Consider the following 115,343-nt stretch of genomic DNA (forward strand, 5'->3'; position numbering starts at 1 on the left):
ATTCGTGCTGCGCCGACGCTTCTTTTGTTCTGCTTCACCCGCCAAAATAGTCCCCGCTAAAAAATAGTGGGGACTATGTTGAGTGGCGCGCTATCGGGTGTCTACACGGTGCTGGGACGACGCTTACTAAAGTGCTGGACTCAGCAGGACAGAAGCGGACGCTACAAGACAAAAAACCCCCGAGCCTCAGTATGAGATTCGGGGGGTTTCAGGTGTTTGCTGAAGCTCATCAAACAGCATTCTGGCGGAGGCGGTGTCCGCCAACCTCTCCTATGAAGAATGCCGATTTTTTGGATTTACCCACGCTTTTACCCCCGCGCCTAAAGTAGGAAACCTAAGACACTGGCGCGCTTCAGATTCGGTAGACGCTCAGTTAAGGTAAATGTTCTTGGCAAATTAAGTGCGACTGCTCTGCAGGCCGTTTTACCTCTTATGAATCAATGAGTCAGCTCTAAAACGCACCTTTCACCACCTTGAATCGCCCCGGCTTTCGTGGAGGCCGGTTTATGTGAGTCAGGCTGGGATAGCCTGACCGCTCAACTGCTCCTAATAGTTTGCCTCAGCCTCAGCCGGCGGTATATAGCCGAGCGGTTCTAGCAGGCGATGGTGGTTGAACCAGGACACCCATTCCAGCGTGGCCAGTTCGACGGCCTCACGTGTTTTCCAGGGAGCGCGACGGTGGATCAGCTCTGCCTTGTAAAGCCCGTTAATCGTCTCGGCCAGGGCATTGTCGTAGCTGTCGCCCTTGCTGCCCACAGACGGCTCAATGCCTGCCTCTGCCAAGCGTTCACTGTATTTTATCGATACATATTGCGAGCCCCTATCGCTGTGATGGACCAACGCGTTTCGTTCCGGTTGGCGCGCGTACAGCGCCTGCTCCAGAGCATCGAGGACGAAGTCGGTTCGCATCGAGCTGCTGACACGCCAGCCAACGATTCGCCGGGCGAAAACGTCGATAACGAAGGCCACGTAGACGAAGCCCTGCCATGTCGAAACGTACGTGAAATCGCTGACCCACAACTGGTTCGGCCGCTGCGCCTTGAACTGGCGATTGACCCGGTCGAGCGGGCATGGCGCCTTCGTATCGGCGGCTGTCGTGCGTACGACCTTGCCGCGCATGACACCACGCAGGCCGGCCTTCCGCATCAAACGCTCCACGGTACAGCGGGCCACATCGGTTCCCTCACGGCGCAGCTGTCGCCAGACTTTGTCGGCTCCGTAGACCTGCAGATTCGCCTGCCAGACCCGCTCAATATCGACGCTCAGCACATCGTCACGCTGGACACGTGCGCAGCCCAATGCCGGATTACGCTGCTGCGCCGCGTAACGCCAGTAGCCCGACGGCGCGACCTGCATCACCCTGCAGATCGGCTCGACACCGTAGGCATGGCGGTACTGGTCGATGAACGCCCTCACGACTTGAAGCGGCGGTCGAGCTCCGCCTGGGCGAAAAACGCACTCGCCAGGCGCAAAATCTCGTTTGCCTTACGCAGCTCGCGCACTTCCCGCTCTAGCGCCTTGATGCGTTCGTCTTCGGCGGTGGTCGGACCTGGTCGCTGGCCGGTATCGCGCTCCTGCTGGCGTATCCAGCGACGTAGCGTCTCAGGCGTACAGCCGATCTTGGCTGCGATCGATTCAATGGCCGCCCACTGCGAACTGTACTCGCTGGCAGCCTCGCTGACCATGCGCACGGCGCGCTCGATGACTTCGGGGGAATACTTGGGTTGTTTCTTCATGACTCCATTTTCTCAAACAATGGAGCCTCTACAAAACCCAGGGCGGTTCAGTTCGAGATCGCCTGCACCTTGCCTGCGTCGTCGCGGAAGAACAGCACAGATTCGTTCAACAGGGTGCGCTGGAACAGCGTGTCATGTGCGACCTCGTGGTCCCATGCCGCCACATACCAGGTATTGCGTAGAAAAGTCATTGTCGTCTCCGTGATCGCGCCATGCGCTCGATAATTCTGATGTATGCTCCGCATACATTGACTGAATGATGGCACAATCGCGTTTATTTGCAAAGGATCCGAACGTCTTTTTATGGCCACTGACCGCGCTTATCATCATGGCGACCTGCGGGCGGCGCTGATCGCCCGCGCCCTGGAAGTCGTCGAAACGCAAGGACACGAAGCGGTGTCGCTGCGCGCCATCGCCGAGGAACTTGGCGTGAGCCGGGGGGCACCCTACCGGCATTTCCCCGAGCGCGACCACCTGCTGGCCGAGGTGGCCTCGGTGGGATTCGAGTGGTTGGATGCCTTCGCGCAGGACGAGTCGATGCGCAATGCCGATCGGGCAGCGCGTGTGGTCGGCGCGGCGCAACAGTTCCTGGGCTTCGTCCGCGCACATCCACAACTGTTTCGGCTGATGTATGAATCCGGCCTGTTCCAGCGCGCGGATGCCTTCCCCCACCTGGCGGCCGCGCAGCGTGGCGTGTACGAACGCATTCACGCGCTGTTCGCCGAGGCGCTGGCCGGCGTGCCCGGCCTCGACGGCGACGGGGTGAAGGCCCGGGTGATCGCGTTCTGGTCGACGCTCTTCGGCTACGCCACGATCAGCCAGGCGGCCTTGCTGCAGCCGTACATGGTCGGCGGCCTATCTGCCGACGAGATCGAGGTGCAGATCATCTGCACTGCGCTCGGACCGGAACTTGCCGCCGCTATGCACGGTGGCCGGGACCACGCCTGAAAGCGCGTGCACATCGGGCGTCAACCTGATCCTGGCCACGACGGCCGACAGCCGTTGCGCCTGTTCGCGCATGGCGACGGCCGATGCCGCGCCTTGCTGTACGAGTGCCGCGTTCTGCTGCGTCACCCCGTCCATGTCGACGATGGCCCGGCTAACCTGGTCGATCCCGCCGGATTGTTCCGCGCTCGCGCGTGCGATGTCGCCGACCATGGCTGTGACGCGGCGCACGCTCGCGACGACGTCTTCGATCGTCGCCCCCGCCTCGCCGGCAAGCCTGTTCCCATCCCGGACCTGCGCCGTCGACGCACCGATCAATGCCTTGATTTCCTTCGCGGCCAGCGCGGAACGGTGCGCGAGGTTGCGCACCTCGCTGGCGACGACGGCGAATCCGCGGCCCTGCTCCCCCGCCCTTGCCGCTTCCACGGCAGCGTTCAGCGCCAGCAGCTTGGTCTGGAAAGCGATGCTGTCGATGACGCCGATGATGTCGACGATCCTGGCCGACGCCCCGCCGATCGACGCCATCGTCGCCACGACATCGCCGACCACTACGCCGCCCCGTGCAGCCACCTCGGCGGTGTTCTTGACCAGGCCATCGACCTGCCGTGCGCTGTCCGCATTCTGCTGCACCGTCGTCGTCAATTGCTCCATGGACGCCGCCGTCGCGGACAGCGCCGACACCTGCGCGTCGTTGCGCTCCGCCAGCTCGCGGCTGCCGCTCGCCATATCCTCCGCCATCGGCAGCAGCATGCCCGTGGTCTCGCGCAGATCGGCCACCATGCTCCTGATCCCCTCCTGCATGCGTGCCAGTGCGGCGGTGATCTGGCCGATCTCGTCGCCGGACACCGGTTCGATGCGGCGGGTCAGGTCGCCCGCGGCGATTGCCTGCGTCAGGTCGATCACGTGCCGCAGCGGGGCCGATATCGACCGCAGCAGCGACACCGCCACGACCACGGCGGTGGCCAGGCTGAACGCAAGCACGGTGAGCGCGCACCGTACCGAGAACGCGTGGTCTTCGAGCGCCTGCCGGTAGGACTGGCCGCCATCGCTCTCCTGCGCCATGCTGATGCGCTGCGCCTGCGCGATCGCGTTCGCCATGTCCTGCTGTAGGGCCGGGATCGACACGGCGGCATCCGGCTTCGACAGCATGCGCAGGTCGGCCGCCAGCGCCGTCCAGCTGCGGTCGAACGCGTCCGCCAGCTTGCGCGTACCGGGCGATTGGGGCTTGCCGCGATAGCTCGCCCAGTTGCGCCCCAGGTCGGCCGCCAGGCCGTCCAGGATCGCGGCGTCGGCCGGCGCCGTACCGCCCGCATTCAGGATCGCGCCTTGCATCGAGAACAGGTCGACCTTGACGCGGTCGAGCAGCGCCACCGCCATCAGGCGCTGGTCGTACAAGGTCTCGACCGACGACTTCGAGGCATTGAAGCTGACGATGGCGCCGACGCTGGACACCAGCGACAGGACGGACAGGATCGCGAGGCCGCACAGCAGCCGCGTCCTGATCGAAAGGTTGCGCATCATGGCGTGCAGTCCGTGTCGCGTGCGCACGCGTTCACGACGAGCCGGTCGACGTCCCCGTCATGGCGGAAACCGATCCGTTCGGCGGCCGACGCGTCGAGCGGTGGAAAGCGCCCGAACGCCTGCTCCAGCGCGTCGTTGGGCGCGTACGAGACCAGGTCGCGCCGGTCGTCGCCATAGCGCCGGGCCAGGGCGTCCACCAGTTCGGCAACGCGCAGCCGCAGCACCGGCAGCGTCCAGTCGCGCCGCGTCTCGACCTCTTTCTCGTCCAGGGCGGCCGCATGCAGCAGGTTGTCCACGCAGCACCCCACCGACATCCACCATGCCACCGCGTCGGCCGACACCGGGCAGGTGAACCGTTCGCCGTCGCGCAGCTTCCAGAAGATGTCGCTCATGAAGGCCGACAGCAGGCCCGTCGGCTCGGCGAGCCGGGCAACGATGCCGGGCAGGCGCACGATACGCCCGTCGATCCACCCGCGCCGGCTGTAGTCCTTGACCAGGATTTCGTCGACCAGCTTGTGCGCGCCATAGCTCAGGCTAGGGCGCATCGGCGTAGCGTCGTCGACCAATGCGGGCATCGGTGAACCGTACACGGCGATCGTGCTCGCGAACGTGAAGCGGGTCGGCGGCGCCGGCTGGGCGCGCAGCAGCTCCAGCATGGCCAGCGTCGCGCGCAGGTTGACGTCCAGCCCCAGCGCGTAGCTCTTCTCCGCCGCGCCGCCCGGAATGCTGGCCAGGTGGATGACGTGATCGACCCGTTCCGCGAACGCCTCGCGCAACACGGCGTCGTCGGCGATACTGCCGCGCACAACACGCACGTGCGCATCGTCGATGCTGTCGTCCGCTTCGAGATCGACCAGGGTCAGCCTGGAAAACGGTGCCTGTCCAGCGCCGATGCGCCCCGCGCGCAGCAGGCGCCGCACCAGGTGGCGACCGACGAAACCGTTCGCCCCCGTGATCAGTACGTTCATGCGTCGGCTCCCTCGCGCGGCGCCACGAAGCGGTGCTCGATGGCGCCGAACACGGACTGGCCGTCGCTGCCTGTCACGTCGAAGCGCAGGCGGTCGCCGTAGCGCAGGAAGGCGGTGCGCGGCTCGCCGTGGTCTATCGTCTCGATCGCGCGCCGCTCGGCCAGGCACGCGGAACCGACCTCGCGGTAATTCTTGTTCGATACCGTGCCGGACCCGACGATCGTGCCGGCGCCCAGGTTGCGGTTGTACGCCAGGTGGCGAATCAGCTCGCCGAAACCGAAGTCCATCTCGCCGCCGTTCGGGTGGCCGAACCAGTCGCCGTTGCGCGCCACGTGCATGTCCAGGTGCACGCGGCCGTCGCGCCACGCGTCGCCCAGTTCGTCCGGCGTCACGGCGACCGGCGCGAACGCGGCGGCGGGCTTGGCCTGGATGAAGCCGAAGCCCATCGACAGTTCGCGGAACAGGTGTGCGCGCATACTGACGTCGTTGAAGATCGTGATCAGCCTGACGTGATCCAGAGCCTCCCGCGCGCCGACACCCATCCGGACGTCGTCGAGGACGACGGCGAATTCGCCCTCGAAATCGCCGTTGTCGTCCTCCGACGGGAACGCATAGTCGTCGCACGGACCGCGAAAGTCGTCGCCCTGGCGCTGGATCAGGATCGGTACGCCGGGCGTCTTCTTCACGGTCAGGTTATAGGCGCGTTCCATGATGTCGCCATGGTTCAGGAACGCCGACGCGTCGATGAACTGGTAGGCGCGCGGGAACGGCGGCGCCGCACGCGCAGGGTCGAAATCGAAGGCGTCGGCCAGCGCGCCCGCGTTCAGTGCATCGTAGCGGGCGCGCAGCGCCGGTTCGACGGTGCTCCAGTTCTCGATCGCGGCCTGCATCGTCGCCGCGACGGGTGCCGCGTCCACGGCGCGGGCCAGGTCGCGCGAGACGATGACGAGGCGGCCGTCGCGGAAACCGTTCTTGAGTGTAGCGAGCTTCATGTGTCTCCTTCGTTGTCGTTGAATTCGTGTTACCAGTGGATCAGCGGCAGGCCCGCCACCGGGGCGCGGAAATACGGGATCGTCGTGCCGATCAGGCTGCCCAGGTAGACCGTGCGCAGGTCCGGGCCGCCGAAGGTCAGGCTCGCCATCCAGGGCGCGAGCGGCCCGCGCGCCGCCTGCATGATTTCAGGCGTCAGGGTCTTGTCGGCGAAGTGGCGATTCAGGCGCGCCGTCGCTTCCGCATTGCCGTCGTCCAGCAAGGTCAGGACCTCGCCGTCGGGCGTCAGTGCGATCAGCTTGTCGCTCATGATCAGCGTGATCCACAGGTTGCCGTATGCGTCGAACGCGAAGCCGTCCGGGAACCCTTCGAGTTCGGCCGGGCCGTAGACCTCGCGGCCGTACAGCTCGCCATCGTCGGCCACGCGCAGGCGCGAGATTCGGCGCGCGTTGCTCTCCACGACGTACAGCCACTCCTCGTTCGCGTCGAAGCGGATTTCGTTGGTGCCGCCGAAGCCGTCGGCCACGATGCGGATGCCCTTCTCGTCCATCAGGGCGATATAGCCGTCGAGGACGCCCGAGTTGATCGAATCGGTCCATGGCACCGTGCGCGTGGTGACGGTCAGCCAGGTGCGGCCTTTCGAATCGCGCATGACGAAATTGGCCTTGCCGATCGGGCGGCCGTCGATCTCCGAGTACAGCGTGCGCAGGAGACCGTCCGTGGTCAGCAATTCGACGCTGTCGGTGCCCCAGTTGGCGATCAGGATGTCGCCGTTTTCCATCAGCGCGAGGCCGTTCGGCAGCGAGCCCCTGGCCATCACGTAGCGGTCGGCGAAGCTGTCCTGCGCGGCCGCACCTTCGGCCCGCACGGGCACGATCAGGCGCTGCCTGCCGTCCGGTTCGATGCGCATCACGCCGCCCCTGGCGTCGGCGACCAGCAGGCTGCCGTCACGTTGCGCCAGGATGCATTCGGGGCGCTGCAGGTCGGTGCCGATGGTGCGGATCTGGCCTCGGTCGACCTGCCAGCCCTTGAGAGGATTCGTGCTCATGCTCGTGTTGTCTTTCTTGGTGATGTTGCAGGTACGGTCATCTTAGGGATCAAAAAAGCCTATGAATAACCGTTTATATCGATTTAAACTAACGGGAAAAACGATAGAAAGCCGAAGGGCTGCGGAGACACCATGCGATTCAAGAAACTCGACCTCAACCTCGTCGTCGTGCTCGACGCACTGCTGGACGAGCGCAGCGTCACCCGGGCCGGCGTGCGGCTCAACGCGAGCCAGACCACGATCAGCGACGCACTAGGCAGGCTGCGCCAGTATTTCAACGACGACCTGCTGACCCAGGTCGGCCGCAAGATGGTGCCGACGCCGCTCGGCGAGAGCCTTATCGGACCGGCGCGCACGCTGCTGCTGCAGGCCGAAGCGATGGTCAACACCAAGCCGAGCTTCGATCCCGCCGCAGCGGTCCGTACGTTCACCCTGATGGTGAGCGACTACGTCTACACGGTGCTGGTCACCAGGGTCGCGGCGGAACTGAGCCGGATCGCGCCCAGCATCACGCTCGAGATCGTTCCCCACTCGACCGTGCCGTGGGAATCGCTCGACCGCGGCGAGGCGGACTTCCTGATCATGCCGCAGAATTACATGACCACCGGCCACCCGAGCTCCCTGCTGTTCGAGGACGGCTTCTGCTGCATCGCCTGGCGCGACAACGATCTCGTGGACGATGCGATCACGCTGGACCGCTTCATGGAGCTGGGGCACGTCGTGACGCGTTTCGGTCACAACCGCACGCCCGCGATCGACGAATGGTTCCTGCGGCGCTTCGGCGAGATGCGCCGCATCGAGATGATCACGACCGGCTTCTACGGCCTGCCCCAGGCCGTGATCGGCACCAGGCGCATCGCGACCATCCAGCGCACGCTGGCCGACTACTATGCGGACCTGTTGCCCATCAAGGTGATCGAGCCCGCTTTCGAACTGCCGACCGTCTCCGAAGCCATGCAGTGGAACCGGTACGCCGACAGCGATCCGGGCATGGCGTGGATGCGACAGGTACTCGCCGAACACGGCGCCGCCATCCACGCCGGACCGGTGCCGCAAGCTTAAGAACGCGGCAACGCCAGCAGGTCGTCGTCGACGATGGCCACGGCGCGGGTCCAACCGGCCGAGCCGCGCCGGACCTTGTGCGGGAAGCAGCTGATATAAAAACCGTGGGCCGGCAGAGCTTCCAGGTTGTGCAGCTTCTCGAGGTGGCAATAGCCGATGTCGCGGCCGGCCTTGTGGCCTTCCCAGATCAGCGACTTGTCGCCCGTCTCGGCGATTCTCTTCGCCGTGTACGAAAACGGCGCGTCCCAGCTCCAGGCATCGGTGCCGGTCAGGCGTACGCCGCGCTGCAGCAGGTACATCGTCGCCTCGTAGCCCATGCCGCAGCCGGCTTGCACGAAGTCGCCGTGGCCATAGCGGCTGCCGGCGCGCGTGTTCACGACGACGATGTCGAGCGGCTGCAGAACGTGGCCGACGCGCGCCAGCTCGGCCTCGACGTCGGCCGCCGTGGCCACGTAGCCGTCCGGGAAATGCCGGAAGTCGAGCTTCACGCCCGGCTGGAAACACCATTCGAGCGGCACCTCGTCGATGGTGATCGATGCCTTTTTCTCGCCGGTCTTCGCATCCATCGTCGAATGGAAGTGGTAAGGCGCGTCGAGGTGCGTGCCGCTGTGGGTCGTCATCGTGACCCATTCGGCGGCGGCCGCTTCGCCGTCGGGGTAGTCGGCCGCCGTGGTGCCCGGGATCATCAGCATGAATTCCGGCAGCGTGTCCTGGTGCTTTTGATAGGTGATCTTCGGCGCCAGCGGGGGCGGATCGGACAGGACTTCGTTTTCGAGGTAGATGGACAGGTCGATGAAATGACGGGACATGGTTTTTCCTTGTTGGGTATTAGTCGGTGATGAGGGTGCTGCCGTCGACGACGAGCGTCTGCCCCGTGATGAAGCCGCCGGCGCGGCCTGCCACCGAAGGTACGATCAGGTTGGCGAGCCGCGCCGCGCCTTGGAGGTTGACGCCGAATACGTGGTCCCGGTCGGCGTCGGTCGTCTCCGCGAGCGGTTCGGCCGGGCCCTGCACGCCCGCGTTGCAGACAAGCGTATCGATACGGCCGCGCCAGCCTGCCGCGACATCCACAAGGCGGACGACGGCCGCGGGATCGGCGACATCGCAGGGGATCGGCAGCGCGTCGACGCCATCCGCGCGCAACGCGTCCGCGGCCGCCGCGCAGCCGGCGGCGTCGCAGTCGGCCAGCACGACAGCCGCCCCGTGCGCGCCCAATGCCGCCGCGATCGCGCTGCCCAGGCCCTGCGCCGCACCGGTGACGAGAGCAACCTGCCCGCCCAGGTCGAACAGGCCTTTCCCGCTGGCTGGTACGCTTGACATGGCGCGCTCAGATCGGTTGTGCCAGCGCCATCAGCGACTCGCGCATGATGCGGCTGTGCTCCTCCTTGTCGCCGCCGGCGATCTCGATGTCGCCGAGGCGGCCCGAGTTCTCGACCACCATGCGGCAGCGTTCCCAGCGCCGTTCCTGGAAGGCGTGCAGCGCATGCGCCACGTCCGTCGCCTTCTCCAGCTCGTCGGCGAGCACCAGTGCGTCCTCGATACCTATGCAGGCGCCGGACGCCAGGTGCGGCGTGGTCGCGTGGACGGTGTCGCCGATCAGCACGACGCGGCCCCGGTTCCACGGGCGCGGCAGCAGCATGCCCTCCAGCGGCCGGTAGATGATCTGCGACGAAGCGTCCAGTTTCGCGCGCACGTCCTGCAGCACGGACACGTCGAACGGGGCCAGCAGGTCTCTGAGCATAGGCAGGAACTGCGCCGGATCGATGTGGACGTTCTCGATCCGGTCCTCGGTGACGTACAGGTAGATCTCGCTGTCGGACACCGGACTCACGCCGGCCTTGATCTTCGGTCCCAGCCACATGGCGGCGCGGTTGACTTCCGGCGCGCGCGGCAGCACGGCGCGCCAGACGCCCTGGCCGCTGTAGCGCGGCGCCGGCGCATCGGGGAACAGCGTCGCGCGCGTCTTCGAATACAGGCCGTCCGCGCCGATCACGAGATCGTAGCGGCCGGTGGAGCCGTCCGTGAAGCCGACGTCGACGCCGGCGTCGTCCTGCCCGATCGTGGTGAACGAGCAGCCCAGGCGCACGTCGGCACCGGACGCCCGGGTGGCTTCGGCCAGGATCGCGGCCAGCACAGGGCGCATGATCGAGCCGCCGCCCGGCACGTCGGCGCCGGCGACGCGCGGCGTCGGCAGCGTCGCCACGTGCATCCCGTTCTGCAGGCCGATCTCGACGCCGTCGAAGGCGGCGCCACGGCGCAGGAACTCGTCCAGGATGCCGAGCGTGCGGAAGGCGCGCAGCGTGGCGCCGCCGAGGCTGATGCCCGCGCCATAGGAGCGCCAGCCCGGATCGATTTCGACGAGATCGACCTCCACGCCGCGCTTGCGCAGTTCGATCGCGGCGGACATGCCGGAAAAACCGCCGCCGATGATGAGTACCTTGTGTGCTGCCGTCATGATGTCTCCCTTATGTCTCTTCCATTACTGCATAGATGTCGTCCGGCGCGGCGATCGCGAGCGGCACCGGGGTCAGGGCCTGCCCCAGGCACGGGCCCAGCGTGCAGATGCCCGTGTCGATCGCGAACTGCGCGCCGTGTGCGCTGCATACGATGCGCGTGGCGGCGCCGTCGAGGTAGGCATCCTTGCGCCAGGCCATCGGCGTGTCGCCGTAGTGCGGGCAGGCGTCGCGATACGCGTGCAGGCGGCCGTCCTTGCGTACGACGAAGATCGTGTCGGCGCCCTCGCCGCGCGGGTCGAACCCGCGCGCGCATCCTTCCGCCAGGTCGCTGCCCTTGCACAGGTAGTGATGCGCCATCGCTCAGTGGCGCTCGCCGGCACCTGCCGCGCCGGGTGGCGGTCCACCCGGCGCCCATTTGTCGCGCTGCTGGAACAGGAATAGCTGCGAGGCATCGGCGCTCATCGGCACGGCGCGCGCCGTCCACGTGTCGTCGTGCAGGTCCATGTCCGCGTCGTACTCGACGTGGCAGCCGAGCGGGCTGTTGAAGTACCAGAACCAGTTCGAGCCCATCTTGTGCCGGCCCGGGCCCCAGAACGACTGGTAGCCTTTGTTCACGAAACGCGTGCCGGCCTGCATGAGTTCCGTCGGACCGCCCATGTGGAACGTGAAGTGCTCGCAGCCCTGCATGAACGGCGGCGTCTGGATCAGGAACAGCGTGTGGTGGTCGATCGTGCCGCCGGGCTGCAGGAACGGACCGGCGCCCAGCAGGCGGTCGGTGCAGCGGAAGCCCAGGCGCTCCACGTAGAACGTTTCGGCCTTTACCGCGTCGGGTACGAAATACACGACGTGCGACAGCGTGCGCGGCAACGCCTTCGCGTTTTCGTCGACGGCGACGTGGTTGACCGGGCGATTGTGCGCCCCGGGCGCGTTCACCGCTTCGGCCGGCAGGTCGAGGGGACGGCGCACCGTCACCTGGAAGCCCAGCACGAAGCCCAGGTCGTCGCCGGCTTCGATGCTGCCGTCCGCGAGGCGCTTCACCTCGCGGTCGCGGCCGAGTTCCTCGGCGATGGCGCCCAGCGTCTGCTCGTCCGCCACGCCGTAGATCGTCTTGCGCAGCATGGTCGCGGTGCCGAGGGGCGCGGGCAGCCCGGCGTCGTCCTTGTGGGCCAGGACGATGGCGGTGCCGTCCAGCGCCTCGAAGCGGCCGTTGCCGACGGGCGTGAGGCCGTAGTCGGTGAGGTATTGGGTGCAGGCGGCGACGTCGTCGACGCCGAAGACCAGTGCGTCGGGTCCGATGATATTCATGGGGTTCTCTCTGTCGTGTCGTGGTTCAGACGGCGGTGCGGCCGCCAAGGGTTTCGGCCACCCAGTCGGCGATGTAGGCGCCGGCATTGGCCGAGTTGTCGAAGCTGGAGTGCTGCACGCCACCTTCGCGCTCGGTGAACACCTTCAACTCGCGCTTGGGGCTGTTCACGAGCTGGTCGTATGTGCGGACGGCCCAGTGCAGCGGGATCTGCGAATCCTTCTCTCCGTGCGTGACGAGGAACGGCACCTTGATGCGGTCGAGGATGCCGTCCAGGTGGACGTGTTCCGCGATCTGCATGAACTCGTCCTGGTCCTTCGCCCCCCATACCCAGCGCACGTGCTCCCAGTAGTGCGGCACAGGAAAGCTGCCCTCCTTCGCGAGGCGCTTCTTCTGTACGTCGCGCCAGTCGTGGTTGGCGCCCCAGACGACGCCCATGGCGAAGCGCGGCTCGAACGCCACCGCGCGCGGGCAGTAGTAGCCGCCCAACGATACCCCTTCAAGGCCGATGCGCTTCGCGTCGACGTCCGCGCGGGTCTCGAGCCAGTCCACGACCTTGCTGGCCCAGCGCTCGCTGTCATACACCGCGTGCATGCCGTGCAGGCGCAGCGCTTCGCCGGTGCCCGGCTGGTCGATCACGAGCGACGATACGCCCCGCTTTGCAAGCCATTGCGGCAGGCCGACGCGGTATTTCATCTCCTTCGTGGAGTCGAGGCCGTTGACCTGCACGAGGATGGGCGCGGGGCCGTCCACACCCTCGGCGCGAACGTACAGGCCCGAGATATGGGCGTCGCCGTACGGGATCTCGACGCGGATGCAGTTCTCTCCACTGAGCTTCAGGCCGCGCGCGAAGACGTCCAGAAATCGACCGTAAAGCGCCAGGCGTCCGGGCGCGCCGTGCGCCTGCAGGCGCTCCGCCGTCAGGTAATACGTGGCGGCGCGGTTGTACTTGTCGCCGGCCGAGATCAGGCGGCCGTGCGCCTCGTCTTCCTCGGCCAGGGCACACAGCTTGTCGGCCATGCGCGACCAGGTCTCGCGGAATGCCTTCGTGCCGGCGGCGTCGGGCTGCTTCGCTGCGTCCTCCAGCGGCGCGCACATCTCCTCGATCTCGCCGATCTTCGCGCCCATCTCGATCGCCAGGTCGACCGAGAGGTTCCAGACGTAGTTGGTGGGGAAATACTTGAACATGGTTAGCTTTCTATCGTTGTTGGGTGGTTGGCATGGTGTTGGGAACGTCCGCCGCCACGCGGGATACCGGCGTGGGACGCAGGAGGAAATGGCCCAGTGCGGGCAGCAGCACCAGGGCGCCGAGCATATTCAGCAGGAACATGAAGGCGAGCAGGATGCCCATATCGGCTTGAAACTTGATCGGCGAAAAGGCCCACGTGGCGACGCCGACGGCCAGGGTCACCCCCGTCAGCATCACGACCTTGCCCGTGAAGAGCAGCGCGCGGTAATAGGCTTCGGACAGGCTCATGCCCTCCTTCATGCGCGCCTGGGTGACGCTCAGGATGTACAGCGCGTAGTCGATGCCGATGCCCACGCCCAGGGCGATCACGGGCAGCGTCGCGACCTTCACGCCGATGCCGAGGACGACCATCAGCGCTTCCGCCAGCACGGACGTCAGCATCAGGGGCAGCACGGCCACGACGACGGCGCGCCAGGAGCGGAACGTGATGAAGCACAGGACGATCACGGCGCCGTACACGAGGAGCAGCATCTCGTACCAGGAGCGCTTGACGACGATGTTGGTCGCGGCCTCGATCCCGGCGCTGCCCGCCGCCTGCAGGAACCTGACATTGGCGGTATCGTTGGCGGCGGCGAACGCATCGACGTGCGCGACCACGCGCGACAGCGTGTCGGCCCGGTGATCCTTGAGGTAGACGTAAACCGTCAGCAGGTTGCAGGCATCGTTGTACAGGCCGCGCGGCGCGCCGGCGGTGATCGAATTCAGCATCGCCTGGTTCCTCGACATCTCGTACCATTTCGGGTTGGCTTCGTTCAGGCCGCTGAGCATGCGGCGGTTCAGCAGCGCCAGCGTGTTCACCGATTCCACGCCCTCGACCTGGCGCAGTTCCCAATCGAGTGCATCCACCCGTTTGAGGACGTCGTAGCTGGCGCAGCCGCCGTCCGGCGTCTTCACCAGCACGGCGTACACGTCGCTGCTGGCGCCGTAGTGCGCGCTGATGTAGGCCACGTCGCGGTTGTAGCGCGAGTCCGGACGCAGCTCCGGCGCGCCCGGATCGAGGTCGCCGATCTTCAGGTGGTGACTCGTGACGCCCGCGCCCACGGCCAGCACACAGGCTGCGGCGATGGCGACGCCCGCCCACGGCTTGCGGGTGAACAGGTCAAGGAAGCGCCACAGGCCTTCCTTGCGACCGCCGGCCCGCTCCATCTCTTCCGCGCGCAGGCTGCGCTGGGCCGCCCGGGCGCTCACGCCGGTGTAGGACAGCAGGATCGGCAGCAGGATCAGGTTCGTGAAGATCAGCGCGGCGACGCCGATGCTGGCCGCGATGGCCAGCTCGCGGATCGCCTGGATGTCGATCACGAGCAGCACGGCGAAGCCGACGGCGTCCGCTAGCAGCGCCGTCAGCCCGGCCAAGAACAGGCGGCGGAACGTGAAGCGTGCCGCGACGAGCTTGTGGGCGCCGCGCCCGATGTCCTGCATGATGCCGTTCATCTTCTGCGCGCCGTGGCTCATGCCGATCGCGAAGATCAGGAACGGCACCAGCATGGAGTAGGGATCGAGCGCATAGCCCAGGGTCGGCAACAGGCCGAGCTGCCACACAACGGCGACGAGCGAACTCGCGACGACGAGCACCGTCGAGCGCGCGCAGCGCGTGTACCAGAACACCATCGCGGCGGCGATCGCGATCGCCACGCCGAAGAACAGCAACACCTGGCGCAGGCCGTCGATCAGGTCGCCCGCGATCTTGGCGAACCCCGTGATGTGGATGCGCACGCCCTGCGCCTCGTATTTGTGACGGATCGTCTCCAGCGCGCCGGACAGCGCCTGGTAATCGAGCGGCTTGCCCTGCGCGTCCACCGCCAGCAGCGGCACGTAGATGACGCTGGAGCGGGCGTCGCGCGCGACGATCTGGCCGATTTCTCCCGAGCGCGCGACGTTGGCCGCCATCTTGCGCAGGCTGTCCGGCGAGCCGTCGTAGCCTTCGGGGATCACGGGACCGCCGTCCATGCCTTCCTCCGTGACGCCGACCCAGCGGGTGTTGGGCGTCCACAGCGATTTCATGAGCGGCCGGTCGACGCCGGGCAGCAGGAAGACCTCGTCGCTGACCTTCGCCAGCAGGTCCAGATAGCGCCGGTCATAGATCGAGCCGTCCGGGTTCTCGACGGCGATGCGCACGGCGTTGCCCAGGCCACTCAACTCCTTCTGGTACTTCAGGTAATTGGCGATGTACGGATGACCGGCGGGGATCGCCTTCTCGAAGCTGGCATTCAGGCGCAGCTTGCCGGCCTGCCAGCCGAGCAGCACGGTGACGACGGCACACAGCACCACGACGACGATGCGGTGGTTGAACAGCAGGCGTTCGAGGAACGAACCGGAGCGCGGATCGAACTGCGCCAGGTCGGCGGCGACTTGTTGGGGAGCGTGGGTCGGGTTCATCGTGCGGCCATGGACGTGGTGGTTGCGGCTTGCGCGGGCAGACGGACGACGCCGGCCACGCCGACTGTCACGATGGTGCCGTCGGGCAGTGCGATCAGGTCGTTGGGCTGTGGCAGCGCCTGCGTGTTCAGCGGTGCGATTGCGGTGGCGCCGGCGGCGCCGGCCAGCAGCATGCCGGCCTGGTTCGCTATCAGCAGGCGGCCGTTCCGAAGGCGGGCCGCGGTCACGGAGACGGACGCCGGCACCGCCAGCGCGGTCCAGGTTGCGCCGCGGTCGTGCGATGAGAACGCGTTGCCCCCAAGGCCCGCAACGACCGCATCCGCGCCGCCCAGCGTCAGCGCGAAGAAGCTGCCCTTGTACGGCAGCGCGATGCGCGCAAAGGTGGCGCCACTGTCCGTAGAGCGCAGCAGCACGCCCTGCTCTCCAGCGATCAGCACGTCGCTGCCGGATGCCTCGACGGCGTACAGGTGGCTGGCCTTGGGGTTGTCCAGGCGGTTGCCGAATGGCGCCCAGGTCTTGCCGCCGTCGCGCGTGCGGAACGCCAGGTTGTAGGCGCCGACGATGAAGCCGTTATTCTCGTCGGTGAAATGCAGGCCGAGGAAGGGCTTGTCGGGTCCGTCCGCGACGAGGCGCTGCGCGTCCGCCAGATAGGCCGAGCCGCCCTGCCCCGCCTGGGCGTCGCGCAGTACCAACTGGGCCGCCTGTACGCCGTCGAGCTGGCGTGTCCAGGTCGCGCCGCCGTCGCCGCTGTGCAGCACGAGGCCGTAGTGACCCACGGCCCAGCCTTGCGTCGGCGTGGGGAACTGGACCGCGGTCAGGGTCACGCTAACGGGTACGCTGGCCTGGCGCCAGGTGGCGCCGTCGTCGTCGGACAGCACGATGACGCCGCGTTCGCCCACGGCGACGAGGCGCTTGCCGGCGCGGGCGATGCCGGTGAGGTAGGCCCTGGCCGGCTGCGCCACCATCAGCGCGGGGAGCGCCATCGGGTCGGCGACGGGGGCCGCCGTCACTGGCACGGCCGCGGCGCCGATCCAGGCCGCCGCGAGGGTCAATGTCAATCTGTTCAGGTACATGAAACGCTCCACGATGCTGTGCAGGCGACCGCCGCCATGCGTAGGCATGCGGCGGCCCGTCCGGCGCGCCGCGAGGCCGCCGGAGGAAGGGTGCTGCTCTTGGGGACTGGCCCGTACGTGCGGGCCGGAAAGTCCGAGACCCGTGAAATCAGCGTACGCCGCTGTTCAGCGAATCCTGCGAGAACGTCGTTTCCGGGTAGCGCGGCACCGCCTTGTACTGATACGGCTTCTCGTTCATGACCAGGTTGGCGAACCAGGTATTCGACAGCAGGTCGTAGAACCCGAACGTGATCGGCGTCGTGGCCGGCAGGTCCGGCATCGTGACCGGCAACTGCCACATCGTCTTCCACAGCTGGCCCTTGGCGTCCCAGCGGTCGCCCAGCACGGCGGTCCAGGTATCCTCGTCGAGGTAGTAGCGGCCCTTCGGCGCGACGTGGCGCATGCCGGCCTTTAGGTTGGCTTCCACCACCCACACGCGGTGCAGTTCCCAGCGCACCATGTCCGGATTCAGGTGCTGCGGGCCGACCAGGTCGAGGTCCTTGCCCGCCAGCGAACGATTCGTGTTGTAAGGGATGAGCATTTCCTTCTTGCCGACCAGCTTCCAGTCGAAGCGGTCGAGGCGCCCGCTGAACACGTTCAGCTCGTCGAAGCTCATCACGCCGGCGGTGGCGGGTGTCGGGGTGTCGCAACAAGCGTTCGGCAGCTTGCGCGTGCGGCGCTGGCCGGCCAGGTAGACGTAGCTCGCATCGCGATCCGCATCGAGGTTCAGGCGGCCCAGGATCGCCTCGCCCGCCCGGATCGGCGGCCCGGCGTTCACGAGGCGGATATTCCAGTAATTGCCGCCGTTCGCTTCGAGCGAGCCGTCCCTGAAATAGTACGGCATGCTCTGCGCCGCGGCCGCGTCAACCGTCATTACGGGCTTGCCCTCGGACGTGATCAGGTAGGCGCGATCCACGAAATCGATGTTCTCGCCGCGCCAGTTCAGCAGGTGGTTCCACATCGCCTCGGCGCCGTTCTTCGGGACCGGGAACGGGATGCCGCCGAACGCGCCGGTCGGGATTTGCTTGTCGTTCAGCTTCGCCGCCGTCGCGTTCTTCGCCGTGTTCTCGTACACCAATTGCGGCGCCGCGGCCGTGCGGTGCGTCGGGTACACGTCGATGCGGTAGCTCGCATGCTTCTTCAGCATCGCCTTCGTGCCGTCGGTGAGCTTGTCCGCGTATTGGTCCATGTTCTTCGCCGTGATCGAATACAGCGGCTTTTCGCCGGCGTAGGGATCCTGGTCGCGCCGCCCGCCGGCCTTGTAGCCTGCCGCCGCCTTGGTCAGGCCGCCGTCCCACGCCGGGATCGTGCCGTCCTTATTGCCGGCTTTCTCGGCGCCGAACGGTGTCAGCGTCTTGCCCAGCTGCGCCGCCTCCTCGGGCGTGGCCGCGCCGACGGCACCCGTCATGGCCGCAGTCACCGCGGCGGTCACCATTGCTCGCGTGAAGTTCATTGTCGTCTCCTGACTGTTATGTGATTAGAAGGTCCGGCGCAGCGAGAACGACGCGAAATCGCGGTCCTTCAACGCCTGCTTGTATGTATAGACAGTACCCGCGGCGCCATTCGTCGCGATGGTCGCTGCCGCCCCGTAGTAATGCGTGACGTTGATGCTGGCGAACCAGACATCCTCGTAGCGGCCGTTGACGCCGATACTGAAATCGCCGCCCTTGTCCGCGCCGAACGACGGGCCGAGCGCCCCGGAGCGGCCCTTCGGCGTGTAACCGACGCCGACCGGCACATCGATGTCGAGGCCCGGCCGCACCTGGCGGTAGGATGGCGTGTACACCACGCGCAGGCCCCACGCGTCGCGCGCGGCGTTGGGGTCGAGGTGGTCGGCGTTCTTCGTCACGCTGGTGACGCGGTTCCAGGCGATCTCGCCCGCCAGGGACGACTCGGCGGAGATCGCGTTCGGTGCGAGCGTGGCCAGCGTCGACACGTTCAGGTGCGCTGTCCGGCCCACCGAATACACCGGATTGCCGCTGTTGTCGGAAGGCGCCGCCGGGCCGCCGAACGCGGCCGGCACGACGCCGTAGAGGTCCGGCGAGCCGGCATTGCTCAACGCGGCGTTACGGCGCACCGAGGCTTCGGCGGACACGTTGAATTCGCCAAAAGTCTTGCTGGCGCTGACGCCGTACGCGAGGGTGCCCTCATGGTAGAAGTGACGGAACGTGGCCGGGAACGCACCGACCGGCGTGGGCACGAGGCCCAGCACGACCTGGGGCGACTTGTCGTGGTAGCGCGCGGCGTAGAAGCCCAGGTCGACGTCGCTGCCCGCGGGCGTCCACTTGATCTGCATGCCGCCCTGCCCGGAATTCTTCGCGTTGACGACGCCCAGGTAGATGCTGCGCGGCGTCGGCGGCGCGCCGAGGATCAGGCTCTCGACGCCGGTGCCCACGTTGTCGACGAAGTTGAAGTAGCTGCCGATACCGGGCAGGCGATTCGCCTCCCAGCGATACTGGTAGTAGGCGCCGAAGCTCAGGTTCGACGCGAGCTGCACCTGGCCCGAGACCTGGCCGACCGGCCGGATCAGTTCCTTGAACTGGGTATTCGGCACCGACTGCGCCTTGACGACGTCGATCGGCTGCTGGGCGGCGGCGATGCCGTTGGCGCCATAGAAGAGCGTCTCACCATACACCAACGCATGGCGGCCGAGACGCACGGTGACCGGCTTGCCCGCCACGTCGCCGTTGGCGAAGACGAAGGCTTCCAGCAGCTCGGCCTTGCGTCCGTGCAGCGTACGCGTCGCTTCGGTGAACTCGCTGGCAGGTACCGACAGTGCGTTGTAGGTGAAGGGGGAATCGTTGTCCGTATGGCGGTTGTAGACCGAGTCGTACCAGGCGGCGCCGCTCACGCGCGCACCGACGTTCTTGTAGGTGAGGTCCATCTCCGACAGCAGGTCGACGCGATTCGAGATGAGACCCTTGCCGAAGTTGCGGTCGCCGTCATCGAAATTGGGTGCGTCCGGCGTGGCGATCAACTCGGCGCTGCGTTCTTTCAGGCGGAACGCGGCACTGTATTTGATCGTGTTATCCCAGCGCAGCTTCAGCTCCGGGTTACCGGTGTCGATTTCGCCGGCACTGGCGTTCTGGGGCGAAAACGATGTGCCGAGCGCAGCGACCAGCGTGCAGGCCGCGCCGATGTGCCGTTTGATTGTCAGATGGCCGAAGCCGGGGGTGTGGTAGTGCATTGTGTCTCCATGTAGTTATTCGCACGCAGTGCATCGCCGCCGCGCCTGTGCCGCTTGCCCCCTATCCACGAGGTATCCGGTCAGTAATGGGCGTAGCAGAGCCACCGGCAGCGCAGATCGCGTTACCGGGCATCGATCAAAAGATTGCGACTTGACGACAGCAGGCCGTGGCGCTGCCCCGAGGGGACAGTCCGAATCAGCGGGTAGAAGGGGTTATCGAAGTCATGGGGTCTCCGGACAGTGATTTGCTCTGGCAACTGCTTGGCTCAAAACCATCATATCGGCCAACGGGAAACAGTTAAAACCGTTTCTACCGATTGTTTGTACCGGAAAAACCAATGCATATTGGTTGAATCTGATCGGCAGAGACGCCGACACCCCGTCCCTCCTCCATGGTCACCCCATCGATAGGGTCGCCGGTCCTTGCGTGCTCAAAATCACCCCCCCCATTACACACGACGCAGTGCTCTGCCTTCGGACAATCCGCAAATTTATTTCATAAGTGAAGTATTCAGTGATAAAATAAATCGAGCCCAGAGATTGAATGGCTCAACTTCCTGGACAAAACGATCGGGTGAACAACATGAACACGAAGATTTACATTCCGGTAATTCTTGTATCGCTGCTGAGCGGTTGCGCTGCAACCGACGACCTGGCGCACAACGACCCAATCCGGGCGCGGGTGCTGGCCGAACTGGAACAGGCGAAAGCCGAAGGGCTGGTGCCCGTCACAGAGGCCCAATACATGTACCCGTGGCCAGGAGCATCGGCCCAGGCTAGCGCCGCGCGCGGCGAAGCGCGCCCGCATGCCGTAAGCACGGGCAGTGGAGGCGCGCCAGCCAAGCCGTCATCGGCCTCCCCCTTCAAATCCGACAGCTGAGGTGGTACGGGCATGGGCGTTGTAGCGCCTGGTCGCGCAGGCGCCTCGTGCAGGCTGGCGCCGGTCGTGCGCTACGGTTTAGAATCCGGTACTTTATCGTTGCACGGGATATCAATGAGCGATTTTGGGCCGACCGAACTGCGCCTGCAGCGCATAGAAGCGCGGATGCCGGGATTTCCCGTAGGGCCGATGCGCCTCGTGCGCATGACCCATCAACTGCAGAAGATGCTGCGCGACGCGACCAATGCGGTACTCCGGCCCTACAACCTGACGGACACCAGCTATGTCGTTCTGGCGATTTTGTACGGCAGCGACGGCGAGACGTCGACCGCGACGGCGCTGAGCGAAGCCACCCAGGAAAAGCCCGCCAACCTCACCCGTGTCTGCGACGATCTCGTACTACGTGGCCTGATCGACCGCACCCCGAAACCGGGCGACCGGCGGGCGGTCATGATCACGCTGAGCGACGCGGGCCGCGACCTGATCGAGCGGGCGCTTCCCGACGTGTCGGACATAGTGAGCGCGGCGTTCGCGGATGTCACGCCGGCCGAGCTGGAACGGATGGCCGAGCTGAACCTGCGCGTGCTGGGCAATCTCGACAAGCAGGAGTGAGCCGTCTGGCGTGACTGCCGTTCCCGGGCTGTTACCGTAGTACCGGCCGCGCCAGCTTCGGTACGTTGCGATGGTATCTGGCACGCCCGGACGGGGCCTCGACCTGCGCTTCGCCCTCCTCCGCGAGCGTGAAGATGCTGACGGCTTGTCCCAGCTCCATTGCTTGTTGACGCATCGAGTCGGATGCCGCCGCGACCTGTTCGACCAATGCCGCATCCTGCTGGCTCACCTCGTCCATCTGGCCGATCGCGCGATTGATTTGCTCGATGCCGACATTCTGCTCGCGCACGGCCAGCGTGATCTCGCGAATGATGGATGACACCCTGCCGACGCTGTCGACGATTTCATACATTGTCGTGCCGGCCTGGCTGACGAGCTTCGTGCCCACGTCCACCTTGTCGACCGCGTCGCCGATCAGGGCCTTGATTTCCCGGGCTGCCGCGGTCGAGCGTTGGGACAGGTTGCGGACCTCGCCGGCGACGACGGCGAACCCCTTGCCCTGCTCGCCGGCACGGGCCGCTTCGACGGACGCATTCAGTGCCAGGATATTGGTCTGGAATGCAATACCGTCGATGACACCGATGATATCGACGATCCGCCTCGACGACGCATCGATCGACGCCATCGTGTCGACCACCCGCGCGACGACGGCGCCGCCGCGATCCGCCACGTCGGCCGCGGAGCGTGCCAGCGCGGCGGCCTGGTCCGCGTTCTCGGCGGTCTGCCGCACGGCTGCCGTCACCTCTTCCATCGAAGACGCCGTCTCCTCGAGCGAGGCCGCACGGTCCTCGGTACGCGCCGACAGGTCCGCATTGCCTGCGGCGATCTCGCTCGATGCTCCCGTGATGGTCGCCGTACCGGCACGCACCTGGCTCACGATGTCCACGAGCGCGTCACGCATCGTACGCATCGATGCCATCAGGCTGTCGGTGTCGCCCGGACGCGTGTCGATCCGCGCGGCCAGATCGCCCTGCGCAATGCGATGGGCCAACGCGGCGGCCTGTTCCGGTGTGCCGCCGAGCGAACGCTCGATGTTGCGGACGATCGCGACGACGAAGGCCGACAGGACCAGGCCGGCCAGAACCAGCACCAACGCCGAATGGAGCAACGACCGCTGGAATGCCGCGTCCACGTCGCCGATGTACAGTCCCGTCATGATGGTCCAGTCCCACGGCCGGAAGTTGACGTCGTAGGTGATTTTCCGCTCCGGCACGGTGGCGCCCGGCTTGTTCCACATGAGGTAAGTGAATCCCTTGCCTGATGTCTTGACCGCCTGCAGCGCATCCAGGCACATCTGCCTGCCTTCGACATCGCGGATGTCGGCGACGCTGCGCCCGATCAGGTCCGGCTTGAGCGGATGCATGAGCATCTGCTTTGAATCGACCACCAGCAGATAACCCGTGTCGCCATAGCGCAGCGCCTTGATGCGGGCAAGCGCCTGTTCCCGCGCCTGCGCGTCGGTGAGCTTCCCTGCCGCTGCCATCGCCGCATATTCCTTCAAGATCGAGATGCCCATGTCGCCGGCATTGGTGATCTGCGTCTTGCGCTCGTCCATGCGCAGCGCGCGCTCGCGCACGCTGTTGGCCGCGACGATCGCCAGCAGGCAGAGCCAGCTGAGCACAAGGGGCAGGAAGAGCTTGGTGCGAAATGACAGTTTCATGCAGGTCTCCGGGAGTGCTGTGCAGAGGATCGTCGGCGCGTCGTGCGCCATGTCGTCGTCCGCGTGTTGTGTGAAAAGTCGGTGAGGGGATGAGGCGCCCGTAGCGGTCATCGCTGGCCGGCGCGCCGGTATCGGACGGCCGCCATCCTGTGCAAGGGTAGGCCGTTGACGCAGTGCCGTCCAACACCATTTCAGTATGGAAACTATATGCAAACGGTATGATCGCGATCCCGTCTCCGTGCGCACGCACGGGACGGGTGCAAGGTCTTGCTCCGGTCAGTTGAACGGCAGGATGGCTTTGACCCAGAAGGCGCCGCCATCGGCACGGTTCCTGACCCCGGACTGGTTCTCGTACTTCGCCATCAGGAACCACCCGGCTTTGGATTGGTACTTGAGCAGCGGGCCGATTGCGAAGGCCCGTCCACGGTTATTCGCCACCGTGCGCCCGCCTGCGCTGTCGTCGCTCACCTGGCGGTACACATAGCCGCCCACGCCGGCCGTCCAGCCGTTGCCGAACCCCCATCCGGCAGCGTAGTCGGCATGCAACTCCTGGCCCGATTTGTAGTCCGTGTCCTTGTTGCGGAAGTTATAGTCGTACATTAACTTCACATCCGCATTCAGGCCATTCGGCTGCATGTAAGTCACGGCGATCAGCGGCTCGACGTTCCAGTAATTGCGTCCGACATTGGCGACGTCATGCTGATCGTACCGCCCGGTTGGCGCGTTGACTTCGAAGGCGAGCACGTAATGAAGCTTGTCCGACACATGGTAGCCAAGCGCGGTCGCCAGATTCAGGTCGCCGACGCCGGACTTGCTCTTCTCGCTGGTACCGACGCGCACGTCGACATTCAGCATCGGAACGATCGCGTGGAAGGCGAGCTGGCCGCCAAGCACCTTGCGGTCCGTTACCCAGATAAAGCGCGGCACCACACCTGTGACGTCCGCGCGGAAGCCGCCGACCGCGGCGGCGATGTCGTTGCCGTCGTTATCGCGCAAGGTCGTCGCGTGATAGCGGGTGCCATAGACGATTGTGTAGAAACCCGGCGGCGGCATGGCGCCCGGCATGAAGTTTTCGACGCCGTTGGCGTAGATGCTGCCGCCCCCTTCGGTCGCGAGCGCAGTCCCGCACAGCATGGCTGCGGCAACCAAGGCGGCGCAGCCGAGGCCGCGGCCGCGTTGGGTCGTGATGGTCATGTAGTCCCCCGTTTTTATTATCGACAGGCGGACATGGGTCCGCCCTGAAACCTGCAGCGCTTGCTCAGAAAGGATATGGCTGGTTTTCCGGTTCGATCGTGATCCACTTGAGTTCGGTGAATTCGTCGATCACGGCCCGTCCGTCGAAGCGTCCGTATCCGCTGTGCTTCGTGCCGCCGTATGGTGCCTGGGCTTCGTTCTGTACCGTGGCGCCATTGATGTGGCACGAGCCGGCGTCGATCCTGAGTGCCACGCTCATGGCACGGTGCACGTCATGGCCGAACACGGCGGACGACAGCCCGTATGCCGTGTCGTTGGCGACACGGACCGCTTCTTCCACGCCATTGACACGTACCACGGTCGTCAACGGACCGAACGTCTCCTCGTCGTAGATCTTCATCTCGGGCGTTACCTTGTCGAGGATGGTCGCGGGCATGACGGCGCCATTCGCGTTACCGCCGCTGACCAGCACTGCGCCCTTGGCCAGCGCGTCTTCGATCAGGGCATTCAGGCGCGCGCCGTTTTCCGGATGGGCCATCGGGCCGATAACGCAACCGGGACCGGCGGCAGGATCGCCCATCGGCAGTTCTTGCGCGCGCGCCGCGAGTTTGGCGACGAATTCGTCGGCGACCTTCTCGTCCACGACGAGACGTTCGGTCGACATGCAGATCTGCCCCTGGTAGAGGAATGCACCGAAAGCGGCGGCCTTGACCGCCGCGTCGACGTTGGCGTCATCCAGCACGACCAGCGGGGCTTTGCCGCCCAGTTCCAGCAGGCAGCGCTTGAGCTGGGTGGCAGCCTTTTGCGCGATGATCCGGCCGACGCGGGTCGACCCGGTAAAGTTGATGCGGCGCACCGCCGGATGGGCGATCAGGGCGTCGATCACTTCCGGCGCATCTTCCGGCGCGTTAGTCAGGACGTTCAGGGCGCCGGGCGGCAGGCCCGCTTCGATCAGGGCCTCGGCCACCAGCACATGGGTGCGGGGGCTGGCCTCGGACGCACGCAGGATGACGGTATTGCCGCACACGAGGGGATAGGCAATGGCACGCGCAGCCAGCACGACCGGGCCGTTCCACGGCACGATGCTCAGTACCACGCCGGCCGGCTGGCGCACGGTCATCGACAGCGCGCCCGGTTTGTCGGTCGGGATGGTTTCGCCCTGAATCTGCGTCGCCAATGAGGCCGCTTCGCGGAACAGATTGGCCGCGAGCATGACGTTAAAGCCGCTCCACAGTTCCGATGCCCCGACTTCGCTGGCCATCGCCTGGATGAAGTCAGGGGTCTTCGCTTCCAGCACGTCGGCGGCCTTCAGGAGGACACGGCGGCGCTCCGTCGGGCTCGTCTGCGACCAGGACTTGAACGCAAGCGCCGCGGAGTCGGCCGCCTTGACGGCGTCCTCGACCTTCCCTGCGGCGGCCGTCGTGACGACCCTGCCGGTGACAGGGTGCAGGCGCTCGTAAGTGGTACCGCCGCTTGCTGCGACGTGCTCGTTGTCGATGATCAGTTGAGTTTGCATGTAGGGTCTCCGTGATTGAATTAAGGTTGGAGGTCAGGCTTCGGACTTCAGGATTTCGGCCATCCGTTCGCCGATGAGGACGCAGGTCGCCATCGTCGCGACGGACACGATCTGCGGCATGATCGAGCTGTCCGCGATGCGCAGCTTCTTCACGCCGTTCACGCGCAGTTTGCCGTCGACCACGGCCCGGTCATCCTTGCCCATGCGGCACGTGCCGCTCTCGTGAAAATATGTCGTGGCGCCGTTGCGGATGAAGTCCGTCATCTCCTTGCCGGTCAGTTTCCTGGTGGGTGCGACCTCGCGCCGCGACAGTTTGCGCAGCGGTTCGGCGTTGCCGATTTCGCGGCACATCTCGATCCCCACGGCCAGCGCCTTAACGTCGTCGGGATGGCTGAGGAAGTTCGCATGCACGAGCGGACGGTCCGACGCCTTCGCCGAACGCAGCGCGACATGGCCGCGGCTCTTGGGCTTGACGAGACCGGCGCACAGCGCCCAGCTGTTGGCAGGCGGACGGTAGTCCTTGGCGACCACTTCGCTGGCATACGGCAGTTCGATCTGCACCAGGTTCAGGTCAGGCGCCCCGGCCCGGCCGCTGGCGCTCTGCATGAAGCCCGACGCCTCGGCACCGCTGTTGCGCAGTGCCGGCGAGCCTTCGGCTTCCCACAGGCAGCCGCCGTGCAGGATGTGGTCTTGGAAGTTGCGCCCGACTTCGGGGGAATGGTGGACCGTCCGGATGCCATGCTTCTTCAGCTCCTGCTGGTCGCCGATCCCGCTCAGCATCAGCAGCTTGGGGGTGTTGATGCCACCGGTGGCCAGGATGACTTCGCGGCCTGCCTTGATCCGTACAGGTTTGCCGTCGCGGACGATCTCGACGCCTTCGACCGCGTTGCCGGAGAGGCTGAGGCGATCAACGTGGGTATTCACGAGCAGCGTGACGTTCTTCTGGCCGAGCACCGGATAGAGATAGGCCTTGGCCAGGTTGTAACGCTGTCCATCCTTGATGATCTGGTTCATCAGCGCGAAGCCCGAGTCGCGCTCCTCGCGCAGGCCGTTCAGGTCGTCGAGGACAGGCAGGCCGAGCGCTGCACAGGCGTCCAGCATGGCGGGCGCCAGCGGGGATGGGTCATGCGCCGCCTGCACCCACACCGGGCCGCCCTGCCCGCGGTAGCGCGCGTCCGGCTTGCCCTGCCAGTTTTCGACGCGGCGGAAGATGGACAACGCGTGCTCGTAACTCCAGCCCGGGTCGCCGCTTGCCTCGACCCAGCCGTCGAGGTCCTTCTTGAACGGGCGCGCCCAGATCGTCGCATTGATGCTGCTGCCGCCACCGACGACGCGCCCCATATGTTCGGGGATCGCCCGGCCATTGACGTGCGGCGAACGTACCGCCACGTCTCCCCAATCGCGTTCGGTGCCGAGATTGGTGAACCAGACCCGGGGGTCGGCCACGGACGGCGCGGTGTCCCAGTCCCCAGCCTCGATCACCAGGATCTTCACGTCGGGATCGGCAGCCAGCCGGTTGACGAGCGCGCACCCGGCGCTGCCCGTGCCGCATACGATATAGTCGTAGCTGTCCAGGAGCGTCCTGGCCCGCTCGGCCTGGTTGGCGCGGATGCCGTCGAGGGTGTCCGCGAGGGCGGTGACGCCACTCCCGAGCATCCCGGCCGCGCCCAGGTAACGAATGAAATCGCGCCGGTTGACGCGTCCCTTGATCAGGGATGCTTCCAGCGATGCCAGCAATTGGTCTTTCAACACGGTCTCCTCCTGTTATTGTGTTTGCGTGCCTTGCGAGCGGATGCCGCCCCCGTTCCCGGGCATGGACCAGCCATCCGCTTCGTATGTCAGCTTAGGCCGGCCCCACCGCTGCGTCTCGCGGAAAAAGGCCATCGATGACGGATACTTGCCAGAATCGAGCGGCCGGTAATGCACCCGATATCGCTCAACACAAGGCACGGCTGCGCTGGCGCGTGTCGGAAGGCGTCTCGCCGAAGCACTCCCGGTATTTGCGGTTGAACTCGCCCAAATGACGGCAACCCCAGTGGTAGGCGATGTCGGCAATGGTCCTCCCGGCCGATTGCGTCCGCAGAAGTTCGGCGCGGATGCGCTGCAGGCGCAGCTTCTGCACGTACTGCATCGGACTGGTATCGCAGGACTGCTGAAAGGCGCGGGCAAGCGATCGAATGCTGCATCCTGCGGCGGCAGCGATTTCACCGAGCGTGATGTCGGTATCGAGATGCTCGTTGATGTAGTCGACGGCCAGGCGGAACTGGCGCGGCGACACGGGACGGACCTTGGCACTGAACCTCGCATGGTAGTTGTGCGGCTGGATGCTCAACAGGGTGAGCATCAGCATCTCTTCGATGCCTGCGGTTTCGAGCCGGCTCGGCTGCATGGCGTCGGTGGCGTTGACCGACGCTAGGACGAACCGCAGCAGCGCAGTCCACCGTTGCGCCGCCTCGGGCCGCGCCATGACGTTGTCGAAGCGCAGCGGCGTATCGGGCAGGCAGTCATACATGTTCACGCACGCCTGTTCGACCCGTCCGCGCTCGAAGCGCAACTTGAGCACCTCGGTATCCGTGTCGTAGTGAAATACCGGACGGTCCTCCGGCTGGGAAATGAACGTGGCGCCGGCGGTGGCGCCGAAGATCCGGCCGCCGACCGCCATGCCCGCCCTTCCTCCGACCGCTGTCGTGACCAGGATGGCGCCATCGAGTCCGCGCGGCTCGATCTCGACGTTCGCGCCAAAACTGAAGGTCGACAATGCGACCTTTCCGCATTGCGCGGCGCGGACCCGTATCAGTGGCGCGCCCGCTCCGCCGGTGCCACCCGGCCTTGCCTTGAACGGCCCCTGCAGTCGTTCGATGACGGAGGTCGCTTCGCGCAGGTCGGGCGTCGCCACCGTAACGAACCGATCGGATAACAGCAGGTTTGTTTCAATATCGCCCATCATGACGTCGCTCCTTGACGAACCGCCCAGCCGGGCGTGGATCAAAACGTATGCCGGATCCCGGTCATGATCCCGTTTTGTGCCCGTCCAGGCGCGACCGTCCCGCCCGCATCCAGGGCGATCGCCGCCTTGCCCTGGTTGTCCATGCGGCCGATGGCGCCATAGACGGCGGTGCGCTTCGAGAACGCATAGGTCAGGCGCGCGACGAGCATCGTCGAGTCGTCGGCCGAGCCTTTCACGTTCTTGCGCGCCACCTGGGCGTCCAGCGTCAGCGCGGCGCCAAACGGCTGGCTCACGCCGAGGTAGTAGAGGTCCGACTCGACGAGTCCGCTCGCAGCATCGGTCTTGCGATCCATGACGCCGCCGCCCACCTTGGTCCGGCCGAGCATCACATAGCCGTTGAGCGTGATGCGCCGGTCGGAGCGGCCGCTGCCGGTAAGCCCGAACGCGGCGCCGGTACCGCCGTACAGCTTGTCGTAGGACGCCGTGACGCCGTAGCGCTGCGTGTCATAACCGAACAGGCCGGTAAATTGACGGCAGGCGCGCGCGTCGCCGGCGACCTCGCCCGGGCAGTTGGTCGCCGCCGGACCGCCCGCCGCCGAAGCATCGCGACCGAAGCTGTAGGTCGCACCGACGGTGACTTCCTTGAACGTGCCCATGTAGGCGATCGCGTTGTCGCTGCGGGCATTGGGGATGTACAGGTCGATGCTGCTGATCGAGAACAGGTTCGGCCCCAGCACGTCGCTCTTGAGCATCGAGTAGAACGTCATGTTCGGCACGCGGCCCAGTTGCAGCATGCCCCAGTCGCCTTTCAGCCCGACCCAGGCCTGGCGCCCGAACAGGCGCCCGCCCTGGCTTGGCGTGCCGACGTCCGGATTGAAGCCATTCTCGAGCGCGAAGACGGCGGACAGGCCATTGCCCAGGTCTTCCGATCCGCGGAAACCGAGGCGCGACGGGACGCTGCCGGTCAGCGTCGGCATCTTCGTCATGCCGTGTCCGGCCGCGTCCACGTTGTCGGTGTGGGCGATGGCGGCATCGACGATGCCGTAGACAGTGATGTTGGTCTGGGCGGATGCCGTGCCGGCGCACAGGCCGGCCACCAGGGCGGTCGCGAGCGCGCCGCGCCCTTTGGCTGCAACGTGGTTCATTGTGTCTCCTGCTTGTTGTAATGTTCTGTACCCGCCGCGGTGCCGCGGCGGGTCGGTACGACGGGGCTGCTTATGCGACGTAGTCAGGCTGGTTCTGCGGTGCCGCCTGGATGAACGCCGGCTGGGCCATGCAATGCTCGTACACCGCGCGCACGCGGGCGAAGCGCGACAGGTCGCATCCCATGCGCAGCGCGTTCGCCACCTGCGGGACGAGGCAGCAGTCGGCCAGCGTCGGCGCGTCGCCAACGCAATAGGCACTTGCCGGCAGCTTCGCCAGCAGGCTCTCCACGGCGCCCAGGCCCTCGTCGACCCAGTGCTGGTACCAGGCCGCCTTGTCCGCTTCACTGACGTCCAGCTTGCCGGTCAGGTATTTCAGCACGCGGATGTTGTTGATTGGATGGATTTCGCAGGCGATGGTCTGGGCGATCTCGAGCGCGCGCGCGCGCGCCAGCGCATCTTCCGGCACCAGGCGGGGCGCCGGATAACGCTGGTCGAGGTAGTCGATGATCGCGAGCGATTGCGTCAGCGTGACGTCGCCGTCGACCAGGACGGGCACGATGCCGGCCGGGCTCAGCGCGCGGTACGCATCCTTGCCCTGCTCGCCGCCGCGCAGGTTGACGCCGGCATAGTCGTACGGAAGGCCCTTCAGCGCCAGGGCGATGCGCACGCGGAACGACGTGGAACTGTTGAAGAAGCTGTAGAGTTTCATATTTCTGGTCAGTAGAAGGAAATTAGTGGGATACCGGCATGGATGCCGCGCCCCCGCCTGTTGCGGAGGCTGCATCCGTGGCCGGCCGGGGATAACGCTTGAACATCGCGAAGATCGCGATCGAGGCCAACAGTGCGGGTATCGCCAGCAACAGGATGATGGTCGAGAATCCCAGGCCGGCGCCCAGCAGCGCGCCGCCCATCATCGACCCGAGGATCGCGCCGCAGCGGCCAACGCCCAGGGCCCAGCTCACGCCGGTCACCCGGTTGCTGGTCGGGTAGAACGCGGCCGCCAGCGCGTTCGCGCCGATCTGGGAACCGCTGACGCAGAAGCCCACGCCGGCGACGGCTAGGTTCAGGATCACGAGGTCGGTATAGTTGAAGCTGATGATTGCAATGAATGCGATCGCCGACAGGTAGGCGACCGCCAGCACGCGGTAAGGATTGAAGCGGTCCATCAGGCGCCCGAGGACGATGGCGCCGACAGTGCCCCCGACCTGGTACATGGCCGAAACCAGCGCGGCCTTGGCGATCGGGAAGCCAGCCTCCTTGAACAGCGTCGGCAGCCAGTTGGTGAGCAGGTAGACGATCAGCAGGCTCATGAAGAATGCCGCCCACAGCGCCAGCGTGCCAAACGCGAGCGGCGTGGCGAACAGCTGCGCGACCGGCGAACGGCGCACCGCGGCCGGCGGTTCCGGGATGAAGAAACCCGCGCCGGCCAGTTTTGCCTGCGGCGCGATATGGCGCAGCGTCGCTTCGATCTGGCGGCTGCCCGGGCGCCGCAAGACGAGAAAGCGGACCGATTCCGGCAGCAGGAAGTAGAACAGTACCGCGCAGGCAACTGGCACATAGCCACCGAGTAGCAGCATGCTGCGCCATCCGTATGCCGGGATCATGTGCGCGGCGAGCGCGCCGCCCAGGCCGGATCCGAGCGTGAAGCCACAGAACATGATCGTCACGACCGTCGACTTGCTGCGCTGGGGCGAATACTCGGACGTGAGCGTGATCGCATTCGGCATCGCGCCACCAAGCCCGAGTCCGGTCAGGAAGCGGAACAGGGTCAGCGTGAACAGCGAGTCGGTGTATGCGGACGCCAGGCTCCAGATACCGAAGAACAGCACGGACAACACGAGAATGGTCTTCCTGCCGATACGGTCGCCCAGCGGCCCCGCAAGGAACGACCCGAACGCCAGGCCGACCAGGCCGGCCGACAGCAGCGGGGCGAGCTGCTGGGGCAGCAAATGCCATTCGGTGCGCAACGAGGGCGCGATGAAGCCGATGATCGCCGTATCGAATCCATCGATGGCGATGATGACGAAGCAGAGGAAAGCGATGAGGAACTGGTAGCGCGAAAAGCGCCCGGAATCGATCAGTTGTTGAACATCGACTTGGTGCGTGACGGACATGATGTCTCCTGTGGTTGTTGTAAGCGGATGCGGTCTTGTGCCGCCTTCCGTGAGCCGGACCCGGAGGCTGCGCCCCGGGTCCGTTGAAACCGGTGTCAGCCGAGATCCACGAACACTCGCCCGTCCTCGATCTTTACGGGGTACGTGCGCACGGCCTCGGTGACCGGCTCGCACATCGGATGGCCGTTGCGGATGTCGAATTTCCCCTGATGCAGCGGGCATTCGATTTCAAAGCCATCCAGGAACCCGTCGCACAGGCGCGCGTTCCCATGGGTGCAGAGGTTGTCGGTCACGTAGACCTGGCCATCGACGCTGTAGAGCGCCAGGTCCTTGCCCGCGGTCTGGACGCCCATCACGTCCTCGTCGGGCACATCGTCCAGTGCGCTGACATCGGTCCAGTTGTTTGCCATGATTGTCACCTTTGCGTTAAATCGGATAAATCAACGAGTTCGGGATCATCTCGGTGTCGTAGATGCACAGCCGGGATTCGAACTTCAGGCCGTCCGCCGTCACGCGCACCCGGTCCAGGTAGCGGCCGACGTTGAACACCGTGCTCTCCTGGCTCAGCTTGGTGCGGAACACCGCGTAGTTCGCCTCCGCCTCGATCACGTCGCCCTCGCGCCGCAGAATGCGGGGCAGGCCGACCACGTGGCGCTGGTAGTACGGGTCGTGGAACAAGGTCTCCTTGATGCCGTAGACCCGGTCCTTCAACATGCCGCGGCTCAGCAGCGCCAGCGTCGACAGCGGAAAACCGCGCTCGTAGTTCTCGCGGGGCTGCACCTTGTACTCGCAGTCCTCGGTGAAGAAACCGACCCAGCGGTCCCAGTCCTGCGCGTCCACCGTGGCGGCATAGTCGGCATACAGCTGGGCCAGCGCCAGGTAATTCTGGAAGTCGTCGTTCGCGCTCATTCAATCCTCCATGACCTTGCGCCAGTACTCGTACATCCCGCGGATCAGGGATTCCGTGACCATGTGGTCAGTGTTCTCCACCTCGTAGCCGCCGAGCTCCGCAACCGCGCGATGGAATGGCTTCTGCTCGAATCCGTATTGCGACAGCTCGATCACCTCGCCGTCGTCCGCCGACACGAAGCCGGCCGGACCGAACAGGTTGGCCTGGATAAGGCGGCGCTGCGTCATTTCCTCGGTGTCGTCCTCGAACCCGAAATGCGTCCACACGAAATCGAACGATCCGTGGCCGTCCGGCTGGATGTGGCGCGTCGATACACTGTTGACCTGCTGCTGGAAGATCACGCTCGGGAACACGGTCATCATCACCGCGGTCGGGCCGCCCCACCATTCCTCGGGCACGATGTCGAGCAGGCGCTTGTCCTGGATCTCCATGCCTTCCTTGAAACTGGTGACGCCAGCCGTCACATCCGATTTCGCGCCCCCCGTGCCGCGGGTCGAGATCATGGCCGCGTGACGGTGAAGCTCGTCCATCACCAGCTGCGACTTGTTATCGGCGCGCCACAGCCCATAAGTCACGAACCAGGTATGCAACAGGCCGGGGTGATACGGATCCTTGATGTTTTCCTGCATCAGCTTCCAGTTGCCCGGGATACGCTGGCGGTTGTAGCCGAGGATCTTGAGCTTGCGGCCGTTGAACAGGCGATCGAAGTAATTCAGGATCGTCGGACCGAGATAGTCTTCCAGCGGCTCCACGTCGTGGTCGAACGAGGCGAACACCACGCCGCCGCGGGTCGCGACCTTGAGCTTGGTAAGGCCGTGTTCCTCGGGCTTGAACTCCTTCGGCATCCCGCCCTGCACCTTGCCATCCTGCTTGACGCCACGGCGGAACGGCACGCCCTGCAGGTCGCCATTCAGCTTGTAGTTCCACTGGTGGTAGGGGCAGACGAATTCTTTCTTGTTGCCGTGACGCTCGCGGCAGAACTGCATGCCGCGGTGTGCGCACACGTTCTCGACCACGTTGACGGCGCCGTCCGCGCCGCGCACCATGATCACCGAGCGTTCGCCGATGACCGTGCGCTTGAAGTCGCCGGATTCCGGGATCTCGGCTTCCAGGCCCACGTAGCACCAGTGGCCGTGGTAGAACAGGCGCTCCAGCTCGCGCTTGTAGACCTGGTCATCCGTGTACACCGAGAACGGGATGCGGCTGCTGCTTTCTTTGGATTCCCACTCCGGACGGATCGGGAATACGACAGGAATGTCTCCCATGTCTGTCTCCTTTTGTATCAGACGGAACGTTTCAGCCCGCAACCCGCACGCGGATCTCGCCCAGCCCCGCGACGGTACCGACCATCAGGTCGCCCGGCTTCACGGCGTTCACGCCCTCCGGGGTGCCGGTCATGATGATGTCGCCCGGTTCCAGGGTCTCGTATTCGGACAGGAAGGCGATCGACTCCGCCACCGACCAGATCAGCTTGGCGATGTCGGAATGCTGGCGGGGCTCGCCGTTGACGGTTACGGCGATCGCGCCTTCGCTGACATGCCCGACGTCGGCGGCCTTGTGGATCGGACCGATCGGCGCCGATTTCGCGAACGACTTGCCGAACTCCCAGGGACGGCCCTTGTCGCGCGCTTCCAGCTGCACGTCGCGGCGCGTCATGTCCAGGCCGACGGCGTAGCCATAGACGTGTTCGAGCGCCTTCTCGACCGGGATGTCGGCGCCGCCCGTGCCGATGGCGACCACGAGCTCGATCTCGTGGTGGAAGTTGGCGGTCTTCGGCGGATACGGAATCGTCACTTCGTCCGTACCTGCGACGACGACGGCGTTGGCCGGTTTCATGAAGAAGAATGGCGGATCGCGATCCGGGTCCTTGCCCATCTCGCGCGCGTGCGCCGCGTAGTTGCGGCCGACGCAGAAGATGCGGTTGACCGGAAACTGCTCGTCGCTGCCGGCGACCGGCAGGGTGTACACGGGTGCCGGGGATACTGCGTATTTCATGGTGTTCTCCAATGAGGGGGATTACTGCATTTTTTCTTCGCGCCACAGGCCGATTGCCTGCTGCATCGGACGGTCCGAGAAGCTGAACAGGATCGTCCGGTCGTTGGCCTGCAGCCGCAGCGTGTGCCAGGACGGGACCACGAACACGTCGTTCGGGCCGAAGGTATAGGTGTCGTCGCCGATCTGCGCGCTGCCCTCGCCTTCCAGGCACACGTAGACGGTCGCATCGGTGCTGCGGTATGGCGCGGTGGCGAAACCGGCCGGCAGCAACTGCGCGAAGGCGCCGATCGTCGGCATCGGCGAGGCGCCGGTGGCAGGGTTCACGTAGCGCAGCTTGTGGCCGAAGTGGGCGTCGGGCGCCGTACGCGCGATGCCTTCCAGTGCTTCCTTCGTCTGGCTGAACGGATAGACGAACACCTTGGTAGGGTCCGCCGCCGTCTGCTGCAGGTCCATCGGGACCATGTTGTGGCCGTAGCGCGCCAGCGAGTCGCCTTCAGGGCGCGACGTCTGCTGCGACGCCTCGCTCCCATGTTCGGCGAAGCCGGCGTCGAAGAAGCGCAGGGTCGGGATATCCAGGCCGTCGAGCCACACGACGGGCTGGTCGCCGAGATTGCCGTGGTCATGCCAGGTCCAGGACGGGGTGATGATGAAGTCGCCGCGCCGCATCGTCGTGCGCTCGCCATCCACCGCCGTGTACGCGCCCTCGCCGTCCAGCACCAGGCGCAGCGCCGACTGCGTATGACGGTGCGCCGGCGCGACTTCGCCCGGCATGATCAGCTGCAGGCCGGCGTAGAGCGTCTGCGTGATCGACGAATTGCCGCGCAGCGCAGGGTTCTCGAGAACCAGCACGCGACGTTCGGCCTCTTCCGCCGTGATCAGGCGTCCTGCCTCCATGACCTGTTCGCGCACTTCGGCGTAGCGCCACAGCGCGGGCACGACCGGGGTCTTCGGCGATTTCGGCACGAGCGCGCCCAGCACTTCCCACAACGGCGTAAGGTTATGGCGGCTGATGCGGCGGTAGAATTCGGCACGTTGTTCCTTCACGCCAGCCTGTGCAGCCAGGGTCCCACTTCCTTGCATGTCCATTCGTTTCTCCTCTAGGTCAGGCCGTTTTCGCGTAGAACGCGTCGGCGTAGATATGATTCGTGTCGATGCCGCGCTCGCGCGCCACCAACGTGGCCGCATCCACCATCGGGGGAGCGCCGCACAGGTAGGCACGCCATCCGGCCAGCGAACTCCAGTCCGCAGCCACCGCCTCGGTCACGATGCCGCTGCGCAAAGCCGGATCGTCGCTGCCCTCCGTCACGACGACATGCACTTTCAGGTTGGCGTAGCGCTCGGCCAGGCCAGCCAGCGTGTCGGTGCAGTAGATGTCGCGTTCGCTGCGCACGCCGAAATACACGTGGATGTCGTTGCGCATTCCCGACTCGAGCGCGCCGCGTACGATGGACAGGACCGGTGCCAGGCCCGTTCCGCCGGCCACGCACAGCATTGGCCCTTCGTGTTTGGTGCGCAAATAAGAGGTGCCGAGCGGGCCGCTGACGCGGACCGTGTCACCCACTTTCAACTCGCGATCGACGTAACCGCTCACCAGGCCATCCTTCACGACGCGGATGTGGAATTCCAGTTCGTCGTCGCCAGGCAGGCCGGCCATGGAATACGGACGCACATGCGCCGGCGTGAACTGCAGGGTCGCGTATTGGCCCGGCGAGTATTCGAGGGGTTTGGCAGTACGCAGCCGCAGGCGCACGATGTCATGGGTTACCCGATCGACCGCGCTGACGGTGGCTTTCAGGATCTTGGCGGGGTGATTGATGACCTCGTCCGGCTCCGGAATTTCGATGGTGCAGTCGCCGGTGACGATGCTGGTGCAGGCAAGAACGTACTGACCGCCCTCTGCATCGATGACATGGCCCGGGTTGACGGTGTCGGCAACGTTGCCCGCGATGACCTTGCAACGGCAGGTACCGCAGCGACCGGCAGTGCAGCTATACGAAATGGGAATATCGTGCTCGCGCAGTACGGCCAGAAGGTTGGCGCCCGGGGTCGCGGAGATGACGCGGTCGAGCGGCTGGATATGCAACTTCATGCTGTCTCCAAAAAACTTATATCTCGTTCTTGGATTTGATTATAGGAAGCGGAGTAAAATAAAAATACAAAATCCGGTGAATCCACAAAATAGATTTGGTGAATGAAGCATGTTGAACCTGCGTGAAATCGACCTCAACCTGCTCGTCGTCTTCCAGCAGCTGTACAAGGAGAGACGGGTCTCGGTAGTGGCGGACAACCTGGGGCTGACCCAGCCGGCTGTCAGCAATGCGCTCGGCCGCTTACGGAAGATGATGGGAGACGAGTTGTTTCTGCGCAGCGCGCGTGGCATGGAGCCGACGCCGTACGCGAGCCAGTTGGCGGAGCCGATCGACTTCGCCCTGACGACGATCCGCGACACCCTGGAGCGCCAGCTGGAATTCGATCCCGCTGCAAGCGAGCGGCGGTTCACCATCGCCATGACCGACCTGGGAGAGATTCATTTCCTGCCGCGGTTGATGCGCCGGCTGGCGGAGCTCGCACCGGGGGTAACGATCAGCACGGTACGCAACACGGCCGTCAACCTCAGCGACGAATTGGAATCCGGCCGCGTGGACATCGCCATCGGCCTGCTGCCGCAGCTGAAAGCCGGATTTTTCCAGCGCAACCTGTTCCGCCAGCGCTACGTGTGCATCTTCAGGGAGGGGCATGCGCTGGACAAGGACGCGCTGACGCTGCAGGACTTCGAGGAAGCCCAGCACGTCGTCGTGGTCGCAGGCGGGACCGGCCACGCCATCGTCGACGAGGTCATCGCCAAGCGCGGCATCAAGCGCAACGTCCGGCTCAGCGTTCCCCACTTCGTTGCGCTGGGCCACATCCTGTCAAATACCGATCTGATCGCCACGGTGCCCGAGCGCTATGTACGTGAAGGCATGGCGCCGTTCAAGCTGCGTTATCTGCCGCATCCGGTACCCCTGCCCGAGTTCGACGTCAACCTGTTCTGGCATGCGAAATTCCATAAGGAGCCTGGCAGCCAGTGGCTGCGCAACGTGATCGCCGATCTTTCGGTCGCTCAGGGCGTCGGCACGGCGCCGGCGGCGCAGCCAGGATTCAGGAGCGATGCCAATATTTCGGCGATCAATACCCCAAAGGTATCCTGATGATATTTCACCGGTATTCGACAAGACATTGTTTTCCCAATACGCTGCGCTAATCTGACGAGTCGATCAGAGCAGCTAAGCAGCGCTATCGACCGCCGACTAAAAAAGTACGACCCGGCTGGCAGGCCGGGCAAGATTAAACAAACGACGCAGATCGCCGCTCGCGTCCGCGCTACCGGGCATTGTCAGATTTCAGTGCGGCTTCTGATCCCCGGCGCGAAAAAGGCGAGTCAGCATATCGACCAGCGATATCCGCCAAAAACCCCACTCATGTGAGAATCCGGGCATCTCGATCGCTTTCACATTGATTCCTTTCGTCGCCAATGCCGCTTGCAGCGCTCGCTGTTGCGGCAGGAGTCGGTCCTTTTCGCCGATCACCATCGTAAACAGGCTCAACTTGGCGTTGGCGTCCTGAGTCAAATCCGGTAGATTGGCGATCAGCTTGACGGCATCGATTTCCATTGGCAGGCGAAATACCGCAGGAATATTCGGGTCGGTCGGCTTGGATGCTTCGATTCCCGCGCCAGGAATAATCATGTAACCCCCACTCATGCTTTCCACCCATGCAAATTTATCCAAATGGTGAAATGCGGCCCAGAAGGCGTGTGCGCCGCCCATGGAGAGGCCGGCGATAGCCCGATGAGTCCTGTCCGGTAACGTGCGGTAGGTACGATCGACGAATGGGATCAGATCGGTCACGATGCTTTCCGGAAACTCTGTGCTCATGAATGACCCCTGCGGCACGCTCTCCTCAACGATATCTGGCGAAGCGCTCTGCGTCGCATTGCCGTTGGGCATGACGACAATCATCGGAACCATTCGCCCTTCCGCGATAAGGTTATCGAGAATCTGTGACGCCCGTCCATTGCTCGACCAGGCATCCTCGTCGCCAAATCCGCCGTGCAGCAAATACAGCACCGGGTAGCGTACAGCGCCATCTTCATAGCCTGGAGGGGTGTAGATATAAGTGCGCCTCTGAAGCTTCAAGGAGGGTGATTTGTACCAAATTTGCGATACCGTCCCGTGGGGAACCGCCTGCACGGCGTATAGCCCGGATTTAGCGCCGGGCACAATGAACGTATTGCTAATTCTCCTCCCATCACGCTGACTGTGGGCATTAAGCGGATCAAGAGCAGCCACGCCATCGATATAAAAATTATAGGCGTAGATCTCCGGCGGCAGCGGTCCAGCGGTCCCGGACCAGCGACCGCTTGCATCCTTGGCCATGGTCACCGTGACCGGTTCGTAGGGATTGGGGAAGCTTCCCCGCACCACAACATTGGATGCCTGCGGAGCGCACAAGCGGAACGTCACACGCCCATCCGGCATAACGGTTGGCGAAACAAGTGCCTCCATTCCCCCCGACGGCGCGGTGGGTTTCGTGCAATCGCTGGCGTCCTTCAACGGCGCCGCGTTACACCCAATTGCCCAGAACGCCCCCGAGATCATAATTACTACAGATATTTTCCGCATTTTGATCTTTCCTTGTTGATGGTCCGATTGCAACCACGTTGATTCACTACGACTAAGCGACAGCGCCACTATCGCAGCGACCGCAGCCGACCTCGTATGGTCGGCCTCGGCGCCATAAATGCAGGTTAGAAGTAGGTACTTAGACGCACACCCGCAGTACGGGGCGTGCCCAGGCCGGCCACGGCAGGAAAACCGGCAAATGATGCGCCGTAACTCGTCATGATGGTTTTGTTTTCGATATTGCGCACATACCCTTGCAACATCCATTTGTCGCCCGACGGCGAATATGTCACGTTCGCATCGCTCATGTGGTAGGCGCCTTGGGTAAACTGCTGGGCATTGCCATAATCGTTGATCACATACGAGGCCGAGTAGCGCGTGCCGATCGTGCCGCTAAGGGTTGCGCCATTGTCCAGGTTCAGATTGTGGGTATAGCCCAGAGCGACCGTGAACTTGGGCGACTTCGCCAGGCTACGGCCCTCCCAATCGACAGTAGTTTTCGGCTTGTAGGACTTGAAATGGGCATCCAGATAAGTAGCCGCGAAATTAATCTTTCCATTATTGCTGACCATGTACTTGCCTTCGACCTCGGCACCGGTAACGCTGGCCTTGGCAGCATTCAGCGTTTGCGAGGCGGAGGCGCCGGTTGACGGATCAACTCCGACCGCGGTCAGTTGCAGGTCCTTATAGTCATACAAGAACATATCGGCACTGAGCTGCAGATGGTTGTCGAGGAAGCGTCCCTTGATGCCAACTTCAAGCGATGTCAGGTGCTCGGGGTCATACTTCAGGAACGGATTGGTCGCCCCGGTACCATCGTTGAAGCCGCCCGCCTTGTAGCCGGTTGCCAGCGTGGTGTACAACATCGTGTTTTTCGACGGAGCGTAGTCGACGCCGACTCGGCCAGTGGTTTGCGCATACGAGACGGCGGCGTCGTTAATGGTAGTAACGAGGACAGGATCACCGATGATGGTACGCCCCTTGCGCGACTTGTCGTCGCTGGTGCGACGCAAGCCGGCCGTCAGGTGCAGCTCAGGCGTCAAGCTATAGGTCGCTTCACCGAACGCTGCCTTGGACTGCGCGATGGTCGGATCTTGAACGAATCTCAGAACGCCAAACTGCGGGAAATTTATCAGGCGGCCATCGATCGCCGATTCCTCTTTGAACCAGTACAGGCCGCCGATCGTTTTCCAGGCGCCGAAGGACGACGCCAGCCGCAGTTCATGCGAGGTTTGGCTGAAGCTGCTCACATTGGAGCCAGTAGTGCTGACGACGTCCGGCACCAACTGTCCAGTTGCGGAAACAATATCGAGGGAGAGGTTGCGGTGTGCAACCTGATACGTAAAATCGCCTGCACCCGTACGCGCCTTGAACTCGGCATTCGAACCGCGCGCCTTGTCATTGTGACTGCTTGGGCCAGATGGCGTCGCGGTGCGCTGCGCTTCTCCGGACTTGCTGACGAATGTGGTGTAGGGAACGCTGCCCGGGCCAGCACCTTTGAGCGTACTTGCATCGGCACTCACCAGAAGTGACAGGTCAGGATTAAATTTGAACAAGCCTTGAATCCGACCGGAAAGAGTGTCGTCGTCGTCCTGGTTCGCGGACAAGTTCTGGGTCGACCGCAGATAGCCATCGTGCTTGCTGCGGGAGACTGCGGCGCGGACCGACAGGATGTTGTTGATCTTGCTGTTGAGCATGCCGTCGAGTTTGATTGAATTGTAGTTGCCAAACTCGACGGAGGCACTGCTTTCGAAGTGATCGACCGGCTTATTGGTGATCAGATTGATCGCGCCGGCCGTCGCGTTGCGGCCGTACAGGGTCCCCTGAGGGCCGCGCAGCACCTCGACGCGCTCCAGATCGTAAAACGCCAGGCCGGCCGACTGCGGCCGGGCCAGGTTGACTCCGTCCACGTTGAACGAGGCCGACGGATCGCCCTTTTCCGTCGTGTCAGCGCTGGAGACGCCGCGAATAGTAATTACGGTCGCGCCACCATTATTTGAAATCTGTACGTTCGGCACCAAGTTCGTCAGGCTCGCGGCATTGACTGCGCCCGCTGCTTTGAGTTCCTCGCCCGACAACACGCTCAAGGAGAGCGGGGTCTTCGAGGCCGGCTGGGCGACCCTTTGCGCCGTCACAATCACTTCTTGGATGGTGTTGGGAACCTCGGCGGGACCCGTTTGCGCCAGCGCCCCCCCGCACTGAATTGCCAGAAAGGCGGTGACCGCCGATGCAGTCGCGGTTTTTTTAAAGCTTATTTGCTGCAACATTTTCGTCCCCTAATTAAACTAAATACTATTTTTTTATGTGCCAGTAATGCCACTACTGTGATCACGCATCCGACCGTTAACTGTTGACGTTGAACACCTCATATCGTAGTGATTGCACGTCGGCATGGATTTGCAAAAGGAACTCCCCCTGCTCTTCCTGCCTGCGTGTACGACGAAGATTGGCGTCTCGACACGAAAAAGTCATGAAGGAGTTGCGAAAAATTCCTAATTAGTCATCGCAGCTGCCTATTGCCGGGGGACCTGCCGGTCAAGAAGTGTTTTCCGGATAGGGGGCCCACCCACGTTCCGGAGTCGACGGCCACGGCGCGATGGCGCACTTATCGGCTGATCAGGTGGGGATGGTGGAGGAGCATCGTAACGGCACCGCTGACCGTCGCGGCGCGCAAGGGCGAGAAAGGGCCGCCGCCAGATCGCAGGCAACCCTTTGCAGGAACGATTTACTTCAGTACGCGCTGCGCGAGCATGATTCCCGCCCCCGCGAGACCGACGTAGCCAAGCAGCCAGAAATAATCGAGACCGGCGAGCAGCGTCGCCTGCTGGCCCAGCGACTGTGCCAGGCTGGCCGCCGCCACGGCGGCCGGCTGGGCGGCGCCATGCCGGGACAACGATTCCGTCAACGCATGCAATGCCTGGCCATAGGCGGGGTCACCAGCCATGAAGCGTCCATTCAATACCGTGTAGTGCGATGCAGTACGCGCCTGCAGGCCAGCGGTCGCGAGCGCGATGCCAAGACTCGACCCGAACTGCGCCAGCATGTTCTTGACCTGCTGGGCGTGCGAGAACACGGTCTCATGGTGCTGGACCTCGCGAAACGTGTGCATCGCCGTGGTGGCCAGTACCAGCATGACGAACACGCCATAGCATGCCAGCGCGGGCACGAAATCGCTCCACAGGTTGGCATCCGGGCTCAGGCTTGCGACCCGCCAACCGAAGACTGCCAATGCGAGGAAGCCGACGAGATAGTACTGTTTCGGCGCCGGCCGCTTCGGTACGACAAAGGCCATGAATGCCCAGGTCAGCACCGTTGCGCCCAGTCCCGTCGCCTGCACGGGCCCGATCGTCGCCCATGCATAGCCCAAGCCACGCTGCAGGACAGCCGGCATGATGTAGTTGGTGGCGCCCATCAGGGTGTAGCAGAACGTGAACAAGGCTACGCCGGTGAGATAGCGCGTGTTGCGCAGCTCGCGCAGGTGCAGCAGCGGACGGTCGCCCGCGTGCATGGCGCGCACGAAATAGCCCAGGGCAAGCATGCCAAGCCCGGCCGCTCCCAGCAGCATGGCCGCGTCGCTGTAGAAATCGTAGTACGAGCGCTGGAAGGCGTACAGCAGGAAAAAACTGCCGGCGACCAGCGCCATCAGCAGGACGGGATGCGACTGGGTGCGCAGTTCATACGGCGGTACCGCCGCGGGCAGGCATAGGCACGCGAGCAAGGCGATCAGGACCGCAAGCCCGATCAGCAACACAAAGATCCATTGCCAGCCGTCGTTCGATACCGCCACCGACGCCAGGAACGGCCCGCTGGCACTGCCCAGTGCGAGGGCGGTGGCGAAGAACCGGATGCCGGTGAAGCGCGATGGACTCGGCGGAAACAGGTTGACCAGCAGCCGGGACGACGTCATGAAGGTGCCGCCGCCCAGCGCCATCACGATCCGTCCCGCCATGAATTGCGCGGTGGTCTCGCTGGACGCGCATACGGCCGCGCCGCAGATGAAGACCGCGAGCGAGCACAGCACGAACCGGCGCCAGCCGAGGCGTTCGGCCAGCCAGCGCTGCTTGCAGATGGCGGCCACCGCGACGCAGGCATACAGGGCGCTGATCAGGCTGAACTCCTCGGGCGCCGCCCCGATCTCGCCCATGATCGGCCCCGCGCCGAAGGCGATCATGCCGCTCTGCAGGTATTCGGTGCCGGTCAACAGGAAGATCGTCAGCAGCAACAGGCGCGGATGCTTCGGAGGCAGGATCTCCATGACAGGACTACCTGCGGACGAGCGCCGGCGCGGCGCCACTGCCCGGCACATTGGCGGCGATGATGCGCGCCACCAGCTCGTCGGCTTCGTTGCCCTCCCGTGCGAACACCTCCGTACGATACGACTGGAGCGGTGCCTTGCCGGGGGTCAGGCGCGGCCAGTCGCGGCGGTGCGTGTCCACGCTGGCGCGCATCGAGAGGCCCAGCTGCAGCGGATGGCGCGCGACTTCGTGCGGGTCCAGCGCGATACGCACGGGGACCCGCTGAACCACCTTGATCCAGTTGCCGGTGGCGTTCTGCGCCGGCATCAGCGAAAACGCGCTGCCGGTACCGGCCTCCTCGCCGACGACGGTCCCGTGGTAGACGACATCCTTGCCGTAGGCGTCCGCCGTGACGAGCACGGGCTGGCCGCTGCGCAGGTGGCGCAACTGGGATTCCTTGAAGTTGGCGGTGATCCAGACCGTGTCCATCGGCACGATGGCCATCAGCGCGGTGCCGGCGGCGACCCGCTGGCCGACCTGGACGTTGCGGCGCGCCACCATGCCCGAGATCGGCGCGGGCACCGATGTGCGGACGGTAGCGATGTAGGCATCCTTGACCTGGGCCACCGCACCCATCACGTCGGGGTGGCTGGCGACCGACGTGCCGTCGACGAACGCATGGTTGGCCGCGTACTGCTGTTCGCTCGACGCCAATGCGGCACGCGCCGTGCGAACGGCTTCGCGCGCATGCTCGAGGTCCTCACCCGAGATCGCACCGGACTGCACGAGCTGCGAGCGACGGTCGAAGTCGGCCTGCACTTTGCTCAGTTCGGCCCGGCGCAGCGCGACGTTGGCATCCATCTGGGACGCCGACGCGACCTGGGCACGCACCTGGCGCACCGTCCGGGCCAGCACTGCTTCGCTGCGTTCGAGCGCGAGGCGAGCGTCCACCTCGTTGAGGCGGACCAGTTCCTGTCCGGCGGCGACCCGGTCGGTGTTGTCGGCGGCAATCGCCGTGACCGTCCCGGCGATCTGGGTCGTCACCTGCACCAGGTTGCCTTCCACGTAAGCGTCTTCCGTCACTTCACGGTACTGCGCAGCCGTCATCCAGTACGTGCCGTAGCCGGCCGCCGCCAGCACGACAGCGCCGGCAAGCGCGGCTGCCACGCGTTTGTCGGCGCGCTCGACCGGGTGTTTCGTATCTTGTTGAGTCATCGTGTGGTTATCTTCCTAATCGGTCAGGCATGGTCCGGCAGACCGCCGCCCAGCGCGCGCGCCAGGCCGACGTCCAGTTCGATGGCACGCATGTCGAGATCGGTTTCGAGACGTTGCGCAGCCAGCAGCTGCGTTTGCGCGGCCAGCACCTGGAGGTAATTGCCGACCCCGGCGCGGTAGCGCTGGAGCGCCAGGTCGTATGCCTGCTGCGCGGTCAGCACGGCCTCGCGCTGCTGCGTCCGCTCTTCCTCGAGCCAGCGCAGCGAGACGAGCTGGTTGACGACGTCGCGCACCGCGTCGATGACGGTCGCGTTGTATTGCTCCACCGCGATGTCATATTCCGCGTTGCGTGCGGCCAGCGCGCTGCGCAGGCGGCCTGCGTCGAAGATCGGCAGCGTCAGGGCGGGCCCGATGCCGGAAATGCGGCTGCCGGTCGTAAACCATTCGGCAAAGCCGAGCCGCTGCACACCGAGCAAGGCGGTCAGGCTGATGTTCGGGTAGAACTGGTCGCGCGCCACGTCGATGTCCTTGCCCGCCGCTTCGGCGCGCCAGCGCTGGGCCACCACGTCCGGACGCCGGCCGATGAGTTCCGCCGGCAGTGCGCTCGGCAACAGCGCCGGCCCGGCCTCCTTGAGCCGGGGCTGTGCCAACGCCAGCCCGCGATCCGGCCCCTGCCCCGCCAGCGCGGCCAGCTCGTTACGAGCCAGCGCGATGGCCTCGTTGAGCTGGGCGATCTGGACCCGCGCCGCCGGCACTTGCGACTGCGCCTGCTTCAGTTCCATGTCCGAGTCGATCCTCGCCGCCACCCGCTGGCGGGTCAGCGCGACTACTTGTTCGCGTTGCTTCAGGGTGGCCTCGGCAATGTCAAGCTGGCGCCAGGCCTGCTCAAGCCTTACGTAACTGCGCAGGATCCCGGTGACGAGTACCAGCCGGGCCGCATAGGCATCGACTTCGCTCGCGCGTTCGAGTCCGACGGCCGCCTCGATCGCGGCCTCATGCTTGCCCCAGAAGTCAAATTCGTAGGTGAAATTAAGCGACGCTTCGTTGACCCACTTCCAGCTTCCGGCGACCGGCGGTGGCGTGGTGCCGTGCTCGCTGAACTGCTGGCGGTTGCTGCGCACGGCGGCGCCGACCTGCGGGCCTGCCGCCGCTTCCGTGGCGCCGGCGTATGCGGCCGCCTGCCGTACACGCGCCTCTGCCACGCGCAAGTTCGGGCTGTGGGCAAGCGCCTCGGCGACCAGGGCGTCGAGCTGCGGATCGCCGTAGCGCCGCCACCAGTCGGCGGTGGGCCACGCGGCGGCGGACAGTTGCGCCGGTGCCAGGCTCGCGCTCGCTGCCAAGGTCGACGCGTCCGTTCGCTGCGCGCTGGTATGCAGGCCGTGCGGACTCGCGCAGGCCGCCAGGACAGCGGCCAGGCAGAGTGTCCCCATGCTGTTCAGACAGGATCTCATCATCAAATCTAATTGCCTAGGCAAATATAACAAGAAAAAAATCGGGCGGGTTGCCCGGTCACGAAGGCGTTGATATTACTTGCTTAGGCAAGCAATATCAACTCCAAACGTTATTTGTCGTCTTTCCGCATACACGTGCCGGGATCAGTGGAGCTTCACGAGCGCCGTATTGCGCCGGATCAGGGTCCGCGCGATCGCCAGGCTGCAGGTACGCATCCAGCCGAGCACGGCACGGTCGTGCAACAGGTGCAGGCTGACGTACATAATCCGCGCCAGGCCGCCCCGCACGAACCAGGATCGTCCTTTCAGCGATCCCATCAATGTTCCAACGCTCGTCTGCGAGCCGACCGATACCAGCGATCCGTAATCCCGGTACACATAAGGAACGGGCGCCGCACGTCCACCCCGCATCTCGCGCACGAAGGCCCGGTACAGGTGGTCGGCCTGCTGGTGCGCGGCCTGGGCCCGCGGCGGCACGCGGCGCCCGTCTTCCATCGTACAGGCCGCACAATCGCCGATCGCATAGATGTCGGCATGGCCCTTGACGTTCAGGCTGGGCGTCACCTCCAGCTGGCCGGCAGCATTCGTTGGCAGGCCGAGCGTGGCCAGAAAGGCCGGCGCCTTGATCCCGGCGGCCCAGACGCAGACGTGGTAGGGATACACGTGCCCCGTCGCGTCCTGTACCTGGCCGGGAACGATCCGTGCGACGCGGCAGTCGGCCACCACGCGGACGTGGCGCTCCTCCAGCAGGTCCTTGGCCGCGGCGGCGACCTTCTCCGGCAGCGGCGGCAGGATGCGCGGCGCGCCTTCGAGGAGCGTGATGCGGATGTCGCGCGTCGCGTCGAGGCGGCGGAAACCGTAGTCGATATACTTGTTGCTCGCTTCACGCAGTTCGGCCGCGAGCTCCACGCCGGTGGCGCCGCCGCCTATGATGATCACGTCCACGCCCGCCCCCGCATCCTGTTCCTTGCGGTTTTCCGCCCAGGTCATCTGCTTGAGCATCTCGATCCGGAAACGCTCGGCGTCGCCCGGGCCGTTCAGCGAGATCGTGTGCTCGGCCGCGCCCGGCGTGTTGAAATAATGCGAAGTGCTCCCGACGGCGATGCATAGTTTGGCGTAGCCGAGCCGGCGCTGGGGAATGATGACGTCGCCGGAGTCCTCCTCGACCGCGGCGACGGTGATCTCGCGCTTCTCGGCGTCGAGTCCGGCGAACGAGCCATAGACGAAGGTGAAGTCGTTATGGTGCGCCAGCATCGTGTACGGCAACCCTTCCTTGTGCATGTCCATCGTCCCCGCCGCGACCTCGTGCAGCGACGGTTTCCAGATATGGTAGAAGGCATGGTCGACCAGGGTGACGCGCTCGCGGCCCAGCTTGCGGCCCAGCTTGCAGGCCAGCTCCAGGCCGCCGGCGCCGCCGCCGACGATGATGATATTGTCCGATTCGCTTTTTTTCACCATGATGAACGGCTGACGATCAGATGGGATACGGCTGGTCGGCCGGCTCGATGGTGATCCATTTCAGCTCGGTGAACTCGTCGATCACTGCGCGGCCGTCGAATTTGCCGTAGCCGCTCTGCTTGGTGCCGCCGTAGGGCGACTGCGCCTCATTGCCCACCGTAGCGCCATTGACGTGGCACGCACCCGCGTCGATCTGCAAGGCCACTTGCAGGGCGCGATGCACGTCGCGTCCGAACACGGCCGATGAGAGGCCATACGCCGTGTCGTTGGCCACTTCCACCGCCTCTTCGGTGCCATGCACCCGCACGACGGTCGTGATCGGACCAAAAGTCTCTTCGTCATAGATGTCCATCCCGGGCGTCACGCGGTCGAGGATCGTCGCTGGCATCACCGCACCGTTGGCAAAGCCACCTGCAACGATCTTGGCACCTTTGCCGACGGCATCTTCGATGAGGGCGTTCAGCCGGGCGCCGTTGGCCGCACTGACCATCGGTCCGATCACGCAAGCCGGATTCTCGACCGGGTCGCCAGCGGGCAGTCTGCTTGCGCGCACGGCAAACTTGGCGACGAATTCATCGGCCACCTTGTCGTCGACGACGATGCGCTCGGTCGACATGCAGATCTGCCCCTGATACAGGAACGAACCGAAGGTCGCAGCCTCCACTGCAGCGTCGACGTCAGCGTCGTCCAGCACGACGAGCGGTGCCTTGCCGCCCAACTCCAGAAGGCAACGCTTCAGCTGTGTGGCCGCCTTCTGCGCGATGATACGACCGACGCGGGTCGAGCCGGTGAAGTTGATGCGGCGGACTGCCTGGTGGGCGATCAGTGCGTCGATGACTTCCGGCGCGTCGCCCGGCGCGTTGGTCACGAAATTCAGCACGCCCGGCGGAAAGCCGGCTTCCAGCAGGGCTTCGGCGATCAGCAGGTGAGTACGCGGACTGGCTTCCGAAGCGCGGAAGATCACGGTATTGCCGCAAGCGATCGGATAGGCAATGGCGCGCGCGGCCAGCACGACCGGGCCGTTCCAGGGCACCATGCTCAGCACGACGCCGGCCGGCTGACGCACCGTCATCGAGATCGCGCCCGGCTTGTCGCTCGGGATCGTCTCACCCTGGATCTGGGTGACCAGGCCCGCGGCCTCTCGGAACAGGTTGGCGGCAAGCATGACGTTGAAGCCGCTCCATACCTGGCCGGATCCGACTTCCTGCGCCATCACCTCGATGAATGCCGAGGTGCGCTGTTCCAGTGCGTCGGCGGCCTTGAGCAACAGCGTCCGGCGCTCGGTCGGACTGGTTTTCGACCAGGTCTTGAAAGCCTTCGCGGCGGAATCGGCCGCCTTTACCGCATCCTCTACGGTGCCGGCTGCCGCGGTCGTGACGACCGCGCCCGTCACCGGGTTCTGGCGAGTGAAAGTGGCGCCGTTCGAAGCCGGCACGTACTGGTTGTCGATGATGAGTTGGGTGTCCATGTGGTTCTCCGTATTGTTCGTGGGGAAGAGCGCCGGTCCTCCATGCCGGATACGCGAATTCGGTGGGCTCGCGTGTGACGGCCTGCTGTTTGTGACAGGGCGTCCTGCGCAGGATGGTCCCGCGCTCGACAAACAGCTTATGCGGCGAATAAACGACTGTCTTACGGATGCAGGACAGAGAGGTGACGGATTCGTGCCATGCTGGGGCTGGTGTACGTCATCGGTATCCGCCCGGCCGGGCAGGAACTTCAGCCGGCGAAGCGCCGGAACGTCAGGCTGATGCGCGGCGTGCTCACGGCGGCAGTCTTCGCCACCGCGTGCAGCCAGTGTCGCTGCGTCTCCCCGCGCATGACGATGAGCTGGCCATGGCGCAGCATCATGTCGCGCCGCTCGCGCGTCCGCTTGTGCAGGAAGGCGAACTTGCGCGTGGCGCCCAGGCTCAGCGACGCGATGGTCGTGTGCGGTCCGTGAGCGGCTTCGCTGTCGCTGTGCCACGCCATGCCTTCGGTACCATCCCGGTAGAGGTTGAGGACGCAGGAGTCGAAGCGCGTTTGCGCCAATTCCTCGGCAAGACGGCGCGCGTCGTCCAACATGTCGCCGGGCCAGGGCTCCGCCACACGATCGATACCGGAATGTCGATAGCGGAAAGGCGCATCGGCGTACCATAGCGCGCGACGCGCGGTTTCGGTGACGATGCCATTCACGACCGCGACGTCGGGACGCCAGGGCAACCCATGCAACAGGCGCTCGTACAGCGCATCCGAATCGGGCGGCGCCAACGCCAATCCGAAATCGTTGACGATGCCATCGCATGGCAACAGGTTGAACTCTGCCAGGGTGGTGCCGAACAGATCGAGAGACATCGCTTCCATGCCCGACAGTTTACCAGCCGGGTCATCGCGTCATTTGAAACTGATAATTTCAAGTGTGGACGCTCGAAGACGATTTATCGCTCCGTGTAGCTGGTCTAGAGTAATGCGATGATGACCGAAACCACAATAGCGAAGACTCTTCCGGCCGCGGCCTCACAGGAAGCGCAAGCCGAACTGATTGCCGGCCTGAGGGCCCCTCTCCCCTACATTTCTCCAAAATTCCTGTACGACTCCCTGGGCAGCAAGCTCTTCGAGGCGATCTGCGAGCTGCCCGAATACTATCCGACTCGCACGGAAGCCGCGATCTTCAGCCGGCATGGCGAGCACATCGCAGAAGCCTGCGGCACGGGCGCGACGCTGGTCGACCTTGGTGCGGGAAATTGCGCCAAGGCGGCCAGGCTGTTTCCCACGGTGCGGCCATCGCAATACGTGGCAGTCGACATTTCGAGCGAATTCGTCCAGGGCGCGGTCGCGCAGCTTCGTCACCGCTTCAACGACATCGACATGCATGCGGTGGCCCAGGATTTTTCCGCAGGTCTCGTGTTGCCCGACACGGTTCGAGCACATCGCCGGCTGTTTTTCTACCCCGGCTCTTCCCTCGGTAATTTCCGTCCGGACGAAGCACGTGATTTTCTTGCCCATCTGCGCACCCAGTGCGATGCGCACGGCGGGCTCCTGATCGGTGTCGACCTGATCAAGGAAACAGCGGCATTGGCTGACGCCTACGACGACGCGCTTGGCGTGACGGCGGCCTTCAACCTCAACATCCTGCGTCATGTGAATCGCCTGATCGGCGCGAATTTCGACGTTTCGGGCTGGCGCCACCGCAGCTTCTACAATGCAGGGCACCAGCGCGTCGAAATGCATCTCGAGGCGCGCGAGGATGTGACCGTACGCTGGCGGGGCGGCATGCGCTACTTCGTGCGCGGCCAGTCCATCCATACGGAGAACAGCCACAAGTACACCCGGGGCACGATCGCCGACATGCTGGAACGGACCGGTTGGCGCCTCGACCACGTATGGACCGATCCGGACGAATGGTTTGCTGTTGTCTACGCCCGCCCGGCCAACCACGTCGCTGGCAAGGCGCCATGATACTTGCTTCCCGTTTCACCTCGATACGCCTGCACACGCTCGCCTTGGCCCAGCCGCTGTCTTCCGAAGACTGCATGGCACAGTCGATGCCGGACGCGAGCCCGGTCAAATGGCACCTCGCGCACACGACCTGGTTCTTCGAAACCTTTATCCTGGAGCAGATCGAACCGGATTTCGCCCCGTTTCACCAAGACTTCCGCTTCCTGTTCAACTCGTATTACAACGGTATCGGCGCACGCCATCCTCGTGCCCAGCGAGGGCTGTTGACGCGTCCCTCGCTGGCAGAGATTCAGGCCTACCGCAACGACGTCGACGAACGGATCCTGCGCCTTCTGGCGCCGCGGCCGGACGACCGCGGCCTTGCCGAACTCGTCACACTCGGCCTGCACCACGAACAGCAGCACCAGGAACTGATCCTTAGCGATGTGAAGCATCTATTGGCACAGAACGCGCTTTATCCCGTCTACAGTCCTGACGCACCGCATGCCGGTCGTGCGACCGGGCCCGCGCGCTGGCGAGCCTTCGAGGGCGGCGTGAGGGTCCAGGGTTTTGATGGCGAGGGCTTTTGCTTCGACAACGAGCTGCCGCCCCACCGTGTGTTCGTCGAACCGTTTTCCCTGTCCTCGCGCCTGGTGACCAATGGCGAATTCCTGGCGTTCGTGGAGGCTGGCGGCTACCGCAATCCGTCGCTGTGGCTGTCCGAAGGCTGGGACACCATCTGTGCCCGGGGCTGGTCCCATCCGATCTATTGGCGACTGGACGAACACGGCGCCTGGCAGGAATTCACGTTGCGCGGTTCGGCCCCGCTCCAGTCCGACGAGCCGGTGTCGCACCTGTCCATGTACGAGGCGGATGCCTTTGCGCGCTGGGCCGGCGCGCGCCTGCCGACCGAAGCGGAGTGGGAGTACGCGGCAACCCGCGGCATCGGAGACCTCGAGCAGCTGTTCGACCACTGCTGGCAATGGACCAGCAGCAGTTATGCCCCCTACCCCGGCTTTGCGGCCGCGCCAGGCGCAGTCGGTGAGTACAACGGAAAGTTCATGGTCAACCAGTATGTGTTGCGCGGATCCTCGATCGCCACGCCACCGGGACACGCGCGCGCGAGCTACCGCAACTTTTTCCCGGCTCACGCGCGCTGGCAGTTCAGCGGGCTGCGGCTCGCAAGATAGCCTCAGGCCGGCAGTACGCAGGCGCCATCGCGCGTCTGCGATGGCGTCTCGCCGAATGCGGCGCGGTACTGCCGGTTGAACTCGCCAAGGTGGCGATATCCCCATTCGAATGCCACGTCCGCCACGGTCTTGCGCCAGGCAGCCGGCGCCAGCAGCTCGCGCCTGATGTTCTCCAGCCGCAGCTTGCGTACGTACTGCATCGGCGGCGCTTCGCCTGCGTCCCTGAATGCCCGTGCCAGGGACCGCGGGCTGCAGCATGCCGCTTGCGCGATATCGGCCAGGGCGATATCGCTGGCGAGGTGCTGGCGGATGAAATCGCTGGCGCGCTCGAAAGCCGTCGACCCGACGTTCTGCGCGGAGCCGGGTAGCCCGGCGGCGTAGTTGTGGGGCTGGCTGTTCAGCAGCGTCAGCATCAGCATCTGTTCGATGGACGCAAGTTCAAGCATCGTGCGCGTGTGCGCCCCCGCACCGTTCAAGGTCAACACCAGGAAACGAAGCAGAGACCGCCAGCGCGCTGCGGTATGTGGATCGGACATCGCGGTCTCGAAGCGAAGCGTGCTACGCGGTGCCCTGCCGTAGGCCTGCCTGAAGAACTGCTCGAGGTGCGACCGGTGAAACCTCAGCTTGAGCACTTCGGTATCCGGCTCGTACATGAACACGGGGCGATCTTCTGCGTGCGCGATGATGGTGTCGCCGATATCGACATCGAAGGTACTGCCATCGATCGCGATGCCCGCACGCCCCTTGATTGCCGTGGTGACGACGACCGCATCCTCCAGGCCGGTCGGCGTGATGTCGACGGCCCTTCCGAATGCGAACGTGGAGATCGAGACCTCGCCGAAGCGGGCCGCCCGGATCTGCATCTCGCGGTGCGGCTTCGAGGTCCTCGGGTGCGCGAGATAGGAACCCTGGAGTTGTTCGATCACGGGCCTTGCGACCAGGACGTCCGTCGTCGCCACCTTGCTGAAGCGGTCGGACAGGAACAGGTCCGCCTGGTCATCCGGTCTCATGTCATCCCTTCTCTACGCCGTCCCTCAAGTATAGGATCGTCGCGCGCCGCCCGCAGCAAACGCGGTGAATGCCGCGGATTGATCCGGTGAATGAAGACGGCTCAGTTCCAGCGTCCAGCCGTCCCGCCCAGGCTGTAGCGACCCGCACCCAGCAGTGCCACGGCGATCGCGCCGCCCAGGTACATGCCTTGGAGTTCGAGGGCCCAGCCGCCCGTCTCATTTAACGTAAAAACCTGGCTTGTATGCACCAGCAGCAAGGCAACGATCATGTTGACGGCCACGACCAGCGCCGCCGGCCGGGTGAAGACCCCGAACAGGATCATCAGCGGCGCAACCACTTCGCCGATATACACCAGATAGCCGAACGCGCCTGGCAGGCCCGCCTTCTCGAGCATGCCGGTAATGAAGCCGACGCCACCGATGAGTTTTGACACGCCGTGGAACAGCAGCAGGACAGCGAGAACGACGCGCAGGACCAGCTTGCCCTGGTCGTCGCGTGCGTGCAGTGAGATGTTCGAGTTTTCCATGATCGTTTCCCGTGTAATCAAAGTTGAATTCATGCGCCGTTGACTGCGCTCGTGTCAGCGTCGAGCTGCCTGCCCAGCCAGCCCTGGAAGTCGCCGATCATGTCGCCGTCCAGCGCATGGCCGGCGGCATACTCGGTATAGGACAGCGGCACCCCGAGCCCGGTCAGCACCTGGCGGGCGTGGTGTGCGAAGTGGATGCCAAGCGTCTGATCATGTACGCCATGACTGACGAACGCCTGTACCTTGCCGAGCGCGGGAACCTGCCGGACCTGCGGCAGTACTTCCGGAAGAATGCGGCCGCTCAGCACGCCAAAGCCGGCGACGCGCTCCGGTGCCGTCAGCGCGACGCTGGCACTCATGATGCCGCCCTGGCTGAAACCGGCGATCCAGATCCGCTCGGGGTCGACTCCGTGGTTTGGCGGAAGCCGGTCGATAAAGTCGAGCAACCTGGCGCGCGAATCGTCCGCCTGTGTTGTATTGATGGCAGGTCCCGACGGCGTGAAGCTCACCTGGAACCAGGCAAAGCGTCCCGGCGCGAGCACCAGTGGACCGCGCAGGAGAATCACGACCAGCCGGGGATCCATCTGCCGGGCCAGCTCGATGAAGCCGCTTTCATTCGAACCGACGCCGTGCAGGAGCAGCAGGCAAGGCGCGTTCGCCGTCTCGACCTGTGCGGGCCGGAGCCGGTATGCCAGGCCTGTTACCGGCTCGATCGTGACGTTGTTCAGTGCTTCAGTCATGCTGTTCTCCTCATTGAAATGCGAAGGCGTCCATGGCAAGGACGCCATGTTCGACACTTGCGTGCAGTTGCGTGGCGCCGGCACCCGGCCCGGCCGCGCCCATCGCGACGAACAGAGGCAGCAGGTGCTCTTCGGTCGGGTGGTTGTGCGTGGCGAACGGCGCGGCCCGGCGGTAGGCCAGAAGAGCGGCGCGGTCGCTGTCCTCCAGGCGGGCCTTCATCCAGGCTTCGAATTCGCTGACCCAGTGCGGCACCGGCGCATCGATGCCCTGCCCCCGGAATTCGTACAGGTTATGCGTCAACGACCCCGAGCCGACGACCAGCACACCTTCCTCGCGCAGCCCAGCCAGCGCGCGCCCGATGTGTTCATGTTCCTCAGGGCCTGCCCCGTGGACGACCGAGAGTTGGGTCACCGGGATGTCCGCGTCGGGATACATGAGTGTCAACGGGACCCATGCGCCGTGGTCGAGGCCGCGCTCGGGGCTGGAGCCCGCCGCGATCCCGCCGGCTTCCAGCAACGCTACCGCTCGCCGGGCGGTATCAGGCGAGCCCGGTGCGGGATATTGGATTTCGAACAGCGCGCGTGGAAAGCCACCGAAGTCGTGGATCGTCTGGGGGTACGAGGCCAGGCTGGCTGCGGGGCCGCCCCGGGTCTCCCAGTGCGCCGATACCACGACGATGGCCTTGGGGCGGCCCAGCGACTTGCCGAGCCCCTGCAGAAACCGGCGCGCGGGACTGTCCTGCAACGCCAGCATGGGCGAGCCATGCGAGAGAAAGATGGTGGGAAGTTGAGACATCGCGAATCCTCATTCATTCGAGCGGTACAGACCGCATCCAGATGTCTCATCTTAACCATCCAAGTTTCCGCGATAAATCACCTTTTTAGCGCAATACTGTCTCGATATCAGGAACAATCACGGGATGTGTCGCCGATTTCCAGACCGGCTGGGCGAACGCCTCGACCAGGAAGTCGATCAACAGGCGTACCTTGGGCGATACGAACTTGCGGGACGGGTAGACCACATAAATGCCCAGTTCGAGCGAATGGTAGCCGAGCATCGTTTCCGCAAGCAGGCCATTCGCCAGGTCCGGACCGACAATGAACGTCGGCTGCAGGATCAGCCCCTGGCCTTGCAGCGCCGCCGCCCGGCAGGTATCGCCGCTGTTGGTTCGAATGCGCGGCACCACCTTCACCGTGACTTCGCCCGCCGGACCGGTGAAGCTCCAGTTCTCGCCGCTGGAGAACAGGCTGTACGAAATCACATCGTGCTGCAGGAGGTCGTTCGGCTGCGCCGGCCTGCCCCGGCGCTGGAGATAAGCCGGGGACGCGCACAACACCATGCGCGTCGCAGCCAGCTTGCGGCTGATAAGGGAAGACGTCGGCAACTGGCCGATACGGACCGCCATGTCGAAGCCATCCTCGACCAGATCGACCACACGGTCCGACAACGTGATGTCGAGCGAAAGCTTCGGGTGCCGTGCCAGAAAGACCGGCCAGAGAGGTGCCAGGTGCATGAGGCCGAAGGTTACGGGAACACTCACCTTCAACAGGCCGGCCGCTTGGCCCGTGCGCGACGTGATCTCGGCTTCGGCTTCATCGAGGTTGACGAGCAGCTCGCGGCAGCGCGCATAAAAGATTTCGCCTTCCGTCGTCGGCGACAGCTTGCGCGTGGTCCGATGCAGCAGGCGTACGCCAAGACGCTCCTCGAGTTCGCTCACGTAGCGCGACACCGCCGCCTTCGACATGTCCAGTACCTGGGTAGCACCCGTAAAGCTCCCGGCTTCGACGACTGCCGAGAAAACTTTCATTTCAAGAAATTTGTCCATTGTCTCAATCCGCGGAACAGTTATTCCGATTCTATGCCGTTTATCCCATCAAGAGAGACTCTTATAGTGCAGTTCCTGCCCATTCGAGTCTGGGCGTCATCTACCGCCAACAAGGATCAACAATCATGAAACCGAAATCCCACATCGCCCTGTTCGTCGCCGCAATCGCCACCTCCGCGTCTGTCTTCGCGGCCGACATCTATACGATCGAGCCGAACCACACCTATCCCAGTTTCGAAGCCGACCACCTTGGCGGACTGTCGACGTGGAGGGGGAAATTCACCAAGAGCAGCGGCAGCATCACGCTCGACCGCGCGGCAAAAACCGGCAGCGTGGACATCACGATCGACACCGACAGCATCGATTTCGGCAACGCCAAGTTGAACGAACATGTGATGAGCGAGGAGATGTTCGATGTCGCCAAGTATCCCAAGGCCACCTACAAGGCGTCCTCGATCCAGTTCAAGGGTGACAAACCCGCTGTCGTGAACGGCGATCTGACGCTGCATGGCGTGACCCGGCCGGTCAAGCTCGTGATCGACAGCTTCAAGTGCATGCCGCATCCGATGTTCAAGCGCGAAGTCTGCGGTGCCAATGCCGTTGCAACCTTCAGCCGCAGCGACTTCGGCATCGACTACGGCACCCGGATGGGCTTCAGCCCCGAGGTAAAGCTGGCCATCCAGGTGGAAGCGCTCAAGCAATAAGCGCGATCAGCGCTCGAGGAAGGCGCGCAGGTCGGCCGTGAACTTGAACGGGTTCTTGAACGCCAGGAAGTGGTCGCCTTGCTCCTGGGCCGTGTACACGTGCAGTTCGCTGTTGGGGATGGCGGAATGGATCCAGCGCTGGCCCTGCAGCGAATCGCTGTAGACGCCGGTAAAGATCGCGGTCGGCACATTCACCTTGGTACGGATGACGTCGCGCCAGTCGTTCATCGCATGGTCGAACAGAACCAGTTTTACATGGTCGACATCGTTCTTGACGACGGATTCGGCGAATGCCTCGGAGTTCGCGAACGCAGGCGAATCGCGCAGCATGAAGCGCTGGAATGCCTGGCTATTCACGACCAGGGAGCTGACCGGCTTGCCGGTCGTGAAGGCTTCGACCATGCGCTCCGGCGAGCTGGTGATGCCGCCGGCATCGAGCCTTTCCTTTTCCGACCAGTCTGCATGACTGTAGATCGACGGCGGTTCGTCGATGAACACGGCCTTGTTGATGCCCTTTGTGCCGAACAGGTCGATGTAACTCCACAAGACCGCTGCGCCCATCGACCAGCCGCAGTAGTCCACCTTCTTCGCCCCGAGATGATCGCCGAACTCCTTCAGGTCGGCGGCGAAGCGGGCGATGCGCGCGCCGCGGTCGGTACGTTCGGACAGCCCCTGATTGCGCGGATCGAGGACGTACACGTGGTAATGCTTGCTGAGCAGGTACATCACGTTCACGTACTCGGCCCCATTCGCCGACCAGCCGGGTATGAAGACGAGGGGCTTCCCCTTGCCGGCCTCCCAATACGACAGCTTGACACCGTCGCTGGTGGTAAAGGTATTGATCTGCAGGTCCTTGAAGTCGGATAGCCGCGCCGGCAGGCCGTCGACCTTGTTCGGGAACGTGAAATCCTTGCCGATGACGGAAATCGCCGGTGCGGCCGCGGCACTGCCGACGGCAAGCGCCAGGGCAAAGCCGGCCAGGGCGCGGTTGATGAAAGTTCGTTGCATGGTTTTAGGTCCTTGTCGTCTGGCGGTGCGCCGATGAATAGAGTCACTGTACAACCTGAAACACAATACGATAAATAGGTGATATGCTTTAATACCTGAAACAGGGCATTTCAAATGGATCGCTTATTAAGCATGACGGTATTTGCCAAGGCCGTCGAACTGGGCTCGTTTTCCTCCGCTGGCGAGGCCATGCACATGTCATCCCAACTGGTGGGCAAGCACGTACAAACGCTTGAACACCACCTTGGGGTCCGCCTCCTGAACCGGACGACGCGGCGCCAGCACCTGACCGACATCGGCGCAAGCTACTATGAGCGGGTCAAGGTGATCCTGGCGGAAGTGGAGTCGGCGGAAGGACTGGCCGCGGAGACGCGCGCCATCCCGCGCGGCCGCCTGCGCGTGAATGCCTCGGTGACCTTCGGGGTGCATGCGCTGGCACCGCGGTTGCCCGAATATCTCGCCGCCAATCCTGAAGTGACGGTGGACCTCTCGCTGTCGAACGGTTACGTGGACGCGATCGACGAAGGCTTCGACATCGTGTTCCGAATCGGAGAACTCGCCGACAGCAGCCTGATCGCGCGCGAACTCGCGCCCTACCAGTTGGTGCTGTGCGCCGCGCCGGCTTATCTGGAACGCCACGCTCCCATCCACACGCCGCACGACCTGTCGCACCACGAATGCCTCGGGTTTTCCCACACCGAACTACGCACGCACTGGACGCTGGATGGTCCAGACGGACGCATCACGGTCCCTGTGTCGGGGCGCTTCATGACAAACCATGGCGAAGCCATGCTCGCCATCGCGTCGAACGCCCTCGGCATCATGCTGCAGCCGCTGGAACTGGTGCGCGCGGAACTGGCCGCCGGCCGCCTCGTGCAAGTGCTCCCGGAATACACCGCGCCGAAGCGGCCCATGCACATCCTGTATGCGCCGGATCGGCGCCTGACACCGAAGCTGCGCAGCTTCATCGACTTCGCACTGGCCACATTCGGACCTGGCGGCGGCGCTACGCGGCCCTGCGACCAGTGATTCCAAACAGGATGTTTGGAGTGTCCAAGCGGATTGATGATTTATCCGCAAGGTAAGCCCACCCTATAGTAGCCGGCGCGGAGGCATCCACCTTTTCGAGCTGCCTCCCTTTCCAGAGGAGGTACCGAACATGACGAACGATCCGAAACGCCAGCCGATCCGCGCTGCGGTTGCCCGCACCGCCGGCCAGCCGCTGCAATTCGAATCCGCGACGCTTGAGGCGCCGCGCGACAACGAAGTACTGGTGCGCATGGTTGCCACTGGCGTCTGCCACACCGACATGGTCATCCGCGACCAGCAGTACAAGACCCCGTTGCCCATGATCCTTGGACACGAGGGTGCCGGCGTGATCGAACAGGTCGGCCGCAACGTGACGACCGTCGCGCCGGGCGATCACGTGGTCATGGCGTATATGTATTGTGGTCTGTGCTCGCCGTGTGCGACCGGACATCCGGCCCACTGCGCCAACATGGGCCCGCTCAACTTCGGCGGCGGGCGCCTGGACGGCAGCTCGTCGGCCTGCTGCCACGACGGTGGCGAACTGCATGACCACTTCTTTGGCCAGTCCTCGTTCGCGACACACGCAATCGCCAGCGAGCTGAACGTGGTCAAGGTGCCCAAGGAAGTTCCGCTGGAGCTGCTCGGCCCCCTCGGCTGTGGCATCCAGACCGGCGCCGGCGCAGTACTCAATGCAATGAAGGTCCATGCCGGCGCCTCGTTCGCCGCGTTCGGCACTGGCGCTGTCGGCCTGGCCGCCCTGATGGCCGCGCGCGTTGCCGGCGCAACGAAAATCATCGCCGTCGACGTCAACTCGACGCGCTTGCAACTGGCCCTCGAACTTGGCGCCACCCACGCGATCAACAGCCGCGAGACCGACCCGGTGGCGGAGATCCGCAAGATCACTGGCGGCGGCGCCGATTTCACGCTGGAATGCAGCGGCCGCGCGGCAGTGCTGCGCCAGGCCATCGACAGCGTCGGCCTGCTGGGTACGTGCGGAATCGTCGGCGCGACGCCGGAAGGCACGGAAGCGTCGTTCAACGTCAACGACGTCATGATCCCCGGCCGCCGCATCATGGGCATCGTACAGGGTGACGTGGTGTCGCGCACCTTCATTCCCGAACTGATCGAACTGTACCGCCAGGGCCGTTTTCCGTTCGACCGGCTGGTGAAGTTCTATGACTTCGACGACGTCAACCAGGCAATGGCCGACAGCGAAAGCGGCGTCACCATCAAGCCTATCCTGCGCTTCGAGTCCGCCGCCGCGTGACCGATAGGTGCCGCATACCTCCGGCAGGCTTGAATGTATTTGCCCAAGCAAGTACGATGGCGGCCTCACCGGAGGCAACGTGGCACAGCACGCAGGGACTGAACTGGACAATCTGATTGGCGGTGGCCTCGGCCACCTCGTCAATGGCGTGCGCAACGCCATCTTCGCGGCACTCGAGCGTGAGCTTGCCCCACTGGAACTAACTTCCGCGCAATTCATCGTCATAATCGCTGCCATGCGCGGCCGTGCGCGCACCGTCAACGAATTCTGCGAGTTCGCGGGCATCGATGCGGGACCGATGTCGCGCCTGCTCGACCGCCTGGAAGCCAAGGATATCGTGCGGCGTACGCGCGGCAGCGTCGACCGGCGTCAGGTCAACGTCGAGCTCACGTCCAAGGGGAGCGCGCTCTACCCGCAAGTCATGGACATCATTGCCCGCGTCAACCGTCAGTTCCTCGGCGGCTTTTCGCCAGCGGAAGCGACGCAGTTACAGGTGTTCCTGCAACGCCTGCTTGCCAATTGCGATGCCGCGCTGCCTCCGCGCTGACGTCAATAAAGCACGACCGAGCGTATCGATTCGCCGCGCTTCATCAGTTCGAAGCCCTCGTTGATCCGGTCGAGCGGAAGCCGGTGGGTGATCAGGTCGTCGATATTCAGCTTCCCCTCCATGTACCAGTCGACGATCTTAGGCACGTCGGTACGGCCGCGTGCGCCGCCAAACGCAGAACCGCGCCATTCGCGTCCCGTCACCAGCTGGAACGGCCGGGTCGAAATTTCTTGGCCAGCCGCGGCCACGCCGATGATGAAGGATTTCCCCCATCCCTTGTGCGTGCACTCGAGGGCTTGGCGCATCGTCGTGACGTTGCCGATGCACTCGAAGCTGTAGTCCGCTCCGCCGTCGGTCAACTGGACGATGCTGTCGACGACGTTCTCGACCTCTTTCGGATTGACGAAGTGCGTCATGCCGAATTTGCGCGCCATCTCTTCGCGGCCCGGATTGATGTCCACGCCGATGATCTTGTCCGCGCCCACCATTTTTGCCGCCTGGATCACGTTTAGGCCGATGCCGCCCAGTCCGAAGACGACGACATTGGCACCCGCCTCCACCTTTGCGGAGAAAAGTACGGCACCAACGCCGGTCGTCACGCCGCAGCCGATGTAGCAGACCTTGTCGAACGGCGCATCGCTGCGGATTTTCGCGAGCGCGATTTCCGGCACCACGATGTAATTGGAAAAGGTCGACGTCCCCATGTAGTGGAACAGGGGTTTGCCGTCCAGCGAAAAACGGCTGGTGGCATCCGGCATCAAACCGCGCCCTTGCGTCGCACGGATCGCCTGGCACAGGTTGGTCTTCTGCGACAGGCAGAATTTGCACTGGCGGCATTCCGGCGTGTACAACGGGATGACATGGTCATCCCTTTTCAGGCTCGTCACCCCTGGGCCGACGTCGACGACGATGCCGGCGCCCTCATGACCCAGGATGGCGGGAAAGATACCTTCTGGATCGGCGCCGGACAGCGTGTACCAGTCGGTATGGCAGATGCCGGTGGCCTTGAGTTCGACCAGCACCTCGCCGGCACGGGGCCCCTGCAGGTCGACGTCTTCGATGGTCAGTGGTGCGCCGGCCTGCCAGGCCACAGCTGCTTTGGTTTTCATGCGTAGCGTTCCTAAAAGAGTCAAGAATGAAGACACGCATTGTGCGCGGCACTGGCAGCCGACGTGCCGGCGCGACCACACGATGGCAGGATGTGGTGCAATAATGGCGGAATTTTGTCCAGCGATCCGGCCGCAACCACCATGCACTCAACAAGCGCCCCTTCCCCCAGGACCGTCGACATCGTCGTCTACGCGGGCTTCAAGGCCATGGAGGCCGTGGGACCGATGTCGGTCTTCGAGTATGCCAACGTGCACCTGCGCCGCCGTGGCCAGCCACCCGGCTACGACGTACGCATCGCGTCCGACCGTATCGGTATCGTTCCTTCGGATACCCTGATGTCCCTGCAGGCCACCAAGGTCCTGAGCAGCCTGGCACTGCCCGACATTGCCGTCATCGTGGGTGCGAGGGACATCGAGCGGGCACTGGCCGCAGGGCCTGCCATCGTCGAGTGGATCGCCGATGCGGCAACGCGTATCGAGCGACTGGCGGCATTGTGCTCCGGCGCTTTCTTCCTTGCCGCGGCCGGAGTACTGGACGGTCGGCGCGCGACCACCCACTGGAGCGTCGCGCGGCAGTTGCAGGCCGATTTCCCCGCCGTATCGGTGGATGCGGACGCCATCTTCGTCAAGGCAGACAACCTGTGGACCTCGGCAGGTGTTACGGCAGGTATCGACCTCGCGCTCGCGCTGGTCGAGGAAGACTTCGGCCGCGAACTGGCGCTCGACGTGGCGACGGACATGGTGGTCTACCTGAAACGCCCCGGCGGCCAGTCTCAGTTCAGCACGCATTTGCTGAGCGACCGCACGACACGCCCATCGATCCGCGACATCCAGAAATGGATTCTGGCGAACCTGCAGGTACGCACGTCGGTCGCACAGCTCGCCAGCCAGGCGATGATGAGCGAGCGTCACTTTGCCCGCGTGTTTCTGCAGGAAGTCGGCATGAGCGTACAGGAGTTCATCGAAGCCTGCCGCTTCGAGCGCGCGACGCAGCTGTTGGCAGACGTGCGCATGCCTCTGAAAACCGTGGCGGCGCACGCCGGGTTCAGCGCTGAAGCGCACATGCGCAGGGTATTCCAGAAAAAACTCGACATTACGCCGCGCGTTTACCGGGAGCGCTTTGCGACGACCGGGGTCGCGGCCGGTGCAGCAGAAAGCAGGGACATTTGATTCGAGAACGTCTCGACGTGTCGAGACGACTCGGGTCACGAAGGCTTGCCGCCGTTTGATTCGAAACGCACCAAGGGGCCCGCCTGCAATGCCATGGCGCGCTCAGGCATGCCCTACCCGACGGCACTGTAGAGGTGTTCGAACTCGGCGATCGGCAGCGGCCGCCCCAGCAGATAGCCCTGCATCGACGAGCACCCTCCATGGATCAGAAAACTCCGCTGCGCTTCGTGTTCGACGCCCTCGGCCACGATGTCGAGCTTGAGCTTGCGCGCCAGTGCGATAATGGCTTCCACGATGGGCGCCGACTCGGGATCGGTCCCGACATCGCGCACGAATGAGCGGTCGATCTTGAGTGCGGCCAGTGGAAAGGTCTTCAGATAGGCCAGCGAGGAGTAACCGGTCCCGAAGTCGTCGAGCGAGAAACAGATACCCTGCGAGCGAAGAGCGTGCATACGCTCGGTAATCTCCAGCCGGTCTTCGGCGAACACGCTTTCCGTCAATTCCAGGCATAGTCGCTCAGCGGATGCGCCCGTGCGGTCCAGGATCTCCGCGACCGCTGCGGGAAAAGCCCGATCGCGCATCTGATGTACGCTGACGTTGACCGACAGCTTGACATGTCGCAGCGTCGGGTCCGAGCGCCAGCGAGCCAGCGCGCGGCAGCTCTCCTTAAGCACGTATTCGCCGAGAGGGAGTATGAGCCCCGATTCTTCTGCGAATCCGATAAAATGGTCGGGTCCGATGATGTCGTCCTCGTCGCGCTGCCAGCGCACCAGTACCTCGGCACCGACCAGCCGCCCGTGGCGATTGAATTGTGGCTGGCAGAACAGGCGGAATTGGCCCAGCGACAAACCGTCGCGCATCGCGGCCTCGAAGGCAGCGCGGCGATCCGCCGCATCCTGCATGCTGGGATCGAAGAAACACGCATGATTGCGCCCTGCCGCCTTCGCGCGGTACATCGCCAGGTCGGCTTGCTTGAGCAAGGTTTCGCTATTGCTGCCTTTGCCGTCGAACAGCGTAACGCCGATGCTGGCCGAACTCTTGAATAAAAGCGATCCAAGCTGGTAAGGTTGTCCCAGGACCGACAGGATCTTTACGACCACCCGGTCGGCCTCGGCGGCGGCGTCGCTCGCGGATGCACCAAGGCCCTCCAGGACGACGACGAACTCATCACCGCCGAGCCGGGCCAGCTGGTCGCTGTCGCGTACGGTGGTGCGTAGCCGCTGGGCCACCTGGCGTAGCAACATATCGCCCAGGTCATGTCCCATCGTGTCGTTCAGCAGCTTGAAATTGTCCAGGTCGAGATAGAGCAGCGCGCTGCAATGGCCCGAACGCCTGCTGCGCGCCAATGCATGTTCCAGTTCTTCGATCAGGAAACGGCGGTTGGGCAGACCCGTCAGGTGATCGAAGTACGCCAGTTCATGGATGCGCCGTTCGGTGCGCTTGCGTTCGGTGAGATCGGTGTTCACGCCGGAGATGCGCACCGCCGTGCCGGCGTCGTCGCGCAGGACGAAGCCGCGCGAGAGGACTGACACGTAGTGCCCGTCCTGGTGGCGCAGCCGGAACTCGAGGCTGAAACTCTCGCGCGGGCTGGGTAGCAGCTCTGCAAGGTAATCCGTGATCATTGCGTCGTCGTCGGGATGCAGGAGGCGCCGCCATGCGCCGGAATCCTCGATGCCTTCCCCGCTGGCATAGCCCAGCATGTTCCACCAGCGCTCGGAGTAGTACACGTCGCCCGTGATCAAGTCCCAGTCCCAAGGCGCATCCGTAGATCCCTTCAGCACGAGCCGCAACCGCTCTTCCGATTTTTGCAAGGATTGCTGGGCAACTTTCAGCGCCGTGCAATCGGTGAAGCAGACGACGACCTGCTGAAGTTGACCTGCGTCGCCGTATTCGGGGTAGGCATTACACAGCAGCCAGCGCGTCGGACCGTTACCGGCAATGCCTGAGACCTGACCGGAAAGTTTTTTGCCTGTGCTCAGGACTATATTCGCAGGAAACTCTTCGCGTGGCCGGGGCGTGCCATCTTCACGTAGTACGGTCCAGGCTCCTCCACTGGGATCAATGCCGAGCAGTTCGCCTTCGCTCTGCCCTAGAAGTTCTTGCGCAAGGCGATTGACAGAGACGATACGACCGTCCGCGGCATGCACGACGACGCCCGCCGGCAAATGATCGTGCAGTGCGTCCAGACGGCGCAAAATGTCCGCTGAGGAGGTGGAATCCATGTCGATTGGGACTCAACAAATGGAATAAAGCAGGAGTGTAAATACTAGCAGTTTTACCGTCCGAAAGAGGTTTCACCGACATCCGTTTCGGACGTACTTCGCGGTTCGTTGGATGCGCCGGGCCCATGCGACAGAGCCGACATCCTGGGCCTAGCCGAAATCCGAGTCGAGCCTGCCCGCCTGCCCGAGTTCGATCAGGCGATCCACCACGTGACGCACTTTGGGACGTAAATGGACGGCACGCGGCCATACCGCATGCACGTCGATCCGGTGCCGCGTGCACTCCTCCAGCACCACGGCGAGGTGTCCGTCTTCGATATGCCGGCGGAACAATGCTTCCGGCATCTGGCACAAGCCGAAGCCGGCCAGCGTCGCCTCGACCATCGCATCGGCATCGCCGATCTGGTAAGTCGCCGGCGGCATGAAGCGGGTTGCGGCGCCGTCCTCGTCGACGTGCCACGATAGCGGCTGTCCGCGCCTGTGTCCGACAATGCAGCGATGCGCCGCAACGTCATCCAGGCGCCGCGGCGTCCCGAACCGCGCCAGGTAGCCGGGCGTCGCGCAGATCACCCAACGGTGGCTGGTCAGCTTGCGCGCGATGATGTCGCTGGAATCCTCGATCGGGCCGAATCGGATGGCCAGGTCGACACCTTCCTCGATGAGGTCGATTACACGGTCCGTGAAGGTCAAGGTCAGTTCCAGGGCCGGGTAGCGCTCGGCGATGTCGAGCAATACCGGCAGGACGACACGGCGCCCGAACGCAGCCGGCATGTCCACCCGCAGGCGACCGGCCGGTTCCGCGAGCCGCGTGCCGAGGTTGCTCTCCGCTTCGCCAATCTCGTCCAGTGCCGCGGCGCACACCGCGTAATAGGCCTGCCCATCCGTGGTGAGGCTCAGGCGTCGGGTCGTCCGATAGAACAGTTTGACGCCGAGCCGTTCCTCCATGCGGGCGATCGCCTTGCCGACCGCAGACTTCGATATCCCGAGCAATTCTCCCGCCTCGGTAAAGCTGGCCGAGCGCGCCACTGCGACGAATGTCGCGATGCCGCTCAGCGATTCCGCAGTCACCATATGTCCCTATGAAAAGCAGGATTGTAGACAAATAGTAGACAGAGTGGTGCATTCAAGACTGTTTATTGTGGTGTAGCGCTACCTTAAGCTGTGGTCTTTCACCGTTGGAGAGCACCATGAAACATACCGAACAACAACGTACCGTCCTGTTACTGGGGGCATCGCGCGGCATTGGCCTCGGCCTCGTTACCGAATACCTTGCACGTGGATGGCGCGTCATCGCGACCCAGCGGAGCCTGACCGTAGCGCCCGCACTGTGCGAACTCGCGGCCGATGCCGATGGGGCGCTGACCATCCTGAGCGCGGACATCGACCGTCCGGACGATATCGCCGCGCTCGCGCGCCGCCTGGAAGGCATCACGCTGGATCTGTTGTTCGTCGTGGCCGGTGTCAGCGACGACCCGAACCAGACCATCGGTCAGATTTCCACCGACGAATTCACCCGCGTCATGGTCACCAACGCGCTCAGCCCGTTGCGCGCCATCGAACGGCTGGCGGAACATGTGCGCGCCGATGGCTCGATCGCGGTCATGAGTTCTGCCCTGGGCAGCGTCGCAGGCAACACCACGGGTGGCTACGAGGCCTACCGCGCCAGCAAGGCCGCATTGAACATGCTGATGCGCAGCTACGCGGCACGGGCCGGCGGAAACCGTTCGCTGCTGGCGCTGATGCCGGGCTGGGTCAAGACCGACATGGGCGGGCCGGACGCACCGGTCGAAGTGAAGGACAGTACCGCCGGTCTTGCCGACACCATCGAGAAACACGCGGGCCAGCCCGGACTCGTGTTCGTCGATTACCAGGACAATCAGATCGCCTGGTGACACCATCATTTTTTCAACCTCTTCAAAGGATAGACACCATGCCAGTCGTTCGCGTTACCTGGTTTGAAGGCAAGGAAGCCAGGGAAAAGGAAGCCGTTGCCAAGGACATCACCGACAGCATCGTCACGCATACCGGCACCGATGCCAAATACATCTACATCATTTTCGAAGACGTGAAACCATCGGATTGGGCCGGTGCCGGCAAGCTGTATGGTTGACGACCTGTACTGGATTTTCACGCTGAAGGTCGAGCCGGGAAAATTCGGGGAGTTTCGCGCGCTGGTGGCCGATATCGTTGCCGCGAGCCGGGAGGAATCCGGTACCCTCGCCTACCAGTACAGCGTCAACGCAGACGAGACGGTAGTCCACATCTACGAGCGCTATCGTGACTCCGCCGCCTTCGTCGCCCATGTCGAACAGACCTTCAGCCGCTTCGCCGAGCGCTTCCTGAAGCTGGTCACGGTATCGTCCCTCATCGCCTATGGGGCCCCGGATGCGGCTGCCCGCAAGGCACTGGATGGCTTCAACGCGACATATATGACATTGTTCGACGGTTTCGCCCGCTGAAGCATGCAGCGGGGCGCCCCCTTGCGGAAGTGCCTGCCCGGCCACGCGTCCGGCGGGCTTTCGCATCCACGCCGGCGTGCGCGCGACGGCGGCGTCCCCTGCAACAAAACGCAATAATCGGCAATATAACTTTGCACGCTTTTGTTCCTTAGAAGGAACTTTCAACGGATCATGCCGGCCAATATCGGCTATAGTTACGCCAACCTGTGCGGCGTCCGCCGCATCAGCGCTCTTCGACCGACATCATTGTTTCGCATGCTCAACGCCTGTCGCACCCGTTACGGGACGCCTGATATCCGGCGGCGCACCGTCGCGCGGTCGCAATGCTGGCGCGCACTCGCGGCTGCGGTCATGGCCGTCGCGACGGCCGCGCAAGCACAGGACATGCGTGTCCTGCACTGGTGGACATCCAACAGCGAACGCATGGCATCCGGCACGATCGCGGCCGCGGCGCGGCGCGCGGGCATCGGCTGGATCGACGAAGATGCCAGCGATGGCGTCGGGGCCGCCATCGTCCTGCGCAGCCGTCTCCTCGCCCATGACATGCCCGACGTGGCCCAGGCGAACAGCCTGGCGTCGTTGAACTGGGCACGGCTCGGGCTCGTGCGCGACCTCGACCGCACCGCCGACGCGAACGACTGGGAACGGCGGCTCTTGCCGGCCGTGTACCGGCTGATCCGGCCTGCAGGCCAGGTCACCTCGGCACCGCTTGGCGTGCACCGGATGAACACGCTGCTGTACAACCGCCAGGTGTTCGCCCGGCTCGGCCTCGCGCCGCCCCGCACATGGGCGGACTTCGAACGGATCGCGCCCCTGCTCAGGCGCGCGGGTATCGTACCGCTCGCGCAAAGCAGCGAATCGTGGCAGGTCTCGGTCCTGTTCGAGAACGTGCTGCTGGCGGACGGGGGCGTGGCGCTGCACAAGCGCCTGTTCACCGATGACGACGCACAGGCCTTTTCCGAACCCGCATTTGCGCAAGCGCTGCTGCACCTGCGCCGCCTGAAGCGCTGGATGGGCACGACGGTGCCCGAAGCGCATTGGAGCGACATCGCGCGCGAGGTCAACAGCGGCACCGCGGCGATGCTGGTGGGCGGCGACTGGTTCAAGGGCGAACTGCTGGCCTTCGGCGCGCAGGTCGACCGCACGATCGGCTGCAGCCCGGCCCCCGGCACGGCGTCGATTCATTTGTACGACCTCGACACCCTGGTCATGCTGCACTCGGATCGCGTACCACGCGCGGCCCAGGAAAAGATCGCGCGGATCGCCGTCGACCCGGCACTGCAGGAACGCTACAACCGCATCAAGGGATCGGCCACGGTGCTGCGTGACGCCGACCCCGCACTGATGGACAGCTGCGCGCGCGCCTCCTGGACCATGCTGGCCGATCCGGCCGCCACGCTCGTACCGAGCATCGCCATCGGGATGATCGGCGACGATGTCATGCGCGACGCGCTGGCCAGCGAACTGTATCGGTTCTTCATGGACGACAGCGTTACCGTCCAGGACACCCAGCGCCGGCTGGCAGCCGTCAGCCGTGCCTTCTCACACAGCCAGAACCCATGACACGCAAGATTCTCATCGTCGACGACGACCAGAAAATCCGCCAGCTGCTCAAGACCTACCTCGAGAAGCACCAGTACGAGATCGTCCTGGCGCATGACGGCGACAGCTTTCGCAGCGAGTTCGAACGCAACCTGGCGAGCCTGTCGCTCGTCATCCTGGATGTGATGCTGCCCGACACGGACGGCTTTGCCCTGTGCAGCCTGGTGCGCCAGCGTGCGAATGTCCCGATCATCATGCTGACCGCCAGCGCTGGCGAGACCGACCGCGTCGTCGGCCTCGAGCTAGGCGCGGACGACTATATGGCCAAGCCATGCAGTCCGCGCGAGCTTCTGGCACGGATCAAGGCGATCCACCGCCGCGCCGGGATCGATACCGTGAGCACGCCGCGCATCTATCGCTTCGCCGGATATACGATGGACGTGATCGAACGCACCCTGCGCGATGCGAGCGGCACGCTGGTCCCGCTCACCGGGCTCGACTTCCAGCTTTTGAAGTTCTTCGCCGAGCGTCCCGGGGTCGTGTTCGACCGCGGCCAGCTGCACGAGACGACGCGTGGACGCGATGCCGGGCCGTTCGACCGGTCGCTGGATGTCCAGATCAGCCGACTGCGGACACGGCTGAACGACGACAACCGGTCCACGCCACTGATCAAGACCGTGCGCGGCGTCGGCTATGTGTTCGCGGCCGACGTGACCAACACCGATGCGTGAACACGCAGGGTCCCGGCGTTCCCCGCGCTGGCGCTGGATGGCCGGTCGCGCGCTACCGAAATCGCTGCTCGGCCGCCTGTCTGTCGCGCTGGTGGCCGCCGTCGTCCTGAGCCAGGTCGTGGGCAACGCCATCTGGGTACGCCAGAGCCGCGCCGAAGCCGACCTCGAGAACGGCACGGCCGCCTTGTCGGTCGCACACAGTGCGGCGAGCACCGTCAGGTTTTTCCTGAGCCTGCCGTCGAAATACCAACCGATCGTGATCCAGCAGTTTCGGGAAATGGGAGGGACGCGTTTCTTCGCGAGCCTGAACAACGCCCCCGTCCCGCTCGACGACATCGTCAACCAGGAAGCGGCCGTGCAGGTTGCGGCACGGGTGCGCAGCGCATTGGTGGCCGGCCTGCCGAACGTGCACCGGATCCATACCGGCTTCGCCTGGCCGGCCGGACTCCAGGTCAGCGACCGCAAGGTGCGCATGCTCGACCTGCCGGAAAACTGGGTCCAGCACATCGTCCTGACCGGCGCCAAGCCCGCCCCGATTCTGGTGATCCAGGTCGAGTTGGAACCGGGCCGCTGGCTGTACCTCGCCACGCTGATGCCCAACCCACATTTCCTCGACAGTGGAAGATTGCTGACCGGCGAACGGCTGTTGCTGCAGGCAGTCACGCTGGCCTTCGTGTTGCTGGTAGCACTCCTGGTCGTACGCTGGTCGACGTATCCGCTCGCGCTGCTGTCGCGCGCGGCCGAAGCGTTCGGAAAGGGCGAGCCGGTCCCGCCCCTGCCCGACCACGGCAGCCGCGAATTCGTCAGCACGGCGCGCGCCTTCGGCGCCATGCGCGAACGCATCCAGGGCTATATCGAGGACCGCGAACGCCTGTTCGTCTCGATCTCGCACGACCTGCGCACCCCGATCATGCGCCTGAAGTTCCGCACCGAACTGCTGGACGACGCTGCGGCCCGCGTCGAGTTCCACGAGGACCTCGACGAACTGGACATGATGGTCAAGAGCGCGCTGCAGAACGTCCAGGACAGCAATATCCACGAAGACGCGACCACGGTGCGTCTCGATCCCCTTCTGCGCCGTATGGAGCGCGACGCGCGGCTCGCACATCATCAGGTGACGTACACCGCCAGCGGGCTCACCGTACTGGCCAAGCCGCTGGCGCTCAAGCGCGCGATCGGTAACCTGCTGGACAATGGTGTGCACTACGGCGACCGCGTGGAGATCGGCGCGGCCGAACATGACGGACGCGTGCGCATCACGGTGCGCGACCATGGTCCGGGCGTACCCGAAGCAGCGCTCGACATCCTGTTCGACGCCAACGTCAGGCTTGCCCACGGGCGTGAACGCAACAGCGACGGTCATGGCCTAGGCCTTGGCATCGCGCGCTGGCTGGTGCGCGACATGGGAGGAGAACTGCTCATCGCCAACCATCCCGAAGGCGGCCTGTGCGCGACGATTATCCTGCCGGCCGGATTGGCGCCGGAGGACGCGTAACGACCACACTAACGTTGCACAATCACTACAATTGAGGTTGTGTACAACGCAACAATGCTCTGCGTTTTGTTGCTTTTTATTGCAGGGCTACGGCAGCGGCGCCGTGACCTCACATAGCGAACGGCCCGCTTGTTTGTAAAGTAATGTAATCCGCGCTCACCCCGATTTAAAAAATATCCTTTTCAATCAACTACTTAGATATCAACCCACTGCTTGGCGCCGACGATGGCGTTACAAAACGGGCCCATGCTACTGTTGCCCCGATGGCTACCCCGCCAGAATAAAAAGCAACAGGAGACTCCATGCAGCACGCGTCATCGCCGACCACACATCAGGGCGTCCAGGGCAGCACGACCGCACCTCTGGCCATCATCACGATGCTGTTCTTCATGTGGGGGCTCCTGACCTCGCTGAACGACGTCCTGATCCCGCATTTGAAAGCCGTCTATACGCTGACCTACCTGCAGGCCATGCTGGTGCAGTTCTGCTTCTTCAGCGCATACTTCCTGGTGTCGCTGCCCGCCGGGCGCCTCGTTCGCCGCCTCGGCTACCAGAACGGCGTCGTCGCCGGTCTGCTGATCGCCGCCATCGGTTGTGCCCTGTTCTACCCGGCCGCCACGCATGGCTACGACGTGTTCCTGGTAGCCCTCTTCATCCTGGCCGCAGGAATCACCGTGCTGCAAGTGGCCGCCAATCCCTACGTGACCGCGCTCGGCCCCGCACGCACGGCGTCCAGCCGGCTGACGCTGACGCAGGCCTTCAATTCCCTCGGCACGACCGTGGCGCCCGCGCTCGGCGGCATCCTGATCCTGTCCACTTCGCCGAGCATGGCAGACCAGGCGGACGGTGCGGCCCGCGCTCATGCCGTGCAATTGCCCTACCTCGCGCTGGCCATGGCCCTGGCCGCCCTTGCGCTGGTATTCGCGCTGGTCCGGCTGCCGCGCCAGGACCGCGATACGGCCCAACGTGGCGAGGGCGCGCCGCTGATGCGCCACATGCCGCTGGCATTGGGTGCGCTTGCCATCTTCCTATATGTCGGCGGCGAAGTCAGTATCGGAAGCTTCCTGATCAGCTTCCTCGGAGAACGCGACGTGGCGGGCCTCGACGCGGCGGCTGCGGCACACTATGTCAGCTATTACTGGGGCGGCGCCATGCTCGGCCGCTTCGCCGGCTTCGCCGCGATGCGCGTCGTCACGCCCGGCAAGGCGCTGGCCTGCAATGCCGCCTGCGCAATCATGCTGATTGCCTGCGCGGCGCTTGGGCACGGTTCCCTCGCCATGTGGTCCCTGATCGGGGTCGGCCTGTGCAATTCGATCATGTTCCCAACCATCTTCAGCATGGCCCTGCAAGGCCTCGGCGCCCGTAGCGGCGAGGGGTCCGGCATCCTTTGCATGGCTATCGTCGGCGGCGCCATCGTCCCATTTGCGCAGGGCCTGCTCGCCGACATCGCCGGGCTGCACCTGTCCTTCCTGGTGCCGCTGGCCTGCTACGCCTTCATCCTGTTCTACGGACTCAAATACGCCCGCCCGGCCGGGCCGGCGTAGTCATTCGCGCGGCCGGGTCGACCCGACCTGCACCGCGCCCTCTCCAGACACGTGCCCGTGACCTTGGCACGACCAGAGGTGGAGACCCTTTGCGTCTGCATTTGCAGTGCTGTTCGTTTTTCCCAATTCATATAACAAAGGTAGAGACATGTCAGAACAATTGCGCTTCACCAAACACGCCATCGCCGCCGCGACGACCCTGCTGGCCGGCAGCGCCATGGCACAGGCCACCTCGACCGGCAGCGGCCAGATCCAGGAAGTCATCGTCACCGCGCAGCGCGTGGCGCAGCCCGCGTCGAAGACGCCGCTGTCGCTGTCGGTAGTCAGCGGCGAAGACCTGAAGAGCGCAGGCGCGGTCAACGCGTCGAGCCTGACCGAACTGGTCCCGAACGTGCAGGTCGCGAATGCCGGCGGCGCCACCGTGATCGCTATCCGCGGCGTCAGCAGTGCCGATACGACCGAGAAAGGCGACCCTTCCGCCGCCTTCAACATCGACGGCGTCAACCTGGCCAGGCCGCAGTCTGCCGGCCTCGCGTTCTATGACCTGGAACGGGTCGAGGTATTGCGCGGTCCCCAAGGTACGCTGTACGGCCGCAATGCGACAGCCGGCGCGATCAACCTGATCACCAACAAACCCACCGGCAACCTCGAAGGTAGTGCCGCGCTCGAACTCGGCAACTACAACACGCGCAAGCTGGATGGCATGATCAACGTACCGGTGAACGGCATGCTTGCGCTGCGCGCCGCCGCGTCGGCCAGCCGTCACGACGGCTATTTGCATTCGACGCAGGGGCTGGACAACGACTACGACGACGAGGACTCGACCTCGGGCCGCGTGCACGCGCTGTTCAAGTTCAGCCCTGAACTCACCCTGCTGCTCAGCGCCGACGGCAGCAAGATCCAGGGTTCGGGTCCCGGTACCGTCCCCGTCGACACGTTCCGCAACGCGAGTGGCAGTGCCCAGCGCACGGCGACGCCGTCGCGGGAGGGCCGCATCGATCACCGCGCGACGGGCTACAGCGCCGAACTGAACGCCAAGCTCGGGATCGGCGATCTCACGTACCAAGGCGCGCACCGCAACTTCGACCGCAACGAGACCGTGAACTATGGCTTCGGCCTGATGAATCCGGCGCCGTACGTGCGCGGCATCGGCAACTATGCGCAGAATTCCCACGAACTGCGGCTGGCATCCAACTTCGGCGCATTCAGGACGATCGCCGGTCTGTACTGGTTCAGGGAGCGGTCGAACATCGACTTCGAACTGATCGACATCCCGGGCATCAACCACCTGTCCTTCATCCAGGACCCGACGATCTCGTCGTCGAAGGCGGTGTTCGGCGACGCGACCTACAGCGTCACGCCCGACCTCCATCTCACCCTCGGCCTGCGCCGTACCAAGGACGACAAATCGCGCCAGGGGGTCTCGATCATCGGCGAGCCGGTCCTGTCGCGTGTCATCAACGACGCGGCCGTCCACTATCTGCAAACCACCGGCAAGCTCGGTGCCGACTACGCACTGTCCAAGGCCACGATGGTCTACGCGACCGTGTCGACCGGCTACAAGGCTGGCGGTTTCAACGACGGCACGGCAGCCACGAACCCGTTCCTGACCTACGATCCCGAACACCTGACGGCGCTGGAAGTCGGCATCAAGGGCCGCTTCCTGGACGGCCGGCTGACCACCAACGCCGCCCTGTTCGGCTACAACTACAAGAACCTGCAACTGACTTCCGTCGTCACAGACGCCAGCGGTGCCGTCTCGAGCCAGACCCGGAATGCCGCCAAGGCAAAAGTACGCGGCGTCGAACTCGAAGGGAAATATGCCCTGGGCAGCAGCGACCGGATTAATTTTTCGCTGACCTACCTCGACGGCTACTACACGCAATACTCGCCGCTGCCGGGCAGCGACTGGAGCGGTCGTGCACTCGACAAATCGCCGAAGACGTCGGTTGGCCTGGGCTATACCCACAATTGGACCCTCGACAGCGGCGCGGCGATCGACGCCACGCTCAGCACCCGCTATACCGGCGCCTACGTGCTCAGCAACTACAGCACCGCGACACAGTTCCGCCAGGGCGGCTTCCACAAGACCGACCTGACCGTGACGTTCTCCCCCAACGCCGCCGCATGGTACGTCCAGGGCTATGTGCGCAACATCGAAAACAAGACCGTCATGAACAGCTACAGCTCGGCCCCCGTCGACAGCGTCGGCTTGGCGCCGCCACGCACCGCGGGCGTCCGCGTCGGTAGCACCTTCTGACGGCGTCTGCCATGACCACCACCAAAAGGAACAGCACAATGCTCTCAACTTTTCCGGCACCGCACGCTCCGACCCTGCTGCGCCGCGTCGCACTGGCCTGCTGCGCACTGGCAGCTGTCCATTGCGCCGCCGCCGAACCCGCCTGGATGAATACCAGGCTGTCGCCGGACGAGCGCGCACGCCTGCTCGAGCGCGAGCTCACGATGGACGAGCGCTATGCGCTTGTGCACAGTCCGCTATCGCTCGACCTCGGCCCGTTCAAGCGTCCGCAAGGCGCACCGTCCACCGCGGGCTACGTGGCCGGTATCCCGCGCCTGGGCATCCCGGCCCTTGCCGAAAGCGACGCAAGCCTCGGTGTCGTCAACCCGGCCGGCGCGCGCCCGGGCGACACGGCGACCGCGCTGCCCTCGGGCCAGGCCCTGGCATCGACATGGAACCCGGCGCTGGCGCGGTTGGCCGGCGCCGCCATCGGGCAGGAAGCACACGCCAAGGGCTTCAACGTTCTGCTCGCCGGTGGCGCCAACCTCGCGCGCGATCCGCGCGGCGGGCGCAACTTCGAATACCTGAGCGAAGATCCGTGGCTGACCGGCGTGATGGCCGGCGCCTCGATCGCCGGTATCCAGAGCGCGCATATCGTCTCGACCGTGAAGCATTTCGCACTGAACGACTACGAAACGAGCCGCAACACCTATAACGCCGTCATTCCCGACGACGCGCTGCGCGAGAGCGACCTGCTGGCCTTCCAGCTGGCGATCGAGCGCGGCCAGCCGGGCGCCGTCATGTGCGCCTACAATTTCGTCAACGGAGAACAGGCGTGCCACAGCAAGACACTGCTCGGCAACGTCCTGAAGGGCGAATGGGGCTACAAGGGCTGGGTCATGTCCGACTGGGGCGCGGTCAAGGGCGTCGATGCCGCACATGTGCTGGACCACCAGTCCGGCGAACAGCTGGACAAGCAGGTGTGGTTCGGCGCACCGCTGCGCGCCGCGGTCGGGGCCGGCACGATTCCGCAAGCGCGCATCTCGGACATGGTCACGCGCATCCTGCGCTCGATGTTCGCCAACGGCCTGTTCGACCACCCGGCGGTCGCCGCACCGATCGACGTGGCCGCGCATGGGCAACTGGCGCAGCGCGTGGCCGCCGAGGGCATCGTCCTGCTGCGTAACGAGAACAAGACGCTGCCGCTCGCGGCGGACCTGAAGCGTATCGCCGTCATCGGCGGCAACGCCAGCCTGGGCGTCCTGTCAGGCGGCGGTTCGTCCCAGGTGACGCCACCGGGCACGCCGCCGCATATCGTCGGCCTGGGCGGCAACACGCAGATGGACGTGTTCTTCCGCCGCGCCGTCTTCTACGGGGCCAGCCCCGTGGACGCGATTCGAGCCCGCGCCGGCAAGGCCGAGGTGGTCTTCGACGACGGCCGCTATCCCGTCTCCGCCGCCGCACTGGCCCGTAGCGCCGATGCCGTCATCGTATTCGGCACCCAGTGGAACGGCGAAAACGAGGATACCCCCGACCTGAGCCTGCCCCAGGGCCAGGACGCCCTGATCGCCGCGGTGACGGCGGCCAACCCCCGCACCATCGTTGTGCTCGAAACAGGCAACGCCGTGGCCATGCCGTGGCTGGAACGGAGCGCTGCCGTTCTCGAAGCCTGGTATCCGGGCCAGAATGGCGCGGCCGCGATCGCCGATGTCCTGTTCGGCCAGGTCAACCCGTCCGGCCGTTTGCCGGTCACGTTCCCCGCTTCCGTGGAGCAGCTGCCGCGTCCGCAGTTGCCTGGCTTCGGGCTACCGCCGGACAGCAGCTACGATATCCGGTTTCCTGAAGGCGCCGACGTCGGCTACCGCTGGTTTGCGAAGACAGGCGCCAAGCCGGCGTTTCCGTTCGGCCACGGCCTGTCGTACACCACCTTTGCGGTGTCGGACCTGAAGGTCGAAGGCGGCAAGACCCTGACCGTCAGCTTCGCCGTCAGGAACACTGGCGCGCGCGCGGGCGCAGACGTGCCGCAGGTTTATCTGCGTTCGGCGGCGGGCAAACCGGTCACCCGTCTGATCGGCTTCGACAAGGTGGAACTGGCGCCGGGCGAACAGAAGCGCGTATCGGTGACGGCCGACCCTCGCCTGCTGGCCAGCTTCGACACCGCCGCACGTGGCTGGCGCGTGACCGCTGGGCAATACACCGTCGCGGTCAGCGCCAACGCCGCGGATCCTGGGATAAGCGGCAACGCCAAAGTTGCGGGGCAATTGCTTAAGCCTTAAGCGGTGCCACCGCCCGTCGTTCCGTTGCCGCCGGCAGCGGAACGACCATTTACTCGATGTCGCAAGCGGACATCTGAACCGATTCAGGAGATTCCTTCGATGCAGTTCCAAATCAAACGCAATGGCCGCACGGCGGCTGCCGCGATGCTGGCATCGGCCTTGGTTGCCTCAAGCGCCACTGCAGCAGGACCGGTCGTTGTCATCGATACCGGCAAGATCAGCGGCGCCACCGACCAGGGGGTGATCAGCTGGAAAGGCATCCCGTTCGCGGCGCCGCCGGTCGGCGCATTGCGCTGGCGCGCACCACAGCCCGCCATGGCCTGGAATGGTACGCGCGAGACCACGGCGTACGGCAGCGACTGCATGCAGTTGCCCTTCCCCAGCGATGCGGCGCCGACAGGCACGGTGCCATCCGAGGATTGCCTCTACCTGAACGTCTGGAAGCCCGCGCGGTCGCACGGGAAGTTGCCCGTGGTCGTGTGGATCTACGGCGGCGGCTTCGTGAACGGCGGTGCATCGCCGGCCACGTACTCGGGCGCGCCGCTGGCCCGGCAAGGCGTGGTGTTCGTGAGCTTCAACTACCGGCTCGGACGCCTCGGCTTCTTCGCCCACCCGGCACTGACGCGAGAAAACGCCGACCGGGGGCTGCTCGTGAATTATGGCTTCATGGACCAACTGGCCGCGCTCGCGTGGGTGAAACGCAACATCGCTGCATTCGATGGCGATCCGGCCAACGTGACCATCATCGGCGAATCCGCCGGCGGCATGTCGGTGCATTCGCTGCTGACCTCGCCACTCGCCCAAGGCCTGTTCGCACGTGCCGCGATCCTGTCGGGCGCAGCGGGCTCCATGCCGGGCGCGCCGGCAAACGTCGCGCAAGCCGAACAGCTTGGCGTCGAATTCGCGGCGGGGCAGCAAGTCGCGGCAGGCGACGCCGATGCGCTGGAAAAGCTGCGCGCACTGCCACCGGAAAAGGTCATCGACGGTTACAACCTGGCGACCATGTTCGCACCTGGACCGCATGCGTACGTCGGTCCCGGGGCGGACGGCAAGGTCGCCGTCGATCCTGCATCGGCCTACGCTGCAGGACGCTTCGCCAGGATACCCGTGATGGTCGGCGCGACCAGCGACGACATCGGCGGCAGGACCGGTTTCATGGTCGCAGGCGCGCGCCAGGTGGCGGGCGCCCTCGCGGAACAGGGCGTCCCGGTGTACGCCTATCGCTTTTCCTACGTGGCGGACTCGGTCGGCGAGCCGGGCGCGAAACACGCGAGCGACGTTCCCTACTTCCTCGGCACGGTCGCGATCAAGTACGGTACCAGGACGACGCCCCGCGACCTCGCCGTCGGCCGGACGGTCAGCGCGTATCTGGTGAACTTCGCCAGGACGGGCGATCCGAACGGAGCAAGGCTGCCGGCATGGCCACGCTACCGGCGCGCGGTCGACGAGATCCTGGATATCGCGGCCACGGGCAAGCCGCTGGCGCAAAAGGATCCTTGGGGAACCGAGATCGATGCGGCTGAGACATCGCGCCCAGCCAGCGGCAAGGCAGAGAAATGAGCCTGACGAATTACCGGAATCACCAGACTGCATTGGACGTTTACGGTACGACGTAGCACAATGGTCACGTCTCCTCTATCCTATCCCAAGGATAGATTCAGCCCGCTTCCGAGCGGGCTTTTTTTTAATGACCGCCGCGGACCGTACCCAAAAGCCCGCGTAAATCCGCCTGGCGCCGCGTGCGACGCCAGCCTTACAGCGTCTCCTTCACATGGGGGATGCCGATATCGTCATAGACTGAATACACGGCCGCCAGCATGTTCTGCAGTTCCGGCGACCGGTCCATGTGACGCACGCTGAACAGGATCGGCGAGAATGCGTGCTTGTCCCCAAGTTTGCGGTAGACCACATTGCGGTGGTGCATGCCCTGTACGCTCTCGGGCACGATCGCGATGCCCTGGCCGGCTGCCACCAGACCCATCGCGATCTGCAGCTCGCGCACTTCGGTCACATGGTCAGGCGTCAGGTTGGCTTCGTTGAATGCAGCCAACACCTGATCGGCGAAGCTCGGCCGTGGGGCTTTTGGATACACCAGCAACGGCTCGTGGACCAGTTCCATCAGGCGGACATCCGCCTCCCTTTCAGCCAGGCGATGGCCAGGCGACAACGCGACCACCATCCGCTCTTCGCGCAGCAGGATCCGGCGAATGCTCGGGTCTTCGCTTTTCAGGCGCCCGAAGCCCACGTCGATGCGCCCTTCCTTCAGGGCCTTGAGCTGCTCAATCGTCGTCATTTCATGCAGCGTCACCTCCACTTCCGGGTGGCGTTCGCGATAGCGTCTGATGATGTCGGGCAGCAGCCCGTAGAGTGTCGAGGCGACGAACCCGGCCGAGAGCGTGCGTTCCAGCTTGCCGACCCGCTGGGTCATCGTCTTCAAGTCCCGCATCTGCTCAAGCAATGGCCGGGAATGCGCGAGCAGGAATTGTCCCGCTTCGGTCAGGCGCAACGGCCGTGTTCCCTTTTCGATGAGTTCCACCCCCAGCATTTCTTCCAGCTGCTGCATTTGCCGGCTCAACGGTGGTTGTGCGATGTGCAGGCGCTCCGCTGCCCGCGTGAAACTCCGCTCTTCTGCGACGGCAACGAAGTAGCGTAAATGCCGCAATTCCATGTTCATACCTTTCAGGTATTGAATCGATACCAAAACGGTGTTGGACGCCCATCATTTCTGGGAATATCGTGTCATCACCTTACCGCATTATATGCAGGATATATGATCCAACATATCGAAACTTTCTTGCTCGACGTTCCGACGATTCGGCCCCACAAGCTGTCGGTCGCGACAATGAACACGCAGACCCTGGTGCTCGTACGCATCCGCTGCGCCGATGGCATCGTCGGGTGGGGCGAAGCGACCACGATCGGCGGCCTCAACTATGGTGAGGAAAGCCCGGAAAGCATCAAGGTCAACATCGACACCCATATCGCTCCGCTGTTGATCGGCATGGATGCGAGCCAGCCCGCCAAGGCGATGGCGAAGATTCGCAAGATCATCCAGGGAAACCGATTCGCCAAGTGCGCGCTCGAGACCGCCCTGCTGGATGCCCAGGCGCGCCGCCTGAACGTGCCGTTATCGGAACTGCTGGGCGGCCGCGTGCGCGACACGCTGCCGGTTGCATGGACGCTGGCCAGCGGCGACACCGCGAAGGACATCGCCGAGGCGGAACACATGCTCGACATCCGCCGCCACCGCATCTTCAAGCTGAAGATCGGCCTGCGCAGTGTCGAGGACGACGTCGCCCACGTCCTGGCCATCAAGCGTGCCCTGGGCGAGCGTGCGAGCGTGCGGGTGGACGTCAACCAGGCCTGGAGCGAATCGGAAGCGGTGCGCGGCATCGCGAAGCTGGAAGATGGGGGCATCGACCTGATCGAACAGCCCGTCAAGGCATACAACACGGCCGCGCTCGCGCGCCTGAAGCACCGCTTCGACGTCGCCATCATGGCGGACGAGGCATTGCATGGTCCCTGCGACGCGATGGCACTGGCCCATCATGACGCCGCCGATGTCTTTGCCGTCAAGATCACGCAATCTGGCGGCCTGATGCCCGCGCTGGAAGTGGCGACCGTCGCCCGCCTGTCCGGCGTCGGACTGTATGGCGGCACGATGCTCGAAGGCGGCATCGGTACCGCGGCGACGGCGCACGTCTGCTCGACCTTCGCCGACCTGGCCTGGGACACGGAGTTGTTCGGTCCCCTGCTGCTGACCCAGGAAGTGCTGCGCGAACCGCTCGTGTACCGCGACTTCGAACTGCAGGTGCCGACCGGTCCGGGCCTCGGCGTCGAGATCGATACCGACAAGCTGCGCAGCCTGCAACGCAAATAAGGAGGCACCATGCTGTTCCACGTACGAATGAACGTCAACCTGCCCGCGTCGATGCCGCCTGACGAAGCCGCGACGCTCAAGCAGACCGAAAAGGATCTCGCCCAGCGCCTGCAGCGCGAGGGCAAGTGGCGCCACCTGTGGCGCATCGCCGGACAGTACGCCAACGTCAGCATCTTCGACGTCGACAGTGTCGACGAGTTGCACGCCCTGCTGACCTCGCTGCCGCTGTTCCCCTACATGCAGATCGACGTGATGCCGCTGTGCCGTCATCCGTCCTCGATCCACGACGACGACCGCTAACCCCACCACCAACACGAAGGAGACAAACATGAACCACGCAGACATCGAAACCCTGGCCAAGAACTGGGTCGTGGACGCCGCCGACCGTCCCGCCAACCCGCGCGTGCAGCAAGTCGTGCTGCGCCTGCTGGGCGACCTGTGCAAGGCGATCGAAGACCTCGACATCACGCCGACCGAATTCTGGACCGGCGTGTCGTACATGTCGGCCGCCGGCGCGTCCAACGAACTCGGCCTGCTGGCCGCCGGTCTTGGGCTGGAACGCTTCCTCGACATCCGCGCCGACGAGGCCGAGCGCAAGGCCGGCCTCGAAGGCGGCACGCCCCGCACCATCGAAGGTCCGCTGTACGTGGCCGGCGCGCCGGAGAGCGTGGGCTTCGCCCGTCTCGATGACGGCACCGAGGTCGATCGTGGCGAGGTCCTGTTCATGCAAGGTACCGTATTCGACCAGGACGGCAAGCCGGTGCCCGGTGCCAAGGTCGAAGTCTGGCACGCGAATTTGCTGGGCAACTACTCGTTCTTCGACCGGACGCAGTCGCACTTCAACCTGCGCCGCACCATCGTCACGGACGACCAGGGCCGCTACCAGTTCCGCAGCTTCATTCCGGTCGGCTACGGCTGCCCGCCGAACGGCACCACGCAGCAGCTGCTGGATCTGCTGGGCCGTCACGGCCAGCGCCCGGCGCACATTCACTTTTTCGTCACCGCGCCGGGCCACCGCAAGCTGACCACGCAGATCAATATCGATGGCGACGAACTGCTGTGGGACGACTTCGCCTTCGCGACCCTCGAAGGCCTGGTGCCGCCGATCGCGCGCATCGACGACCCGAAACAACTCGACGCCAAGCAGGTGAGCAAGCCGTTTGCCTCGATCGATTTCGACTTCCGCCTGCATCGCGAGACCGCTGGTGCGCCGAGCGCCGAGGTGGACCGTCCGCGCGCTGCCGCCTGAGGACACGCCATGATCCCGATCGTTCCCGTCGACGCGTTCAAGCCCAAGAGCCTGGACGACTACATGATCGAAGATGCGCAAACGGGCGACCATCGCCTGCACCGCAGCGCCTTCACCGACGAAGCCCTGTTCGAGCTCGAGATGAAGCACATCTTCGAGGGCAACTGGATCTACCTGGCGCACGAGAGCCAGGTCGCCAACGTCAACGATTACTACACGACGCACATCGGCCGCCAGCCGGTATTCATCGCCCGTAACAAGAGCGGCGAGCTGAACGCGTTCATCAACGCATGCAGCCACCGCGGCGCCCAGCTGTGCCGCCACAAGCGCGGCAACAAGGCGACGTACACCTGCCCGTTCCACGGCTGGACCTTCAACAACAGCGGTAAGCTGCTGAAAGTGAAGGACCCGGAGTCGGCCGGTTACCCGGAGTGCTTCAACAAGGAAGGCTCGCACGACCTCAAGAAGCTGGCGCGCTTCGGCAGCTATAAGGGATTCCTATTCGGCAGCCTGAATCCGGACGTCGAACCGCTCGAGGCGTTCCTTGGGGAAGCCGGCAAGATCATCGACATGATCGTCAACCAGTCGCCGGAAGGCCTGGAAGTACTGCGCGGGTCGTCGACCTATACATTCGACGGCAACTGGAAGCTGCAGGCCGAGAACGGCGCGGACGGCTACCACGTGACCGCCGTCCACTGGAACTACGCGGCCACGACGAACCGGCGAAAACAGGAGCAGGCCGCGGGCGAGGACAAGATCCGCGCCATGGACGCTGGCAACTGGGGCCGCCAGGGCGGCGGGTTCTACGCGTTCGAGCATGGCCACATGCTCCTGTGGTCGCAATGGGCGAACCCGGAAGACCGTCCGAACTTCGCACGCTACGCGGAGTACGCCGAAAAGTACGGAAAGCCGACCGCAGACTGGATGGTCGGACGCTCGCGCAACCTGTGCCTGTACCCGAACGTATACCTGATGGACCAGTTCAGCTCCCAGATCCGCGTGCTGCGCCCGTTGGCCGTAGACAAGACCGAGGTGACGATCTATTGCATCGCGCCGAAGGGGGAATCGGCGGAAGCCAGGGCCCACCGCATCCGCCAGTACGAGGACTTCTTCAACGTGAGCGGCATGGCGACGCCGGACGACCTGGAAGAATTCCGCGCCTGCCAGCAGGGCTATAACGGCGCGGCGATGCAGTGGAACGACATGTGCCGCGGCGCCACGCACTGGATCAAGGGTGCCGACGACGCCGCGAAGGACATCGGGCTCGCCCCGGTATTGAGCGGCGTGCGCACCGAGGACGAAGGCCTGTACACCATCCAGCACCGCTACTGGCTCGACGTGATGAAAAAGGCATTCGACGCGAAGGAGGAAGCGAAATGAGCATGGTCACAATGCAGGAGATCCAGGCCTTCCTCTACCGGGAAGCGCGCCTGCTCGACGACGAGCAATGGGACGACTGGCTCCAGTGCTACGACCCGAACGCCCGCTTCTGGATGCCGTCGTGGGACGATGACGGCAAGCTCGTCGACGACCCGGAACGCGAGATCTCGCTGATCTTCTACCCGAACCGCCAGGGCCTGGAAGACCGCGTGTTCCGCATCAAGACCGAGCGGTCCAGCGCGACCATCCCGGATACCCGCACGAGTCACAACATCGCCAATGTGGAACTGGAACGGGTCGAGGAATCGGTGTACACCGTGCGCTTCAACTGGCACACGCTGAGCCACCGCTACCACACCAACTACAGCTATTTCGGCATGTCGCGCTACGTGATCGACTTTTCCGGTCCATCGCCGCGCATCCTGGACAAGTACGTCGTGCTAAAGAACGACTACATCAGCCAGGTCATCGACATTTATCACATCTGAGCAAGAAAGCAGGAGCCGGTCATGAGCCATACGATCGCACTGCAGTTCGAGGACGGCGTTACGCGCTTCATCAGCTGCAACCCCAACGAAAAACTGTCCGACGCGGCCTACCGCCAGAAAGTCAACATTCCCCTCGACTGCCGCGACGGCGCCTGCGGCACCTGCCGCGGGCTGTGCGAATCGGGCAGCTACGACATGCCCCCAGACAGCTACATCGAGGATGCACTCGAGGAGAAGGACGCCGCGGCCGGCTACGTGCTTGCGTGCCAGATGCGCCCGACGTCGGACTGTGTCGTGCGCATCCCGGCCACGTCCGCCGCCTGCAAGACAGGCGTCGGCGACTTCCCCGGCACCGTCACTGCCGTGGAGCAGCTGTCGCCGTCGACGATCCGTTTTTCGGTCGCGCTCGACAGGCCGGAGGACCTCGACTTCCTGCCCGGCCAGTACGTGAACGTGACCGTGCCGGGCACCGACCAGACGCGCTCGTATTCGTTCAGCTCCGCCCCCGTTGCGGATCGTGCAAGCTTCGTCGTACGCAACGTTCCAAACGGATTGATGAGCACCTGGCTGACAACCCAGGCGCAGGTCGGACAGCCGATCTCGTTTTCCGGCCCCTACGGCAGCTTTTATTTGCGCCCCGTGCAGCGGCCCGTGCTGATGCTGGCGGGCGGCACCGGGATAGCACCGTTCCTGTCGATGCTGGACGTGCTGGCCGCCAAGGGCTTCCCGCATCCGGTCCGCCTCGTGTATGCCGTGACCAACGACCACGACCTCGTCGGCCTGGACCACCTGGAGCGCATTGCAGCCGCGCACCCGCAGTTTGAGTACGTGACCTGCGTCGCGCACGAGAGCAGCGCCCATCCGCGCAAGGGTTACGCCACCGCACATGTCGAACCGGGCTGGATGAACGGCGGTGACGTCGACGTCTACCTGTGCGGTCCCGTTCCGATGGTTGAAGCGGTACGCGCCTGGCTGGACAGCACCAGCGTCACCCCCAACAGCTTCCACTTCGAAAAATTTTCCGCAACCAGCACGACAGGGGGTGTCGCATGATCCACCCGGACCGCTTCAAGGACAAGGTCATGGTAGTCACCGGTGCCGCCCAGGGCATCGGGCGCGGCGTCGCGTTGGCGGCGGCAGCGGAGGGCGCACAGCTCGTGCTTGCCGATCGCTCCCCGCTCGTGCACGAGACGGCTCAGGAAGCCATTGCGCTCGGCGCGCAGGTGATCGTCAGCGAGGTCGACCTCGAGACGTGGGCCGGCGCCGCCGCGCTGGCGGCACGCGCCCTCGAGGACTACGGGCGCATCGACATCCTCGTCAACAACGTCGGCGGCACCATCTGGGCCAAGCCCTACGAGGAATACGAGGAAGCCCAAATCGAAGCCGAGATCCGCCGCTCGCTGTTCCCCACGCTATGGTGCTGCCGCGCAGTGCTGCCGGCGATGATCGAAGCCCGCAACGGCGCCATCGTCAATGTCTCGTCGGTCGCCACCCGCGGTATCTACCGTGTCCCGTATTCCGCCGCCAAGGGAGGCATCAATGCCATGACCGCCAGCCTCGCATTCGAGCATGCGCAGGACGGGATCCGTGTCAACGCCGTTGCCACCGGCGGTACGGAGGCCCCGCCACGCAAGGTGCCCAGGAATCCGCAACCGCTGAGCGAGCGGGAACAGGTCTGGTACCAGGGCATCGTTGACCAGACGAAGGCGTCCAGCCACATGCATCGCTACGGCACCATCGACGAGCAGGTGGCCGCCATCCTGTTCCTGGCGTCGAGTGAAGCTTCGTACATCACCGGGACCGTCTTGCCGGTCGGCGGCGGCGACCAGGGCTGAGGAGACGGCATGCCATCCATTCGTATCAACGACGTCCGGCTCCACTTCCGCACCGACGGCGATCCGACGAAGCAGTGTGTCGTGCTGTCGAATTCTCTCGGTACCGACCTTTCGATGTGGGACGCCCAGGCCGCGGTCCTGGCGGCGGACTTCTACGTGCTGCGCTACGACACGGGCGGTCACGGGCAGTCCGAAAGCGGCGGCGCGCCAGTCTCGCTCGCCACCCTCGGCCACGACGTCATCGGCCTCCTCGATACCCTCGCGATCCCCCGCGCGCATTTCTGCGGCATCTCGATGGGCGGCATGGTCGGCCAGTGGCTCGGCATCCACCAGCCGCAACGCATCGACAAGCTGGTGCTGGCGAATACCGCGGCCCGCATCGGCTCTGCCGAAGGCTGGTCGGCACGTGCAGAACAGGTACGCACGAGCGGCCTCGCTGGTGTCGCGGATGGCGCGGCCGCACGCTGGTTCACTCCGGACTTCATCGCCCGCGCTCCCGAGGTCGTGGACGGAATGATCCGACGCCTGCGCGACCAGGACGCGCAGGGATATGCGGCATGCTGCGATGCGCTGGCGCAGGCCGATCTGCGCCATGCCGTGCCTGCCATCGGCTGCGCGCCCCTGATCGTGGCCGGACGGGCAGATCCGGTAACGACGGTGGAAGACGCGCGCTGGCTCGCGAACCGGATCGCCGGCGCGCAAGTCGCCGAGGTGGACGCGTCGCATATTTCGAACGTCGAAGCGGAACAGGCATTCTCCAGCCACCTGCTCCGCTTCCTCCATGCCTGATCAGGAGCAGGTATAGCTTGCAGCCTGGTTCGGATCGCCGCTCGTGTAGGTCGCCTTGAGCGGGTACACGCACAACGGCCGGCTCTTCGCGGCAGTCGTCGAGGCCGCCGTCGACCTGGCCGTGAGCATACCCGGAGCCGCGCCCTTTTCGACCCAGTCGGTCAACGCCGCATACAACTGCGCGTTGGTCGGCAGCGGCGGATTTGCCGTTGCGTTCGACGTGCCATTGGCGAATGAATGGGCCATGCCTGGGACGAGGTAGAAACGGAAGAAGGTCTGAACCGCTGCGAACCCACCCATCTGCTCCGCCACACGGTGGTAGTAATTGATCGATCCCTGTGCAGGAATCAGCACGTCCGCCAGGCCATGGTAGACGATCAGCTTGCCGCCACGATCGCGGAATGCGGCCAGGTCCGGCATATCCGTATTGATCTGCCCGAGGTCGGACTGCAGCGCGACACCATGGTCCGACGCGTTGGCGAGGTCACTGTACGTGAGGTTCTTCCACTGATTCGCGCCGTTGCCGGAGGCATTGCGAAATGCCGCACCGGCCAGCAGCGGATTACGCGATTCCAGCGCGACCATCTCGCTCGCGATCGGAAACTGGGTCGGACCGGCCAGAGCCAGCATCATCGTGCCCCGTGTCAGCCCATACCATTTCTGGCCAGGTGCAAGCATGGTGCCGGAGCCATTGTCGAGTGCAGGATCAGGCACATTGCCGTCGACGGTCTGTCCGTACCAGATCTTGTTCATCGCCGTCGCCTGCGCCAGGTTGACGCAATCGGCTGACGTGCTGGTGCCGGTCACGCCAACGCCGGCCTGTCCCGCGCACAGCGTTCGCGCGTCCTTGCGTGGGTCGTACGCGCACCGTAGCGGATCGGGAATGTATCCCAGCTTGACGCCGCCGACCGTGCCACACGCATCGATGGCCGCGTTGGACATGCCGGTCAGTTGTCCTGCCGTCAGGTTCACGCCGCCGAGATCGCGCTGAAACACGACCTGCGGATAAAGTTCCCCGGTGATGAACCTGGTCCAGTTGATGGCCGGGTAAGCGGCGAGGATGCCGTCGAAATCGGCCGGATTCGCCTGCGCTTCCTTCAGGCCCTGCCGTCCACCGGTCGATCCGCCGTCCCAGTATGCGTATTTTGCGTCCTTGCCATAATAGGCCCTCGTCAGCGCCCTGGTCTTCAACGCCATCTGGTGGATGCCACGTTCGGCGAAGTCCTTCCAGAGAGTGGTATTGAGCGAGCCGTCCGGATTCATCGCGAACGACGCGTCCACGCCTTCAAGCGCGCTCACGTGACCGGTATCGGTCGTGGCCGACACCGCACCCTCGCCAGTGGCCACGTCGGCCGCGGTGAGCACTCCCTCGCCAGCAGGGGCCGTGCCGGCCAGCTGGGTGACCGATGTCTCGTGCGTCCCGGCCCAGCCGCCCCCACCCTTGACGTGGATCCGGTTATTCCAGTTCGCCGGCGCCGGCAGCCACACTTCGATGCCGATGCCGGCCGATGTCGACGGTGCGTCCGCAGGCCCTGGATTGCCGGGACCGACCAGCAGCTTCACGACGCAGACGTCGTTACCGGCAACGGGCGTGGTGGCGTCCACCGTACCCGACAACAGCAGCGGATCGCCTTTCTTGAATGACTTGATCAACAGCACCGTCGTGTCGGCGTCCGGCCTGAAGCCGGTTCTGATCGAGTCGTCGCAGCGTATTGCAGACTGCGCCGCGATGGCTTCGGACCGGGTGGGAACGAGGTTGTCGCTGCTACAGCCTCCCAGGGAGGCGACGCCGAGGCACGCCGCCGCCGTGATCGTGAGTCCTTGGTAACCTGTTTTCATGGTTGTCTCCAGATTGCGCATGGTGGTAGATGCGCAGCCATGACGGTGCATGGCTGGCGCGTGATAGGGAAAATCAGAACGCGTGGCGCAGGCCGGCCATCAAGCCGCTCTGCGCCTTGCCCGCGGCCACGGTGCCGCCCGCGTCCAGCGCGACGGCGGCCGCACCATGGTTGTCCATCCGGCCGATGCCGGCATACACGGCGCTCCGCCTGGACAGCGCGTATGTCAGTCGCGCCACCGCCATGTTTGTATCGTCCGGCGAGTGCTTGACATCCTTGCGGGCGATCTGCGCGTCCAGCGTCAGGGCGGCCGCGACGGGGACGCTGGCGCCCAGGTAATACAGGTCCGATTCGACGACGCCGGGCGCGGCCAGCGTCTTGCGGTCGATGACGCCAGCGCCGACCTTCGTCGCCCCGATCATGGCGTAGCCGTTGACGGTGACGCGCCGGTCGAAGTCGGCGCTGCTCGTCAGTCCGCCCGCAGCCCCTGTGTTCCCGTACAGTTTGTCGTAGGTCGCTGTGATTCCATAGGTTTGGGCGTCATAGCCCAGTAGCGCCGTGTACTGGCGGCACGCCTTGGCATTGCCGGGTACTTCGCCCGCGCAGCCGGTCGCGGATGGACCGCCGGCGGCGGAGCCGTCGCGGCCGAAGCTCCAGGTGGCGCCGAACGACCAGCGGTCGAACGCACCTAGGTAGCCGATCGCGTTATCGCTGCGCGCGTTCGGCAGGTACAGGTCAATGCTGTTGATCGAAAAAAGGTTTGGCCCAAGCACATCGCTTTTCGCCGTCGCCAGGTAGGTCATGTTGAGAATGCGGCCCAGCTGCAACGTGCCCCATGCGCCGTGCAGGCCTACCCAGGCCTGGCGACCGAAGATACGTCCGCCCTGCCCCAGCGTGCCGGCATCGGGATTGAATCCGCTCTCCAGCGTGAAGATCGCCGCCAGGCCACCGCCCAGGTCTTCCGTGGCGCGAAAGCCGAGACGGGACGGCAGGCTACCGCTCAGGGACGGCATCTTGGTAACCGAATGTCCGGCGGCGTCGGTATTGTCCACATGCGCCAGCGCCGCGTCGATCAGGCCATAGACAGTGAGTTGACTCTGTGCCTGCGCGGCGCCAGCGCCGGATATGGCCGCCAGCGCGATTGCGATGGCGATTGCGGTGGCATGCTTACGATGTACTGCCTTGGTCATTCATGTCTCCTGCGAGTTCCATTGATGTCTGGTGGTTTGTTGCGGGTAAAGCGCGGCCCTGGGCATGCCCGGGGCCGCCCCTGAAGTGCCCGTGGTCGGCTCCGGCACGCGGGCCAACCGTGAAGGGAATCAGGCTTCCGAGGTGTCCGCCAGCGCAGCCTTGCCGATGGCGTTGCCGGCAGACGCCGACTTGCCGTGGCTGACGAGGGATATCGAGACGGCAGCGATGACGGCCGGGATGGCGATCGCCACGAAATTCTGCTGCAGGGGCAGCGCCATGCCGACCAGCGTGCCGATCACGATCGGCGCCAAAATGGCGCCACTACGGCCGACGCCGGACGCCCAGCCGATGCCGGTGGAGCGGATCGCCGTCGGGTAAAACTGGCCTGCATAGGCATAGGTGACGATCTGCGTGCCGATGGTCGATGCCCCCGCGAGGCCGACCAGTACGAACAGCACCGTGGTCGGTACCGGATAGCCGAGCAGCGTGATCGACACGGCGGCAAGCGCATACATGCCGACGAGGACATGTTTGATATGGAACCGATCGGCCAGCCAGCCACCTCCTACGGCGCCGATCACGGCGCCGAAGTTCAACACCAGCACGAAGGTCAGCGCGGAACCCAGGCTGTAGCCGGCACCAGCCATCAGCTTGGCAAGCCACGAGCTCAGGGCATATACCATGAACAGGCACATGAAGAATGCGATCCAGAACATGATGGTCGAGAAGCCGCGGCCATCCTGGAACAGCCGGCCGATCGGCGCGCCGTCGGCCCGGTCCGCGCGGGCGACCTCGAAGCAATCACCCGGCTCGGCCCGGTGGCTCGGCTCCATGCGCGCGAGGATCCGCTGGAGTTCGGCCAGGCGATTGTTCTTGACGAGGAAAGGCATTGATTCCGGCAAGCTTTTGAGAATGAACGGAATCAGGACAATGGGCGCGGCGGCCGCGAGGAACACGGATTGCCAACCATACCCCTCGATGAGCCCCTTCCCCAGGACGGCCGCAAGCATGCCGCCGACGGCATAGCCGCTGAACATCAAGGTCACCATCGTCGCGCGGATCTTCTTCGGCGAATACTCGGTCATCTGGGCGACGACGTTCGGCATCACGCCACCGATGCCGAGGCCGGCGAGGAAGCGGTTCAGGCTGAACATGTAGGGATCGCCGCTCATGCCCGCCGCTGCGGTGAATACGCTGAACAGCGCGAGGCAGATGACGATGGCAAGGCGCCGGCCGATCCGGTCCGCAATCGTGCCCAGGAAGATTGCGCCGAACATCATGCCGAACAGGGCCGAACTGACCATGAAGCCAGCGTTCTGCGCAGTCACGCCCATCTCCTTCATGATGGACGGCAGCGCAATGCCGGCCACGGCAAGGTCATAACCATCGCAAATGATGATGATGGCACACCACGCAAGGATGCCTGCGTGGAAGCGGTTGAAGCTGGCGCCGTCGGCCAGTCTATGGATGTCGATGTGTCGCATGATGAATGTCTCTTTGTCGTTATGGTTTGTGTTGCAGGTGGGTCGATGACGGGCCGTGCAGGACACGCCATGCCGCCATGCCGATGACGATGCCCCAGAAGGCGGCGCCCAGGCCGAGGAAGGTCATACCGGATGCCGTGGCGAGGAATGTGATGACGGAAGCCTCGCGGTGATCGTCCGCCGCCACCACACCAGCCAAGTTCGAAGCGATCGCTCCCAGCAGCGCCAGGCCGGCGAGGCAAGCGATCAATTCCTTCGGCAGCGCGGCAAACAGCATCACGATCGAGCCGCCGCACAGGCCGGCCAGTAGATAGAACACGCCGTTCGCGACGCCCGCCACGTAGCGCTTGCGCGGATCGTCGTGAGCGTCGCGGCCCGTGCACATGGCGGCCGTGATCGCCGCGATGGCAATCGTGATGCCGCCCGTGCACGCGACGGCGAGCGAGACCACGCTGCTGGTAACGACGATCGGGCGCGCCGGCGCGTCGTGGCCGGACGTGCGCAACACCGCCATACCCGGCAAATATTGGCCGGTGAGCGTGACAAGCACGAGCGGAAGGGCCAGGCCGAATGTGGCGGTCCAGCTCCAGGCGGGTTTGATGAACTGCGGTACGACCAACTCGAAACGTACGGCGGAAAAATGGGTGATGCCCGTCAGCCAGGCGATCGACGCGCCCGTCACCATCAACAACACGATGCTATAGCGCGGCAGCAGACGCCTGAACGCGAGATAGGCCGCGATCATTCCGAATGCGAGCACGGGCAGCGATCCGGCAGTCCTGAACGCGCTCATCCCGAACGGCACCAGTATGCCGGCCATCATGCCGCTGGCGATCCCCTTCGGTACGTGCGCCATCACGCGCTCCAGCGATCCGGACAGGCCGATCAGCAGCAGGATGGCGGCGGCGGTCAGGTAAGCGCCGACGGCCTCGCCGAGTGGCAGCGCGGGAAACAGTGCGATCAGGAGCGCCGTCCCGGGAGCCGACCATGCCGTGATGACCGGCATGCGCAGGCGCCAGCTCAGGAAGATGCCGGCCGCCGCGGCGCCAAGGGAGATGCTCCAGACCCAGGAAGCGAACATGGCGTTCGACACGCGCGCGACCTGCGCCGCCTGGTAGAAGATGGCGAGGGGCCCGGCGAACGACACAAGAACTGCGAGGAAACCGGCAGCGATCGCGGTCAGGGACCAATCCGCCCATCCGCTATGTCTATCGTGATCATTGGCACCTTCGACATTGTCACGCATTCCTGCCCTTGAATGCGCATCGACCGGACGCCCATCTCCTCTCGCCTGCATAGTGTCTCCGCGTGTTTCCCGTTATTCGCTGTGAGGCTGGTCTGCGCCAGCCTTCGCGTCATTGCAGAGTAGGTAAGACGAGTCTCGGCGTCCAACACCGATTTGGTATCCAGTCAATACTTATAAGGTATTGAGCAGCCATGGCACGATACAGTCCCTCTGGATTTGCGCGTGATCGCACGGGTGCGCGATAAGAATTTGCGGACGCTTTGCTGTCCACTGGTTGAACGCGCAACGCTCTCAATTGCACGGTGCTTCGTCCATCCGCCCCTGTCGGGCGAAAGCCAGTTCTCTGCCCGAAGGTCGCCTCGACTACTTATCTTCTTCGACATCCAATGCGGAAAGAATTCGGCAGCAAACCGTCAGTCATGGCCAGTTTCCGTAAGACACGACAACTTAGCCCTCGTATTCTTTGTTCGATTCGGGTTCACGTGATCTCCGTTATCCAGCTAATCGTGGACGAGTGTACGGAGCCCGAAAAAAAAAGTACGTAATTCAAATAGGGGACGAAAACCATGCGGCACCAAGCAAGATTCACGAAGACAAGAACTGCCTCAGCCGTAACCGCCATCCTGGCAATCCAATGCAATGCAGCCATGGCGCAAGCGACCACGGCCGAAGAGCGCGGCACCATCCAGGAAGTGCTCGTGACCGCACAAAGGGTCGCCACATCGGCTTCGAAGACGCCAGTTTCGCTGAGCGTGCTGTCGGGTGACGAACTCAAGGCGGCAGGGGCAATCGACGCGTCGAGCCTGACTCAGTTGGTACCGAACGTGCAGATCTCGAACAATGGCGGTGCGACCGTGATTTCGATTCGCGGCGTTTCCAGTTCGGATAACACGGAAAAAGGCGACCCATCGGCTGCGTTCAACGTCGACGGCGTTTATTATGCTCGACCGCAATCGGCAGGTCTGGCGTTTTACGACCTGGAGCGAATCGAAGTGCTGCGCGGTCCTCAAGGCACGCTGTACGGCCGCAATGCCACCGCTGGCGCGATCAATCTGATCACGAATAAACCGGTCGACCACTTCGAGGGCAGCGCAGCCGTGGAACTGGGCAACTACCACAACGTCAAGTTCGATGGCATGGTGAACGCCAAGGTCAATGACATCCTGGCGCTGCGCGCCGCGGTTTCACGGAGCAAGCATGACGGCTACCTGCGTTCGACCCAGGGTTTTGCGCACGATTACGACGACGATGACAGTCTTGCCGGGCGCCTGCACGGGCTATTCAAGTTCAGCCCGAACGTGTCGCTGTTGCTGACCGCTGATACCAGCAAGCGCAAGGGTGCCGGCCCCGGGACCGTGCCCTATGAAACCTTCATCCAAAAGACGGGAGACGCACAACGTACCGCGACCCCATCCTTGCAGGGCAACTACGACAACAGGGCGCACGGCACCAGTGCCGAACTCAAGATCAACACCGGCATCGGCGAACTTACCTATCAAGCCGCGCATCGCAACAGTTTCGTGGGCGGCAATGCAGCGGTCGGCCAATATGCCCCGGGCGTCGCCAGTACCTACACGGTTGCGGACGCGAACTCCATGCAAACCTCGCACGAGTTAAGGCTGGCCTCGAGCTTCGGCGCCTGGAAGACCATCGCCGGGCTTTACTGGTTTTACGAAGAATCGTTCATCGATAGCCGGTTCAAGAATTTCCCAGGCGTGGGTGACCTGATCTTCCGCTTGAATCCGACTATCGCCCGGTCCAAGGCCGCCTTTGGCGAAGTGACTTACAGTGTCACGCCGAAGCTGAACGTGAGCGCCGGCCTGCGCCGCACCTTCGATACGAAGACGCGTAACGGGTACACGATCCTAGGCGAGCCCGAGTTCTACCGCAGCGCGAACATCGCGCGCGTCTCCTATGCGCAGACGACCGGCCGCGTGGGCGCCGATTATTCGCTTGCGAAAAACACGATGCTCTACGCGACGCTCGCTACAGGCTACAAGGCCGGGGGATTCAATGACGGTTCCGAATCGAGCAATCCGTTCCTGAAGTACGATCCTGAACACCTGACGTCAATCGAAATCGGCATCAAGAGCAGATTCCTGGACAACCATCTGCAGATTAACGCCGATGTATTCCGGTATGCGTACAAGGACCTGCAGCTGACTGCCGTCGCGATCGATCCTGTTACCCATGCCGGGGCCTCCCAAACCCTGAACGCGGCGAAGGCAAGTGTTTCAGGCGCTGAGATCGAAGGCAAATACGTGATCAGCAGCGATGACAGGATCAATTTCTCGGCCACGTATCTGGACGCCTACTACAAGTCGTACATGCCAAACGCGACCGTCAGCTGGGCCGGTCGCCGTCTCGACAAATCGCCCAGGTTCACTCTTGGACTGGGCTATTCGCACAGCTTCCAGATCGAGAACGGTGCAACGTTGAACGCCACGGTCGGGACGCGATACTCGGCTGCCTACGTGATCGGCGATCCGGGCAACGCGTTGCAGTTCACGCAGGGGGCCTATCACATGAGCGACGCCAGCCTGGCGTACGCGCCGGCCAGCGGTACGTGGTCCGTGCAAGCCTATGTGCGCAATATCGAGAACAAGACGATCATGACCAGCTACGCGGCATCGTTCTCCGGTTTCCCAGCCACGGCAGGCCTGGGAACGCCTCGTACCGCGGGCCTGCGGCTGAGCGCATATTTCTAAGCGCCATCGGCGGCGCCTGCCTTGTCGATTATCGCCAAGCGCAGGCGTGCCGTAACAACGACATCGGGGCAGCGCCGTCCAGCTGCAGCATTGAACACGGCCACAGCATGATAAAGTTTTCTGCAAAAAAGCCGATCGATAAGCGCTGGCTTCCCGATACAGCGTGGCCAGTGAACACCTGTCGGAGACACACATGAATTGCCTACGAACGGCCGCTCCTCTCGTCCTCGCGCTGGTATCCTGCGCTGCCAGCGCAGTACCAACACGCCAGGGCGAAATCGAAGGCGTAAGCGGGGATGGCGTCACCAGCTACCTTGGCGTTCCCTACGCTGCCGCGCCGACCGGCGACAACCGCTGGCGACCGCCCATGCCCGCGAAAAGCTGGACCGGCACCTTCCATGCCGATCACTTCGGTGCGAATTGCCAGCAGCGCCCTGCCGGGAAAATATTTCGTTCCTGGACAAGCGAGTACCTGGTCGATGGTCCCATCAGCGAAGACTGCCTTTACCTGAACGTGTGGGCACCGGCCGCAAAACGGAAACAGCGTCTGCCCGTGCTCGTTTGGATCCACGGAGGCGGATTCGTCAGCGGTGGCGCAACGGTACCCGTATACGACGGCTCCCATCTTGCGACCAAGGGGATGGTAGTCGTAAGTATCAATTACCGCCTGGGGGTATACGGATTTCTGTCGCATCCGGATCTCCGCAAGGAAAACCCGGCAAACGCCAGCGGCAATTACGGTCTGCTGGACCAGATTGCAGCACTTCATTGGGTCCAAGACAATATCAGTGCATTCGGCGGCGACCCCAGGCGCGTGACCATTGCGGGACAGTCCGCAGGTGCGGCTTCCGTGCATTACCTGATCGCGTCGCCGCTTGCGAAAGGCTTGTTCCAGCGCGCGATCGCCCAAAGCGGTTCCGGGATGGGATTGCCCACCGCAGATGCCGCCGGTTCCGACGGGGTTGGAGAGCAGTTACTGGTTCGGACCGGTGCAAGCGACATCGCGTCGCTCCGTCAGTTGCCAGTCGAGAAGCTTGATCAGGCGGCGGAAGGACTTGTGCTTTCGCCCAATGTCGATGGCTTGGTGCTCCCCGACCAGACTTACGTTGGCCGGAATACCAATGATGTGCCGGTGCTGACTGGATTGACGGCCGATGAAGGCAGTGCGTTGTCGGCCTCCTATGGACAGGCAACTCCGGAAGCGTTTGCGGCCGGACTCGTAAAACGCTATGGGACATTGGCTTCCGAGTTCGCGAAGTGGTACCCATCCGATCTCACGGCAGGGGCAGGTACTTCCGCCATGCAGCTGGAGCGTGACCGCGGCCTGGCGGCCACATGGTTGTGGGCAAAACAAAGGATGTCCGCGAGCCGGCAGCCCATCTATGTGTACTACTTCAAGCACGTGGAACCAGGTCCGGAAGCGCAACGTTACGGCGCTTTCCACTCGTCCGAGATTCCCTACGTTTTCGGAACCTTGGACCGTGCCGCCGACCGGTCCTTCACCTCGGCTGACCGCCAGGTTTCCGCAACGATGGGAGGATACTGGGCAAAGTGGGTAAAGACCGGAAATCCGAACGGCGCGGGCCTGCCTGCCTGGCCGCGACTGCGCAGCGAAGCGCCGTTGGTGCTGGAGATCGACTCCCAAAGCCGTGCGAACGTCCTGCTGTCCCTGGAAAAGCGCTCGCTCTTCCAGCGCCACGCCGCGAATGGCGGCAAGCTGGGGATCTTCCCTGAAGACTGAGGCACATTGAAGTGCCTGCCGACCGGTGCATCGGCACGATGCGGATAGCCGGTCGGCGACATCCATTCCTCTCCTCACCCGCCATCCGTCGTCAGTCGATCTGCGCCAGCGGTTGTTTGATTGCGGAGCGGACAATAGCGCACAAAGCCGAACCGTCGCTCTTTCGGAAATTTTCGCAACTAATTCAAGACGCTCGGTTGGCAATACGGGACCATATCCTTCACCGAAATATCTGGAATCGGGTCGTCAAATTTTCCGGAGCGACTCGCAATGCGAGAGTTATCGCTCGTAAGTTAAATCCAGCATCCCGGCTCCACTTTCCATCCAAGCCGCTTGAGCTTGATTTACGCCACAACTACCAGGGAGATTTGAATGAAAGGTTTCGTAGGAATGACTTCGGGCCTCAGCCTACTGCGACAAGGGTTGGGCCTGTCACTGGCGACATGCCTTTGCGTAGGCAACGGCGTCCACGCCAGTCCCGTTATTCCCGAAGCGGCGGTAACGCGCGTCACGATCGCCGGCACGCCGTTGAACTCGGATGCACAGCAACTCGCCACCAAGAACTACGTCGAGGAAGAGTTTTTTGTCGCGGGCAAGGCGAGTCGCTATCGCATCAGGGATGTCATGGCGAACGCCCAGCTGATCGATAAAGATCACCCGTATCTGACACGTGTTCTCGTAAGGCGTCCGGCCGATGCGGCACGGTTCAACGGGACCGTGGTCGTCGAATGGCTCAACGTCTCGCTTGGGCATGACGCCGATTTCGTTTACGCGTCGCTGCGTGAACTCCTGGTGCGGGCAGGTTACGCCTGGGTCGGTGTCAGTGCGCAGCATGTCGGCGTCGAGGGCCTCGTCGCGTCGAACCCGTCCCGGTATGGAAAACTGACCCTTGCTGCGTCCAATTCGGACCCTGCCGATGGCAAGGAGCTCGATCCCCCAGGGCGCGGCGCGGGTGGCGACGTCCTTGGCTGGGACGTATTTTCCCAGGTCGGCGCAACGGTGGTCGACCGCGCTTCGCCGCTGATGAGCGGTTTGAAAGTCAGCCGGATCATTGCGGCTGGCGAATCGCAGTCATCGTTCCGGCTCGGAATGTACTACAACAGTATTCATCCGCTGCACCGCATTTATGACGGCTTCCTGCTATATGATCGCGGTCCGGAATTCGCGCTACGCACCGATGTGGGCACGAAGCTGGTCAGCTTCGGCTCGGAGTTCATGAATATGTTCCTGAAGGGATCCCCACAACCCGATTCGGCGGACCAGCGCTGGTGGGAGGTCGCGGGCGCCTCGCACGAATCGCTCGATGAGATAGCAAGCTACATGGATCCGCAAATTCTGCGCGACCATGCGTTGAAGGGGCCCGATGGCGCCAGCATCAGCCTGACCGACTTCGAAACCGACGGATGTGCGATCACGCCCGTCTGGAGCAGGGTTCCGAATGGCGACGTCATGAAGGCCGCGTTGCACGGCTTGAATACGTGGCTCGTATCCGGCGTCGCGCCGCCAACCGTACCGCGTTTGGTCAGCGATGGTCAGCACCAATTGATTCGCGATGCGCAGGGTCGGGTATCCGGCGGCATCCATACCGCCGCCTACGATGCCCCGCGCGCAAACAATGGCGCCTATAGCTCGGGCAAATGTACTTTGGCGGGCTATCACATCGACTTCACGCCACAGCAGATGTGCCAGCGGTATGGCAGTCACGCTGCGTACGTGGCCCAGGTTCAGCGCATCGTGAACGCGAACGTACGTGACCGCGTATTGCTGCCCGAGGAAGCGGAGCGAACCGTCGACGAAGCGCGGAAGCTGACCTTTGGTTGCGAAGGCGGTACAGGGCAATAGTCGAGAGCCTGCCGGCGGATACGGCAATAAACGCGTTTCCGTATTTCCGCCGAGCCCATACCTGTTCGCCCGAACCATGCGCTCCATTCTCGAAGCTTTCGATTCGATGCCTCCGTAATAGCAAAAAATCTGTCACTCATATTCTGCGTTGCCTAGACCCGATCATTCGGACACTGACGCCATCTCACTTACGCGCCGATCGTATCCGTTACGACCGCCGCGGAGCACAGACTTCAGATTAGCCAGTCATACGGCTGACCGCCGCCGCAACATGCGTGCTTTCCAATAGAAAAATATCCGTTTTAATCAGGGGACAATCAAAATGCTGGACCAAGCAAGTTTCAAGAAAACTGGGACCGCATCGGCAGTCGCTGCCTTTCTGGCGATTCAATGCGGCGCAGCGCTGGCACAAACAGCCGCAACCGACGATCGCGGCACCATTCAGGAGGTGTTCGTTACTGCGCAACGGATTTCTCAATCCGCGTCGAAGACGCCGATCTCGTTGAGTGTGTTGTCAGGCGACGACCTCAAGGCTGCGGGAGCAGTCAATGCGTCGAACCTGACCGAGCTGGTGCCCAACGTGCAAATCTCGAACAACGGTGGCGCGACCGTGATTTCGATCCGCGGCGTCTCCAGTGCCGACAACACGGAAAAAGGCGACCCATCGGCCGCTTTCAACGTCGACGGCGTTTATTACGCCCGGCCGCAGTCGGCCGGCCTGGCGTTTTACGATCTGGAGCGGATCGAGGTACTACGCGGCCCCCAGGGAACCCTGTACGGGCGCAACGCAACCGCTGGCGCGATCAATCTGATCACCAACAAGCCTGTTGATCGCTTCGAAAGCAGCGCAGCCGTGGAGTTCGGCAACTACCACGACAAGAAGTTCGATGGCATGCTCAACAGCAAAGTGAACGACATCTTGTCGGTGCGCGCCGCTGTCTCCAGCGTCAAGCACGATGGCTACCTCCGTTCGACCCAAGGATTCGCGACCGACTACGACGACGACGACAGTATCTCCGGGCGCGTCCACGCCCTGTTCAAGTTGAGTCCCGATATCTCGCTTTTGCTGAGCGCCGACAAGAGCACACGCAAGGGTGCCGGGCCGGGCAACGTGCCCTACAATACCTTTATCGGCAAGTCCGCCGATGCGCAACGCACCGCTACGCCATCGGTTCAGGGCGATTTCGACAGTGACGCTCACGGTGCGAGCGCCGAGCTCAAAGTCAACACCCGCGTGGGCGAGATTACCTATCTGGGGGCCCATCGCAGCCTCTTTAACGGATTCACCTCGGCAGTCGGTCAAGCGATCGCGGGAGTTCTTAGCACCTACACCCTGGCCAATGCGGACCTCAGCCAGACCTCGCACGAATTGCGCCTGGCCTCGAAGTTCGGCTCCTGGAGGACGATCGGCGGGTTGTACTGGTTCCATGAACAATCGATCATCGATGGCGAATTTCGCAATTTTCCGGGCGCCGGCGCGCTGATCTTTCTTTCCAACCCGGCTGTTTCGCGGTCGAAAGCCGCTTTCGGCGAAGCCACTTATAGCGTCACGCCGAAGTTGAATGTGACGGCTGGACTGCGCCGGACCAACGACGACAAGTCGCGCAAGGGGTACACCGTTCTTGGCGATCCGGAGTTCTTCCGCAGCGTGAACGACGCGGCTGTTTCTTATTCGCAGACCACCGGCCGGATCGGCTTCGATTACGCTTTGGCACATAACACGATGGCGTATGCCACGCTGTCGACCGGCTACAAGGCTGGCGGCTTCAACGACGGTACCGCGTCGACCAATGCTTTCTTGAAATACGATCCCGAACATCTGACGTCGCTTGAAGTCGGTGTCAAAGGCCGATTCCTCGAGAACCACCTGCAGGTCAACGCCGATGTGTTCAAGTACGGCTACAAGGATCTGCAACTGACCGCGATCGTCGTCGATCCCTTCACCGGCGCGAATGCGTCCCAAACCGTGAATGCCGCCAAGGCCAGTATTTCCGGCGCCGAGATCGAAGGCAAGTACCTCGCGAGCAGCGACGACAAGATTAATTTCTCGGCCACGTATCTGGACGCTCACTTCAAGTCCTATCACCCGACGGCGACCGTCGACTGGGCCGGTTATCGCCTGGAAAAATCGCCCAGGTTCACCTTCGGGCTACACTATTCGCACAGCTTCCTCCTGGATGGAGGCGCCAGTCTCAGCGCGACGGCCGGTACACGCTACTCGGCGTCGTACGTGCTGAGCGACTACGGCAATGGCTTGCAGTTCAACCAGGGCGCTTACCACATGAGCGACGCCAGCCTGACGTACGCTCCGGCGGACGACAAATGGTTGCTGCAAGCGTATGTGCGGAATATCGAAAACAATGCCATCATGACCAGCTACTCGGCATCCTTCGCAGGCTTCCCCGCCACGGTCGGCCTGGGAACGCCGCGTACCGCGGGCGTTCGTCTGAGCGCCTATTTCTAAGCTGTATCGGTAGCGCTCGGGCGCAGTCGCGGCAGCCAGCCGCATGTCGCCCGGCGCACGTGCCTTGTGCAACGCGGTCTGGCGTTCGTCCCGGAGGCGAGCCCGCGCGTCAGCGGGCAAGCGTCAGATGGTTCGGATCAGTCTGCGACCAGGGCGCTGTTGGCGAGCGCCCTGCGCCTGAGTAGGGGTGAGATGCGGTAACGGTCTTCACCGTAGAATGCCGACATGTTATCCAGGACAGTACAGATCGTCCGCACACCGATCGTGTCCGCCCATGCCAGCGGCCCGACCGGATAATTGACGCCCTTCCGCATTGCCAGGTCCACGTCGTGCACCGACGCGACCCTTTGATGGACGGCGTCCGCGGCTTCGTTGGCCAGCATCGCTACCGTGCGCATGACAACCATGCCCGACGCATCGTCGATCACGGACACGGACTTGCCGAGTTTCTGGAACAAGCCGACAACGGCGGCGATCTGGTTGCCGGTCACCTGGTCGGCAGGCGCCAACGCGATCCGGGTGCAGCCGACATAGTCGAGGGCGAGGTCGAAGAGGACAAATGGTGCGCCAGCCTCAGCCGACCGTGCGGTCGCGGTTCGTCCGTCCGTGAGCGCAACCCGGACGCCCGCGACGCACAGGTTGTCGCCCGGACCGCTGTTGCGCTCGACACCGATGCCGGCGCGACCGGCCAGGTCGACCAGCGCGGCGGCGCAGTCGAGATCGCCCTCGACCGCGATCTGCGATGGGGCCGTCTGCGGAGCCGCATCCGCCACGGCCGGCGCAGGATTGGCATAGTCATAGAACCCGCGCCCGCTTTTGCGACCGAGCCAGCCGGCATCGACCAGCTCTTTTTGCAGCAGCGACGGGGTGAAGCGCGGATCCTGATAAAAGCCTTCGTAGACCGACGATGTCACCGCATAGTTGACGTCGTGACCGATCATGTCCATCAGCTCGAAGGCGCCCATGCGAAAACCGCCGGCTTCGCGCAGGATCGCATCAATAGTCGCGGGCGCGGCCGCGCCTTCCGACAGGAGCCTCAACGCTTCCGCGTAGAATGGCCGGGCGACACGGTTCACGATGAAGCCCGGCGTGGACGCGCAATGAACCGGCACCTTGTTCCACGCGCGCGCCGTTTCGAAAATCACGTTCGCCACGGCCGGGTCCGTCGATTTGCCGCTGACCACTTCGACCAGGGGCAAGACCTGGGCCGGATTAAAGAAATGCATCCCGACCAGGCGCGCCGGACGCGCCAGGTGAGCACCGATCGCGGTAACCGAGATCGACGATGTGTTGGTCCCGATGATCGCGTCTTGCGCGACGACCGCTTCGACACTCCTGAGCACCGCAGCCTTGACGTCGAGCTTTTCGACGATGGCTTCGATGACGAGGCCGCAAGGCGCGAGCGCATCGATGGTGTCGGCGGCATGGATCCGGGCGAGGCGTGCATTGCGTTCTTCCGCACTCAGGCGCCCTTTGGCGACCTGCTTGTCGAACTCGGTGGCCAGCGTACCGAGCGCGCGTTCGATCGCGCGCCGGTCGGCATCGTGCAGGAGGACGCGGTGCCCGGCCCCGGCAGCGATCGCCGCGATGCCGCTTCCCATCGCGCCGGCCCCGATCACGCCTACCGTGATCGACGCTTGCAGTGCACTTGATTTACTCATCTGTTTCCCTTTCCGATCTTCCAAATTGAAGCGTCGAGGCGCGAGCATGTTCGCTCGTGCCCGGCGTTGAGTCGCCCGCTTCGATCCCGTTGCGCAGCATCTGCCTGGCGTCGTCCGTCGCGATCGGACGGATGACGCGGCGTGTGACTTGCCACCCCACAGCGGTCCGCGCCAGCTCCCACCGGTTGACCGTCAGGTGATAGGTCACGAGCGCTTTGCGCACGTCTTTTCCGGGCAGGCGGACTTCGGGACTGTTCGGGTCGAGTACCACTACCTGCAGGTAGCCGGTGGCTACGGCCCGGTCACCATCGATCCGGACATGCGGCATCGCCATGGCATGCGCCATGCCGCTTTCGATTGCCTGCGCCTGGCTCGTGCTGCGCACGATGTCCATGATCCGTTCGCGGTTCTCCTCGCCCAGGTTGCCGCCGCGGTCCATGACGGCGCCATCGGCGAACATGGACTGCCAGTAGCTTTCGGACGCCACGTCGGAACTGAGCGCGGAACCCGCCAGCAGATTGAGGATATCCAGCCTGTCCTCGATGGCGCGCAGCCGGGCTTCGCTGCTGCATGATTGTTTCGTTTCCATTGTTTTTTCCATAATGTCGTTCGGTGGCTTCAGCCATGGTCGTGAGGCAGCGCACCACGTGATTCACGCCTGGCGGCCCGGCGGCAGTACCCAGTCCGATACGGTTGCGGGTGGGCAGAACGGTTCGGCCTCACTGGGCTGCACGATTGGCGCGCGCGCCGCCGCTCGCCAGGAGCGCTTCGATCTCCGCGCCGCCGTAACCGATTTCCTCGAGAATCGCACAGGTATCCCAGCCCTGCGGCCGTGCGGAAGCACGCAGGGCGGGATAGGTGTCGTCGAAGCGGATCGTCGAGCGGATCGCGGCGGTCTTGCCCTCGGTTGGATGCATCTCCGATTGGATCAGTCCGACCGCCTCGAGGTGCGGGTCATCTTGCAGCGACGCCAAGGTATGGCACGGCTGGGCGGCGATATCGGCGGCGCGCAGGAGAGTCAGCCACTCGGAAGTACTCTTGCCCGTCAGCGGTGCCCCACGCACTTCGAACCATTCCGCGACGTTGCGCGCACGCGCCGCGACGCTCGCGAAGCGGGTATCGCCGAGCATGGCCTGACGGCCCGTCACCTCGAGGAACGCGCGCACTTGCGCGTCGGTGTTGACGGTGAACGAGATCCAGCCGTCGGAGGTCGCTACCGGCTTGTTGTGAGGGCTGAGCAATCTAAGATCGCCGGGTGGCCCGACCGGCGGGTCGAAGCTCTGCTGCGCCAGGTGTTCCTGCAGGACGAAGGCCGCCATGGTCTCGAACATCGGTACTTCGATGCTGCGCCCTTGTCCGCTCGCCTTGCGCTCCATCAGCGCCGCCAGGATCGCGCCAGCGGCGATTTCGCCGGATACGTGATCGCAGATCAGCAAAGGCACATAGGTCGGCGTGCCATCACGCGCCAGCGTGAGGCCGGCCATTCCGGTTGCTCCCTGCACGACGCTGTCGTAGGTCGGTTGCCCGGCATAGGGGCCGTCTGTGCCATAGCCCGTGATCAGGCAATAGACCTTGTCCGGATGCCTGGCGCGGATCGATGCGGCGTCGAGCCCGAGGCGCTCCAGGGCCTGTGGCCGCATGTTGGCGACGATGACGTCGGATATGGCCACTAGCCGCTCGACGGCCTGGCGGGCGCCCTCCTTCTTCAGGTCGAGGCAGATGTTGCGCTTGCCACGGTTGAAGTGAAGATAGGCGCCGGAGTGCTGGCCGGTCGGCGAGCTTCCGCCGAGGCCGCGCATCAGATCCCCCTCCGGGCTTTCGACCTTGATGACATCGGCACCATACTGCGCCAGCCGCCACGTGCACACGGGGCCGACTACGACGCTCGTCAAGTCGAGCACGCGTATCCCTTTCAATGGTTCGAAATTCATCGGTCATCCATAAATATTGATACTGGTTCAGTTTCTAGATAAGAGCATTGGTAGCCGAGATGGTCGCGGATGGGCCGGCGCATGTCATGAAGCAGTTGCAAAAAGTTCCGAATGCGGTCCGAACCGCTCGCGGGTCGGGGCGTGCGCGAACGGCGGGGACATGAGGTACGTCCGGCCTTGGCCCGGATGGCATCGAACGACGCGCTTCGCAATTTTTTGGAACTCCTTCATGACTGGTGCTGGCGCGCCGGCCATGATTCTTTGGAGCGAATTTCACATCAAGCCAATCAACCCGCACCGAGGACTCATCGCAATGATCAGGATTAACCGTCACCTTCGTAGTCATGCCAGCGCTGCCCATCCGGCCAGGACAGGCATACCCGCCCGTCTCAGCTCGACATCCGTGTTGCCCGGCTTTTTTAATTGAGGGTCATGATGACAAGGAACGCAAACCGGGCCGTACCATTGCCGCTCGTGCCCGACAAGCAGACGGACACGCGCGGATGGTCGAAAGCCACCATCCTGGTGCTTGCCGCGCTGACGGTCATCAGCTTCTTCAACTACACGGACCGTGTCGCCGTCGCGGTTCTCATCGAGCCAATCAAGAAGACGCTGCAGTTTTCCGACACGCAGGCAGGCCTGATCACAGGCCTGGCCTTCGCTCTGTTCTATGCGGTACTGGGCGTGCCGATCGGACGCCTGGCCGACAGCAGCAACAAAGTGAAGCTGCTGATCATCTGCTTCCTGTTGTGGAGCACCGCGACCGCGCTGTCCGGTATGGCCACCTCCTTCCTCGGGCTGTTCATGGCACGCCTGCTGGTGGGCGTCGGCGAGGCGGGGTGCTTACCCGCGAGCTTCGCCATCATCAGCGAACGGTTCACACCGCGGCAGCGCCCGTTGGTGATCAGTATCTTCCACGCCGGCGGACGCCTTGGCACGGCCCTCGGCATGGCCGGAGCGGGTATTGCCGGACAAGTCTACGGATGGCGCACGACGCTCATGGCGGTGGGTATCATCGGTATCCCGGTCGCGCTTCTGGTCGCCGTCGCACTGCGTGGGGAAGGCGCGCGGCAGAAGCAACAGGCGGCGAAGGCACCCGGCGTCAAATTGGCAAAGGTCCTGGAAGTGCCCGGTGTCGGCTATCTCGTCACCGCAATCTCGTTAAGTTCTTTCGCGACCTATGGCATCACCCAGTGGCTGCCTGCGTTCCTGGTCCGCAATCATGGCGCGACACTCGGCGCCGCCGGCGTGTGGAGCGGCGCGACGACTGGCGTGGGCGGGATTCTGGGCACGCTTGCCGGAGGAATGGGAGCCGCATACCTGATCCGTCGAAATCGGAACTGGGACCTCTGGCTCCCGGCCGCGGTATATGGCCTTGCGGCGCCGCTGTTTCTCATCTCTCTGTTCAGCCCGACGCTCGTTGCGGCGTCCGGCTTCTACTTCGCCGCAACGCTGCTGGCCACATCGGGGGGCGGAGTCGTCCTGGCCGCGTTCCAGCGCTTCACAGTGCCCGCGCACCGGGCAACCGCCAACGGATTCATGCTGATGGTCTCCGCAGTCGCGGGCGTCGGCCTGGGTCCGCTGGCGGTCGGTGTCGCCAGCGACCAGTTGAAAGGAGTGCTTGGGGCCGAGTCCCTGCGCTGGGCTCTCGCGGTATGCGCCGTCACCTTCCTCGCAGCCAGCTGCTTCTATCTTCGGGCCGCGCACCGCGCCACGGGCGACATGGCGGCATCCGACTGACCAGGGCGGTGCGCCGCCGTGGTTCCCCTTCCGTCCTGCCGGACAAAGGCGCCGCCCGATCACTGGCAGCGCCTGCCGAAGACCCGCATCACGTCACCCAGCGGGTGTCCATTCACACAAAACATTTGACGCTCATGCTATGACAACAAATCTCAAATCCCGCCTGGCCGCAAACGAAGTCCTCGTTGGCGCGGTCGTCAACATCCTTGATCCCATGCTGGTCGAAGTCATTGCCGGCGCCGGCGCCGACTTCCTTTTCATGGACTTTGAACATGGCTTGAAGGACTATTCCGCGGTGGCGAATGCGCTCGTCGCCGCGGAACTGTGCGACGTCCCTGCCCTAGTCCGCATCGGCGAGAAATCGGAAAACCTCGTCGCGCGAATGCTGGATGCCGGTGCGGCAGGACTCTTGTTTTCGCACGTCAGTACTGCAGAAGAGGCCCAACAACTTGTTTCCTGGTGCAGATACAAACCGCTCGGGACGCGAGGCTCCGGCGTCACCCGGGGGTTCCTGCGCCATTACGGCAACGAATTCGACCGGCGCCAGCAGGCCAGCAGGGACGTCGCCTGCATCATGATTGTCGAGGATATGGTCGGGGTGGGAAACCTCGAGGCGATACTCGCGGTGGACGGCGTGACTGGGATTGCGATAGGGCCGGGGGACCTCTCGATGGAACTCGGCGTGGATCGCTGGGATCATCCGAAAGTGCTGGAGCTCCTGCAGCACATGGCCACGACCGTCCGCAGTTTTCCCGGGATGGGACTCCTGCGACTGTGCGTGGACCCGGCGGAGGCGCCGGCGCAGATTGAATCAGGCACGAACATGATTTTGATTACACATGATGTCCATCTGATCAAGAATATGTATAAGTCGCTCTTCACGGGTTATCACACCGCCGTCGAAAAAACGAATAAAAGATAATACGGCGTCGCCGTGAGTCCGGTCACAGGGAACGTCCGCCTACACAGTTCCCTGCAACAGGCGCGTCGCGACATCGTCAGTTCAGATAACGCGCCGCCGGCACTTGCCTGCTTCCTTGTTCGTGCCGGGCACAGACAAAACTGTCATGCTTCGAGACCTCTCCTTGTCGATATTCCGGGAACGCGGGATAGGCGCAAACCGGCCGCTCTTCTGCCCGCGCATCGCTGCCTCCGGCTTTTCGAGCGATGATCTGCTCGGGCGCCACACCGCCTTCCGTCCACGCGACGAGCGCCATCAGGGCGTCGCCCTCGGTACGCGGAGGAACGCTTGAGCTGAACGGCTGCCCGATGTCGGTTGCGCCGGGACCACCAACGCAGTGCCCCATTCCGGGAATGAGAAACAGCCGTGCAAAGTCCCGACCGCCAGCGACTGCGCTGGTGGAGAGGACGCGATCGTAATATTGGACGACGTCCTGGAACGGTACGCCCGGGTCGGCAAGTCCCGAATACAGCATCAGCTTGCCGCCATGCAGAGCAAAATTGTTCAGGTCGCTATCATTCGCGTTCAGCGACGATGCCAGGCGCGCGTCGACCCGATCCATGTCACGGTCGAAATCGAACCCGTCAGGAGAAAACGCATCACCGAGTCCCCAGCGCATCACGAACAAACGCGACACTAGACTGCGGTCGCTGAACCGTGCGGGTCCGAGCGGCAACTCTTCGCTGCCCGGCGTGAGGCCTGGATAGATGCGCTCGCCGGTATTTGGATTGACGGGTCCAGCGTACAGCCGGCGTAGCGCTGCCAGCTGGGGCTGGGTAATGCACTGGTCGGACACGGTATGGGCCTGACATTGCGGAAGCGCCGCAGGATCGAAGTTACAACGACGCGGATCGGTGAGGAATTGGTCGCCGGGCGCGCCTCCGTCCTTGCCCGCACAAGCAGTGAGCACAGCGTGCGACACCATCGACCATTGCGCAGCCGACAGCCTGCTCTCGGGCGTCGCATTCATGGCTTGGTAATTCCACAGGAAATAGCTGGAACTGTGTGTCCGGTTGTTGCCCGGGGCGCCGGCCAGGATGCCGTCGTAATCGTCCGGGTACCGCTGCGCCGTCACGAGGGCCTGTTGTCCGCCAGTAGAGCATCCCTCGAAATACGACCGGAACGCAGTGACCTCATAGTACTTGCGCACCAGTGCTTTCGCGACCCGCGTCATCTCGTGTGTTGCGCGATGCCCGAAGTCGCGCCATCGCTCCGGGTAACCGTCCGCCAGCGCGATATCCGGCGCCACTCCCATGTCCGTGTTGGCGACCGCGAACCCACGCTTCAGCCCTTCGATCATGCCCATGCCGTAGGCGATCGAACCCGCACCGCCGCCGTTGCCGGTGCCAAGGAAGCGGCCGTTCCAGCCCTTCAGCGGCAACCAGATTTCGATGCCGATATCCGATTCCGGCGTCGGCGCGGCCCGGGCCTGCACCCTGCAAAACCCGGGCAATGTCGCCGCCCTCTGCCTTACGTCGCCACCGGCTCCGGTCCCGGTCGGCACAAATCGACCAGCCGCAACTGCGTTGGCTGACACGATGCGCGCCCCGGCCACGACGACAGCACCAAGGGCCTCACAAGCGTCGATGGCCGCATCGTTCGCGTGCGCCGTGGATTGTGCGACCAGGCCAAGGACAAGTCCGGCCGATGCCGCAGCCGCGACTTTGACCGCATTCTTACGAATCCGCATACACTCCCCTTCTTCAGATGGACCGGTGCCGACGGCGAACCGGTCTTGCCACAACCCCTTCCCGGATACCGGCGTCTCGCCGGAACCGGTCCGGGATGGCGTTCACATCGAGAACCGGACCCCCAGTTTGAAATAAGGTCCGATGCGGTCATAGCTGCCGGCCTGCGTCGGGAAAGCCATTGGCGGTTTCTTGTTGAGAATATTGTCAGCTCTCACATAGACGGTCCACTCGCCTTCGCCACGTTTGATCCGTTGCTCGATCCCCGCCCCCAGGTACCAGACGCCAGGCAGACTATTGTTCTGAATTAAAGACGCGCTGGCGATACTGTATTTGGCCGGCCCCAGGCCGCTGGCATTGGCGCTGACCGTCGTGTCCCCGTTGCGATAGCGGGCGCCGATATCCCAGCCCAGCTTGGGAATGTTGTACGACAGGACGTCGCCCGCGTAATTCACCTTGCCGGTCCCAAGGTCGACGGCGTACTCCCTCACGAAGTTCGCCAGCCCGCGGACCTCGAGCTTGCCGGCCGCGCCAAGGTCGAATCGGTACGAGCTTTCGAGGTCGAGGCCGTTCGTGGTGATCGTTGCAAGGTTGGCATACGGGGCGACGATCGACGTGATGGCGCCGCCTGTATCGCGCGTGATGAATCCGCAGATAGACGCGTTCCCGGCCTGGCACTGGTCCACCGTTTGCTGGGCCGTGAGCGTCTGGATCGCTTTCGTCAGGTTGATGGCGTAGTAGTCCAGCGACAAGTTGAATTTTGGAAGAAAGGCAGGTTGCAGGACGATGCCGGCCGACGACGTGATCGCGACCTCCGCTTGCAGTGACGGATTACCGCTGGAGAACGCGGCGGCATTCACCTGCGTCTTCGTGCGCGGATCGATGACCGTCGTTCCTGCGCCAGCACTGATGAGTCGCGAGTTCAGTTCGAGGATGTTCGGTGCGCGAATGTCGCGCGACCGGACCGCACGGAAGCGAACGCTCGAGTTCGGTTCGTACGTACCGCCGAATTTCCAGGTCGTCGCATCGCCGGACGTGCTGTAATTGGTCTTGCGGACTGCGCCGTTCACCTCGAGGGACTTCATCATCGGCAGTCCTGCGCCGAGCGGAACAACGGTCTCGAGAAACGCTTCCCGGACTTGCATCTTCCCGCTCAGCGGTTGCTGGTTGTTGTAGGCAAAACCGCGCGCGGCCTGGATCGCGTCGACGGTCTGGTCTTCCTTCGTCGACCGATATTCGGCGCCGGCAGCCACGGACACCGCGCCAGCCCAGGTTGAAAACGGCTCTCCGGATACGCGTCCGCCCGCGTTGAACTCATTCAAATGGAGGTAAGTCAGTCCGGTACCATAGGCATATGCCTTGGCGGCCAGGTTCGGCGCCCCTTCGCCGAACAGATTGATCGGCACACATCCATTGCCTGGATTCGACAAGGTGGAGCGGCACACGATCTGGCCGTTGGCAGGATTGACGACCGCATCGACCGCCCTGTTGAAGTTTGCCGGGATGTCCGCGTTGTCGTAGCGCCAGTTATAGTTGCTCTCGCCGTAGGCGGTGTATGCGGTTGCTTTCCAGCTGCCGGCAAGGCTCATGTCGACACCCAGGCTGCCTCGATACACGTTCGAGAAACGCGTAAATTCACTGCTCCCGAACTCCGCCGAAAAACGACCGAGCGGGAACGATTTGACGCCGGCGGCGTCCATTTGCGTCGCTACGCCAGCAGGAAGATATGCATTATCGCGCTGGATGTTGAATGCGCCGAGGAGGACCGTGGCGGGCGGCACCGAATGGAAATTCGTCTTGCTTTCGCCGTAGAGGAAATCCCCGTGCACTTTCACGTCCGGCGATACGTCGAACGACAGGTTCGCGTAACCTGAATACCGCTTCTGCGGTGCAGTCAGGTCTGCGACCCGTTGAAAGAAGGCCAGATCGTTCCGTTGGCGCGGGCAAACGACGTTGACGCCGACGACAGGCCCGCACGGTTGATACGGCGCTGTCGCGCCGCCTGGAAGAAACTGGGTATTCGCGAGGGGGCCACCGGTGATCAGGCCGCCGAACGTCATGTTGTTGTAGTACACATAAGGCGCGACGACGAGCGGTTTTTGCCCGTTCGTTGGCGTGTAGTTCGAATTGGGAACCGTGCCCACCGCGTAATACAGGTCGTTCCTGCTGGAGACAGGGACCGCTTCCGACTTGTAGCCCTCGATACCCAGGACAAGGTGGGCTCGGTCGCCGAGGTCGCCACCCCATGCCAGGCCGGCTTTCTGCGTCCCGCCATCGGAGTGGGAAGAAATACCGGCTTCCACGTTTGTTTTCAAACCATTCAGCCTGGTGTCCAGCACGATGTTGGCGACGCCTGCGACGGCATCCGAACCGTACGCGGCCGATGCGCCGCCCGTCACGATGTCGATACGTTTCACGAGCAATTGCGGCAGCACGGCGATGTCGACCGTCCCGATGTTCGTCGTCGGCGTCATGCGCTCGCCGTTAACCAGGACCAAGGTACGATTCGCTCCCAGCCCGCGCAGGTTGAGGAAGCTGCCGCCGCCTGTACCACCGATGGCCTGGCCGCCGGTCATTGGCGTCGCCGTGTTACGCGCCGCAGGCAGCAGCGAAATCGCTTCGATCAGTACCGATGGCGCGCGATCGACGAGGAATTCTTCACCGACCACCGTCAGGGGCGTGGGCGCCGTATAGCCTGCGCGCGTCACTCGAGTGCCCGTCACGACGATCGAGGGCGTGGCATCACCGGCAGGGCTGTCCGCGACCGGTCCCGGCTTGGCCTGCCCGGGCACTTCCTGCGCGAATACCCCCGCACTGACCAGGCTGGCGAGCAGAATCGCAGAGCGGTGTCTGAATACGTTCGGCGCAGGCTGTGCGACCTTGATGTTGCCGGACGTTGTTCTCATTTTGTTGATCTCCTCTGCGAATCCCGCCAGGACTGGCCTGATTCAATTGGCTGCAGGCGTTTAACTACGCCTTACGTTTGTATGGATGGTGGAGCCGCGGCACCATGGGCTCGCGCGCTGCGCCGGGGCGCAGCAACTGCCCACACGCCGGTTTCATGACGCCGGCGACGCAGCGTCAGGTGTTTTGGCCGTGCCGAAGAGCGCCGCCACCAGCGGGTCACGGCGCGCGGCACTTCCCGTCTCGCCGCCGGCGGGGTCGACGCTGCGCCAACGCCTGTCGACCTGTGCGCAGTCCTTGCGCCGCAGGCCGGTCGTGGGGGCCGGTTCGGTGAGGCCGTCGAGGAAGTGTCGTACCGCTGCCGGATCCGCACACAGCGTATAGACGTTGCGGTCACAGGCATCGCTGTCGTGCCGGGCCTTGCGCAACGCAACCAGGCCGGCCCCACGCAACTCGGCGAGGTAATAGCGCGATGCCGACGCCGAGCAGACGAGCAGCTTCGACACACCGGCACAGCCGATATCGCGCAGCGCAAGCTCATGGACCAAAGTGCGCAGGTTGATCCTCTTCCGTTCGCTCGAAGAATTCGACATGGGACTTTTCAGTACATGGGACGGCGGTGCGCGACTCGGCATGGCTGGCGCGCGACGATCGTTACATATTGGGTTGATGGACTTCGATGACGTTGCCGTCGGGGTCCTGAAGAAACACCTGGTACCAGCCGGCGATGGCCCACTTGCCGTAATCCGAGTACTTGATGCCGCGTTCGTCGCACCTGCGCATGAAGCCCTTGATGTCGTCCGTGCGGAAGCAAAAATGGCCGCGCGCCATGGGATTGATGATCTGGTTCAGCTTGAACCCCGTGTCGAGATCGCGCTCGGCCCAGTGGAATTCGATCGCACCGTCAGTCAGGAAATCGACGTCCCCGGAGTAGCCGTTCGAGTTGCGATCGAAGTTGACCCGGGTGTGCTCTTCGTCATGGATGGTGCCGAGATCGAACAGCGTCTTGTAGAACTGCGTCAGCCTGGGCAGGCTGTCGGTACACAGATTCATGTGGTGAAAATGGAATTTCATGGCAGCTCCTGGAATGAAATGAGTGGTCCTGTACTTAAAAAATAGCGACGTGGTCGCTGGCGCCCGTCAAACGTCGACGCGTCGGCCACAAGCCGCCGGTGGTCCTGCGCAAGCGCATCGTTCGCGTCCTGGGCTCGACAACAACATCCTCGCGCCTAGCCCCGGTGATGTCATGAAACAGTTGCGAAAAATTCCGAAGGGGGTCCGAACCGCATGCGCCGTCGTCACCCTGCGTCGACTTTCATGTCGATGGCCAGGCGCCCCCGGTCGTCGAATGCCCGCACCCGCCAGGTCTCCCCTTCACGATGCGCGGCCAGCGTCATCGGGCGGCCGCAGAACAGCGGTGCGACATGGCGTGCCTGCAGCAGCGTTGGCGCGACGCACAGGTCCCTGCGCATGAATTCGGTCAGCAGCAAGGTCGCGAGGCCGCCGTTGACCACCAGGTCCGGATAGCCCTCCACGTCCCGCGCATAAGCCTTGTCGAGGTGGATCTTGTGCGAATTGAAGCCCAGCGCCGAAAACTGGAAGATCAGGGTCTCGTCGGGAACGACCGTCTGCGACCAGTCGTCCGATACCGTCACCGGCGCCGCGGCCTCGTCATCGATGGCGACGCCTTCGCGTGCGGGCAGGAGGAGATACGTTTGCGTCTCCGAGATCGCCAGTTCGAGATCGGGCAGTGTGCGCATCTCGTGCAGGATCGTCGCGATCGCCATCGGGCCGTTGTTGGTCGTCTTGGGCTTGACGCTCTGGATGCAACTCGTGCGGATGACTTCCGAACCGATTGCGATTCCCTTCAGGTAGGAGACGTTGCGTCCGCCCAGCACGAGGCGTGGCAGGCCCAGATCCGGCATCGGGACGCCGAGCCCCGGAAATCCGTCGCTGCGCAAGGCTGAACGGCGCGTATCGGCCCCCAGCAGCACGAAATGCCAGCCGCGCGGGAGTGGCGAACCTTCGACGATATCACCCGGATCCAGGTCCAACATGGCTGCCACGCGGCGCGCCACCGCCACACTGCAGCTTTCCACACGACTTACCGTTTCGCTCAGATCAAACATCCTGTCCTCTTCCGTTTTTCTTTATCGCGCTGACGCGAATACATGCGTTGGCATCAACCATCGATCGCCCGGTGTCCCTGATCGAAATGCGAAGCTCAAGGAGATTCCTGGCGAAGCTCGCTCCACATTCGACGCCGAGGAACCGCCACGACCTGCAGGCGATGGCTTATACTGCGATTCCACTTTGCAATCCGGCTCG

The 115,343-nt window shown here is 64.0% G+C and carries 96 protein-coding genes and 1 other annotated feature; of the genes, 36 read left to right on the top strand and 60 right to left on the bottom strand.

Annotation, left to right across the window (positions count from 1 at the left end):
- Positions 1 to 546 precede the first annotated feature (546 nt).
- Positions 547 to 1,736, bottom strand: a protein-coding gene (locus HAV22_RS24920) for an IS3 family transposase (RefSeq protein WP_166862933.1) whose coding sequence is annotated in 2 segments (ribosomal slippage) — positions 547 to 1,448 and positions 1,448 to 1,736 — 1,191 coding nt in all. Because the reading frame shifts where the segments join, the coding sequence is not laid out codon by codon here.
- Positions 1,342 to 1,458, bottom strand: a sequence feature (AL1L pseudoknot). (Overlaps the previous gene by 117 nt.)
- A gap of 47 nt (positions 1,737 to 1,783) precedes the next feature.
- On the bottom strand, positions 1,784 to 1,927 hold the full coding sequence (locus HAV22_RS24925; RefSeq protein WP_208296366.1) for a Rieske (2Fe-2S) protein: 144 nt from the start codon (positions 1,925 to 1,927) through the stop codon (positions 1,784 to 1,786).
- Positions 1,928 to 2,039: 112 nt separating this feature from the next.
- Here HAV22_RS24925 and HAV22_RS24930 point away from each other — a divergent pair, with 112 nt between their 5' ends.
- Complete coding sequence (locus HAV22_RS24930; protein WP_166862935.1) at positions 2,040 to 2,684, top strand: TetR/AcrR family transcriptional regulator; 645 nt, start codon at positions 2,040 to 2,042, stop codon at positions 2,682 to 2,684.
- On the opposite strand, the gene HAV22_RS24935 is transcribed toward HAV22_RS24930, so the two are convergent.
- Genes HAV22_RS24935 through HAV22_RS24950 form a run of 4 tightly spaced genes read right to left on the bottom strand, consistent with a single transcriptional unit; the run spans position 2,592 to position 7,208 of the window.
- Complete coding sequence (locus HAV22_RS24935; protein WP_166862937.1) at positions 2,592 to 4,202, bottom strand: methyl-accepting chemotaxis protein; 1,611 nt, start codon at positions 4,200 to 4,202, stop codon at positions 2,592 to 2,594. The two genes, HAV22_RS24930 and HAV22_RS24935, sit on opposite strands and share 93 nt — an antisense overlap.
- Positions 4,199 to 5,170 carry an NAD-dependent epimerase/dehydratase family protein gene (locus HAV22_RS24940; RefSeq protein ID WP_166862939.1) on the bottom strand — a complete coding sequence of 324 codons (972 nt, stop codon included), beginning with the start codon at positions 5,168 to 5,170 and terminating at the stop codon, positions 4,199 to 4,201. Before HAV22_RS24940 ends, HAV22_RS24935 begins: the two co-directional genes overlap by 4 nt.
- Positions 5,167 to 6,162 carry a fumarylacetoacetate hydrolase family protein gene (locus HAV22_RS24945; protein ID WP_166862941.1) on the bottom strand — a complete coding sequence of 332 codons (996 nt, stop codon included), beginning with the start codon at positions 6,160 to 6,162 and terminating at the stop codon, positions 5,167 to 5,169. The genes HAV22_RS24940 and HAV22_RS24945 overlap by 4 nt, the downstream gene beginning before the upstream one ends.
- Positions 6,163 to 6,191: 29 nt before the next feature.
- A complete protein-coding gene (locus HAV22_RS24950; RefSeq protein ID WP_166862943.1) occupies positions 6,192 to 7,208 on the bottom strand; it encodes an SMP-30/gluconolactonase/LRE family protein in 1,017 nt (338 codons plus the stop codon).
- Between the two features lie 132 nt (positions 7,209 to 7,340).
- Between HAV22_RS24950 and HAV22_RS24955 the strand changes: the two genes are divergently transcribed.
- Positions 7,341 to 8,270 carry a LysR family transcriptional regulator gene (locus tag HAV22_RS24955; RefSeq protein ID WP_166862945.1) on the top strand — a complete coding sequence of 310 codons (930 nt, stop codon included), beginning with the start codon at positions 7,341 to 7,343 and terminating at the stop codon, positions 8,268 to 8,270.
- Here HAV22_RS24955 and HAV22_RS24960 read toward each other — a convergent pair.
- The 10 genes from HAV22_RS24960 to HAV22_RS25005 form a co-directional block, all read right to left on the bottom strand.
- On the bottom strand, positions 8,267 to 9,079 hold the full coding sequence (locus tag HAV22_RS24960) for a cyclase family protein (RefSeq protein WP_166862947.1): 813 nt from the start codon (positions 9,077 to 9,079) through the stop codon (positions 8,267 to 8,269). The two genes, HAV22_RS24955 and HAV22_RS24960, sit on opposite strands and share 4 nt — an antisense overlap.
- 19 nt (positions 9,080 to 9,098) lie before the next feature.
- The gene (locus HAV22_RS24965; protein ID WP_166862950.1) at positions 9,099 to 9,590 is read right to left on the bottom strand and encodes an SDR family NAD(P)-dependent oxidoreductase; all 492 of its coding nucleotides are present in this window, start codon (positions 9,588 to 9,590) and stop codon (positions 9,099 to 9,101) included.
- 7 nt (positions 9,591 to 9,597) lie between these two features.
- Positions 9,598 to 10,728, bottom strand: coding sequence for an FAD-dependent oxidoreductase (locus HAV22_RS24970; protein ID WP_166863145.1), 1,131 nt, complete (start codon positions 10,726 to 10,728; stop codon positions 9,598 to 9,600).
- Positions 10,729 to 10,735: 7 nt separating this feature from the next.
- Entirely contained in the window at positions 10,736 to 11,083 is a 348-nt protein-coding gene (locus HAV22_RS24975; RefSeq protein WP_166862952.1) for a Rieske (2Fe-2S) protein, read from the bottom strand.
- Between the two features lie 3 nt (positions 11,084 to 11,086).
- A complete protein-coding gene (locus HAV22_RS24980; RefSeq protein ID WP_166862954.1) occupies positions 11,087 to 12,031 on the bottom strand; it encodes a VOC family protein in 945 nt (314 codons plus the stop codon).
- A 25-nt stretch (positions 12,032 to 12,056) separates the two neighbouring features.
- A complete protein-coding gene (locus HAV22_RS24985; RefSeq protein WP_166862955.1) occupies positions 12,057 to 13,217 on the bottom strand; it encodes an alpha/beta hydrolase family protein in 1,161 nt (386 codons plus the stop codon).
- 10 nt (positions 13,218 to 13,227) lie between these two features.
- The gene (locus tag HAV22_RS24990; RefSeq protein WP_166862957.1) at positions 13,228 to 15,654 is read right to left on the bottom strand and encodes an efflux RND transporter permease subunit; all 2,427 of its coding nucleotides are present in this window, start codon (positions 15,652 to 15,654) and stop codon (positions 13,228 to 13,230) included.
- On the bottom strand, positions 15,651 to 16,727 hold the full coding sequence (locus tag HAV22_RS24995) for a WD40/YVTN/BNR-like repeat-containing protein (RefSeq protein WP_166862959.1): 1,077 nt from the start codon (positions 16,725 to 16,727) through the stop codon (positions 15,651 to 15,653). The genes HAV22_RS24990 and HAV22_RS24995 overlap by 4 nt, the downstream gene beginning before the upstream one ends.
- Before the next feature lie 148 nt (positions 16,728 to 16,875).
- Positions 16,876 to 18,219, bottom strand: a complete 1,344-nt coding sequence (locus HAV22_RS25000) for a DUF1329 domain-containing protein (protein WP_166862961.1) — start codon at positions 18,217 to 18,219, stop codon at positions 16,876 to 16,878.
- A 24-nt stretch (positions 18,220 to 18,243) separates the two neighbouring features.
- Positions 18,244 to 19,953, bottom strand: a complete 1,710-nt coding sequence (locus tag HAV22_RS25005; RefSeq protein WP_166862963.1) for a DUF1302 domain-containing protein — start codon at positions 19,951 to 19,953, stop codon at positions 18,244 to 18,246.
- Positions 19,954 to 20,536: 583 nt separating this feature from the next.
- On the opposite strand from HAV22_RS25005, the gene HAV22_RS25010 reads away from it, so the two are divergent.
- Positions 20,537 to 20,833 (top strand): DUF4148 domain-containing protein, encoded by a 297-nt coding sequence (locus HAV22_RS25010; protein WP_166862964.1) that lies wholly within the window; start codon positions 20,537 to 20,539, stop codon positions 20,831 to 20,833.
- 114 nt (positions 20,834 to 20,947) lie between these two features.
- Positions 20,948 to 21,445, top strand: a complete 498-nt coding sequence (locus HAV22_RS25015) for a MarR family winged helix-turn-helix transcriptional regulator (RefSeq protein ID WP_166862967.1) — start codon at positions 20,948 to 20,950, stop codon at positions 21,443 to 21,445.
- A gap of 31 nt (positions 21,446 to 21,476) precedes the next feature.
- Here HAV22_RS25015 and HAV22_RS25020 read toward each other — a convergent pair whose 3' ends face one another.
- The 14 genes from HAV22_RS25020 to HAV22_RS25085 form a co-directional block, all read right to left on the bottom strand.
- Positions 21,477 to 23,156: a methyl-accepting chemotaxis protein gene (locus HAV22_RS25020; RefSeq protein WP_229421407.1), complete on the bottom strand. Its 1,680-nt coding sequence runs from the start codon at positions 23,154 to 23,156 to the stop codon at positions 21,477 to 21,479.
- A 225-nt stretch (positions 23,157 to 23,381) separates the two neighbouring features.
- On the bottom strand, positions 23,382 to 24,299 hold the full coding sequence (locus HAV22_RS25025) for a SphA family protein (RefSeq protein ID WP_208296368.1): 918 nt from the start codon (positions 24,297 to 24,299) through the stop codon (positions 23,382 to 23,384).
- A gap of 64 nt (positions 24,300 to 24,363) precedes the next feature.
- Positions 24,364 to 25,815, bottom strand: coding sequence for an aldehyde dehydrogenase (locus HAV22_RS25030; protein WP_166862969.1), 1,452 nt, complete (start codon positions 25,813 to 25,815; stop codon positions 24,364 to 24,366).
- A gap of 33 nt (positions 25,816 to 25,848) precedes the next feature.
- Complete coding sequence (locus HAV22_RS25035; RefSeq protein ID WP_229421408.1) at positions 25,849 to 27,564, bottom strand: GMC family oxidoreductase; 1,716 nt, start codon at positions 27,562 to 27,564, stop codon at positions 25,849 to 25,851.
- A gap of 187 nt (positions 27,565 to 27,751) precedes the next feature.
- Positions 27,752 to 28,762, bottom strand: a complete 1,011-nt coding sequence (locus tag HAV22_RS25040) for an AraC family transcriptional regulator (RefSeq protein ID WP_166862971.1) — start codon at positions 28,760 to 28,762, stop codon at positions 27,752 to 27,754.
- A gap of 38 nt (positions 28,763 to 28,800) precedes the next feature.
- The gene (locus HAV22_RS25045; RefSeq protein ID WP_166862973.1) at positions 28,801 to 29,907 is read right to left on the bottom strand and encodes a porin; all 1,107 of its coding nucleotides are present in this window, start codon (positions 29,905 to 29,907) and stop codon (positions 28,801 to 28,803) included.
- 70 nt (positions 29,908 to 29,977) lie between these two features.
- Positions 29,978 to 30,616 carry a maleylacetoacetate isomerase gene (gene maiA / locus HAV22_RS25050; RefSeq protein WP_166862975.1) on the bottom strand — a complete coding sequence of 213 codons (639 nt, stop codon included), beginning with the start codon at positions 30,614 to 30,616 and terminating at the stop codon, positions 29,978 to 29,980.
- Positions 30,617 to 30,638: 22 nt separating this feature from the next.
- Positions 30,639 to 32,021: an MFS transporter gene (locus tag HAV22_RS25055; protein ID WP_166862977.1), complete on the bottom strand. Its 1,383-nt coding sequence runs from the start codon at positions 32,019 to 32,021 to the stop codon at positions 30,639 to 30,641.
- A 95-nt stretch (positions 32,022 to 32,116) separates the two neighbouring features.
- Entirely contained in the window at positions 32,117 to 32,431 is a 315-nt protein-coding gene (locus HAV22_RS25060; protein WP_166862979.1) for a non-heme iron oxygenase ferredoxin subunit, read from the bottom strand.
- A 16-nt stretch (positions 32,432 to 32,447) separates the two neighbouring features.
- Entirely contained in the window at positions 32,448 to 32,930 is a 483-nt protein-coding gene (locus HAV22_RS25065) for an aromatic-ring-hydroxylating dioxygenase subunit beta (RefSeq protein WP_166862981.1), read from the bottom strand.
- A complete protein-coding gene (locus tag HAV22_RS25070; protein WP_166862983.1) occupies positions 32,931 to 34,196 on the bottom strand; it encodes an aromatic ring-hydroxylating dioxygenase subunit alpha in 1,266 nt (421 codons plus the stop codon).
- Between the two features lie 31 nt (positions 34,197 to 34,227).
- Entirely contained in the window at positions 34,228 to 34,926 is a 699-nt protein-coding gene (locus HAV22_RS25075; protein WP_166862985.1) for a fumarylacetoacetate hydrolase family protein, read from the bottom strand.
- A 21-nt stretch (positions 34,927 to 34,947) separates the two neighbouring features.
- Positions 34,948 to 36,012 (bottom strand): gentisate 1,2-dioxygenase, encoded by a 1,065-nt coding sequence (gtdA, locus tag HAV22_RS25080; RefSeq protein ID WP_166862987.1) that lies wholly within the window; start codon positions 36,010 to 36,012, stop codon positions 34,948 to 34,950.
- 16 nt (positions 36,013 to 36,028) lie between these two features.
- Entirely contained in the window at positions 36,029 to 37,015 is a 987-nt protein-coding gene (locus HAV22_RS25085; protein ID WP_166862989.1) for a 2Fe-2S iron-sulfur cluster-binding protein, read from the bottom strand.
- Between the two features lie 112 nt (positions 37,016 to 37,127).
- On the opposite strand from HAV22_RS25085, the gene HAV22_RS25090 reads away from it, so the two are divergent.
- Positions 37,128 to 38,114 (top strand): LysR family transcriptional regulator, encoded by a 987-nt coding sequence (locus tag HAV22_RS25090; RefSeq protein WP_166863153.1) that lies wholly within the window; start codon positions 37,128 to 37,130, stop codon positions 38,112 to 38,114.
- A gap of 192 nt (positions 38,115 to 38,306) precedes the next feature.
- Here the strand turns inward: HAV22_RS25090 and HAV22_RS25095 are convergent, their stop codons facing one another.
- The 8 genes from HAV22_RS25095 to HAV22_RS25130 form a co-directional block, all read right to left on the bottom strand.
- On the bottom strand, positions 38,307 to 39,518 hold the full coding sequence (locus tag HAV22_RS25095) for an alpha/beta hydrolase-fold protein (RefSeq protein WP_166862991.1): 1,212 nt from the start codon (positions 39,516 to 39,518) through the stop codon (positions 38,307 to 38,309).
- A 194-nt stretch (positions 39,519 to 39,712) separates the two neighbouring features.
- Positions 39,713 to 41,854 carry a TonB-dependent receptor gene (locus HAV22_RS25100; RefSeq protein ID WP_166862993.1) on the bottom strand — a complete coding sequence of 714 codons (2,142 nt, stop codon included), beginning with the start codon at positions 41,852 to 41,854 and terminating at the stop codon, positions 39,713 to 39,715.
- A 458-nt stretch (positions 41,855 to 42,312) separates the two neighbouring features.
- Positions 42,313 to 43,842 (bottom strand): MFS transporter, encoded by a 1,530-nt coding sequence (locus tag HAV22_RS25105; RefSeq protein ID WP_166862995.1) that lies wholly within the window; start codon positions 43,840 to 43,842, stop codon positions 42,313 to 42,315.
- 7 nt (positions 43,843 to 43,849) lie between these two features.
- On the bottom strand, positions 43,850 to 45,037 hold the full coding sequence (locus HAV22_RS25110; RefSeq protein ID WP_166862997.1) for an HlyD family secretion protein: 1,188 nt from the start codon (positions 45,035 to 45,037) through the stop codon (positions 43,850 to 43,852).
- A 23-nt stretch (positions 45,038 to 45,060) separates the two neighbouring features.
- Positions 45,061 to 46,467 (bottom strand): efflux transporter outer membrane subunit, encoded by a 1,407-nt coding sequence (locus HAV22_RS25115; RefSeq protein ID WP_208296369.1) that lies wholly within the window; start codon positions 46,465 to 46,467, stop codon positions 45,061 to 45,063.
- 165 nt (positions 46,468 to 46,632) lie between these two features.
- Positions 46,633 to 47,946 (bottom strand): NAD(P)/FAD-dependent oxidoreductase, encoded by a 1,314-nt coding sequence (locus tag HAV22_RS25120; RefSeq protein WP_166862999.1) that lies wholly within the window; start codon positions 47,944 to 47,946, stop codon positions 46,633 to 46,635.
- A 16-nt stretch (positions 47,947 to 47,962) separates the two neighbouring features.
- On the bottom strand, positions 47,963 to 49,414 hold the full coding sequence (locus HAV22_RS25125) for an aldehyde dehydrogenase (protein WP_166863001.1): 1,452 nt from the start codon (positions 49,412 to 49,414) through the stop codon (positions 47,963 to 47,965).
- 248 nt (positions 49,415 to 49,662) lie between these two features.
- Positions 49,663 to 50,277 (bottom strand): alpha-ketoglutarate-dependent dioxygenase AlkB family protein, encoded by a 615-nt coding sequence (locus HAV22_RS25130; protein WP_166863003.1) that lies wholly within the window; start codon positions 50,275 to 50,277, stop codon positions 49,663 to 49,665.
- Positions 50,278 to 50,394: 117 nt separating this feature from the next.
- On the opposite strand from HAV22_RS25130, the gene egtD reads away from it, so the two are divergent.
- Both egtD and egtB read left to right on the top strand, forming a co-directional pair.
- Complete coding sequence (egtD, locus tag HAV22_RS25135) at positions 50,395 to 51,381, top strand: L-histidine N(alpha)-methyltransferase (RefSeq protein ID WP_371869731.1); 987 nt, start codon at positions 50,395 to 50,397, stop codon at positions 51,379 to 51,381.
- Entirely contained in the window at positions 51,378 to 52,550 is a 1,173-nt protein-coding gene (egtB, locus tag HAV22_RS25140; RefSeq protein WP_208296370.1) for an ergothioneine biosynthesis protein EgtB, read from the top strand. The genes egtD and egtB overlap by 4 nt, the downstream gene beginning before the upstream one ends.
- 2 nt (positions 52,551 to 52,552) lie before the next feature.
- Here egtB and HAV22_RS25145 read toward each other — a convergent pair whose 3' ends face one another.
- From HAV22_RS25145 to HAV22_RS25165, 5 genes are all read right to left on the bottom strand, one after another.
- Positions 52,553 to 53,560, bottom strand: a complete 1,008-nt coding sequence (locus HAV22_RS25145; RefSeq protein WP_166863005.1) for a helix-turn-helix transcriptional regulator — start codon at positions 53,558 to 53,560, stop codon at positions 52,553 to 52,555.
- A gap of 101 nt (positions 53,561 to 53,661) precedes the next feature.
- Complete coding sequence (locus HAV22_RS25150) at positions 53,662 to 54,087, bottom strand: DoxX family protein (protein ID WP_229421409.1); 426 nt, start codon at positions 54,085 to 54,087, stop codon at positions 53,662 to 53,664.
- A 29-nt stretch (positions 54,088 to 54,116) separates the two neighbouring features.
- Positions 54,117 to 54,827, bottom strand: a complete 711-nt coding sequence (locus HAV22_RS25155; protein WP_166863009.1) for an alpha/beta hydrolase — start codon at positions 54,825 to 54,827, stop codon at positions 54,117 to 54,119.
- 10 nt (positions 54,828 to 54,837) lie between these two features.
- A complete protein-coding gene (locus HAV22_RS25160) occupies positions 54,838 to 55,623 on the bottom strand; it encodes a DODA-type extradiol aromatic ring-opening family dioxygenase (protein WP_166863010.1) in 786 nt (261 codons plus the stop codon).
- A gap of 85 nt (positions 55,624 to 55,708) precedes the next feature.
- Entirely contained in the window at positions 55,709 to 56,653 is a 945-nt protein-coding gene (locus HAV22_RS25165) for a LysR family transcriptional regulator (RefSeq protein ID WP_166863012.1), read from the bottom strand.
- A 125-nt stretch (positions 56,654 to 56,778) separates the two neighbouring features.
- Here HAV22_RS25165 and HAV22_RS25170 point away from each other — a divergent pair, with 125 nt between their 5' ends.
- Positions 56,779 to 57,357 carry a YceI family protein gene (locus HAV22_RS25170; protein ID WP_166863014.1) on the top strand — a complete coding sequence of 193 codons (579 nt, stop codon included), beginning with the start codon at positions 56,779 to 56,781 and terminating at the stop codon, positions 57,355 to 57,357.
- A gap of 6 nt (positions 57,358 to 57,363) precedes the next feature.
- Here the strand turns inward: HAV22_RS25170 and HAV22_RS25175 are convergent, their stop codons facing one another.
- Positions 57,364 to 58,365, bottom strand: a complete 1,002-nt coding sequence (locus tag HAV22_RS25175) for an alpha/beta fold hydrolase (protein WP_166863016.1) — start codon at positions 58,363 to 58,365, stop codon at positions 57,364 to 57,366.
- Positions 58,366 to 58,479: 114 nt separating this feature from the next.
- On the opposite strand from HAV22_RS25175, the gene HAV22_RS25180 reads away from it, so the two are divergent.
- The 3 genes from HAV22_RS25180 to HAV22_RS25190 all read left to right on the top strand — a co-directional run bounded on the left by HAV22_RS25180 (position 58,480) and on the right by HAV22_RS25190 (position 61,208).
- Positions 58,480 to 59,394 (top strand): LysR family transcriptional regulator, encoded by a 915-nt coding sequence (locus tag HAV22_RS25180; protein ID WP_166863018.1) that lies wholly within the window; start codon positions 58,480 to 58,482, stop codon positions 59,392 to 59,394.
- Between the two features lie 130 nt (positions 59,395 to 59,524).
- Positions 59,525 to 60,661: an NAD(P)-dependent alcohol dehydrogenase gene (locus tag HAV22_RS25185; protein WP_166863020.1), complete on the top strand. Its 1,137-nt coding sequence runs from the start codon at positions 59,525 to 59,527 to the stop codon at positions 60,659 to 60,661.
- Between the two features lie 79 nt (positions 60,662 to 60,740).
- A complete protein-coding gene (locus HAV22_RS25190; protein ID WP_166863022.1) occupies positions 60,741 to 61,208 on the top strand; it encodes a MarR family winged helix-turn-helix transcriptional regulator in 468 nt (155 codons plus the stop codon).
- A 2-nt stretch (positions 61,209 to 61,210) separates the two neighbouring features.
- On the opposite strand, the gene HAV22_RS25195 is transcribed toward HAV22_RS25190, so the two are convergent.
- Complete coding sequence (locus HAV22_RS25195) at positions 61,211 to 62,317, bottom strand: S-(hydroxymethyl)glutathione dehydrogenase/class III alcohol dehydrogenase (protein ID WP_166863024.1); 1,107 nt, start codon at positions 62,315 to 62,317, stop codon at positions 61,211 to 61,213.
- Between the two features lie 141 nt (positions 62,318 to 62,458).
- On the opposite strand from HAV22_RS25195, the gene HAV22_RS25200 reads away from it, so the two are divergent.
- Positions 62,459 to 63,487: a GlxA family transcriptional regulator gene (locus HAV22_RS25200; RefSeq protein ID WP_166863161.1), complete on the top strand. Its 1,029-nt coding sequence runs from the start codon at positions 62,459 to 62,461 to the stop codon at positions 63,485 to 63,487.
- A 113-nt stretch (positions 63,488 to 63,600) separates the two neighbouring features.
- Here HAV22_RS25200 and HAV22_RS25205 read toward each other — a convergent pair whose 3' ends face one another.
- Entirely contained in the window at positions 63,601 to 65,709 is a 2,109-nt protein-coding gene (locus HAV22_RS25205; RefSeq protein WP_166863026.1) for a putative bifunctional diguanylate cyclase/phosphodiesterase, read from the bottom strand.
- Between the two features lie 150 nt (positions 65,710 to 65,859).
- Positions 65,860 to 66,780: a LysR family transcriptional regulator gene (locus HAV22_RS25210; protein ID WP_166863028.1), complete on the bottom strand. Its 921-nt coding sequence runs from the start codon at positions 66,778 to 66,780 to the stop codon at positions 65,860 to 65,862.
- 116 nt (positions 66,781 to 66,896) lie between these two features.
- On the opposite strand from HAV22_RS25210, the gene HAV22_RS25215 reads away from it, so the two are divergent.
- The 10 genes from HAV22_RS25215 (at position 66,897) to HAV22_RS25260 (ending at position 79,555) form a co-directional block, all read left to right on the top strand.
- Positions 66,897 to 67,601 carry an SDR family NAD(P)-dependent oxidoreductase gene (locus tag HAV22_RS25215; protein ID WP_166863030.1) on the top strand — a complete coding sequence of 235 codons (705 nt, stop codon included), beginning with the start codon at positions 66,897 to 66,899 and terminating at the stop codon, positions 67,599 to 67,601.
- A gap of 38 nt (positions 67,602 to 67,639) precedes the next feature.
- Positions 67,640 to 67,819, top strand: coding sequence for a tautomerase family protein (locus HAV22_RS25220; protein ID WP_166863032.1), 180 nt, complete (start codon positions 67,640 to 67,642; stop codon positions 67,817 to 67,819).
- Entirely contained in the window at positions 67,812 to 68,168 is a 357-nt protein-coding gene (locus HAV22_RS25225; protein ID WP_166863034.1) for a putative quinol monooxygenase, read from the top strand. The genes HAV22_RS25220 and HAV22_RS25225 overlap by 8 nt, the downstream gene beginning before the upstream one ends.
- Before the next feature lie 384 nt (positions 68,169 to 68,552).
- Positions 68,553 to 69,731 carry an ABC transporter substrate-binding protein gene (locus HAV22_RS25230; RefSeq protein WP_166863036.1) on the top strand — a complete coding sequence of 393 codons (1,179 nt, stop codon included), beginning with the start codon at positions 68,553 to 68,555 and terminating at the stop codon, positions 69,729 to 69,731.
- Entirely contained in the window at positions 69,728 to 70,441 is a 714-nt protein-coding gene (locus HAV22_RS25235) for a response regulator (protein ID WP_166863038.1), read from the top strand. Before HAV22_RS25230 ends, HAV22_RS25235 begins: the two co-directional genes overlap by 4 nt.
- Complete coding sequence (locus HAV22_RS25240; RefSeq protein ID WP_229421410.1) at positions 70,434 to 71,936, top strand: sensor histidine kinase; 1,503 nt, start codon at positions 70,434 to 70,436, stop codon at positions 71,934 to 71,936. The genes HAV22_RS25235 and HAV22_RS25240 overlap by 8 nt, the downstream gene beginning before the upstream one ends.
- Before the next feature lie 302 nt (positions 71,937 to 72,238).
- On the top strand, positions 72,239 to 73,480 hold the full coding sequence (locus HAV22_RS25245; RefSeq protein WP_166863040.1) for a sugar MFS transporter: 1,242 nt from the start codon (positions 72,239 to 72,241) through the stop codon (positions 73,478 to 73,480).
- 148 nt (positions 73,481 to 73,628) lie between these two features.
- A complete protein-coding gene (locus HAV22_RS25250; protein WP_166863042.1) occupies positions 73,629 to 75,740 on the top strand; it encodes a TonB-dependent receptor in 2,112 nt (703 codons plus the stop codon).
- Between the two features lie 38 nt (positions 75,741 to 75,778).
- A complete protein-coding gene (locus HAV22_RS25255) occupies positions 75,779 to 77,995 on the top strand; it encodes a beta-glucosidase (RefSeq protein ID WP_166863044.1) in 2,217 nt (738 codons plus the stop codon).
- 99 nt (positions 77,996 to 78,094) lie between these two features.
- A complete protein-coding gene (locus HAV22_RS25260) occupies positions 78,095 to 79,555 on the top strand; it encodes a carboxylesterase/lipase family protein (RefSeq protein WP_166863046.1) in 1,461 nt (486 codons plus the stop codon).
- Positions 79,556 to 79,748: 193 nt separating this feature from the next.
- Here HAV22_RS25260 and HAV22_RS25265 read toward each other — a convergent pair whose 3' ends face one another.
- Positions 79,749 to 80,663: a LysR family transcriptional regulator gene (locus tag HAV22_RS25265; protein WP_166863165.1), complete on the bottom strand. Its 915-nt coding sequence runs from the start codon at positions 80,661 to 80,663 to the stop codon at positions 79,749 to 79,751.
- Between the two features lie 102 nt (positions 80,664 to 80,765).
- On the opposite strand from HAV22_RS25265, the gene HAV22_RS25270 reads away from it, so the two are divergent.
- From HAV22_RS25270 to pcaD, 8 genes are read left to right on the top strand one after another with little or no spacing between them, the layout of a single operon-like run.
- The gene (locus tag HAV22_RS25270; RefSeq protein WP_166863048.1) at positions 80,766 to 81,875 is read left to right on the top strand and encodes a muconate/chloromuconate family cycloisomerase; all 1,110 of its coding nucleotides are present in this window, start codon (positions 80,766 to 80,768) and stop codon (positions 81,873 to 81,875) included.
- Between the two features lie 9 nt (positions 81,876 to 81,884).
- Positions 81,885 to 82,175 carry a muconolactone Delta-isomerase gene (gene catC, locus HAV22_RS25275; RefSeq protein ID WP_166863050.1) on the top strand — a complete coding sequence of 97 codons (291 nt, stop codon included), beginning with the start codon at positions 81,885 to 81,887 and terminating at the stop codon, positions 82,173 to 82,175.
- Positions 82,176 to 82,203: 28 nt separating this feature from the next.
- The gene (catA, locus tag HAV22_RS25280; protein ID WP_166863052.1) at positions 82,204 to 83,124 is read left to right on the top strand and encodes a catechol 1,2-dioxygenase; all 921 of its coding nucleotides are present in this window, start codon (positions 82,204 to 82,206) and stop codon (positions 83,122 to 83,124) included.
- A gap of 9 nt (positions 83,125 to 83,133) precedes the next feature.
- Entirely contained in the window at positions 83,134 to 84,504 is a 1,371-nt protein-coding gene (gene benA / locus HAV22_RS25285) for a benzoate 1,2-dioxygenase large subunit (protein WP_166863054.1), read from the top strand.
- On the top strand, positions 84,501 to 84,992 hold the full coding sequence (gene benB, locus HAV22_RS25290) for a benzoate 1,2-dioxygenase small subunit (RefSeq protein WP_166863056.1): 492 nt from the start codon (positions 84,501 to 84,503) through the stop codon (positions 84,990 to 84,992). The genes benA and benB overlap by 4 nt, the downstream gene beginning before the upstream one ends.
- 21 nt (positions 84,993 to 85,013) lie before the next feature.
- Positions 85,014 to 86,045 (top strand): benzoate 1,2-dioxygenase electron transfer component BenC, encoded by a 1,032-nt coding sequence (benC, locus tag HAV22_RS25295; RefSeq protein WP_166863057.1) that lies wholly within the window; start codon positions 85,014 to 85,016, stop codon positions 86,043 to 86,045.
- Positions 86,042 to 86,827, top strand: a complete 786-nt coding sequence (locus HAV22_RS25300; RefSeq protein ID WP_166863059.1) for a 1,6-dihydroxycyclohexa-2,4-diene-1-carboxylate dehydrogenase — start codon at positions 86,042 to 86,044, stop codon at positions 86,825 to 86,827. Before benC ends, HAV22_RS25300 begins: the two co-directional genes overlap by 4 nt.
- Before the next feature lie 9 nt (positions 86,828 to 86,836).
- A complete protein-coding gene (gene pcaD / locus HAV22_RS25305; RefSeq protein WP_166863061.1) occupies positions 86,837 to 87,616 on the top strand; it encodes a 3-oxoadipate enol-lactonase in 780 nt (259 codons plus the stop codon).
- Here pcaD and HAV22_RS25310 read toward each other — a convergent pair whose 3' ends face one another.
- From HAV22_RS25310 to HAV22_RS25325, 4 genes are all read right to left on the bottom strand, one after another.
- Positions 87,617 to 89,455: a tannase/feruloyl esterase family alpha/beta hydrolase gene (locus tag HAV22_RS25310; RefSeq protein WP_166863063.1), complete on the bottom strand. Its 1,839-nt coding sequence runs from the start codon at positions 89,453 to 89,455 to the stop codon at positions 87,617 to 87,619.
- Positions 89,456 to 89,528: 73 nt separating this feature from the next.
- On the bottom strand, positions 89,529 to 90,644 hold the full coding sequence (locus tag HAV22_RS25315) for a porin (protein WP_166863065.1): 1,116 nt from the start codon (positions 90,642 to 90,644) through the stop codon (positions 89,529 to 89,531).
- A 129-nt stretch (positions 90,645 to 90,773) separates the two neighbouring features.
- Entirely contained in the window at positions 90,774 to 92,129 is a 1,356-nt protein-coding gene (locus HAV22_RS25320; protein ID WP_166863067.1) for an MFS transporter, read from the bottom strand.
- A 19-nt stretch (positions 92,130 to 92,148) separates the two neighbouring features.
- Positions 92,149 to 93,375 (bottom strand): benzoate/H(+) symporter BenE family transporter, encoded by a 1,227-nt coding sequence (locus tag HAV22_RS25325; RefSeq protein ID WP_166863069.1) that lies wholly within the window; start codon positions 93,373 to 93,375, stop codon positions 92,149 to 92,151.
- A gap of 647 nt (positions 93,376 to 94,022) precedes the next feature.
- Between HAV22_RS25325 and HAV22_RS25330 the strand changes: the two genes are divergently transcribed.
- The 4 genes from HAV22_RS25330 to HAV22_RS25345 all read left to right on the top strand — a co-directional run bounded on the left by HAV22_RS25330 (position 94,023) and on the right by HAV22_RS25345 (position 102,130).
- Positions 94,023 to 96,083: a TonB-dependent receptor gene (locus HAV22_RS25330; RefSeq protein ID WP_166863072.1), complete on the top strand. Its 2,061-nt coding sequence runs from the start codon at positions 94,023 to 94,025 to the stop codon at positions 96,081 to 96,083.
- Positions 96,084 to 96,276: 193 nt separating this feature from the next.
- Positions 96,277 to 97,824: a carboxylesterase/lipase family protein gene (locus tag HAV22_RS25335; protein WP_166863074.1), complete on the top strand. Its 1,548-nt coding sequence runs from the start codon at positions 96,277 to 96,279 to the stop codon at positions 97,822 to 97,824.
- A 372-nt stretch (positions 97,825 to 98,196) separates the two neighbouring features.
- The gene (locus HAV22_RS25340) at positions 98,197 to 99,666 is read left to right on the top strand and encodes an alpha/beta hydrolase domain-containing protein (RefSeq protein ID WP_166863076.1); all 1,470 of its coding nucleotides are present in this window, start codon (positions 98,197 to 98,199) and stop codon (positions 99,664 to 99,666) included.
- 322 nt (positions 99,667 to 99,988) lie between these two features.
- Positions 99,989 to 102,130, top strand: a complete 2,142-nt coding sequence (locus tag HAV22_RS25345) for a TonB-dependent receptor (RefSeq protein WP_166863077.1) — start codon at positions 99,989 to 99,991, stop codon at positions 102,128 to 102,130.
- Positions 102,131 to 102,267: 137 nt separating this feature from the next.
- Here HAV22_RS25345 and paaH read toward each other — a convergent pair whose 3' ends face one another.
- From paaH to HAV22_RS25360, 3 genes are all read right to left on the bottom strand, one after another.
- Positions 102,268 to 103,839 carry a 3-hydroxyacyl-CoA dehydrogenase PaaH gene (gene paaH, locus HAV22_RS25350; RefSeq protein WP_229421411.1) on the bottom strand — a complete coding sequence of 524 codons (1,572 nt, stop codon included), beginning with the start codon at positions 103,837 to 103,839 and terminating at the stop codon, positions 102,268 to 102,270.
- Positions 103,784 to 104,380: a nuclear transport factor 2 family protein gene (locus HAV22_RS25355; protein WP_166863079.1), complete on the bottom strand. Its 597-nt coding sequence runs from the start codon at positions 104,378 to 104,380 to the stop codon at positions 103,784 to 103,786. Before HAV22_RS25355 ends, paaH begins: the two co-directional genes overlap by 56 nt.
- 130 nt (positions 104,381 to 104,510) lie before the next feature.
- Entirely contained in the window at positions 104,511 to 105,722 is a 1,212-nt protein-coding gene (locus HAV22_RS25360) for a CaiB/BaiF CoA transferase family protein (RefSeq protein WP_166863081.1), read from the bottom strand.
- 432 nt (positions 105,723 to 106,154) lie between these two features.
- Here HAV22_RS25360 and HAV22_RS25365 point away from each other — a divergent pair, with 432 nt between their 5' ends.
- Positions 106,155 to 107,462 (top strand): spinster family MFS transporter, encoded by a 1,308-nt coding sequence (locus HAV22_RS25365; RefSeq protein WP_166863083.1) that lies wholly within the window; start codon positions 106,155 to 106,157, stop codon positions 107,460 to 107,462.
- 139 nt (positions 107,463 to 107,601) lie between these two features.
- Entirely contained in the window at positions 107,602 to 108,384 is a 783-nt protein-coding gene (locus HAV22_RS25370) for an HpcH/HpaI aldolase family protein (protein ID WP_166863085.1), read from the top strand.
- 76 nt (positions 108,385 to 108,460) lie between these two features.
- Here the strand turns inward: HAV22_RS25370 and HAV22_RS25375 are convergent, their stop codons facing one another.
- The 5 genes from HAV22_RS25375 to HAV22_RS25395 all read right to left on the bottom strand — a co-directional run bounded on the left by HAV22_RS25375 (position 108,461) and on the right by HAV22_RS25395 (position 115,144).
- Positions 108,461 to 110,113, bottom strand: a complete 1,653-nt coding sequence (locus tag HAV22_RS25375; RefSeq protein ID WP_166863087.1) for a tannase/feruloyl esterase family alpha/beta hydrolase — start codon at positions 110,111 to 110,113, stop codon at positions 108,461 to 108,463.
- Positions 110,114 to 110,215: 102 nt separating this feature from the next.
- Positions 110,216 to 113,017 (bottom strand): TonB-dependent receptor plug domain-containing protein, encoded by a 2,802-nt coding sequence (locus HAV22_RS25380; protein ID WP_166863089.1) that lies wholly within the window; start codon positions 113,015 to 113,017, stop codon positions 110,216 to 110,218.
- Positions 113,018 to 113,170: 153 nt separating this feature from the next.
- Entirely contained in the window at positions 113,171 to 113,608 is a 438-nt protein-coding gene (locus HAV22_RS25385; RefSeq protein WP_166863091.1) for a hypothetical protein, read from the bottom strand.
- Between the two features lie 61 nt (positions 113,609 to 113,669).
- Positions 113,670 to 114,089, bottom strand: a complete 420-nt coding sequence (locus HAV22_RS25390; RefSeq protein ID WP_166863093.1) for a VOC family protein — start codon at positions 114,087 to 114,089, stop codon at positions 113,670 to 113,672.
- A 224-nt stretch (positions 114,090 to 114,313) separates the two neighbouring features.
- Complete coding sequence (locus HAV22_RS25395; protein ID WP_166863095.1) at positions 114,314 to 115,144, bottom strand: HTD2 family dehydratase; 831 nt, start codon at positions 115,142 to 115,144, stop codon at positions 114,314 to 114,316.
- Between the last annotated feature and the right edge of the window lie 199 nt (positions 115,145 to 115,343).

The sequence above is a fragment of the Telluria antibiotica genome, from assembly GCF_011682055.1.
GTDB lineage: Bacteria > Pseudomonadota > Gammaproteobacteria > Burkholderiales > Burkholderiaceae_D > Telluria > Telluria antibiotica.

Excerpts from the sequence above, each read along its gene's own strand:
- HAV22_RS24925 (WP_208296366.1), bottom strand. The coding sequence starts at position 1,927 with ATGACTTTTCTACGCAATACCTGGTATGTGGCGGCATGGGACCACGAG.
- HAV22_RS24930 (WP_166862935.1), top strand. The coding sequence starts at position 2,040 with ATGGCCACTGACCGCGCTTATCATCATGGCGACCTGCGGGCGGCGCTG.
- HAV22_RS24935 (WP_166862937.1), bottom strand. The coding sequence starts at position 4,202 with ATGATGCGCAACCTTTCGATCAGGACGCGGCTGCTGTGCGGCCTCGCG.
- HAV22_RS24940 (WP_166862939.1), bottom strand. The coding sequence starts at position 5,170 with ATGAACGTACTGATCACGGGGGCGAACGGTTTCGTCGGTCGCCACCTG.
- HAV22_RS24945 (WP_166862941.1), bottom strand. The coding sequence starts at position 6,162 with ATGAAGCTCGCTACACTCAAGAACGGTTTCCGCGACGGCCGCCTCGTC.
- HAV22_RS24950 (WP_166862943.1), bottom strand. The coding sequence starts at position 7,208 with ATGAGCACGAATCCTCTCAAGGGCTGGCAGGTCGACCGAGGCCAGATC.
- HAV22_RS24955 (WP_166862945.1), top strand. The coding sequence starts at position 7,341 with ATGCGATTCAAGAAACTCGACCTCAACCTCGTCGTCGTGCTCGACGCA.
- HAV22_RS24960 (WP_166862947.1), bottom strand. The coding sequence starts at position 9,079 with ATGTCCCGTCATTTCATCGACCTGTCCATCTACCTCGAAAACGAAGTC.
- HAV22_RS24965 (WP_166862950.1), bottom strand. The coding sequence starts at position 9,590 with ATGTCAAGCGTACCAGCCAGCGGGAAAGGCCTGTTCGACCTGGGCGGG.
- HAV22_RS24975 (WP_166862952.1), bottom strand. The coding sequence starts at position 11,083 with ATGGCGCATCACTACCTGTGCAAGGGCAGCGACCTGGCGGAAGGATGC.
- HAV22_RS24980 (WP_166862954.1), bottom strand. The coding sequence starts at position 12,031 with ATGAATATCATCGGACCCGACGCACTGGTCTTCGGCGTCGACGACGTC.
- HAV22_RS24985 (WP_166862955.1), bottom strand. The coding sequence starts at position 13,217 with ATGTTCAAGTATTTCCCCACCAACTACGTCTGGAACCTCTCGGTCGAC.
- HAV22_RS24990 (WP_166862957.1), bottom strand. The coding sequence starts at position 15,654 with ATGAACCCGACCCACGCTCCCCAACAAGTCGCCGCCGACCTGGCGCAG.
- HAV22_RS24995 (WP_166862959.1), bottom strand. The coding sequence starts at position 16,727 with ATGTACCTGAACAGATTGACATTGACCCTCGCGGCGGCCTGGATCGGC.
- HAV22_RS25000 (WP_166862961.1), bottom strand. The coding sequence starts at position 18,219 with ATGAACTTCACGCGAGCAATGGTGACCGCCGCGGTGACTGCGGCCATG.
- HAV22_RS25005 (WP_166862963.1), bottom strand. The coding sequence starts at position 19,953 with ATGCACTACCACACCCCCGGCTTCGGCCATCTGACAATCAAACGGCAC.
- HAV22_RS25010 (WP_166862964.1), top strand. The coding sequence starts at position 20,537 with ATGAACACGAAGATTTACATTCCGGTAATTCTTGTATCGCTGCTGAGC.
- HAV22_RS25015 (WP_166862967.1), top strand. The coding sequence starts at position 20,948 with ATGAGCGATTTTGGGCCGACCGAACTGCGCCTGCAGCGCATAGAAGCG.
- HAV22_RS25020 (WP_229421407.1), bottom strand. The coding sequence starts at position 23,156 with ATGGCGCACGACGCGCCGACGATCCTCTGCACAGCACTCCCGGAGACC.
- HAV22_RS25025 (WP_208296368.1), bottom strand. The coding sequence starts at position 24,299 with ATGACCATCACGACCCAACGCGGCCGCGGCCTCGGCTGCGCCGCCTTG.
- HAV22_RS25030 (WP_166862969.1), bottom strand. The coding sequence starts at position 25,815 with ATGCAAACTCAACTGATCATCGACAACGAGCACGTCGCAGCAAGCGGC.
- HAV22_RS25040 (WP_166862971.1), bottom strand. The coding sequence starts at position 28,762 with ATGATGGGCGATATTGAAACAAACCTGCTGTTATCCGATCGGTTCGTT.
- HAV22_RS25045 (WP_166862973.1), bottom strand. The coding sequence starts at position 29,907 with ATGAACCACGTTGCAGCCAAAGGGCGCGGCGCGCTCGCGACCGCCCTG.
- maiA (WP_166862975.1), bottom strand. The coding sequence starts at position 30,616 with ATGAAACTCTACAGCTTCTTCAACAGTTCCACGTCGTTCCGCGTGCGC.
- HAV22_RS25055 (WP_166862977.1), bottom strand. The coding sequence starts at position 32,021 with ATGTCCGTCACGCACCAAGTCGATGTTCAACAACTGATCGATTCCGGG.
- HAV22_RS25060 (WP_166862979.1), bottom strand. The coding sequence starts at position 32,431 with ATGGCAAACAACTGGACCGATGTCAGCGCACTGGACGATGTGCCCGAC.
- HAV22_RS25065 (WP_166862981.1), bottom strand. The coding sequence starts at position 32,930 with ATGAGCGCGAACGACGACTTCCAGAATTACCTGGCGCTGGCCCAGCTG.
- HAV22_RS25070 (WP_166862983.1), bottom strand. The coding sequence starts at position 34,196 with ATGGGAGACATTCCTGTCGTATTCCCGATCCGTCCGGAGTGGGAATCC.
- HAV22_RS25075 (WP_166862985.1), bottom strand. The coding sequence starts at position 34,926 with ATGAAATACGCAGTATCCCCGGCACCCGTGTACACCCTGCCGGTCGCC.
- gtdA (WP_166862987.1), bottom strand. The coding sequence starts at position 36,012 with ATGGACATGCAAGGAAGTGGGACCCTGGCTGCACAGGCTGGCGTGAAG.
- HAV22_RS25085 (WP_166862989.1), bottom strand. The coding sequence starts at position 37,015 with ATGAAGTTGCATATCCAGCCGCTCGACCGCGTCATCTCCGCGACCCCG.
- HAV22_RS25100 (WP_166862993.1), bottom strand. The coding sequence starts at position 41,854 with ATGTTGCAGCAAATAAGCTTTAAAAAAACCGCGACTGCATCGGCGGTC.
- HAV22_RS25105 (WP_166862995.1), bottom strand. The coding sequence starts at position 43,842 with ATGGAGATCCTGCCTCCGAAGCATCCGCGCCTGTTGCTGCTGACGATC.
- HAV22_RS25110 (WP_166862997.1), bottom strand. The coding sequence starts at position 45,037 with ATGACTCAACAAGATACGAAACACCCGGTCGAGCGCGCCGACAAACGC.
- HAV22_RS25115 (WP_208296369.1), bottom strand. The coding sequence starts at position 46,467 with ATGGGGACACTCTGCCTGGCCGCTGTCCTGGCGGCCTGCGCGAGTCCG.
- HAV22_RS25120 (WP_166862999.1), bottom strand. The coding sequence starts at position 47,946 with ATGGTGAAAAAAAGCGAATCGGACAATATCATCATCGTCGGCGGCGGC.
- HAV22_RS25125 (WP_166863001.1), bottom strand. The coding sequence starts at position 49,414 with ATGGACACCCAACTCATCATCGACAACCAGTACGTGCCGGCTTCGAAC.
- HAV22_RS25130 (WP_166863003.1), bottom strand. The coding sequence starts at position 50,277 with ATGTCTCTCGATCTGTTCGGCACCACCCTGGCAGAGTTCAACCTGTTG.
- egtD (WP_371869731.1), top strand. The coding sequence starts at position 50,395 with ATGATGACCGAAACCACAATAGCGAAGACTCTTCCGGCCGCGGCCTCA.
- egtB (WP_208296370.1), top strand. The coding sequence starts at position 51,378 with ATGATACTTGCTTCCCGTTTCACCTCGATACGCCTGCACACGCTCGCC.
- HAV22_RS25145 (WP_166863005.1), bottom strand. The coding sequence starts at position 53,560 with ATGAGACCGGATGACCAGGCGGACCTGTTCCTGTCCGACCGCTTCAGC.
- HAV22_RS25150 (WP_229421409.1), bottom strand. The coding sequence starts at position 54,087 with ATGGAAAACTCGAACATCTCACTGCACGCACGCGACGACCAGGGCAAG.
- HAV22_RS25155 (WP_166863009.1), bottom strand. The coding sequence starts at position 54,827 with ATGACTGAAGCACTGAACAACGTCACGATCGAGCCGGTAACAGGCCTG.
- HAV22_RS25160 (WP_166863010.1), bottom strand. The coding sequence starts at position 55,623 with ATGTCTCAACTTCCCACCATCTTTCTCTCGCATGGCTCGCCCATGCTG.
- HAV22_RS25165 (WP_166863012.1), bottom strand. The coding sequence starts at position 56,653 with ATGGACAAATTTCTTGAAATGAAAGTTTTCTCGGCAGTCGTCGAAGCC.
- HAV22_RS25170 (WP_166863014.1), top strand. The coding sequence starts at position 56,779 with ATGAAACCGAAATCCCACATCGCCCTGTTCGTCGCCGCAATCGCCACC.
- HAV22_RS25175 (WP_166863016.1), bottom strand. The coding sequence starts at position 58,365 with ATGCAACGAACTTTCATCAACCGCGCCCTGGCCGGCTTTGCCCTGGCG.
- HAV22_RS25180 (WP_166863018.1), top strand. The coding sequence starts at position 58,480 with ATGGATCGCTTATTAAGCATGACGGTATTTGCCAAGGCCGTCGAACTG.
- HAV22_RS25185 (WP_166863020.1), top strand. The coding sequence starts at position 59,525 with ATGACGAACGATCCGAAACGCCAGCCGATCCGCGCTGCGGTTGCCCGC.
- HAV22_RS25195 (WP_166863024.1), bottom strand. The coding sequence starts at position 62,317 with ATGAAAACCAAAGCAGCTGTGGCCTGGCAGGCCGGCGCACCACTGACC.
- HAV22_RS25200 (WP_166863161.1), top strand. The coding sequence starts at position 62,459 with ATGCACTCAACAAGCGCCCCTTCCCCCAGGACCGTCGACATCGTCGTC.
- HAV22_RS25205 (WP_166863026.1), bottom strand. The coding sequence starts at position 65,709 with ATGGATTCCACCTCCTCAGCGGACATTTTGCGCCGTCTGGACGCACTG.
- HAV22_RS25210 (WP_166863028.1), bottom strand. The coding sequence starts at position 66,780 with ATGGTGACTGCGGAATCGCTGAGCGGCATCGCGACATTCGTCGCAGTG.
- HAV22_RS25215 (WP_166863030.1), top strand. The coding sequence starts at position 66,897 with ATGAAACATACCGAACAACAACGTACCGTCCTGTTACTGGGGGCATCG.
- HAV22_RS25220 (WP_166863032.1), top strand. The coding sequence starts at position 67,640 with ATGCCAGTCGTTCGCGTTACCTGGTTTGAAGGCAAGGAAGCCAGGGAA.
- HAV22_RS25225 (WP_166863034.1), top strand. The coding sequence starts at position 67,812 with ATGGTTGACGACCTGTACTGGATTTTCACGCTGAAGGTCGAGCCGGGA.
- HAV22_RS25230 (WP_166863036.1), top strand. The coding sequence starts at position 68,553 with ATGCGTGTCCTGCACTGGTGGACATCCAACAGCGAACGCATGGCATCC.
- HAV22_RS25235 (WP_166863038.1), top strand. The coding sequence starts at position 69,728 with ATGACACGCAAGATTCTCATCGTCGACGACGACCAGAAAATCCGCCAG.
- HAV22_RS25240 (WP_229421410.1), top strand. The coding sequence starts at position 70,434 with ATGCGTGAACACGCAGGGTCCCGGCGTTCCCCGCGCTGGCGCTGGATG.
- HAV22_RS25245 (WP_166863040.1), top strand. The coding sequence starts at position 72,239 with ATGCAGCACGCGTCATCGCCGACCACACATCAGGGCGTCCAGGGCAGC.
- HAV22_RS25250 (WP_166863042.1), top strand. The coding sequence starts at position 73,629 with ATGTCAGAACAATTGCGCTTCACCAAACACGCCATCGCCGCCGCGACG.
- HAV22_RS25255 (WP_166863044.1), top strand. The coding sequence starts at position 75,779 with ATGCTCTCAACTTTTCCGGCACCGCACGCTCCGACCCTGCTGCGCCGC.
- HAV22_RS25260 (WP_166863046.1), top strand. The coding sequence starts at position 78,095 with ATGCAGTTCCAAATCAAACGCAATGGCCGCACGGCGGCTGCCGCGATG.
- HAV22_RS25265 (WP_166863165.1), bottom strand. The coding sequence starts at position 80,663 with ATGGAATTGCGGCATTTACGCTACTTCGTTGCCGTCGCAGAAGAGCGG.
- HAV22_RS25270 (WP_166863048.1), top strand. The coding sequence starts at position 80,766 with ATGATCCAACATATCGAAACTTTCTTGCTCGACGTTCCGACGATTCGG.
- catC (WP_166863050.1), top strand. The coding sequence starts at position 81,885 with ATGCTGTTCCACGTACGAATGAACGTCAACCTGCCCGCGTCGATGCCG.
- catA (WP_166863052.1), top strand. The coding sequence starts at position 82,204 with ATGAACCACGCAGACATCGAAACCCTGGCCAAGAACTGGGTCGTGGAC.
- benA (WP_166863054.1), top strand. The coding sequence starts at position 83,134 with ATGATCCCGATCGTTCCCGTCGACGCGTTCAAGCCCAAGAGCCTGGAC.
- benB (WP_166863056.1), top strand. The coding sequence starts at position 84,501 with ATGAGCATGGTCACAATGCAGGAGATCCAGGCCTTCCTCTACCGGGAA.
- benC (WP_166863057.1), top strand. The coding sequence starts at position 85,014 with ATGAGCCATACGATCGCACTGCAGTTCGAGGACGGCGTTACGCGCTTC.
- HAV22_RS25300 (WP_166863059.1), top strand. The coding sequence starts at position 86,042 with ATGATCCACCCGGACCGCTTCAAGGACAAGGTCATGGTAGTCACCGGT.
- pcaD (WP_166863061.1), top strand. The coding sequence starts at position 86,837 with ATGCCATCCATTCGTATCAACGACGTCCGGCTCCACTTCCGCACCGAC.
- HAV22_RS25310 (WP_166863063.1), bottom strand. The coding sequence starts at position 89,455 with ATGAAAACAGGTTACCAAGGACTCACGATCACGGCGGCGGCGTGCCTC.
- HAV22_RS25315 (WP_166863065.1), bottom strand. The coding sequence starts at position 90,644 with ATGACCAAGGCAGTACATCGTAAGCATGCCACCGCAATCGCCATCGCA.
- HAV22_RS25320 (WP_166863067.1), bottom strand. The coding sequence starts at position 92,129 with ATGCGACACATCGACATCCATAGACTGGCCGACGGCGCCAGCTTCAAC.
- HAV22_RS25325 (WP_166863069.1), bottom strand. The coding sequence starts at position 93,375 with ATGCGTGACAATGTCGAAGGTGCCAATGATCACGATAGACATAGCGGA.
- HAV22_RS25330 (WP_166863072.1), top strand. The coding sequence starts at position 94,023 with ATGGCGCAAGCGACCACGGCCGAAGAGCGCGGCACCATCCAGGAAGTG.
- HAV22_RS25335 (WP_166863074.1), top strand. The coding sequence starts at position 96,277 with ATGAATTGCCTACGAACGGCCGCTCCTCTCGTCCTCGCGCTGGTATCC.
- HAV22_RS25340 (WP_166863076.1), top strand. The coding sequence starts at position 98,197 with ATGAAAGGTTTCGTAGGAATGACTTCGGGCCTCAGCCTACTGCGACAA.
- HAV22_RS25345 (WP_166863077.1), top strand. The coding sequence starts at position 99,989 with ATGCTGGACCAAGCAAGTTTCAAGAAAACTGGGACCGCATCGGCAGTC.
- paaH (WP_229421411.1), bottom strand. The coding sequence starts at position 103,839 with ATGCTCGCGCCTCGACGCTTCAATTTGGAAGATCGGAAAGGGAAACAG.
- HAV22_RS25355 (WP_166863079.1), bottom strand. The coding sequence starts at position 104,380 with ATGGAAACGAAACAATCATGCAGCAGCGAAGCCCGGCTGCGCGCCATC.
- HAV22_RS25360 (WP_166863081.1), bottom strand. The coding sequence starts at position 105,722 with ATGAATTTCGAACCATTGAAAGGGATACGCGTGCTCGACTTGACGAGC.
- HAV22_RS25365 (WP_166863083.1), top strand. The coding sequence starts at position 106,155 with ATGATGACAAGGAACGCAAACCGGGCCGTACCATTGCCGCTCGTGCCC.
- HAV22_RS25370 (WP_166863085.1), top strand. The coding sequence starts at position 107,602 with ATGACAACAAATCTCAAATCCCGCCTGGCCGCAAACGAAGTCCTCGTT.
- HAV22_RS25375 (WP_166863087.1), bottom strand. The coding sequence starts at position 110,113 with ATGCGGATTCGTAAGAATGCGGTCAAAGTCGCGGCTGCGGCATCGGCC.
- HAV22_RS25380 (WP_166863089.1), bottom strand. The coding sequence starts at position 113,017 with ATGAGAACAACGTCCGGCAACATCAAGGTCGCACAGCCTGCGCCGAAC.
- HAV22_RS25385 (WP_166863091.1), bottom strand. The coding sequence starts at position 113,608 with ATGTCGAATTCTTCGAGCGAACGGAAGAGGATCAACCTGCGCACTTTG.
- HAV22_RS25390 (WP_166863093.1), bottom strand. The coding sequence starts at position 114,089 with ATGAAATTCCATTTTCACCACATGAATCTGTGTACCGACAGCCTGCCC.
- HAV22_RS25395 (WP_166863095.1), bottom strand. The coding sequence starts at position 115,144 with ATGTTTGATCTGAGCGAAACGGTAAGTCGTGTGGAAAGCTGCAGTGTG.